Genomic DNA, 109,642 nt, shown 5'->3' on the forward strand with positions numbered 1-109,642 from the left:
ACAATGCGCGTCCGCAACGTTCCGATAAAGACGGCGCACGTCGAGACGGTTCGCGTAACGACAGTTCACGTAACGACAGTTCACACAACGATAACTCGCGCAAAGAGGGCTCTCGTAGCGGCGGAGCACCTCGTAACGCACCGAATGGTACGCCTAACAATAGAAAACCGAGAAACCGTCGCCCATAGTTTATGAGCCGCAGGCTTGTGGCTTATGTTTAAGGTCGCGAATCGAGAAAGGGGGTGATGATGTCACTCCCTTTTTTGTTGTTCGGATAAACCTTGAAGCATTCACACCGGAAGTTTGATTGTGTGTATTTTAAGTATTGGCAGTGAATTTGATGATGAAGTTACGTGGATTTTGCCGTTGGTTATTCATGCTTGGATACTGATAGATATCGAGGAGTGATGCAGGAGTTGTGTTGAGAGTGTGCGTCCTTGCATCCTCTCTTTCATAGCAGAAAGTCGATTCGTGAGTACTCATACCACACGCTAGAAAGGACTCTCCTTGTTCAGTTCGTTACAAATTTCAACAATCGCAAGAGAAAGGCCAGATACTATCATCTGCTGTTGACGTATAAGTTGCATTTGATAGAACTCCAAACCCACATCATCATCAGGCTGCATCACGTCCAGTTTTACCATGCCCATTTTTTCTACCAAGTTAAGTTTCTTGATGGCATTGAGAATGAAAGGGTGCGTAAACGTGTACTCTTCACTGTCGTTGTTCAATTGATTTCGTAGTTTGATGATGTCATTGATGTCTTGATAAATCGCGTCAGGCAATACACCCAAGCCATAGAGCAGCTTAAGACGAACCGCAATATCTCCCAGGGGACCAGTATCATCGAGCAGTGGGCCAACGACAGATTTCACGGCAAAGTCATCTTTGCGGAAAATCCGTTGCACGAGAGAGTCAATCGCATCGGTAAATACCTCCACAGAGGCAATAAAGAACCCTCGCACTGACGGCGCGCTGTTAAGCCTTTCTATAATCTGCGTTTCTTTTATCGGTGCTACCATCTTAGGCTTGGTGTTCTTCCTCTGTAACGGGAGCTTTTGCTCCCGTTTATCGTTCCCATTCAGCGGGAAATTGACTTTAAAGCTGGTGGTAGATTGACTCAATGCTTTGCGCCTCTTTGCTTGTTTCTTCTAGGCCGCAATAGTGTGCAAGCGTTTTGATCACACCGTGTTGTTGTAAATAGGTTTGAAGTTCCACGGCTTGCGGGTCAGTGCTGTTTTCATATTTCAGCGCGGCAGCAATGCCTTTTAATAATGCATCGTTTTCGGTTTCGTATTCCATTGTACCGAGTAACGGCCTGATTAATCTATCATTCGACCCCAATTTTCTGATCGGCTCACGTCCGACACGTCCTACTTCATCAACAAGGAAGGGATTGGCAAAGCGCTCAATAATCTTATCGATGTAAGCATAATGTTTTTCACGATCAAAACGATAGCGTCGAATGAGTACTTCTCCGCTCTCCATCATTGCTTGCGTGACATCGGTTCTGATTATCGGGTCATTGATAGCCTCTCTAATAGTGTTATAGCCATGAAGGCATCCTAAATAAGCTGTAATACAGTGGCCAGTGTTAAGAGTAAAGAGCTTGCGCTCAACATACGCCATGAGATCACTAGTGCGTTCCATGCCTTCAATGGCAGGGATCTCGCCTTTGAATTGCTGATCGTCAACAATCCATTCGCTGAAGCTTTCGACGGTGACTTCAAGTGGGTCGTCGTTCGCCGGATCCATCGGGGGAACGATACGGTCTACGGCAGAATCGACGAACCCAACGTACTCGTCAGTTCTTGCTTGCTCTTCTTCGTTTAAGTGGCGGTAAACCTCTGCCTTGAGGTGGGTACTACCACGTACCATATTTTCGCAGGCAATAATGTTTAACGGGGATTCATTACCGTCTGAAAATCGCTTTTTAAGGCCCTCGGCAATGGTGCGCGCGATTTTGTCTAATACGTTTGCGCCGACGGCTGTGGTGACCAAATCTGTGGTTGCTATGCGGTCGATCACATCAGCACTCATCGAATTAACCGCTGAAATATGACTGACTGACTCAATGGTACTTTCTGTACCAACCACACGAACATTGTATTGTTGTTTATGGCTCAACTGATCAATCAGTGGCTCGTTGACATCTGCAAAGGTGACAGCCACGTTTGAATCAGCAAGGAGCTTGCCAATAAAGCCGCGACCAATATTGCCAGCACCAAAGTGTACTGCTTTTTTCATGATTATTACCTCACCAACAAAGTCGATCTTTTGTATCAAGATCTTGTTATAAATAAAGAGCCAACAGGTGCTGGCTCCTTTTGGCTTAACTGGGCTTATGCAGCCTCGGTTGCAGAGAGAATCTCCAGGACTTCATTAACATCGTTCGTTGAAGAAAGACGTTCGATAGCATCTGGATCATCCAACGCGTTGGTGATGGCGGTAATAACTTGAATGTGTTCGTCGTTCTTCGCAGCGATACCAATAACCAGCTTCGCTACATCGTCTTCGTCATCGGTAAAGCGCACGCCAGCAGGGTATTGGCAAATTACGATACCCGTTTTCTTGACCTTGTCTTTCGCTTCAATGGTGCCATGTGGAACCGCGATAGACTCGCCAAGGTAGGTTGAAACCAGTTTTTCACGAGCAAACATAGCATCTACGTACTCTGGCTCAACGTAACCCAATTCAACCAAACGTTCTCCTGCAAAGCGAATTGCGTCTTCTTTGTTGTCTGCACGAAGGCCAAGATGCACGTTCTTCTTCTCGAGTTGGAACGCAGGTAGAGGTTGAGGCTGTAGGGTTTCATCGTTAGCGGCAAGTAACGGTTTTTTGATGTACTCGGCATCATTCGCGGCCTTTGGGCCTTGTGCCGCCAACAGTTGTGTCACCAAGTTGTTGTAAATCTCACCATCTAAGAAGTTTTTCAACGAAATGTGGTGAGCGTGCTCAGCATGTTTACGAGCACGATCTGTCAGGTCAGAATGGGTGATCACGATATCAACGTCTGATGGAAGATTGTTAATCGCCACGTTAGTGACACTGATATCAAGGCCTGCGTCTTTCACTTTCTTACGCAGCAATCCAGCACCCATGGCACTCGAACCCATGCCTGCATCACAAGCAACGATGATGTTCTTAACGTCAGCCATGTTTACGTTGCCGCTACTTTTAGCGGCAACTGCACCTTTTGACGTCGCTTTCATGTCTTTCATTTGTGATGTTGCTTTGTTCAGCGCATCTTCGTCACCGTCTTCATCGGTGGTGCGCTGCGCTTTCAGTAGAATTGATGCTACGAAGAATGACACTGCGGTTGAAGCCGTGACTGACAACAGTACGCCCACCAAAGAGCTTTTGGGTGTCATCAACAAAATCGCGAAGATAGAACCCGGTGATGCAGGAGAAACCAAGCCAGCGTTGAACACAGTCAGAATGAAGACGCCGGTCATGCCGCCAGCAATGGCAGCTAGCAGAAGGCGTGGGTTCATCAGTACATATGGGAAGTAGATCTCGTGGATACCACCAAAGATTTGGATGATGGATGCACCGCCTGCTGTTTGTTTTGCCATGCCCTTGCCGAAGAACATGTAAGCCAACAGAATACCGAGACCTGGGCCTGGGTTAGCTTCAATCAAGAAGAAGATCGATTTACCCGTTTCTGCAGCCTGCTGAATACCCAACGGAGAGAAAATACCGTGGTTAATCGCATTGTTTAGGAACAGAATTTTCGCTGGCTCAACAAGGATAGAAGTAAGAGGGAGAAGGTTTGCTTCAACAAGGAAGTTAACCCCTGATGCCAGTACGTCTGAGATGACTTTAACAAATGGGCCAATCAGGAAGAATGCGATGATGGCACACAGCATACCGATGATGCCGGATGAGAAGTTGTTAACCAACATCTCAAAGCCGCTTTTGACTTTTCCATCCATTTTCTTATCGAAGGTTTTGATGGCTAGACCGCCCATTGGACCTGCGATCATTGCGCCCATGAACATTGGAATGTCGGCGCCAACGATTACGCCCATGGTGGTGACTGCACCCACAACTGCACCGCGGTCGCCGCCCACTAGCTTACCTCCGGTATAACCGATAAGAAGTGGAAGTAGATAGGTGATCATAGGACCAACCAGAGCAGCCATTGTTTCGTTAGGCCACCAACCGGTTGGAATGAACAGTGCTGTGATTAGACCCCACGCGATAAACGCGCCAATGTTAGGCATAACCATGTTTGAGAGAAACCGACCAAAATTTTGTACTTTGATCTTCGCATCTGGTGATATCATAAACGTTACCCGTTTGAAGTTTCTTTGAATTGTGTATAGCGGTTCGCCAAAACCGCTGGTTTGTTTGTCGTCAAAATCAAATTACCACACAAACACTCAAAGACACCGATAACGGGTTTTTATTGATCTTTGTCACGTTATCTTCCTCGTGAGTCGCCAAAAAAGTGAGAGCCATCTCGCATTTGCCGTGTAGTTTTATTTCATTTCCCTTTGAATTCAGAAGTCAATATTTTTCTATTGCAATAATGCCGATCTAAGTCTCGTTTATTGATCTTGTGGTTGTGATATTTATTGTGACAAGCATCACTAAATTGACTAATTTACGGGGATGTTAAAAAATTTGAGTGATATGGATCTCTATTTGTTGATTAATTCGCGTCATTAAAAAATAGAAGTACTTCCCGATACTTGATTCTGTAATTTTTTGACATAGTGTGATTGCTTTGTTTGTCTTCGACCTGATATACCCAAGTTGCTTGAAGATACTTGGGAATATCACTGCATCTAAAAATGTGTCGCCGGATGAGATTTGGTTAATAACCAAGCACTCAGATTGACTCTGTTTGAGTATAGGTATCACTCTGCTATGCTGGCTCGAGAAAATAAACTGGAGTGATGGAATGAAAAAAATTAAACACGAAGCCCAGTTACTGAAAAAAGCGCTGCAAATTGGAGAGCAGTACGCGGCGAAGCGCGGGTTTACGAGCTTTGATGATGGGACGTCCAATAAAATCAAAATTGAATGTATCTACCGTCTATTGGTGGATGACAAAATTATCGTTCCTCTTGCCTCAGATAAGGAAGACGGCCCCAACATGAAGCACAAATTGGTGCTTTGGATTCAAAAACAGCTTCCCGAAGGACACGCACTTCTCGCTGACTAAATACCAAAACTAAGCTCAGACCAAAACAAAGCTTCACCATTTTTCATCTCGCGCAGATTGGCAGTATGCGTAAACAACATGAGAGTCCTGATCATGAAAAAGACAGCACTTATCTATGGCGCAATGGGGTTGATACCCTTTGTTGCTTTCGGCATTTTGTTACCTATCTGGCCAATCGACTGGCAGAGCGCACTCGTTCACACCTTTTTGAGTTACAGCGCAGTTATTTTGGCGTTTCTTTCTGGTGCTGTGTGGGGAATGACAATCAGTGGCGCAAAGCCTGACAAGCCAACGAATGGGTTAACGGTAGGGATTGTATTTTCTTTGGTTGCGGTTGGCGCTTTGTTGATGCCGTATCCTTATTCGCTCTACTTATTGATCGCATCGTTTGTGATTTTGTTTGCGCTGGAAGTGGGGCTGATGTTTAAAGGAATTTATCCATTTTGGTATACCCTCATGCGCGCGGCGTTAACCGCTGTTGTGGTGGTGTGTCATATCTTCTTACTGTATTGGTTAGAAGGGATAGGACTGAGTGGGCTGCCTTCTCAGGCGATATAAACGAAAAGCGCCGAAAGGCGCTTTTTTATTGAATATTTATGTCACCAGCGGTTAATCTTCTAGATCTTCCTGCCATGGCATTTCTGGCAACATTTCAAGATGCTCTTCATAGCGTTTTAAGTTGAATTCGCCGCTACCTTTCGCCACATCGTAGACTTCTACCATTAGCGCACATGCAATGTACTCGATGGCCTCTTCTTGAGAGGAACCTGTCATGCGCAGACGCATCAAGGTTTCTTTTACTTTCTTTGGATTATTATCGGAGAGTTGATTCTCAACGATTTCAATCAGGTGTTCGCTGGTAAGGATGTCATCGTCATTCATGATTGTTCGCCTTGCGCTTACGCAGTTAAGTTTTTCCGCCGTATGGTACGGCAAAAGGAAGGCTAACCGCTACTGAGACAACGTAATTTTATTTATACCACCATACTTAAACAGTTATACCCAAACAAATTCTCGCTGAATAAGCATATTGAAACTGCTTGGGTAGAGTCATGACTTGGGAGTATTGGATGAATACGGAAGAAGTACGAGTAGAACATGACAGCATGGGTGATGTGGAAGTGCCCAAAAATATGCTTTATCAAGCGCAGACACAGCGAGCGGTGAATAATTTTACGGTAAGTGGAAGGGAGATGCCTGCACCGTTTATTCGCGCGCTGGCCATGGTGAAGTATTGCGCCGCTAGTGTGAACAGCAGCTTGTCGCTTTTGGATGCCCAGATTGCAGAAGCAATCACGGAAAGCTGTGAAGAAATATCTGCTGGAGAATACCTTAATCATTTTCCTGTCGATGTATTTCAGACAGGTTCAGGCACCAGCTCAAACATGAACATGAATGAAGTGGTTGCGACCTTAGCAACCATCAAATGTGGCATAGACATTAGCCCCAATGACCATGTCAATATGAGCCAAAGCAGCAATGATGCCGTACCAACCGCCATTCAAATCAGCGCAGTTTTAGAGTGCGAAAATCGATTGCTTCCTGCCCTTGATATTCTGACGAGCACATTGGTCGATAAGGAAGCTGAAGTTGGGCATATCGTCAAAACAGGGCGAACCCATTTGATGGATGCCATGCCAGTCACCTTTGGGCAAGAGTTGGAAGCATGGAGACGACAAATGACTTGTTGTCAGCGTGGTATTACTTTTGCGTTAGAAGAGGTAAGGAAGTTGGCGCAAGGTGGGACAGCGGTAGGAACGGGAATTAACGCACATCCTCAGTTTGCGTCATTGTTTGCCACTGAGATTACTGCGTTCACCGGAACGAGATTTGAGCCTCATTCTCACCCATTCAATGTGATGGGAAGCCAAGATGCCTTAGTGGGTTTGTCTGGCCAATTGCGTAATCTTGCCGTCGCCGTCATGAAAATCAGCAATGACTTAAGATGGATGAACTCTGGTCCTTTGGCTGGGCTCGGTGAGATAGAACTTGAAAGCTTACAGCCCGGTTCTTCGATCATGCCGGGTAAAGTAAATCCCGTTATCCCAGAGTCTAGCGCCATGGTCGCTGCGCAGGTTATGGGCAATGATGTCACTATTGGTATCGCGGGGCAGTCGGGGAATTTTGAGCTTAATGTGATGCTACCGTTAATCGCCGACAATCTACTGGACAGTATTCATTTGATGGCCAACGCACTTAATCTTCTTGCAACAAAAGCTATCGCGACGTTTAAGGTACGTGAAGATCGTGTGGGGGCGGCATTGGAGAAAAACCCAATTCTAGTAACAGCGCTTAACCCTGTCATTGGATATTTGAAAGCGGCGGATATTGCAAAAAAGGCTTACAACGAAAATCGGGCAATCATAGCGGTCGCTCTTGAAGAAACGGATTTGACACGAGAGCAGCTCGACGCGCTGTTAGATCCAGCCGCGTTAACGCGCGGAGGAATTGCGGACAAATAATATACAGTAGGTGATGGGGGCGTTGGTTATAGAGCGTGAAATGGCAAGAAGGTATTGGCAACATCGTTACAAACGGCAACTATCGATGAATGCGCAGATTCTTTTCTTGGTTTGCCCTCGTTTACCTGAGACAATTCATTCGTATTTTTTATATCAGACGGCTTAATATGAAACTTCTAGTTCGCAACCTTGCGCGCACCACGACAGAGCACGAACTGCGTGTTCTTTTTTCAGCACATGGCTCAGTGGGTGAATGCACGCTCGTTTTAGACCAAGAAACAGGTCTTTCAAAAGGCTTTGCGTTTGTTGAAATGCCAAATGACGATGAAGCAAAAGCAGCGATTGCAAGCCTGAATCAAAGTGATGTTGCCAGCAGCAAGATCCGCGTTAAGAAAGCTGATTAGTTAATTCAGTCTTTCTGAACAATAAAAAGCCAGCCTGATATGGGCTGGCTTTTTACGTTTTACGCGTCGCTGCTACTCTTCTTTGCTTAACGAAACAGCATTAATGCAGTAACGCAATTTGGTTGGCGGCGGCCCATCAGGGAAGACATGCCCAAGGTGCGCGTCGCACACGTTGCATGTCACTTCAATGCGAGTCATGCCATGGGAAATATCCATGGTGTACGCCACGACATTGTCCTCGACAGGGGCAGTAAAAGACGGCCATCCTGAGCCCGAATCAAACTTTTCCTGAGCATCAAAAAGGCGTGTATTGCAGCAGGCACAAGCATAAATTCCGGGGTGAAAAATACCGCACATTTCAGAGCTAAAGGGGCGTTCGGTGCCATGTTTACGCGTGATATAGAATTGCTCTTCACTCAGCTCGGCCTGCCATTCCACCTCCGATTTTTCAACCCGACGCGGAGGGATAGGGTTACCGTGTTTCGCGGTGGTTAATACAGACTCCCAGTTAAGCATAGTGTCACCTTCTTATATGTTGTCATTGGAACGCGCGTCATAAAAATGCGCTGTGGATGAGAAGACCGCATGGGGTGTCGATTACTTTCACGGCATAAGAGCTCCGCTGAACATCATGATGTGTACTATGGTTGAACCATGATGTGTCACCAACTTCACTTCGCCCATCTTTCTCTTCGCTTGGGCTATGGCCAGTCAGCATTGCGTGCAATGCTCATTTTTCTGATCCTGACTATCACAGGTTGTTCTTCTTCTAACCCTATGACAGATACGCTCACAGATATCTCTCAGATCAAAGATGATGAAGTATTAGTGGTGGGTCGGCTGACAGTATTGCCTGCTGTGGTTGGCGCATCTTTAAAACAAGAAACTGACACCTTTGAGCCGTTTAAAAGGGAAAGAGTGCTGATTTGGATTCGCGCAGACAACGTTTCTGCCAATTCACTTGGGCTACTAACAGATTGGGGCCAGCCGTTTTATTTCGCGATTCCGAAACGAACCCAACTACTCACAGGGCTAGAGCGTGCAATCGATGATGATAGCGACCTTGTCTATGCCATGTTGGCGCTTCCGGAGCCACTCAAATTTTTGGTACGTGTTGACGACAACGTGGTGTACATAGGCAACCTGCGGTTATACACCGATGAGTTTGATGAGATTGTTGCTGTTGAAGTCGTGGATGAATCTCAATCTGCAATTCATGACATCCGTCAGCGGTTCGGAGAGCAGGTTCGGTTTCGCGTCTCCTTGCTCGCGCCTTCGCAACATTTTCACTAGATTCACGTCAGAACTGCACCACATCGACTGTGGATAACTGACCAGCGTATAACTGAGTATCACAGTCTGAAACTAGATGGAATTAGAGGCATTGTTCTCTTCGCTATCGAGCGTTTGCAACGCTTTTACACGACGCTGGTCTTCGGGTGAAAAGTGCGTGTTTATTAAGGCAGTTAACGCGCTGTCTCGTTCAGCGTCAGAGCCAAATTCTTGATCTAGCATGTCACCGCGCTCGGTCAGATAACGTTGGAAGGTTTGGTGAAAGGCCGTTTCTTGCACATCGAGTTCATGAAGACGTTGTGCGGCATCGTCACCAACTAACGCACGGATTTTATCGATGTTCATCTCTCCATCTTGCTGAGAGAGGGTGTTTAAGTTGCTAATCAATGCGGCGTTCTGGTAACTCTCTTTCATATCCGGCGGTAATTGGTCGAGTTCAGATTGCCATTGCGCTTGGTAGCTCTCCTCATCAAGGCCCATTAGCTCAAGCTCAAGGCGTTTGATTGCCATTTCACTCGTTAAGTTTTGTTCGTAAAACAGGCGCTTTTGTTCTTCTTCGCTGAAATGCAGTGATTGAATAGATAGGCTCTGATAATGAACATGGAGCAAGTATTCTATACCTGATAATGATGTTGGTGCGGCGATCAGCGATAGCGATTGACGATACGCCTGATACTTATCGAACAATGCTTTTTGGCGTTCTCCGAAACTCATTGTTTCCGAAAAATGGCTATAGGCATCGTTCACTTGTACCAAGTCTTGTTCACCTAAGGTCGAGAGAAAATACTCAAACGTATCACGATCTGATGAGATGTCGACGTCAGTTCCAAGATGAGAGCGTATCTGCGCTTGGTCTTCATTTTCATCGTTTGCGTACAGGTAGACAAATGCAGCAAATACTAATCCCACCACAATGAGAAAGATGATTTTGTAAGACGTATATGTAATGCGCATTTGGGACTCCTTGTCATCCTAGATGTCAGCGTATGCTTCTGTGATCGTTGGTATTAGCAGGATGCGAACACTGATTTCTAAGTGTGTAGACGTCGACATTATTGTCTATGGCTACAAGCCTTGTCGCTTCAACCTGTTGGCGTGCTGGCGATAGACAGTGACAGGATCCGTTTCAAATAGGTGGTGAAGTCCGAAGAACTGGTTCACTTCATCAAGATGATTCATGCGATAGTTGCTTCGAATCACACGCCCTAAATGTGTTGCGCAGCGTCCTACAAGCCCATCGTTGGGTTCTGAAAAGAACAGCCCTGTGACAAATAGAACAGGGTCGGTGATATCGAAGATGTTGGTCGCAGTGCTCGTGCCTGACCAAGAGTAATAGTAAACACCATTTGATTCGCGGTAACGCCCTTCACCGCAGCGAGACGTAGGTATGCCTTCTGGGTATTTGGCATTGAATGCCAACGAGCCTTTGGTCGTCAAAGAATTCAGTGAAGCGAGTGGGTCTTGAGGTAAGTGACTGCCGCCCGATAAAACACTAATTAATCCAGACAATGCTTTGGCCGCGCCGACTGCAACTGCTTCCCCTGAAGAGCCTGGTGAGAAGGTTTTTCGTACGACATCAGCAAATTCTGATCCTTTATTCACGCCGCCAACACTGGTGACTGAAGCCACATATCGTGGTGCAACGGAAGCAACATATCGTGCTGTTGGACTACCGTGGCTGTGTCCGATTAGGTTGACCTTTTTTGCCCCTGTGACCGCAAGTACCCAGCGAACTTGCTGCAATAACTGCTCGCCGCGTTTTTCTGAGCTGTTCGTTGCTGAAACCTGTGCGACAAAGACTTTTGCGCCGCTGCGGGTTAACGCTTGTGGGATGGCATGGAAATAGTCAACGCCCGCTATCCGGTCGAAGCCAAACAGGCCATGAACAAGCACGATGGGGTATTTGGTTTGGGTATAGCCTGTGGCAGAAACCCCGCTCGTTGTTGATCCCGCAAACACGGAAAACGAGGCGGTGGCGAGTAGCAATGACAATATGAATCCTTTCACAATAATTACCTCTGGTCAGTCCTCTGATGTCGATTACATATTAACCATCGGTTAACCCTGCCAACTGTCTCAATAATAAGATGTTGACGAATTGTTAAATTCACTTGAGTGGAAATTGAGGAAAGATACGGGGTACAGAGTGGCGGGAATATAGATAAAAAGAACAAAAAAGAGTTGCAGATAGACTGCAACTCTATACAGATAAACGAAATGTCAGTAGCTACTTCGTCTGTGGCTTACTGAACGCCGATGCCGAACTTAATTTCATTGCTTGCATCATCAGTCACTTCATCCAAGTAGTTCTCTACCTGCTGCTCAACCATACGGTCTGGTTCTTCGAAGTAAGCAATGTGGAAGATTGCATCACCTTCATTGACCAGTGGCAGTGTTTGCTGACCGATAATAATGCCACCCAGTGGTGCAATTGTTTGTACTTCTTCGCTACCGACTGGGCTGCTGATTGATGCTAGCAACTGACCTTTACTGACACGCTGACCAAGAGACACGTGTGAGCGCAAAATGCCGTCTGACTCTGCACGAAGCCAACGCGTCGCGCGAGCAATAACAGGTTCAACTTTCGACTTGCGTGCACTCTTGCGGATCATCCCTAGGTGCTGCATCACGCGCTTAACGCCATTCACACCCGCAGTAATCGCATACGGTTCGAAACGTAGCGCTTCACCTGCTTCGTAGGTGATTACAGGAATGCCAATTTTCTCGGCTTCAGAACGCAAAGAACCCTCACGAAGCGCAGCATCGATAACCACAGGGGTGCCGAAAGCGATCGCCATTTCGTTGGTTTCTTCGTTGGACAAATTCGCACGGATTTGTGGCAAATTGGTACGGTAAATAGCCGCGGTATGCAGGTCCATAATATGGGTGCATCGGCGTACGATCTGTTCAAAGATCTGATATGCCATGCGTCCTGCAATCGAACCACGTTCTGAGCCTGGGAAACAGCGGTTGAGATCTCGGCGATCAGGGAGGTAACGTGATTTGTGAATAAAGCCGAAAACGTTAACGACAGGGATCGCAATAAGCGTGCCTTTCAGCGTCGCTGGATTAATGCGCTCTAGCGTCTGACGGACGACTTCAACACCATTCAATTCGTCGCCATGAATGGCGGCGTTAATCATTAGAACAGGGCCGGGCTTCTTTCCATGAATAACTTCCGCTGTCACTGACAGCGGCGAGTGTGTGTAAAGCTTGGCAACTTCAAATTCAACGCTAGCGCGTTCACCTGGCGGGATGGTGATCCCGCCAATTTCAAATGCGTTATTTTTATTATTGGCTTTTGACACGTGTCCTTGTCCTCGGAGCAGAGACTATTTTCTCTATATGTTCTATGACCAAAGAAGCTACGTCTTTTCCGGTAGCTGTTTCGATCCCTTCTAAACCTGGTGATGAGTTAACTTCCATTACCAGAGGTCCGCGCTCAGAGCGCAGCAAATCTACACCCGCAACGTGAAGGCCCATTGCCTTTGCCGCTGCAACTGCAGTTTTACGTTCTGTTGGCGTGATGCGTATCAGTGATGCGCTGCCGCCACGGTGGAGGTTAGAACGGAATTCGCCAGGCAGAGCTTGTCGCTTCATGGCTGCAATGACTTTGTCGCCAATCACGAAGCAGCGAATGTCCGCACCGCCCGCTTCCTTGATGTATTCCTGAACCATGATATTGGCTTTCAAGCCCATGAAAGCTTCGATAACGCTTTCTGCTGCTTTGCGTGTTTCTGCCAATACCACACCAATACCTTGCGTGCCTTCCAAAAGCTTGATCACAACTGGCGTGCCGCCAACCATGCTCAGAAGGTCTTTAATGTCACCCGGCTTGCTTGCAAACCCAGTGATCGGCATACCGATATTTTTACGCGACAACAACTGGAGTGAACGCAGTTTATCGCGCGAACGTGAAATGGCCACGGAATCGTTAACGGTGTAAATGCCCATCATTTCAAACTGACGTAATACAGCGCAGCCATAGAAAGTCACAGACGCACCGATGCGTGGAATGACAGCATCAAACCCGACCAAGTCTTCACCCTTCAGGTGAATTGATGGCTGGGTTGAGTTGATGTTCATGTAGCAACGCAAAGCATCAATGATTTTGTATTCGTGCCCACGTGCTTCACACGCTTCGATCAGGCGGCGAGTGGAGTATAGATTTTCGTTGCGAGATAGAATTCCAATTTTCATAAACTTAACCTTGTGGCGCTTCAACGATAAATGATGCTTCTGAATCAACCAGCAAGCGGCCTTCCATTGCGGTGCGTCCCAATAACATTCTAAATATCATGCTATCGCGTGCAGTCAATGTCATCTCAATCAGATAGCTCAAGTTTCCAATAATTAGCTGCGTTTCGATCACATAGCGGAGTGTCTCATGGCCGCCGGAGTCACGCACTGTTCGCATGTCTTTGACTTTTGCATGGCACTCTTCTTGAGTGATGTTGTCGTCTTGGATAGGATGAATCATAAACTTCACCCATTTTTCGCCATCTTTTTCGTATTCTTCGATGCCAAACGTATGCAGGCAAGACGTTCGCGCGCCGGTATCCACTTTTGCTTTAATTGCAGAGATGTTTAGCTCAGGCAGGCTCACCCATTCGCGCCAACCAACCAACATTTTTGAATCTGCCAATGTTTGGTTTGAGTTCTCGACGTGTGTTGGTCGAGTGGTGTTGTTGTTAGTCATCTCTGTCAATGCCCCGGATAAAAAATGTCGGAAAGATGGAGTGAGCGCGTCAGTCGTTGACACTACTCAAGTAAACGATAGTTGCTTTGCGAATATATTCCGCTCACATTTATAAGAACTGATTGAATAATCAACACTATCGTTACAGCTCCGGCGGCACAATTATCGCATCCACATTGACAGCACCGCACTAAGGAGGGCGCAACTTACAGCTTTGCTCTATAAGCGACAAGTCAATTTTTCATTTGTCACGATAAATTATATTCATCAAGGCTTGCGGCCTATCCTTTACGCGCTAAGCGTTGTGAGTCTTTGCGCTGCATTGCTACATTTGGCGAGAATTGTTTATCGTAAAAGAGATAGGAGATTGTCGTCATGCCTGACTAACTTCTAGATATAGGATTCAGATTCGCACATCTCGTGCAATGTGAGGAGAAAAGTCTAAGGATTGTGGCCCCTTTGAGGGGCTTTGACAACAATGCCTCTCTGAACAAACACCTTTAAGTCAGTTGAGTTCGTCGTGGGTGCTTGATGGTGTAACAGCATCGTTTAACGATAAGAGAAGGGCGATAACGTATTACGAGTACGCATAATGTATGGTTCTGCTAAAAGCCGACCTATTGTGCCACTCGCAAAGTATATCGACTAAGCCTTCTTCATTATCGTGTTGGCCGATTTCACGTTCGATAAAGCCATGTTTCTCCCAAAAGTAGCGAGCACCTTTATTGACTTCGAATGTATACAGCCGCAGATCCCCGCTGGCGGTTTCTTTAATTAAGTGAACTAAAGAAGAACCAATCCCTTGCCGCTGTGAACCTGGCGCAACATAGAGTTGAGTAATAAACGCTTCTTCTGCAGCAATCATGCCTAGCACGCGTCCGGTTCTGCGTTCAATGGCTAGATAAATCCGGTTCGTTGCCGCGAGAATTCGGTTTAAATAATAGCGATGTGCTTCTAGATTGTGCGCTTCAGGTTTTCCTATGGCTTTTTCTTTACTTGCTCGCCACATCATGATGGTTTGCTCGGTGTAACGCGGGTGGTAGTCAACAATTTCAATTCTATGGTTCATAGGCTCTTCTAAATCTATAACACTGGATTAGAGGGCTGGACTGAACTGCTGCAAAGCACGTGTGAAAAAAGCGCTATTAGGATCTTCGACGTATTCAGCAAACGGTGAGCAGTTTTCAAAACCAAAACGTTGATAAAGTCTCCGTGCGGGTTCAAATTCTGTTTCAGTGCCCGTTTCTAAACTTAGACGTGAGTATTGGCGTCTGCGTGACTCTTGAAGAATATGTGCGAGGAGGTTCGCAGCAACGCCACGACGAAGAAAGTTCTCTGATGTACGCATTGATTTGATTTCGCCATGTGAGGGGCTAATTTGCTTTAGCGCTCCGCAACCTGCCAACTCACCATCGACCCACGCACTCCAGAGCGTGACATCTGGGCTTTTCAGTCCATTCAAATCAAGTGCATGAACACTCTCTGCAGGGCTAATTTCGTGCATGCGATTGAGGTGCTGTTGGAGGAGTGCCTGAATTTCGTTACCACTGAGATCGTCTATGCGTATTTCCATGATCGCTTCCTCCATTAAGTAAAATCATCCTGCATTTAGCACTGTGTTTGGGCGCTGTTCAAGTTTGTGTTTTTGGAAGTAACCGAAGGTCATGCGCTATGTATGATTTATATCAGGCTGCATACGAAGGGAATGTTGATGTTATTCACTGATCTGTTATCCATCGATGGGGGATTGATTCAAGTTAAGGGAGGAGCGTTATGCATCAACATGAACTCAAATCCTCGACTTAGATCAAGTTTCTTTGGTGATGGAGTGCATCAGTGTTGCCATTATGTGTCGTCTGCTCATTAAACGAGAGCAAGAAAGGCCTTTCAAAGCCTCCTTATCCATACCTTTATTAAGTCGACATTGATTGAATAACGACGCATCGCAGTAAGCGTTTGTCACAACCCTTTGAGCGAAGCCTTTCTGACTGCTTTTTGCTTCATTCTTACCATCAGCAATAAACTCAACATTACGATTGAGATACCTAACCATTGATAGGGCCCTAAGACTTCGCCGACAAGGAAAATGCCAAGAGTCACTGCGGCTACAGGGTTGAGCATACTGATCATCGCCATTGAATCGGCACCAATCTTTTTGATTGAACGTGAAAATGCCCAATATGCGAAAGAGCTGTTTAGCAAACTTACCCAAAGCAAACCGGGCAGCTCATGCAGAGTCAGTGCTTTTGGCATGCCTTCGACCAAAAAGGCGATTGGCACCAACATCAATCCACCCAGCGTCAATTGCCACGCAGTGAGGCGAAAAATGTCAGTCACTGGCCAGTTTTTTAACCACAATGATGAACGTGCCACGAGTGCCGTCGCTGTCAATGCGGCTGCTGCGCCGATTGGGTCGATATCTGCACTGGGATTAAGGATAAGCACAACACCACCTAACCCAACTAAAGCCAGTACCAGCATTTTAAATTCTGGTTTTTTCCCTTCGACTAGCCACTGAACCAACATCAGTTGTAAAGGAAGTGTCGCGCCTAAGGTACCCGCGACGGAGCCAGGTAGGCGATACGCTGCGATAAAAAGGAGAGGAAAGAAAGCCGCAATGTTGAACACACTAAGCAGTGTCATTTTGCTCCAAGGCAAAGGGGGCCGACCGGGTTTTAGTATTAACAGCAAAAGGCCTGCGGGTAGTGCACGCCATACTGCCACCCAAAATGGCGATAAATCTGATAAGAAGAGACTCACCGCAGCGTAGGTGCTGCCCCACAGAATGGGAACAAGTGCTGCGAGTAAATAATTTGGCACGGTGAGCTCCTCATTGATATTTCGCTAAAAAGTATCTTTTGTAAAAGATAAAGTATTCGCTTTCGTGTTTTCGATCAAGTATCTTTTACAAAAGATACTTTTGGAGGCGTAATGAAAACGGATCACGTTGATACAATTTTGGCCCAGTGGAAGGCGCAAAGGCCGGATTTGGACTGTTCTCCTATGGGGGTCATTGGGCGCGTAGGTCGTGCGAAACAGTTAATGACCATTCGGGTTGATGGGGTGTTTAAGCAATTTGATCTGAGCAATATTGAATTTGATATTCTCGCCTCGTTACGTCGAGCGGGTGAAGCGGTCACCCCGACAGAACTTTATCAGACGTTGATGCTGTCATCTGGTGCGATGAGCACTCGCGTTGATGGGTTGGTGAAGCGTGGATTAGTTGAACGACAAGCAAGCGAAATAGACAGAAGAAGCTGCCTCGTGACGCTGACAACGGAAGGTTTGGTATTAATCGACAAAGTGGTGGAAGCGCATGTCGACAATGAACGAGAAATGCTGTCTTCGCTCGATGACAATGAACAAGCACAACTCGCAGCTTTGTTGAAAAAATGGCTAATGGCAAACGAATAACGGAGAGCTATCGGCCTTCAAGCCAGGTACGCGACAAAAATGGGAACACCGATAGTCTCACTTATAGTTCCAATATTTAGGATTTGTTGCGTCATAGTGGCTGTTCTGCATGCTTTGAATATGAGGTAAAACGCCATGGAATTGATCCCAGTCAGTGAATTGGTAAAGATGGATCTCCAATGGTTGCGTGGTGACGATGCACGCTTTAAAAGTGTGCTAAAAAGCCTCAAAAGCGGTGACAGTATAAAAGAGGCGATTCAACTGATTCGGTGTGCATGTGGAAAAACCTACATTCTTCAGGATGGTGGTCACCGTATCTCGGCGGCGTTTAAGCTGTTCCAGGATACAGGGCAAGATCTGCCTATTCCTGTGTCCATATTTCAATCGAATATTCCCTGAAACGTCTCACTAATATTTCATCTCTCCTTACTTTCTCTGCCCTTCTACTGTTCTACTCAGTGACGTGCCTAACGCCCAAAAATTCTCGCTGAACAAGCATCTTGAGGTTATTTGGCTATGCGTAATCTCGTTGCATAAGTGTGTTTATGTTTATCGTGTATAAACGACTATATTTATTAGACAACTAGAGTAAATGTCGTTACGGCGTGAAATTGTGCGTTTTCGGGGTATGAATGTTTCGGTTAATCTATGCGAGTGCTGCCACCATTGAGTTTAGTGAATCAAAGCTAATGCAGCTTCTAGGTAAAGCACGTACACACAACGCAGGAAACAACATCAGTGGGTTGCTACTTTATGCAAAAGGAAATTTCTTTCAGATCTTAGAGGGTGAGCAGCAAGCTGTTGAAAGGCTTTATTGTCAAATTCAGCAAGATGATCGTCATACCAGCGTAGTGGTGCTTGAGCGCAGTGAGATCACCAAACGTGTATTTCCAGATTGGTCCATGGGATTTAAAAATTTGGAGCATTTTGATAAGCAAGAACTGCGTGGGTACAACGATTTTCTCGATCGTAAACTGTCTGCGAAAGAGTTTGGCGAGATGGGCTCGGATATTATTTACATGATTGAGCAATTCAAAAGTGTTTGGTGACCGGGTGATGTTCTCTCTCGTTCTATATCTCTTCTTTTAGTCACGTTATTTCCTCATGCTTTTCTTTCGCAAAATGTTCTTCCGCAAAATCAATAACACATAAGAAACCTTATGCATTTCTCGATGATGAGTCAGCAACGGGGAGTGCAACAAGATTAATATTAAATCTCAAACTCGCTTCTTTTTATCCATGCTGCATACGTCAAAAAATGCGTAGGCATAGGTTGAAAAAAGGCTAAAAAACCTTAAAAAGTGTTAACCAAAAAACAACAAAGTCAGTGGCTTGATCATAACGCCGCATTTCGGGTTCCTATATCAGCAATCGCGAACGGCTGAGGAAATAGATCATGCTATATGTTGATGGCTTAGTTACCGCCTTACCCGTAACAAACAAAGAAACTTATCGACGCCTTGTGACTGACGCTATCCCGTTGATGCGTGCCTATGGTGCGATCAATGTAGTGCATTGCAGTGACCAAAACTCTGATGACTACCCTTCACAAAGTAGCAATCACAACGCCAAATCCGTCGTCCTGTTTTCGTGGATTATCTGGCCGTCACGACAAGTGCGTGATCAGGGTATGGAAAAAATGCTCTCCGATCCGCGCTTTGATGAAGTGATGAATCCGATTGCACTCGACGGTGAACGAATAGATTTGGATGCATCATTCAGTCCTAAACTTCACTGATACATACCCAACCCCATTGTCACTGAACAAGCATCTTTAGGCTACTTGGGTATATGTCTAGACCCTTCTCGCACTTTCAATAACTTGCGCTCATTCTTCGCGTCCTGTTTTGCTTGTCAGCGAATGAAGTGATACTCCTTTATGATTGAATAAACTCAGGCAACTTGTGCTGCCAGTGGACGGTATTTTAAGTCAATATCGTTGGCTAAAGGAAAAGGACGACGACTATGAGCGAATACATCATCAAAAAACAAGCCATTGATTCCCCCAATGCTGGTAAGAAGTGATGGGACAAAAGCATCAAGAAATTGCCCTCGTGACTGGGGCAAGTCGAGGCATTGGCGCGGCGACAGCGACGCGTCTTGCTGAACAAGGCTTTGTGGTTTGTGTGAATTACCATTCAAGAAAGGATGCAGCCGATGCTGTGGTTTCGTCCATTAAAGCCACAGGGGGCCATGCTTTTGCCGTTCAAGCAGACATATCGCAGGAAGAGGAAGTGATGGCACTGTTTGCTTGTATCGATACATTCGGTATACCGCTAACTCGATTGGTTAACAATGCGGGTATTTTGTTTACTCAAAGTAAGCTGGTGGACATGAATGCCGACCGCATTAACAAGGTATTGCTCGCCAATGTAACGGGGAGCTTTCTCTGTGCTCGCGAAGCCATCAAACGTATGGCGATATCATCCGGTGGCAAGGGTGGTGCGATAGTTAATGTGTCTTCTGGGGCCTCCCGCTCGGGTTCGCCAAACGAATACGTCGATTATGCCGCCAGTAAAGGTGCGGTGGATACATTGACTATTGGGCTGTCAAAGGAAGTGGCGGAAGAAGGTATTCGTGTTAACGGTGTGAGGCCGGGTCTAATCCATACTGATATTCATGCTGATGGCGGAGAGCCTGACCGTATTGCTCGCCTTACCCCGCGTATTCCTTTGCAGCGTGGTGGTAGCCCAGAAGAAGTTGCTGCTGCAATCTGCTTTTTATTGTCTAACGACGCGTCTTTCTCCACGGGTACCATTATTGATGTGACGGGAGGTGTTTAACACGCCCCGTTTGAACATAAACACTACTGGGTATCTTTGACAATATGGCACGTGTGGTGCGTTGACACGTTGGACTCTAAGTCATCGGGTATAGGTTTCGTTACACTATCCTGCTTCAAAAAATGGAATGCGGTATCAACAATCACTCCTATCTATGAAATAATCTTCAACCTACTAACAGGTTGATAAGTTTGATGTTGTTACTTATGCGCTCTTCCTTTTATGTCTCTGCTTTTTTTCTGTTCTTATTGTTTGTGCCGTCGGTGTTTTGCGCTGAAATTACAAACGGATCTGAGGCGGCTAGAGGCAAGCCTCTTTATGATCGGCAACAAGTGAACACGAGTGAATCTGTTTGCAGCAGTCACTTACGCACGATGCTTTTACAACAACAGATTACGTTCAGTGATAGTCAGAATTCAATGGAAATTCGACGATTCGCTGAGGAAAGCATTGATGTGGCGCGCGCTGTATTTGAGGAAAAACAGAGCTACTGCGCCGCCAGTTTGGCGCTGATCCAGTTTTTGGAAATCGATGCCCTTGAAAAGGCGTATGCACCAAAAACCGGTCAGATTCAAAGTTTTGATCATCGTCCTTGATACGCGACTAAGCCGTCTTTTTATTGGTCTTAGTGTCGAATCGGTCTAGAGATTTCGACTTGGAGATAGGTGTTTCTTGCGGTAAGCCAGCGGGCTTATCCCGTTAATACGACGAAATTGTCGACTGAAGTTCGCGAGATTGTGGAAACCGACCGTTTGGCTGATGTCGGCAATGGTGTTATTGGTATCACTCAGAAGCACACAGGCGCGTTGGATTCTGACGCGGTTGACGAAGTCAGTAAATCGATGTCCTGAGGATTGATGAAAGAAACGCGAGAAGTATGATTCTGTCATGCCCAATTTATCAGCAAGCGTTTTTAATCGAAGCGGATGCTGATAGTTTTGCATCACGTAGTCCACCACTTCATTGATTCGTGTTTGCAAGGTACCTGCATCTTTCACTTCTGATGCTGGCATATTCGAAAGCAAGCGCGTATTTCGATGGCTGAGATAATCAATAAACGAAAGAAAGTTCACCAAGCGTGTCACGCCTTCACTTTGTTTTACTTTAGTAAAATACTCCACGGCCGTATCAAAAGGGACATTTAAAAACTCAATCCCCATTTTAGCTTGCTCAAGTAATGGACCAAATTGGACGAGTTCAGGAAATGACTTTGCAGCGGTATAGAAAAGATCAGGTTTAAACAGGATCACCATGTCACGCAGTTCGTGCGTTTCCCCTGGCGCTAACTGGCTTTCCCAGTTATGAGGCAACCACGGCCCTACCAAGGTAAGTTGGCCTGGTGAGAAAGGACCCAAGTGGTTACCTATCATGGCCTTGCCATTGGTTTTTACGATGAGATGCAGTTCATATTGTTCGTGCACATGCCAGTGAATGCTGTGGTGCGGCACACCATGTTCTTTATAGAACACGGACTTATCTTCTATCTGTATAAATTCCCAAACCGGATCTTGAGCAACTGACATTAGGTGTAACCTCTACTTGCTTGTGTGACCATAGGTCGGCGACAGCGCTTGATACAAACGGTCAAAATGCACGTGCTTTTTCACATAGATATTGTGTCTGTCGGGATCGGGCAAAAAGATCGCTTCAACAGGCGGCGGAGTGCAGACTGATTCGATATCTTGTTGAGTGTGGCTCAAAATAGCGAGTCTAGCGGCGCCCATTGCTGGCCCGGTTTCAGCGCCTTGGTATTTGTGAATGGGGACGTTTAATACATCTGCTAGGATCTGAAGCCAGAACGCACTTTTCGCTCCGCCTCCAATGGCCCCAAGTGCTGTTAAAGAGAGATGACGACTGTTGAGTGCTAGCAAACAATCTCGAAAGCTGAATGCGATGCCTTCCAGAATGGCTTGTGTCATGTCACTGCGTTGGGTCTGCCCCGTAATACCTTCAAAACTGCCCGTTGCAAAAGGATTGTTATGCGGGGTACGCTCGCCTGTGAGATAGGGAAGAAAATAGACGGAGTCATGAATATTGTGCTGGCTTTCTGCTTCTTCTAACAATGTTGCAATGGGTGTTGACGTAATGGTGGAAAACCACTGAAGTGGACTGGCTCCATTAAGTAGGCAAGCCATATGGCACCATCGGTTTGGCAGCGCATGTGCGAAGGCATGAATGTAAGCATCTGGGTTGGCGAGGTGTTGCTCTTTGGCAACGAATATCTGACCAGATGTGCCGAGAGATAAAAAGGCATCGCCTTCGTTGATCGCCCCAATGCCAATACCGCCGGCTGACGCATCACCCGCGCCTCCTGCGACACAGACTTGCGTGGATAAGCCAAGTTGATTTGCGATGTCTTCTAGCAGTGTGCCGCTGTTTCCATTACCTTCAATCAGCGTTGGCATTTGCACTCGCGTCAGGTGACAAGCTTGCAAAATGTCATCATCCCAATCGCGCTTGGCTTCATCGAGCCATACCGTGCCGGCTGCATCACTCACATCGGTACAATACGTGCCGGTCAGTTTTAGACGGACATAATCTTTCGGCAGAATAACTTTGTGGATACGGCGAAAAACGTCAGGTTCATGTTCATGCAACCAAAGCAGCTTTGGCGCGGTAAAGCCAGGCATGGCCGGAACGCCTGCGGTGTGTCCTATGTTCGGGCACAAACGGTTGAGTGTTGCGCTCTCTTGGAAGGCGCGACCGTCATTCCATAAGATAGCAGGACGCAATGGTTGGCCTTGGTCATCAAGGCACACTGCACCGTGCATTTGGCCTGATAGCCCAATCGCTGCAACCTGACGCCATGCTGATTCATTCACGGCTTGTAGCGCTTTGAGCGAATTGACGGTGGCTTGCCACCATACATCTGGGTTTTGCTCGTTCCACAATGGCTGCGGCGAGTCGATCCCATAAGATTCTGAGTGGCTATCAAGTACATCACCGTGGCTGTCAACCAACAGCACTTTCACCGCTGACGTACCAATATCAATACCGAGATAGGTCGTCATATCGTTAGCTCATCACGTTGCCGCCATCGACATTATATGTCTGGGCGGTGATGTAGTCCGATAACGGCGAGGCAAGAAACAGTGCCATGCCGGCAATATCATTGGGCACACCCATTTTCCCGAGGGGGACGTCTTCACCCACGAGTTTTTTCTTTTCACCCAGTTGGCGGTTTTCGTACTTGGCAAACAGGGCATCCACGCTATCCCACATTGGGGTATCAACCACGCCAGGCGAAATGCCATTCACTGTAATCCCGTGCTCTGCAAGGGCAAGCGCTGCGGATTGGGTATAGCTGACCACCGCAGCCTTGGTCGCGCAGTAATGGGCGACGAGCGCTTCTCCTCGTCGTCCTGCTTGTGACGCCATATTGATGATCTTGCCACCGTTCCCAGCTTCAACCATCGCCTTAGCGACATCTTGCATCAGAAAGAACATGGCTTTCACGTTGACGTTGAACAGCTTGTCAAACTGCGCTTCAGTGGCTTCAAGGAACGGCCCCATGTCGAACACCGCCGCATTGTTAAACAGCACATCAATGCCGCCAAACTTCGATACTACGGCGCTGACAATATGCTGACGCGCCTCAGCATCTGTGAGGTCAGCATGCAGATACGCAAGGTTGTCGCCATATTTATCGAGTAGGGCACTCACGCCAGGGGAGGGATCTTGGGGTAAATCGACTATCACACATTTCGCCCCGCTGGCGAGGTAGGCATAGGCCACCGCCAGACCAATGCCACCGTTCGCACCACTAAGTAACGCGACTTTGCTATCGAGCACCGGCTTACCGTGAAGGTCGAGAGAAAGTGTCATGGGTAGCGCTCCTCATATTCGTCTAAGGTCTGCTTGATTTGAATGGCAAGGGATTCACCGAAAAACGGATAACGTTGATTGAGCCCCTGCCAGACATCAGGGTCTTGCAAGAAGGCATCGATTGGGTCAGTTTGCTCCATCCACCCTTCTGCAACCGCGAGGTAGGGGTCTTTATAGTTAAACGCAAAGCGACCACTGATGTTGAGTGCCAGAAAGCAGTACCAGTGTGCAATGAGCCTCATGGCAGCGGTCGGGATATAATCTCGTTCTAGATTGAGTTTCACCGTTGGCAAAATAAACTGTGGAAATTTGCTGATGCTGTCCATTGCTATACGTTCGATGGAATCGGCAATGTAAGCATTGCTGAAACGAGAAATGATGATTGCTCGATATTCTTCTAAATCAAACGGTCGGTCGTAAATCGTCGGGATGACTTCATTTTGATGATACTGCTTGAGCCATTCGTTGAGATTGGCGTCTCGAACATTCTCATCGTAGGTTTGATAGCCACGCAGCGCACCGACATAGGACAGCAGAAAATGTCCGCCATTTAGAATGCGGATTTTTGCTTCTTCAAACGCATGCACCTTGTTGGTGAAGGTCACGCCGACTTTTTCCAATGGGGGAAAGTCGGTCGCGAATTTGTCTTCGATGACCCATTGCTCGAAATTTTCGCCCATGATTGGGCAGGCATCATCCACGCCTAACTCTCGCTTAATCTCTTGTGACAGATTCGCTGGTGGCACGGGTGTAATTCTGTCCACCATCGAACACGGGAAAGTGACGTTGTCACTCATCCAGTTTGAAAGGTCACTTAACTCAGCGGCCTCAATAAACTGACCAAAAGCTTTTTCAAGACGCTTACCGTTGTCGCGTAAGTTATCGCACGTGGCGACGGTGATAGCGCCTGATGCCATACTTTGGCGAGTGAGCAGTGCGAGTGCGAGGTAGCCATACAGAGTTTGAGGTTGTCCACTACCTTGGCTAATTACCTTTATGTCATGTGAAATCTCAAGATTGGCGAGGTTGAGATCGTCGCTGTCAGTAAGGTAGTAACCCGCTTCTGTCACTGTAATAGTTAGGGCTTTAACGGCGCTATCATTGAATATACGTTCAATCACAGAAGGGTCGGCTGAGGCATCTTCTACGCGGTCGATACTGTCTATCTCAATGTATTGTGCAGTGCCATCTGGGGCGATGCGTTTGAAATGATAGAGACCTTGTTGCTGTTTCAACGCATCGGGTATACGGCGTGTGTCATCTCGTAAATTCACATCGGTGTAATACCAGCGATCAGCTTCTGGGAGCTGCTCGTTGAGCAGCTTCAAGTAAAAAGCCTGATGACCGCGGTGGAAGGCACCAATACCAAAATGCACAAGGCGGTTGTTTTCAGACATGGCTAACCTCGCCGTATATGTTGGTGGTTTTTTCTTCTTTGTCAAAAAGATAAACTTTTGATGGGTCCAATTTTACGCCAACAGCATCACGCAACTTAGGCGTGAATTTAGGGTCTGCACGCACGACGATGGTTTCGCCACTTAAGGTACGGACGTAGGTTAGCGTTTCGCTGCCCAACTGTTCGATGACTTCGACATCTCCGTTGATATGACCTTCATCGGTGGCGCAAATGCTCAAGGATTCAGGGCGAAAGCCAATGCTTCCGGCTTCCAAAGCGCGCTCTGTATATGCCTCTTTGGGTAAAAGAATTCGGGCGTCGTCATTGAAGGTAACGTCTAACATCTCTCCACTAAATACCTTGTTAACGGACAAGGTATTCATTTTGGGTGTGCCGATGAAGGTGGCAACGAAACGGCTGGCAGGCTGGTGATAAAGCTCAAGTGGTGTACCGATTTGGGCAACTTCACCTTGGCTCATGATCACCACTTTGTCGGCTAACGTCATGGCTTCAATTTGATCATGCGTGACGTAAATCATGGTGCTTTGAAGTTCTTGATGCAGCCTTGAAAGTTCGATGCGCATTTCGACACGCAACGCCGCATCGAGGTTAGACAAAGGTTCATCAAACAGAAAGACTTTTGGATTTCGCACGATGGCGCGACCAATGGCCACCCGCTGACGCTGACCGCCGGAAAGCGCTTTTGGCTTACGGTCAAGCAGTGCTTCAAGTTTTAGTGCTTTGGCAACGTTACCAACTTTTTCTTCTATTTCTTGCGGTGGGCGTTTTGCTAGTTTGAGCGCAAATGACATGTTGTCTTTCACCGACATGTGCGGATAAAGCGCATAGCTTTGAAACACCATGGCCACGTCGCGCTTAGAGGGGTGGGTTTCAATGATCGACTCACCGTCCAATCGAATATCCCCGTCAGAAGAAGACTCTAAGCCGGCAATTGTCCGTAGCAACGTTGATTTACCGCAACCTGACGGTCCCACGAAAACAACGAATTCCCCTTTTTTAATCTCGAAGTCGATGTCCTTAAGCGCAAGGACGTCACCGTATTTCTTGTATAAGTTTTTGACTTGTAAGTAGCTCATTTAACAGCCCCGAAGGTTAATCCTTGAACCAGTTGTTTCTGACAGAACCAACCCAGAATGACGATAGGCGCACACGCAAGCGTAGATGCAGCAGACAGCTTCGCCCAGAACAATCCTTCTGGACTTGAATAGGTGGAAATCATGGTGGCCAGCGTGCCTGCGTTAGCAGACGTTAAGTTGATTGACCAAAATGCTTCGTTCCAACTCAATACGATGGATAGCAATGCGGTAGAAGCAATGCCCCCTAACGATAATGGAAGCAACACATGACGAATTTCTCCTAGCGTATCTGCACCATCAAGGCGCACTGCTTCAAGGATGTCACGCGGGATGTCCTTGAAGTAAGAGAACAGCATCCACACCACAATCGGCAGATTGATCAGGGTATAAATAATCGTGAGTGCAAACGTGGTATCGAGCAGTCCTGTCTTTTGGCACAGCACATAGATAGGGATCAATACGCCAACCGCTGGAAGCATTTTGGTAGACAACATCCAAAGCAACATATCCTTGGTGTGTTTTTGAGGATAAAACGCCATGGAATAGGCCGCGGGAATCGCAATGAGTAACGCCAATATTGTTGAGCCGAACGCTGTGATCACCGAGTTAATCGCAAACTTCATGTAGTCGCTGCGCTCTTGCACAATGCCAAAGTTTTCAATCGTTGGTTCAAAGATGAACGCGGGTGGCACCGAAATCGCTTGTTGTTCGGTTTTGAATGCCGTTATTAGCATCATAAAAATTGGGAAAAAGACCAGTAGCGCCAATGCCCAACAAATAATGGGACGGAGCCAGCCAGTTTGGTCGATAAGTGAAACTTGTTTAGCCATGATGCCTCCTTAAGCGACCAAGTTTTTGCCAATGGCACGGATGAGGAAGAACGCAACAATGTTGGCGAGAATGACTGCAATCAAACCACCCGCAGAGGCGACACCCACGTCGAATTGCATCAGTGCTTGCGCGAAGATCAGGAAGGCGAGGTTGGTGGACTCGTAGCCCGGACCGCCGCCTGTGGTGACAAAAATTTCAGCAAATATCGACAACATGAAGATGGTTTCAATCATCATCACGACCGCAATGGGACGGGCCAGGTGTGGCAGCGTGAGATAACGAAACACTTGCCAGCCTGTTGCACCATCAAGCAGTGCCGCTTCTTTTTGTTCGTGATCCATCGATTGTAGCGATGTGATAAAAATGAGCAGTGCAAAGGGCATCCATTGCCAACTGACCATGGTGATGATGGAGCCAAGAGGGAAAGCGGTAAGCCAATCTATAGGCTCCAGCCCAACACTTTCCCACACTGATGCCAGCACACCATAAACGGGGTGCATCATCATATTTTTCCAGATCAGGGCGTTGACAGTGGGCATGATGAAAAAAGGAGAAATAAGCAGGACACGTGCAATGCCGCGACCAAAAAAGGGCTTATCTAACGCAATGGCGATGAGCAGCGCGCCAATTACAGTGACCACTAGCACCATGCCAACTAAGGTCAAGGTGTTGATCAGTGCAGGCCAGAATGCATCATCGGTATAAAAGAACTCGAAATTCATCGAGCCGATAAATTCGTTCTCTCCGGGGTAAAGCAGGTTATATCTGATGGTTGAGAAATATATCGTCATGGAAAGAGGGACGATCATCCAGAGCAGCAAGCTGACAAAGGAGGGCGCAACCAGCAGTCGAGGCAACCATTTTTGCATAGCGACTATCCGAAAAACTAAAGAAGAAGTAGCCGGACAGCGAACTGTCCGGCGAAAGGGGTTTACTTGTAGTACCCAGACTTACGCATTTCGCGATCAGCTGACTTGTTGGCACTTTGAAGCGCTTTTTCTACCGTTGTTTTGCCTGCTAGTGCAGAAGACAATTGCTGACCCGTCGCAATACCAATCGCTTGGAATTCAGGGATGGCAGCAAATTGAACACCAACGTAAGGGCTTGGGTTCTGTGTGCTGTTGGCGGGATCTGCCGAATTGATGGCAGCTAGTTCCGCTTCAGCAAACGATGCGGCATCAAGGAATGCTTGTGTCTCATACGTTGATTGGCGTGTACCTGTCGGTACGCTTGCCCAACCATTCTTCTCAGCCACTAACTTGATGTAGTCTTTTGACGTAGCCCAAGTGACAAATTTCTGTGCTGCTTCCGTGTTTTGGGTTGCTGCGGGTACTGCCAGCGCCCAAGCCCACAACCAGTTTGCACCGCGATCGGTGACAGCGACAGGAGACTGTGCAAAGGCGACTTTGTCATGCACTTTGCTCTGTTTTGGATCGGTAATGAATGATGCTGCAATAGTGGCGTCAATCCACATACCGCACTTGCCTTCATTGAACAGGGCGAGGATTTCGTTAAAGCTGTTCGAGCTTGAGCCCGGAGGGCCGTAAGTGCTCAGAAGATCCACGTAGAAGTTAACGGCGTGGTTCCACTCTGGCGAGTTTAGCTGTGGTTTCCAGTTTTCATCAAACCATTGAGCGCCGAACGAATTCGCCATGGTGGTGACGAAAGCGGTGTTGTCGCCCCAACCAGGTTTACCACGAAGACAGATACCGTAAACGCCGTTATCCGGATCGTGAATCGCTGCGGCAACATCACGAATGTGTCCCCACGTTGCGCGATCTGGGACTGTCATACCGGCCTTGTCGACCAGATCTTTACGGTACATAACCATGGAGCTTTCGCCGTAGAACGGAACGGCATATAGTTTGCCGTCGACTGATAAGCCTGCGCGCATTGACGGAAGTAGGTCATCTACGTCGTAGGCAGCATCGGTTTCGATTTCTTTCAACCAACCTTTCTCTGCCCAAATCGGGGTCTCGTACATACCGATTGTCATGACATCAAACTGACCACCTTTGGTCGCGATATCTGTAGTGACACGTTGACGGAGTACACCTTCTTCGAGTGTCACCCAATTAAGTTTTATATCGGGGTTCTGTTTTTCAAACTCTTCGCTAAGCTTTTGCATTTCGATCATGTGACCGTTATTCACCGTCGCGATGGTTAATTCGGTCGCCGCAGAAGCGGACATTGAGAAAGCGGTACAGCATGCAGCAAAGGCGGTTAACGTTTTCCTTGTAGACAGCATTTTTAGTTCCTCATGGTTAAAAGATGAACATCGTTGGTGTTAACATCTGTTTAACAATGTAAGTACAAAAAAAGGCAATAGTGAATAAAAGCGGTGAAGAAAAGTACTTTTCTTTATGAGGAATGATGATTTTTTTACTTTGTGGTGCAGCGAGGGTTTAGGTAATTAGGCAGTAACAAGTTACGGCTGCCTTTTTATTGAGGCAGCCGTATGGCGTGACTTTTCTGATGAATCAGCAGTGTAGGGCCTTAGATTCAAGCTCTGTCAGCAAGTCTTCTGATATCGCAATGGGGGGGTGTTTTAGTATGCGTTCGCAATAAAGCGTCATGAAATCTTCGCGGATCAACTGTTCTAATTCTGTGGCGCGTTCTGTCGGGCAAAATATACGAATATGGACCTGTGGGTCTCCTAAGTCCGTCGATGTGACTTGTACGTGCGGATCGGCGCCAGGGAGATCGACACCAGCATGACGCTCAATCACATGGTTGTATCGCGTGGCCACTTCATAGAAATCTTGGCAGTGATCATCAATGTGCGCCAATAGGCTTGGTACCATTGGGTATAAATTGGTTGTTTCTTTTACTGTGATTTTAAATTCATGATAAACATAGCGTTTCATGAAATTAAGGTTCTTTACTGGTGTGGTGAAAAATAGGCTGTTAGGAAACGTAGCAGTTTTACCTGTGTAGTTGTACGTCCCGTGGTAGAGATCGATTTCCTGAATTTTTGTCGCCATCAAATTGTGCTCAATCACTTCACCGCACAGAGAGCCGACTTCAATCCATTCACCAATTTGAAACGACCGCGAACTCGCGCGTTGGATCGATCCTGTAAAACACAGAATGATTTCCTTCGAAGCAACCACCACGGCTACCGCAATGGCAGTCAGTGACAGTGCAAATTCATTGATCTCTGACTGCCAGACCAAAAACATCACGATCAGCAGAATGGTGAAGGATCCGTTTTTGGTTTGTGAGATCCATTTGCGCTGTTCTTCGCTAAGAAAATTGGTATCGCCCCAAATGAACTTGATCATGATGCGTCGAATCGTCCAGATGACGGTGATGATCAACAAGGTCAGGAGAAATTTGTGCTCACTAAAAAAAGTGATGAGTGACTGAAGTTGTTCCACTGGTGCTTCCTGTTATACGCGAGTACTTAAATCGGTAAAATGCTTCGGCGCAACACTACTGACTAAATTGAGGCTTATCAAGGGACAGCAAGCGCTGTTTTTGATATTGCGCAGTTAGCGAGGCCGCTATTTCCTAAAGTTTAGCGTGTTGAAGGAGATCGTGGGGTTTGCAGGTGTTTTCGTATTGGTGTGCAGGTCAGTGTTGGAAAACGACGGTGGCCACAGATAGTGGCGATATAACACAATGTATTGCACATCAGCGCCTTACATTGATACACATTTCCGTGCCAAGAATAACCGCTACTAACTCATGTCCATGCCTTTATCAATCACCGATCATCAACCATGATTATTGAATATCGATCAGCTGTCTCATATAAGATTTTGGTGTTGTATTTATGGTATGTTGGCGTCAATTCAGTGCTTTGTGTTTTCTCTGTTCGCCAGTCGCCGTCGCGACTGCAGCAAACATCGAAAAGGTAAGCGGTCAAAGCGCATTGCTCTCAGACGTTCAGCGCGCTACCTATTCGCGCTCGCAATCGCCATTTTCTGGATTTGTACCTATCGAAACCGTTGTTTTGCCTAATGGCAAGGTCAAGTCGAAACACCAGCAATACTATCAAGGTCTGCCTGTTCGAAAAGGCCGTATTGTTTCTGATAAAGATGCTGGTGGTTTTTCCAATGCACGCGGTAAACATGTGACTGGGTTGTCTCAAAGTTTGACGGCCGTCACCCCCTCGGTCAGTCATCAACGTGCAAAACAATTACTTAAAAATCAGTACCTGCTGTCACCGCCTTTTGTTGATGTTGTTATCCCTGAAGATGAAACTAGCGAGTTGTTTGTATGGCTCGATGATAACAATATTCCTCGCTTAGTTTATGAAGTCAGCTTTTTTATTCCAACTCAAAAACCAACACGACCACATGCTTACATCGATGCAAAAACGGGTAATATCCTCAAAATGTGGGAAGGTTTAGCGCATGCGGCAGATATTGGTCAAGGGCCAGGTGGCAACACGAAAACAGGGCGTTATGACTACGGTGTTGATTACGCAGGCTTGAATATCAATAAGGCAGACAATACTTGTACGCTTGAGAATACCAATGTGAAAACCGTTAATTTGAACCATGGAACGTCGGGGTCTACCGCGTTTTCATATACGTGTAATGACAGCAGCAATACCAATACACACAAAAGCATCAACGGTGCCAACTCTCCTTTGAACGATGCGCATTTCTTTGGTCAGCTTGTGTTTGATATGTACAACGATTGGCTGAGTATGGCGCCCCTTTCTTTCCAGCTTGTGATGAGGGTGCATTACAGCAACAACTACGAAAATGCTTTTTGGAATGGATCATCCATGACATTTGGAGATGGTTACAGCACCTTTTATCCCTTGGTAGATGTCAATGTGTCTGCGCATGAGGTTAGCCATGGATTCACAAGTCAAAATTCCAATCTGATTTATTCGGGAATGTCGGGCGGCATCAATGAAGCTTTTTCCGATATTGCGGGTGAGGCGGCAGAGTATTACTGGAAGGGTAGTGTTGATTGGGTAGTCGGTGCTGACATCTTCAAAACTGGCAGCGGGTTGCGCTACTTCGTGACCCCATCCGATGATGGTCGTTCGATTGATCATGCCAGTGAGTATTATTCGGGTATGGATGTTCACTACTCGAGCGGTGTGTTTAATCGTGCTTTTTATCTCCTTGCCAATACCTCAGGTTGGGATATCAGAAAGGCATTTGAAGCGTTTGCATTCGCCAACAAACTGTATTGGGAAGCAAGCTCTGATTTTGATGATGGCGGTTGCGGCGTTGTTCGAGCCGCAGACGATCTCGGTTACAACACTTCAGATGTGATCGACGCTTTTGAACAGGTGGGTGTCTACGCCTGTTTGGATGCAATCGAATTGTTGGATGAAATACCAGTTTCGAATACTAGCGGCGGTGCGGGATCTGAAACCTATTATTACTTCTCGCTTCCGACAAACACGGATAATGCTACTGTCGCCATGTCTGGTGGGACGGGTAATGCCGACCTGTATGTGAAGTACAACGGCTGGCCGACTCCTTCGGATTATGATTGCATCGCGGCTGGGGCAAACAACAATGAAGTGTGCGACGTGACCTTGCAGGGAAGCGGCGAATACAACGTGTTGGTGGTTGGAGACACGAGTTATAGCGGTGCAACGATAGAACTTGATGTTACGGTAACGCCACCTCAAACATTAGCGGTAGGAGAGAGTGTGTTAAGCCTCGCGGGCAGCCGGGGCGACATGTTGTTCTATCTCTTCGAGATACCTGACGATGGTAGTGATTTGGACGTGAGTATCGCTGGCGGTTCGGGTGACGCAGACTTGTATTTGAACCTCGGTAGTACACCGTCTCAGTCAGATTTCGATTGCCGGCCCTACTATTACGGAAATAATGAAACATGCACGGCATCTGGCGAGGCAGGAGACACATTCTATGTGATGCTTCATGGCTATAGTGACTTTGCTGGTGTGGCATTATCTCTGCAAAAAAGCACGCCATCGTTGCCGCCAGAACAGCGCGCTGACCCTATCGACCCTGCGACACCGATAACCAATCTGCAGGGCACTGTTGGTGAGGCAATTTATTATTCCTTTACCATCACCAGTGCTGGCGTGTTAGCTTCAAATCGCGCAACACTGAATGCTAGTGGTTTTTCTGCGGGTGGCGTAACCATTTCTTTGGCTGGAGGTTTGGGTGATGCAGACCTTTATGTACGAGCAGGAGCAGCACCGACTACCACATTGTATGACTGCCGATCGTCATCAAGTTCAAATCAGGAAGTTTGTTCCTTGTCTGGAATGAGTGCGGGCACGTACTACGTGATGATTTATGGTTCTCAAGCCTTTGAGGGCGCAACATTGTCGATGTCGGAAACATCAGGCTCAGATCAGCCCAGCGCAGAAGCAGTTGGTGGCGGCGGAGGTGGGGGCACAATGTTTTTAAGCTGCTTCGCGTTAGTGTTCTGGTTGAACTCTCAGTGTGCCAAGAAAAGAAATAAAAACATCGCGGGTTTTTGTCTGCGTTAGTTTGCGACTTGAGTTTCGGATATCGCGATCTTTTCTAACGTTTTTCTGCTGGTGGGTGCGCCTGAAAGTGCAGGCTTAGTTTTGAAAAAGGCCATGATTTGGTCAGCACTGACCTCTGAAGAGAGTTTTGTTGTGTCTACTTCAAAGTCATAGCTCATATTGGTGTGTACATGGTTGTATTCACTTTCTGCCAATCCAATGGCACGATCTCCACGCTGGCGTTCTCGTTCCATTGCCACAAGCAAATGACATTTCACGCCTACGAGACAAACATCAAACTCTGACAATGCGTTGAGCATATCGAGTTTTTCCTTCTCAGGTATCCATGCATTATCGAGAATCAATCTGCAGCCTGCCTTTGCCAGTCCGCGTGCAGCTTGATGGTAACCTTCCACTAATTTTGTGTAACTGTAACCGTCGCGAGTAATGGCTTTACCCGCCATCATTTTTTGAAGATCGCTAGGAGGAAGTGAATACAAGACGCTATCAATACTGAAATTTAGATACTGGGTTTGCAGTTTCTCGATGAGCACGCGGGCAATGCTGGTTTTTCCCGAACTACCTGTGCCGTTGAGAATGATGATCTGAGGGGGCATGGCGTGATTCTCATCGTTGTAAAAGCATCACTCTATTAAACACTCACATTATTAAAGTGTATAGAAAGTTAGCCATATTTTGAAAACAACATCGCAAATTTAACGCGACGAACGGACATGGGGAGCCAATGCCCAGTTGTTGCAGGGCATTGGAAACCTAGCGTTTAAAAGTAACGACTTCTGTGGACTGCAAGTGGATCGATGTTGTTGCTGGATGTGTTTCTGCTATGACGTTTCCGTGGCGTATGGAGAAGCGCACTGGGACCTGACGACGTAGAGCATCGAAATCATTCTCTGCAGGAAGAATAATCAAGTTACCTGGCTTTCCAATTTCAATGCCGTAGCGACCTTGAATGTTTAGCGTGCGTGCTGAGTGATGGCTGATTAGATCAAGAGAATGATTCAGTTGGTCGTACCCCATGATCTGGCAGACGTGCATGCCCATGTGGACGACTTGTAGCATGTTGGCAGTCCCAAGTGGGTACCAAGGGTCGAACACATCATCATGGCCAAAACAGACGTTGATATTGGCGGCCAGCATTTCTTTTACGCGAGTTATGCCACGGCGTTTCGGATAATCATCAAATCGACCTTGCAGATGAATATTCACCAAAGGGTTGGCGACGAAATTGATGCCTGACATGCTAAGTAAACGGAATAACCGTGAAGTATACGCGCCATTATAACTGTGCATTGCCGTGGTATGACTGGCAGTGACTTTGGCGCCCATATCGTGTTTGTGTGCCAGCGCAGCAACAGTTTCGACAAAGCGGGATTGCTCATCATCGATTTCATCGCAATGTACGTCGATAAGCCGATCATATTTTCGCGCGAGCTCAAATGCAAAATGCAACGACTCAACACCGTACTCGCGGGTGAATTCGAAGTGGGGTATTGCGCCCACAACATCCGCTCCCATTTTCACGGCTTCTTCCAGTAACGCTTTGCCATTGGGGTAAGAAAGAATGCCTTCTTGTGGAAATGCGACAATCTGGATATCCACCCAGTTTTTCATTTCTTCTTTCACTTCCAATATGGCTTTGAGCGCGGTCAGCTTGGGGTCAGAGACATCAACGTGTGTGCGAACGTGCTGGATGCCGTTCGCGATTTGCCACTTGAGTGTTTGCATGGCACGTTTTTTCACATCTTCAATCGACAAGAGCGCTTTGCGCTCTGCCCAGCACTCAATTCCTTCAAACAGTGTGCCTGATATATTCCAGCGTGGTTCGCCAGCTGTTTGGGTGGTGTCTAAGTGAATATGTGGTTCACAAAATGGCGGCAAGGCCATGCCTTTTTCTGCATCGATAACCTTGATGTCAGGATTGGCACAGATATCTATATCATTGCTTTCAATGACACGAATCACGCCATCTTCAATTAAAATTTGCGAGAGGGATTCTTGACCACGAATAACAACATTTTTAATAAGTAGTGTTGCTGACATGTATTGTTCTTCCATTCTAGTCTTGGCCGACATTCGCTATTGAAGCAAACGCTGCTTTAGCTGCTTTTATCCGGAGGAAACTGTTTGAACATTTCTTTGACTTGTTCCTGAATGAAAACATTTTTGCTTGATGGCGTCATGTTATCAGTGAGCTTTCTATTCGATATGGCGCGCCAAATCACTTGGTTTGTGATTGGGTCGACCATCTCCACGACCAGTTGTCCATAGTCTCGCTCTTCAACACGAACGGGGGTTTCGTAACCAATGCCAATTCGATTGAAGCCATAACCAAAACGAAAAGATGGACCATAAGCCACACTTTCAGTTTTAGACTCAATAAAGTATCGAATATTTACACTTGGGGCGTTATCGGCCTCCGTCAGGCCCAGTAGGAGTAATTCTTCTTCTACCGCGCGTTTTATTCGACTGTCATCCAAAGAGATCGGTACAGAAGATGGGTGGGCGACGATATTGAAAGATTGAATGTCACTGTAGGGATACTGTTGATCGTAGTCGGTGTAAACGCTTTTTGCGCATCCCGCCAATACCGATATAAAAAGAAGTGAGACAAGACGTAAGTGCATGAAAGCCCTCTCTGACATTGTGAATTGTAAATTCGATCTAGATGCGGTGACTTCAATATCTGCAAGTTAGCATCTTGAGATTGCTTGAGTAAGACCATCAAAGTGACAAAAAAGTTGCTGAGTTTGAAGTTACGTATAAATCGGCAGGATGTCATGTCGAGAATGGATAAGGGGACATAAAGACTCGAAAAGAGCCTTTCGTTAAAAGGCTATGCGTTGGTATTTGCCGTAAGAGATAAGGCTTCTTGCGTAAGAGGGTGAGTCGGAGCAAGTTTTCTCATTTCTTGTGCCCAAGCTTGTGCAACATGGGGTTCTTCCATATCCAAAGCCGCTTTTACCGCACCAAGGTGTATCCATGCTTGTGGTTCAAATGGATAATACTGAAGTTGTTCCGACGCTAACATGTTTTTGAGCATATTATACCCACGCGCTTTTTGATGAAGTAAATCCGGCGTATTCACAAATGTTATAGCCGCAATGGATTGTATGTAAATCCCTTCGTTCAGACCGTAATAGGGTTTGGAAAATGATTCGTTAGACAGCAATCTTAACGACTTGTTGAGTGACGCCATACCCAACGTTGAGTACTTTTCTTTGTCCCAAGGTAACCAAGAATCTCTGGCTTTCACATAGAGGGTGCTGCCGTAGTATGCGGTGAGCAAGGCATCTTCTGGATATTGTCTGAGTAGACTGTCGACGGCACTTAACACATGCTCTCCAGCCCCGCTTACCCCTGACGTTGCATCGATGAATACTTCCTGAAGTGTTTTCGGGATAGGGTCAGCGTTAACTTGAGCAAACCAGATAGGCATAATGCTTGTAAAAACGAGGATGCCGCAGATGAGTGTGCGACTAAGTAAGCTGTCTTTACGTGGCATTCCTTGCCTCCAAATACGAAAAAGCGTGTTTTGTATGCCGCCACTTTATATCGCTTAGGCTCAATGAAAAGTACGATGCGACAAAGGGTGAATCATCCAGATAAATCGTAAATGCGAGCGCTAAGAATACAGGTGGTTGATGTATGGAGGTGTTACATTTGCTTGAACAATGCGTTTGCGTTTCGACTAACGGGGAGTTTTCGATTATCGTTGGTCATTTCAACAACCATTCTTCCAGTGATATCTCGAGATACTCGGTTAATTGATGCCACCTTGACGATGATCGAACGGTGGATTTGCCAGAACGTATCACTACATAGACTTTTGTATAAGCTTTTCAGGGGCGTTCTGATGATGTACTCACTGTCTTGCGTGACAACGGTCACGTACTTATCTTCTGCTTTAAAGTACTCGACATCATCCACGTGAATAAGGTGTATATCCTCACCTTTAGCTACTTTTAGCCATGTAAGAGGTGATTCTCGTTTAACTTGTGTTTGAGTAAGTAGTTGGATTAAGTCGTCTCGATTAAGGTTCTGTTCAAGCTGGCTCTCTAATCGTTCGCACGTTTTTTGGAGGCGGGATTCATCAATTGGTTTGACTAAGTAATCAATCGCCCCTTTTTCGAAAGCTTCAATTGCATAATGATCGTAAGCAGTTACAAAGACGATACGTGGCAATACATCCAGTTTGTTAATGGCACTTGCTACATCTAGCCCATCCAGCCCTGGCATTCTGATGTCTAAAAACACAACGTCGGGTTTGAGTTGGATTATTTTATCAACAGCTTCAATGCCATCTTTAACACTGGCAACAACCTCGATACTTGTACTGAGTTCACTGAGCAATTTGCTTAAGTGGTGGCGAAGTAATGGTTCATCATCGGCAATCAATGCGCGCATAGAATTGAAATCCTTGTTGTAAATCCGCCGTCACTATGTGGAATAAGTTCAAGTTTCCCGTGTTCGCCATAGAGTACCGAAAGACGTTGTCTAACATTTTTCATACTGAGACCATTTCCTTTCGACGCCTCATTAAAGCCAATACCATTGTCAGACACTTCAACGGTAATAACATTATTATTGCGAGAGAAATGTAAATGAACATGACCCCCTTTAATTGAGGGTTCGATACCGTGAACAACGGCATTTTCGACGGCAGGTTGTATAAGAAAAGGAGGAACCAGTGTTTGTGGCGATACAGAGTCATCAAGTGAGATGCTATATCCCATACGCTCTGACAGGCGGATTTGCTGGATAGCTAAATAGCTGTCTAGCAACTTTAATTCATCACTTAATGTAATGGTGTCTTTACGTTGTTGTTTGAGGCTAGCACGAAGCAATTCGGTGATTTTCCCGAGAAGTTTTTTTGCTTTTGCTGCATCAGTTTCAATCAAAATTTGAATGTTAGCCAATGTGTTAAAAAGAAAATGGGGTTCCATTTGTCCTTGAAGATTTCTTAACTGGCTATTGATAAGTGCTTTTTCTTGCTCAGCTTGCCTTAATTGGATGTCCTTCAATTCGGACTCGGCGCGGTTTGCTCGTTCTCGTGCAATAAAAAAGTATGCAATAAAGACAGCAATAGCCATAGTGACGATAAGAATCGGCATAATGGCACCGATTTTCCAAATGCCTTTATAGAAATATATACATAACAGCATATTGATGGTGCCGAATGGCATACCAATGAGTGTCGCCAAAATGATGTTTCGTCCAACTGGGCGATGAGGATAAGCGTTAGAAATAGTAATATTTGCGATCGTGAAAGCAATGCCATATCCAGCAGAAATAGCAAAGTGATACATCAGTGCCCCACCAAAAATGTATTTAGTGGTGTATGCGATAACGAGGCATAAAATGATGGATTGTATGATGCGAGTTCGATCTAAGATTTTAGGTTTTTTAGCCATAAGTATGTGCCTAATCAATCATAGACGATGTTAGATTTTATCAAGGCAAATCGAAATACCTAATTGCCTAAAGGAAAGTGATAATTGTCGAGGAAACAAAAATTGTTTCCATGTATTTAAACTGCCGTACATATGGTCGGCTAAAAAATAGGCGCAGCAAAAAATATGCGCGCCTTTCGATAAGGTATTTCGGATGCACAGTGGCTTTCCCGTCATGTTTGGATTAACAAGATTGGAAAAACAACCAACACAGCCACGGTAACGCAAAAAAGGTATGAGTGGAAAGTAATGAGATAAACATCAATATTTGGCGATAAGTAGCGCTATGACAGAATGAATGGGCTACTAATCTTTATGGATCGTGTTCTGAGGTGACTGAATCGCAATAACATCGGATCGTGTTCCATTCCCTCCTTTTCTTTCCGCATCAATACGCATCATTTCACTGGTATTCAACATATGTTGTGGATTGATACGGTCGGCCGTACTTTCAAGTGATGACAACCCTATGCTTAAGGTGATTGCGCCAGTCTTTGACAGGATGAAAGGCAGATTTTTCTGTTTAAGGCCATCATGTAATTTTTGGCAAACCACTTTTGAGTTATCACGCGTAGTATGCGGCAATATGATGGCGTACTTGTTATCGAGAAGAAACGCTAGGACATCGGAAGAGCGCTGGCAGGTATCTTTGATGACCTGACTGATAGTCACGAGCTGTTCACTCGCATCTTCTTCACCATGGGTATGAATATAGCCATCGAATTGATCAACTGAAATCAACAACAAACTGAGTGGTGTCTTATAGCGGCTTGCTCGGCGTAACTCTTTATCTAGCATGTCGTTAAAATGGCGGACGTTGGCTAATCCCGTGAGGTCATCTATCGTATTCACTTCTTCGAGTTGATGTGTAACATCGTCTAAAGTTTCTTGGTTTATATCTAATGCGTGGGTCAGTTCGACGTTTTCATCACTTATCTGATGAATAGTCTCAGTTTGTCGTTTTGCGAGTAATACAAACGCGAGTACGAGAGAGAGCAGGCCAAAAACAATAACCAGCGTCGTCAAAGCTTCTGTCTTATATTCTTGCCAAATTGGGGCTTGATAGTTGATAAATCTTGCGCCTTCGGGCAGCAGGTTTTTGTCAATTCTGTGCTTTTTTGCCGCTTCAAGGTCGAAAAACAAAGATGCAGGTGCTGTCTGATGACTCGGTAGCGGTGCATCAACGTCTGATGCTAACACTTGCAACGCGAGCTGTGCTGCCGCTTTCCCTTGACTAAACCCGGTCACAATCTGACCGCCAATTGCGCCGTGGCCGATATGAGAGTGCCAAAACGTATAGACAGGAAATGGCGTAACCGATGCCAATAATCGCGCTGTTTCAGCAGGACTGTAAAGCATACCGTCAATTTTGGGTAGGGTGTTGCTAAGTGCGAAAACAATCGTGTTGGTGGGCAGCTCGCTTAACATATCATCGAGTTCATCAATGGACTTATCTATGTAGATTTCGATGTCTAATTTGCTGGAAAGAACCGGGACAACACTTTCTTTGATGATGTCGATAATGCGTTGGTTATGGGGTTCTCGTTGAGAGCCTATAAATGCAAGGGATTGAGTTTTTGGATGCAGCGAGAGTGCGACATTAATGGCTTGTTGGTAATCGGTATATTCGGATATTCCCGTGACACGCGTATTTACGTCGTAGGCGTTTGTCGAAAAATCTTTTAGCGCCGTATAAATAATTGGCTGGCGAGGGAATAGCTCGTTTTGATGAGCCAATGCAAAGTCTAGTGCCGCATTATCTGACGTGATAACAAGGTCAGTGGCTTCAGAAACATGTTTAAGCGCAAGAATATCGGCCAATTTTTCTTTGATTGGCAATGCGTCGTGGCGCAGCGTGTCAAGATATACCACAGACAATTCTATGGGGACAGCTGAGGATTCGAACGTTTCTCTCAGGCCACTTTCTACTTCATCACTCCAACCATAGCCGCGGTGGTGTGAATTAATAAAGAGTAGTTGCTTAGCGCCCGTTTCCGCAGAAGCATTCGTGGACCCTATGGTGATGGCACTTGTTGTTAGCAGTGCGCCAGCCAATAGTACTAATACATGAAGGCTGAATAATCGAGCGATTGTGGTTTTGATTATGCGTGGTAAGCGATTACTCATAGCAATTCCATCTATTCTGTCGTTCTGAATGCGGTATTAATGCCTCATAAATGAGACGTTTTAGCTCCTAAGTGTAGTTTCAATATCAATAGATAAGTCAAACAAATAGCAGGATCTGAGAGGTGGGAAGCACAAGGCAATCAATTGGTTGTTTGTCTCAGTTGATTGACCAAAGACTGATGAAGCAGCGTATGGCAAGGGAGTTCACAAATTGACTTTGACGCAAATACTCGATTTTTTCATGTGAGTCTGTGACTCAATTCGCTGTTTGCTTGAAGTAATGGAGCGATCTCTGTACTCTTGCGGCGTTTTGTATTCACTGTTCAGGATAGTAATAACTTTGATTAGTACAGCTAATATCACCCAGCAATTTGGCGCCAAGCCTCTTTTCGAAAACATTTCCGTTAAGTTTGGCGATGGAAACCGTTATGGCCTTATCGGCGCGAACGGTTGCGGCAAATCAACCTTTATGAAGATCCTGAGCGGTGAGCTGGAACCTACCGGTGGTAATGTGAGCGTTGATCCCAACGAACGCGTTGCAAAGCTGAACCAGAACCAATTTGCGTACGAAGAATTTACGGTTATCGACACTGTGATCATGGGCCACAAAGAATTGTGGGAAGTGAAGCAAGAGCGTGACCGCATTTACGCGTTGCCAGATATGACTGAAGACGATGGTATGCGTGTCGCAGATCTGGAAGTGGAGTTTGCCGAGATGGACGGCTACATGGCGGAGTCTAAAGCAGGTGAGCTGCTTCTTGCTGTGGGTATACCACTTGATCAACATTATGGTCTGATGAGCAGTGTTGCTCCTGGCTGGAAACTACGTGTTCTGTTGGCACAGGTTCTGTTTGCTGACCCTGATATCATGTTACTCGATGAACCAACGAACAACTTGGATATCGACACTATCCGATGGTTGGAAGATACGTTGAACGAACGTAACTGTACCATGATCATCATTTCGCATGACCGTCACTTCTTGAACTCAGTGTGTACGCACATGGCAGATTTGGATTATGGCGAGCTGCGTGTTTATCCGGGTAACTACGACGAATACATGACTGCGGCAACTCAAGCCCGTGATCGTCTGTTAACCGATAACGCGAAGAAAAAAGCGCAAATTGCTGAGCTTCAAACCTTCGTCGCACGTTTCTCTGCAAACGCATCGAAAGCCAAGCAGGCAACTTCTCGTGCTAAGCGAATTGATAAAATCAAACTAGACGAAGTGAAAGCATCTAGTCGTCAAACGCCATTTATTCGCTTTGAACAATCTAAAGAATTGTTCCGTAACGCGCTTGAAATTGAAAACCTGAGCCAAGGTTTTGAACATGATTTGTTTGCTGGATTTAGCGGCATTTTCGAAGTCGGTGAGCGCATCGCGATTATTGGCGAGAATGGTGTCGGTAAAACGACTCTGCTAAACACACTAGCGGGTGTGTTGGAACCGCGTACTGGTTTCTACAAGTGGTCTGAGAATACCAACCTTGGTTACTATGCACAGGATCATGCGTCTGATTTTGAAGAAGACTTGAACCTGACTGATTGGATGGGTCAATGGCGTCAAGAAGGTGAAGACGAGCAAGTTGTTCGTGGTTTCCTTGGTCGCATGCTGTTCTCACAAGATGACATCAAGAAATCAGTGAAAGTGCTGTCTGGTGGTGAGCAAGGCCGTATGTTGCTGGGCAAGCTGATGATGCACAAACCCAACATGTTGTTACTTGATGAACCGACTAACCACATGGATATGGAATCGATTGAATCGTTGAACACGGCACTTGAGCAGTTCAAAGGTACTTTGTTCTTCGCATCGCATGACCGTATATTTGTTGACTCATTGGCAACACGAATCATTGAAATTAAAGACGGTCAAATCACCGACTTTAAAGGCACCTATGCGGAATTCCTTAATTCTCGCGGTGTTTAATCTTTAGAAGCCTCTGATAGCTTTCAAAAAAACCGCATTCGCGGTTTTTTTTGCATTAATTAACACTAAAGTACTATAAAAGTACTAAGTTTAAATCACTTAATAATTAGTAAAGCATTAAATTATCAAACGTCGTCTTGTAACAGGCAGGTGAGGATAAATCGATGAAACTAATGAATGTGATTGTTATTTTTTTGTTTTTAGTACCTATTGCAGCAATTGGGGGCAATATATTTGTCGGTAAATCGGGCAGTGATTTTTATGATGGAACGACAAGAAATACCCCCTTTCTAACGATCAATAAAGCCCTAGAAGCTGCTTACCCAGGTGATTCAATCTATCTTAGTCCCGGTGTCTATCATGAAAACATTGTGACCGTGAGGGATGGACTATTAGAAAGCCCAATATCGATCAAAGGCTTAAGAAATGAGTCGGATTACTTAGACCTTGATAACCAGACGAAAAATGTTCTTCTAAGACCGACTATTAAACCACCAAAGAAAAATAATGGCCGCTTAATCCAAATTCGCCATAGTTATATTACGCTGCAGGACGTTGTTGTAGATGGGTTCTTCGACGGCGGAGATTCACCCGAATCATACACTGATAAATTACTGTTTGTTCACAACACCGATCGGTTAGATGGCCTAACGGGTGTCCATATTCGTCGAGTGACCTTTAGAAATGCTGGCGGAGAGTGCATACGATTTAGATACAAAATCGTTCGCTCATCAATTAAAGACTCGTTTATATCAAATTGTGGTGTTCATGCCTTCGTTTATAAACTCGGAGGGAAAAATGGGGAAGGTATTTACGTTGGAACGTCGATTAAGCAATGGGGAGATGGGAAAAACCCAGCATCGGATCCTGACACAACCTCAAAGAACATATTCTCTCGCAATGTAATAAATACGCTTGGCAATGAATGTATTGAGTTTAAGGAAGGTGCGTTCAATAACTGGGCTGTAGATAATACTTGCATGGGACAAATGGATGGGAACTCGGGTGGGTTAGCGTCTCGAGGAAATAGTAACTATTTCTATGGAAACAGGATCGTTGCTCCAGCGGGAAGTGGACTGTACTTTTCTAGTGATTCTCCGTCATACGGAATGAACAATGTAGCCAAGGGAAATATTATTGTGGCGGCAGGCCGGTATGGCATAGATGACAGAGGTGACGATGGGACTATGTGCGAGAACTCTTCTTCCTACTCACGATCAGGAGAGTCCTCAAGTGGCAGGTCAATCAATGAGCAATGCAATTGACCCTAGACCATGTGTGCTGTGTCTGTCGTTAATCTCTTGACGAAGTTTAGGTACCGGAAACACCCGCTGAAGCGGGTGTTTTTTTGTGCCGATTGCTTAAAGCAGTGTGTTCAGATCAATGCATGAGTTTATTCACAAGCGCTTCAAAAGCCATTATTCGCTTCTCAGTAATAGCGATACTTTGCGCCCAGAAATCGACTTTTCCTAAGTTCACACCTAGGTGCTTTGTCGCCACGTCTTCTGCGCTCATGCGTCCGGTATCTTTCAAGAGCGACTTATAATCTTCATAGAAAGCTTCGCCTTTTTCTGCACGCTGAGCATAAACGCCTGTACTGAATAGATACCCAAACAGGTACGGATAGTTATAGAAGCTGATCTCGGCAATGCTGAAGTGAAGTTTACTCGCCCAGAACAGATCGTTTGGCTCTGATATGGCATCACCATACCAATTCTTCCACGTCTCTGACATTAGGTTGCGCAATTGCATCGGAGTGAGTTCACCTTGCTGTCGCTGCTCATAGAAAGCACGTTCAAATTCAAAGCGAACTGGAATGTTCAGCATGAGAGCAACGGCTGTTTGTGCCTCTTCCCAAAGCATTAACAATTTATCTTGATCGTTGGCAGCTTCTTCAAGCAAGGCATCACGCACGACGTTTTCCGCAAAGATAGAGGCGGTTTCGGCCAGTGTCATTGGGTAATCAGTTTCAGCCAGCGGCATGTCTTTCATCACCCAGTTATGGAAAGCATGACCGAGTTCATGAGCAAGCGTGAGGACATCAGACATGCTGCCACCAAAACTCATGAATACCAGAGGTGTGCGTGTCTTAGGGATCTTGGTGCAATAGGCGCCCATGACTTTATTCGGCTGAGGAGCGGCATCAATTAAGCGTTGCTCAACCATCATGTCGACGAACTCTGCCATTTCACCGTTCACTGAATGGAAAGCGCGGCGAATAATCGCGATGGCTTCATTAAATGAGTAATTCGCTACCATAGCCTTGCCTTGTGGAGGCATGGCAGCCATTTCATCCCACGGTGCTAATTTGTCAGTACCAAACATCTTTGCCATGGCTTTGGCAGCACGGCGGGAAAGCGCTTTGTGCTGCTCCGCCACATTCATCATGGCATTGAGTGTTTGTCGCTCGACGCGGCTTTCTTCTAGTGCTGGAGCGAGGAAATGCAGAGGTTGGGTGTGGCTACGCTTTTGATATTCGGTTAGGCGATTTCCAGCCAGCGCGTTGAGAATGGCTGCAAAGGTAATTTCCTGCTCTTCCATGGCGCAGTGAATCGCTCGCCAAGCAGGTTCTCGTCTATATCTGTCACCGCCATATAGCAAGCTGGCAGCTTGCGACAGTCCAATTTTTTCTTCGATACCATCTTCAAGTTTTAGGGTGACCTTTGCCGTCCCTGTTATGGCGTCGTAAAGTCTTCCCCATGCATTTTTGCCATCCACTTGCATCGCTGAAAGTAATTGCTCTTCAGGAACGGATAGGCGGAAAACACGATTTAGGCGTTGGCGAGAAAGACGAAATGCATGACGGTCATAGCTGCCTGAGTCATCGGCACCAGACATCACGGCGGCAAAAAAAACATCGTCGGAGGTTGATAACTGACTTTCAAACGGGCTAAAAGCTTGTGTAAGGGCTGACAGCATCACATCGGTTTTTATGACCAAAGCTTTTGCTTGTTCGTTTGTAGCATCAATAGAAGACTGACAAGCCGCGTAATTGGACACAGACAGGATCAGGTTGTGGATGTTGTCGTGAAGCGTTAGTGCTTGTTGGCAGCTTTCTACCGAGTCGGCAGGTAGATTGGCAAACGACGCTAAATGTTGCTGACTAAGCTGAAGGTCATGAGAAATTGCAGGGTCTTGAAGGCTTTGATAAACGAATGAAAAATCCCAACTTGGCGCTGACATGCCACTTTCCTCTTGCAGTTTGTATGGTGTTAACCATACCGCATGAAAGAGAATGAGAATACCTGTGGCAGTAATTCGCCAAGCTGGAAATATCGAATGATTCTAAATTTCAGAAAAACAGCCGTTTATGTGGATTATACGTTTTCTTCAGTGCTGGCTTGTTCACTAGCAGTTGTATTTTCATCTACTGCTTCAGTTTCCAGTGCTAGCTTCTCACGGTCCGCTTTGGAAATGTATTTTGGCTTGTTAGAAGTATGCAACTTCGCGTTTTTCTTCTTCTCACGCTTCTTCAGCGTTTGAATCATTTTCTTTTTTCTGTTCATCGTCGGTGACCGTCAATTTTTTGAGGAGGGATTGTAAGGACAAACCACAAGGAGACTCAAGCATAATAAGTAAACTTGAAGATAATAGTATAAATAACGAGCAATCAAACAAATGCCCATGCATTCACGCGGTGAATGAGTTGTGTGTTTTCATTGGCGTCAGGGTCCACTGTTGTGACTTGGTAACCCTCACTTAACCATCTTGACATTGCCCTTACAAAAACCTGTTAATTCACTGTTGCGTGCCACAGGTTCCTGCTTGATTTTCGATCTTTTCAAGTGAGAAATTCGCTGTATACTTCGCCAACTTTTTGAATTCACTGTGTGTAAAACGATGAAAAAAATTGCGATTAAAGCTATTGCTGCTGCAGTACTGACTGTGTCTCTGACGGGTTGTATCGGTCAAATGGCAACGTCAGGTATGGTAATGAAAATGAACCTGACAGCTGTTGATAACCGTTATGCACGTGCAGGTCTTTATGTACTGATGAGCCCAGTTTATGGCGTTGCAGCTGCAGCCGACCTGTTTATCTTCAACTCTATCGAGTTTTGGACCGGCACAAACCCAATTTCTGGTAAATCTCCAGCAGTAGCAGACATGCCTGCGAACGCTGTTTTTCGTATCAACCAGAAACTAGACAAAGATCTGACTACTGCGCCGATTAAAATTTCTGCGGCAGACGTTAAGCAAGTTAACGACAAATCTATCGAAATGTCTGTTGCCTATGCTGATGGCACTACGCAGGTACTGCGCGGTGAGAAAGACGGTGAGATGGTTAACTTCTACCTGAACGATGAGTTCATCACGACTGTTTCTGTTGACGAACTGAATGACTACGCGGCAAACCGCGTATAATTTAGTTTGATTGACTAAACAAAGCCTCGCCCCTATTGGCGAGGCTTTGCTATTTGTGCTGTCTGAAGACGCCACGATTATTTCTCGAAAGGAAGCGTCACTAAAGAGTAGAATAGCGTGCTTAAAATTCTCTACACATTGCCACCTTTTGTATCATTGGCTATCGCCATTCTATTTGAAATCATGGCAACGTCCATGATGCCAAAGACGCAGTCGTTCACACAGCCAGTCACCACTGGTGTCGTGTTGTCCTGCTATGCTGTGTCGTTCTATCTGCTTTCCATTACGGTTAAAACCATGCCTTTGGGCATTGCTTATGCTATTTGGAGTGCTGCGGGAATTGTATTGGTGTCACTTGTCGCATGGCTTTGGCATGGTCAACAGCTTGATTTAGGTGCAATGTTGGGCATGGGCATGATCATTGCTGGCGTCGTGGTTATCAATCTCTTTTCAAGTGTCATGCATTGAACTGATGACTGATGAGCTGATAGCGCGAAATGAAGCTCAGCATTGCTGAGAAGAAGCGGTACTTGGAAACGCTAGGGCTTGGTTTTTTCCGCTAGGCTTCGCGCAATATTGAGCAGTTCTGCAAAATCATAATCGCCTTCCTCATCCACCCATGACACGCCAACATTGTAATCAAGGGTGTAGGGGAGTCGTTTTTCAACCGCATATCTGTCTACCCTTTCTTTAAAACGGTCCAAAATATCCTTGGTATTGGCAATCGGTGTGTTGGTGAGCAGCACAGCAAATTTGTCACTTTCTAAACGCGCCAGCACATCAGAGTCACGAAAACCAAACGTCAACAATTCAGCAAAAAACATTAACGCATTGTCACCATCTCGATTACTTTGTAGTTGGTTAATCTGCTTGAGTCCCCGTACATCAAAATAAGCAAGTGAAGTCGGTGCGTTAAGGCGCTCGCACATGTTTAGGCTGTTTTGTGATAGCACCTGAAAGCCATGTGCATTGAGAAGGCCAGTTAGCTGATCTTGTGTGGTCAGTTGGATCGCATGTAACTCGCTCTGCACCAAATCGGCGATGTCTTTAAAACACTGAATGTCATAGTCGTCGAAACCTCGCGGTTCATCATCCATGATACTTAGTGTGCCCAAAACAGTGCCATTGGCGTGCTTAATGGGATAGCCAGCATAAAAGTGAATATTTGGCTCAGCGGTAACTAACGGATTGTCACTAAAGCGAGGGTCTGCAAGTGCGTTGTTCACGATGAAAGGCTTTGAATCTAAAATCGTATGCGCACAGAAGGATATATCTCGTGGGATCTCTTGGCTAAAGGGCCCGATACATGATTTCATCCATTGCCTGTTGGCGTCGATAAAGCTAATAGCAGTTACCTTAGTAGCAAACATCTGGCTTGCTAGTCTGGAAAGCCTATCGAATCGCTCGTCGGCGCTGGTATCGAGAATATTAAGTTTCTCTAAAGATTGCAGTCTGAGGGCTTCATCTTTTGGCAGCGCGGGCTTTTTCATAAGCAATCCAATGCAATGGCGTTTTCATTACTATAGTCGATGGAAATACCTTTGCATCGGATTGCTAAACTCGCTCGCTGAACGGCGAAAAAGACCAGCGAGCGTATGTCGTTGATAACTTACGCACTTGCCCATTGGCTTTGTGTCATGTTCATTGTCCCGTCAATCTTTGGTGTGCTGGGCGTTTCTGAATGCGATTTTCCTCGCTCGCCCGTAAATGTACCAACCAGTCGGTCGAGCTCATTGGCTAGCTGTTCAATGGCGCTGGCAGAGTGGTTGGATTTTTGAGCCGCCGATGCAGTCTGTCCGGCAAGCTCAGCGATAACCACAATATTACGATCAACGCTGTCGGTCACCATGGTTTGCTCTTCAGAGGCGGTGGCAATTTGCATATTCTGGCCTGCAATGTCTTCAATTTGCTCGACCATGGCACTCATTACTGCAGCGCCTTCACGTGATTGATTGACACTTATTGTTGCCATGTTACTGCTTTCATTCATTACGCTGACGCTATGGCGGATCCCTGATTGTAGTTGCTCGATGATCTTGGTTATTTCATCCGTCGAGTGGTGTGTTTTCATCGCAAGTTCGCGAACTTGATCGGCAACCACGGCAAAGCCTCTTCCTTGCTCTCCGGCTCGCGCAGCTTCGATAGCAGCGTTTAATGCGAGAAGATTGGTTTGATCAGTAATGGAGCGTATCACGTCAATCACTGAGCCAATTTCTTCACTGTCTGCATTCAGTCTTTGCATGTTGTCACTGGCACTGCGCATGCTTTCAGACAGTTCTGTCGCCTTCACGGAGGTTTCACTGTTCACATCACGTCCTGTTTGCGCAGAGGTTTGTAATTCTCTGGCAACACTTGCCGCGCGTGCAACGCTCTGAGCGATTTCTCGGCTGGTCGCCGTCATTTCATTCATTGCAGTAGACACTGAATCCGACTCTGCTCGCTGTTTTTCAGCATTATCAGCAGTAGATCCTGCCATCACTAAACTGTGTCGCGCATTGGACGATAGTTCAGATGAAATACCTGCAATTTTTTCCATGGTGTGTTGTAGGTTGGCAATAAAACGATTGAAGTTGGTCGCCAGTTGCGAAAGTTCATCGTCGCCGGGCAATTGCATACGTACATCCAGTGAACTGTTGCCCTTGGCTATGTTTTTCATTAACTGATTGGCCACCGAAATCTTGTGGGTGACATGGCGGATAATAAACGCTAACGAAAGGCAAACAATGATGGCCAGTGTGCCACCAACAAGGGTTAGACGCGTTGTGACTTGATGTTCACGTTGATCAATGGCGTGCACTAAGTTCTCGCTAAGTGACTTCATCTGCGCTTCTGTCTCTCTCACCGAAGCTCTCAAGCTACCGTGTAAACCTTCTTGTGGTGTCAAACCAATATCCTGCAGGCTGGTCGCCAACGAATTAAAGGCTTTGTGATAATCACCTAGAGAGGTTTCCATCAAAAGGCGATGACTTGATGGTATTTCGCTGCTGGCAATGACTAAGCCAACGTTACTCATCTGCGCATTAAACTCGTCGATGTATTTCACATCAGAACGGAGCAGAAAGTCCTTTTCATGACGACGGAGCATCAGCAGCATTTTGTAAATGGTATCGTCTTGGATGCGCTGAATGGCTTGTTCGACGCGATGAGATGCTGTGCGTGCTATGCCTTGTAACCCACTGTCATACTCGACGCCCACATTGACGCGTTGTGCGATCAAAGAGTCAAAATCTCGTTGGTAATTGTCGAGTTTCAACATCATGTCGTTGATGGCTTCTCTGCCGGGCATGTCGAGGACCGTTAACTTGTTCAATGCAGCAGAAAGCGTTGCTCTTAGTGCCCTATATTCCGCGTCAAATTTGTCTTTGTACTTCACATCATTCCGCGCCATGAAATCTTTCTCATGTCGGCGAAGCATCAACACTGATGTCTGACTCTTCAGTATATCGACGGATGCACTATCTAGCGTTTCAAGCTCTTTAAATGACGACTGAAAAGTGATCGAAAACACGATAACGGATGTCAAAATCAAAAGAACAATACTACTCAGTTGTGCTTTGATGGTTCGAGGAAGGGGCTTACGCATGAACTCTCCTGTTTTATCGTAAGTTGCGCTTTTACTGCATCGACCGCCAAATGAAATATGTTTCCTATACATTGCTGTATTAAATATAGGACAGCTTTTGTGTGCCTCACATAAATTGTTGCAAAAATATTACAGCATCATTTGTTAACGCGATGTCGTCCAGTCGGTGTGAGGAAGGAGGGAGGCAACGGTGGAGATTGAAGTGAACAAATGTTCGACTTTTAACGTATTGGCACTTCGTGTATGGGCAACTATGTTTATAGAAAGAAGTGAATAAAAAGAAGAATTTGTATCGAGATACATTTATACAATCATAGAGAGGTCACCATGAAGAAAGTACTAATCGCGATGAGTATGCTTGCTGCTTCGTCGACAGCTTTCGCTGGTACGATGAACGATGACGTGGATATGCGTGTCACTGCTGTCGGTCAGGGCGCTTGGGTTCAGGTGCTACAAAATGGTGCGCCAGTTGAAGGCGCGACGGTCACTTTATCAGGCTCGTTGGGAGAGCATGTTACACCAGAAAATGGGAGGGTATTTGTCATGACTGAAGCCCCATTCACGCGTACAGGCGTGTTTACGGCCATGCTAGAAAATGGCAACGAGATACAACGATCGATTGTGATCCCGCGCGATCATTGATGTCATGATCTACACACGATAAACGAATGATATATATCTAAAATCCTGCAAAGAGCAGGATTTTTACTTTGTCAGTAGAATGATTTGTTGACCACGTAACATTGCTCATAGCCATCTTCCCAGCCTTCAGCATACCTTTCTTCTTTAAACATACGTTCAGGGTCTTTGCGAAAGCCATCTTTAATCGTTTTTGCAGCGGTAACTTTGCTGTGACACCCATCGTCATAGCCTTCTAAATATGGCGTAGCGAAGCCTAAATTGGAAAGCTGATCATGGCGTGTTGTTGAGCATGCGCTTAGAGCGAATGCTATGGCAATCACACTGACAATACTTACTGGCTTCTTTGTTGTTTTGAAGGCTTTCATGTCAAACATCCTCTTACTGACATTATGCGCATTGATACATAGCAACAGGTTACATTTGATGTCATTGCCATTCTGTCTCAAAAGCAAGCGGATGTGTAAAGTCTCCTTTTCGGCACATATTAGTTTCGGCCCGATGGAATCGAATATTGGGGTTAGCGGTCTATTCTTAGAACACTTATTTATGCGCTTGGAAGACAAGCAAGAGAAGGACAAAGGCTTAATGAAAAAAAGGATGTTGGCGCTGATCTGTTTGATAATGTGTTGGTCGATTTATGCTGCAACAAAGACTGAAAATGAAGGTAGTGCGCCAAAACAAATGTCAGAGGATGTTCGTGTACCCCAAAAAATATCGGGTAATCCTTTGTCAGCGCATCGTGTGATATTTATTCATGGCTCACCGGGTAGCAAAGAAGCGTATGACGATTATTTAAATCATCCTTCTTTACAGCAAATCGAACTGGTCTCTGTGGACAGGCTGGGCTTCGGCCAATCTTCAATGCCGGTTGAGACTAGCTTGAAAAAGCAAGCTGAATCCTTGTTGCCTTTGCTTCTAGATAACAAGAATACCTTGCTTGTTGGGCATTCATTAGGCGGACCAATAGCGTTGCAATTAGCGTTACTCGCGCCGGAACATGTTGATAGCTTATTGCTGATTGCGTCGGCGTTTGATCCAAAGCTGGAATCACCAAAGTGGTATAACTATATCGCCGACACACAATTGGCTACGTGGCTAGTTCCTGACGACATGTTGCGCTCCAATGCCGAGATGATGGTATTGGAACATGAGCTAGAGAAACTCGCTGCACAGGATTGGGCGTCGTTAACCATGCCTATTGTTTTGGTTCATGGCGCAGACGACGATCTGGCTGATCCGGGGAACTCTTACTTCGCAAAACAACGTTTACCTAACGCCAGTTTGAAAATGCTTAACAATGAAGGGCATTTCGTGTTGTGGCAAAATGTTCCGTTATTAGTGAATGAAATCAAAGCGATGATTGAGATACATTGAGTTATTGGTATGAAAGTAGAGCAAGGATAGGAAGGCGAGAGTGTAAATATCTGTAAAGTACACTTGAAAATTGAGCGCGAGAGGCGCATTTTAACAGTATTGAAGCCAACTCGATTTTAATCCACGGGGAATTTACATGAGACAAATCCTGATCGGTGTGGTGACGCTTATTTTAGGCTTCTTTACGTTAATGTTTGCTGCGGTGTTTGGTTTGATCGTTTCAATTAGCGCTTTGATCGCCAAACCTTTCATCATGAAAAAGCTACGCAAAGTTCAAGCGGAACAAGCGAATTTGTACCAGCAAAAGCATGAACAGCCCATTGAGCAAACGCCTTATGGCCCTAAACAGCGTCATCAAGGTCAAACTATTGATGGTGATTATCACGACGTCACTGATAATCGTTAGTCAAAAATTCGATAAAAACGCCGCTGTTTAGCGGCGTTTTTGTTTTGGATGTTTTAACGTGTTGATTTTATGCCATTGTTGGCTTTATAAGTGGCAAGCCCTTTAAAATGGTGCGTCGGGGGACTTATGCCTCGCAGCTACTGAGTTTGAAAAGGGAAGTAGTCCCATTCATATTCATCAAACATAGCCTGTAATTCCCCTGATTTTAACAATACCTCAAACCGCTGATCATAAAGCATTCGCAGTTCTTCACCTTCCGTCGTGTTCGTAAATGCTGGATAGAGTTTTAAATCTGTCACGTTCGACACTGCAAACGCATTTCGGTCTATGTAGCCTTGTTCGAATTCTTCTTCAATTTCAGAGCGTGCGTCGATGAGTACGTCCAGTCTGTCTGAGTACACCATGGTTAAGCCCTGACGGCGTGATTTTACTTCTCTCACGTTCACTGACGTGGTGATGTATTCGTTGTAGTCATAACCTTTAACCCATCCTACCGTCTTTCCCTTTAGTGATTCTTCACCTGTCCATTTGGGAATAACAGAAGCCTTGTAAACCGCTGAGACTTGCTCGGCATCAAAATGCCAATAGGGATAAAGCACTTTTTCTTGTTCATCGATGTAAGAACCAAGAAACGCATGCATTTTTTGGGTTTGAACTAAGTAAATGCTGCGCGAATAGGTCGTCGTTAGGGTCTTAACTTTGTATCCCAGAGGCTCAAAAACTTTGCGCATGATGTCGAAGTAAAGACCCGTCCCGTCTTTCTCTGTGGCGTCTTCCCATGCTTCGCTCACAATCACAATTTCCTTGGGCGCATTTTTCTCGGCGAGCGCAGTCGTAGAGAATGTGATGGCAAATAACAAAAAAGCTAAAGTGGATAGTCCCAAAGGTTTGAGTCGTGGTTGAGCCGATAGTAAGGTGTGAAACATGCGAGCGCTCTCCGGCATAAGTAGCTACAAAGAATGTCTCTTTGTTGAGACTATTCTATTAAAACTACGTCAGATTAGAGAGCGTCGCGAATAAATAGCGAATTGTTTTTTCCTAACGCGATGTTTGATTATCTGCGCAAACCGATGGTGACACTGACAATGGCATGATCACTGCTGTAAGCATCTTGATCGAACTTTGGGTTAATGAGGTGGCTGTCTTCACAATGAAAATCGCCAACTTCTGCAAGGCTGGCCGGATCGCTGCTGTTAAATTCGTTGGAAAGCAGAATGTAGTCAAGCACTGAACCTTTTGCGTGAAAATAGTGCGTGCTAGGGCGTTCAAGGCCTGTTTCACCGGTGTTTTTGATAAAGAGATCCCAGCTATCATGAAGCTGATAGTGTGACAGCGGCATATCCGCCATATCTTCCGTAATTGAACGTAAGCCGGTGACATGAAAAGCGCGCAATACCTCTGAATTCAAATCATCGTTGAAATCACCCATGACAATCGCGGGATTATTGGTTTGAAAGCGACGTTGAATGATGGATGCCATCAATTGACAAACTTCTGAACCACGTTGAATTGATGATGCCCAAGATCCAGCGATTTCTGCCTGCATAGAATCATGAAGCGTTTTCTCTTTACCTTTACTTTCGTCGTCTTCTTCCATGGTTGGGCGTTTGGATTTCAAGTGCACTACGTAAATATCCGTTTGACCGAGAGAAGGAAGTTCGAGCGTCGCACACAGGGGGAGGCGGCTATATTCGAAGTCCTTTTTCATACCCAGTTTTTCTGACACCACAGGATCAGCATGCATGGGTAAGGCACTCAATATGGGATAACGCGAAGCAAGGCAAACAACCGGGCTTTTATACACGTAATCGTTGACGGAATTGATTGGCTCAGGCTCATCCACCACGGAAAAAAATCGATATCCCAGCGGTTCAAGCAGTGCTTTGAGTGCTGATGCGCTAAACACTTCCTGAAACGCAATGATGTCAGGCTGGTAGCTGCCAATGTAGCGATTAAGCCACATGCGCTTTTGTCGCCATTGATCTTCGCTGTAGATGTTACTGAACTCATAAAAGGCACCAGGTGGCTCGATAAAATTAAACAAGTTAATCGTCGCGAGCTTAAGGCCAAAGGCGCTGTGAGCGTATGAGTTTTTGCTATTGGTCGCGAACACAATATCGTCTCAAGAATGAAAACATGTAACTAGTATAGCGAAGAGTTCGTTGGTTATTGGTGAGCTGACAGGGATTTAAAAATGTGGGAGATAAACAAAATGCGCTTCGAGATGAAGCGCATTGATTGGATGACGATGAGTCACGTAGTCTTTAAGCGAGAAAAGCTAGGCTGATACTCTTTCCTCATCGGGTTTCTTTTTGTCTGTGTCCTCGACCTTATCTACGGTGTTCTCTTCGTTGCTTTGCTGATCAGTCAAGACCTCTACCACGCTAGCGCGAGAAAGCTGGCCTTGAAGTTCACCGTCTTCATCAAGCACGGGTAGTGGAAGTTCATGCTCAATGGTATCAGGGATAACTTGTTCTATCAGGGCGTCTGATTGAATCCCTGGAACCGTTTCAAGCACTCTGTCATCAATAACATCGCCATGACGTGATGAATCGAATGATTCCAAACGCTCTCTGCATAATGCGCCTTGGTAACCTTCATCGTTCATGTAGTAGCCGTGCTGCACTTTTGCTTGACGCATTTGCGCGAGGGCTTCACCAATGGTTTCGGTGCTAATACGAAGGCTTTGTGGTTGCATCACTGTATCAACGGTCAGTGCGCGAGCGCGATTAACATCTTTGACGAAAGCTTCAACATAGTCGTCGGCTGGGTTAAGTAGGATATCAACCGGGCGACCCTGTTGGATAAGCTTGCCGTCGCGTAAAATGGCAATGCGATCACCCAAGCGAAGCGCTTCGTCTAAATCATGCGTGATGAAAATGATGGTTTTTTGAAGCTTTTCCTGCAAACCAATCAGCTGATCTTGCATTTCACTGCGGATCAGTGGGTCAAGGGCAGAGAAGGCTTCATCCATCAATAGAATTTCTGCATCGGTACACAAGGCGCGAGCGAGACCAACACGCTGCTGTTGGCCACCCGAAAGCTGTGACGGGTACTGCTGTTCGTAGCCAGCAAGGCCAACGGTTTCAAGCCATTCGGTCGCTTTATTGTCACGCTCTGCTTTACTGACACCTTGTACTTGCAGACCGTAAGCTACGTTTTGCAAAACGGTGCGGTGCGGCATCAAACCAAATCGTTGAAACACCATGGACATTTTGTGGCGGCGGAAATGTTGTAGTCCTTTCTCGTCCAACTTCATCACGTCTTCACCTTCAACAATGATTTGACCTTCAGTTGGGTCTATCAGACGGTTGAAGTGGCGAATGAGGGTGGATTTACCTGAGCCAGACAGACCCATAATCACGAAGATTTCGCCTCGTTCGATATCTAAGTCAATTTGCTGCAGGCCTACGGTATGTCCTGATGCAGCCAATATGTCATCTTTGGACTTGCCTGCTTTCACGTCTGGCAGCAGTTTCTCTGGTGTCTTGCCAAAAATCTTGTAAAGGCCTTTGATTTGAATCAGCGGTGTAGTGCTGGACTTACTCATGATGACCTCCACTTAAATGCTGCTGAGTGCGTTTTGCATAGCTTTGTGACACTCGGTCAAAAATGATTGCCAAGGCAACGATAGCAAGACCGTTGATTAAACCGAGGGTGAAGTATTGGTTAGTAATAGACTTCAGTACCGGTTGGCCGAGGCCTTTTACGCCGATCATTGAGGCGATAACGACCATCGCTAGTGCCATCATAATGGTTTGGTTTATGCCTGCCATGATAGTTGGCATGGCTAGGGGTAACTGTACGCCAAACAAGCGTTGCGTTGAACTTGCGCCATAAGCGGTTGCCGCTTCCAGCACTTCTTTATCCACGAGTCGGATACCGAGATTGGTCAGGCGTATAACCGGTGGAATCGCATAGATGATAACGGCAATGACGCCCGGAATTTTACCAATGCCAAGCAACATCACGACAGGGATCAGGTAGACAAATGCTGGCATGGTTTGCATGACATCAAGTAGGGGGGTGACCAGAGATTGAATGCGATTTGAACGGGCCATGGCGATACCGATGGGTATGCCGAGCCCGATGGCCAGCATGGTACATACCAGTATGATACTCATGGTCCGCATCGTATCTTCCCACATGCCAAAGTAACCAATGGCGAGGAAGACGAATATAACACTGACGCCGAGTTTCCATGAGCGGCTGGCAAGATAAGAGACGCCAGCAAGAATAACGATCATTAACCACCACGGCGTGCCGAGTAGTAGCTTTTCAAACCAGATGAGAAATTGAAGAAGGGGGTCGAAAAATGATTCGATGGTTTCGCCATAGTTTCGTGAGAATTCGCGATAAGCACCATCAAGTGTTTTTCGGATGGTTAGAAGATCGGAGCGTTCCATCTCCGGGAATTCCGTTAACCAAGAATTATCTGCCATAACAGTACAGCATCCTCTGTATAGTTGTTATTAGTAAAATATAGTGAATATACCCGGTACGATTTTAGCCTCGGTGTTTTAACTGAGACTGATGAGACGTTAGGCGGGTGAGAGCAATGACACTATTTGTGATTGAAGAAACGGGCTGAATGCATCAGCCCGTTGGTTGAATGCGCGCTTACAGTGCCGCTTTCACTTTTGCTGCCACGTCAGGAGTTACCCACTGAGTCCAAATGTCGCTATGATTTTCGAGGAAATATTCACCGGCAATTTCACCGTCTGCTTGATTATCTTCCATCCAAGCCAGCAGAGTGTTTAGCTCATTGGTGGTGAATGAACGATTAGCCAGGTAGCTCATTGCACCAGGGGCACGTTGTGCAAAGCTTTCCGTTACCACCGTATCGACCGCTGATGGTGGGTACATGGTCGCTTTGGGATCTAAACACTCTTCGCTTGTAATACAGCTTTTGAAGTGTTCTTCATCAATGCCTGAACCGAAGTCAACTTTGACCATTTCGTATTTACCAAGCACAGCAGTAGGCGCCCAGTAGTAACCAAACCAACCTTGACCGCGCTCATATGCTTTGGCAATAGAGCCAGAAAGACCAGCGCCTGAACCTGGATCAATCAATTCAAAACCTTTGTCTTCAAGTCCCAATGCGTTAAATAGGTTGCCTGATGAAATCTGGCAGTTCCAGCCAGCAGGACAGCCATAAAATGCACCTTTCGTTGGATCTTCTGGGTGTTTGAAAAGTAGTGGGTTGTTTTTTACGCCTTCAATCGTGGCTAGGCTCGGGTCTTTGTCGACAAGAAACTTAGGTACCCAGAAACCTTCTACGCCGCCTTCAGATAGTGTGCTACCCGCAAAACGTAATCGGCCTTCTTCAACGCCTTTGTCCAATGCCGCTTTTAGTGAGTTGCTCCAGAATTCTGGCGCAATGTCTGGCTCGCCCTTTTCAATCATTGATGTACCGGTTGGCATGGTATCGCCCGGCACTAACTCTGCGTCGCAGTCATAACCATTTGCAAGAATGAAGCGGTCAATATTGGCGATAACTGTTGCAGAACTCCAATTCATGTCTGCGATGGTGACCTTGCCACATTCTGCGGCGAAACTGGTCATTGGCATTGCTGAAAGCAGCAGGCATGACGTGGCTAAAAGTTTATTCATGGAAGTTCCCTCTCATATGAACTGCTGCATTAATCAATACAGCTCTAATCATTTATGACGCTCGCGTACTGTTACGAAAACCATTCAAACATGGTTTAACAGATTGAAAAGTATGTACGCATTGATTGTAATCATAACAAATACGCATCACATTTTCTGCACCCACATTACATTTCATGCTCAAATTGATTCGCTCCCTAATCAAATTGCGCGGTGTTCTGTCGGTTGTTTGGTAATTAAGTCTCTGATTTTTCTTCTTAAAATGCCCACTAATATGAATCGTGCGTTTTATTTGTAAGAATTCACATTCAGTTTGGAGAATTACACGAGACATACCTCATTTCCAGGTTTAAGGATGAAATTTATTTGCGCGTTCCTTGTTCATACATGGTGTCCTCAATAAAAGGTTAAGGGAGTCAACATGTCTCAGACTGTACTCGTACTAGAAGATGATGCAGACATCGCCGAACTGGTTTCACTGCACCTGAAAGTGATGGGCAATGAAGTCGTAAAAGGGACGTCATTGGAAGAAGGGTTTCGCGTCCTCAGCGAAAGAAAAATAGATGCCGTGGTATTAGATAGAGGCCTTGATGATGGCGACGGTATGACCTTGTGCCAGCAATTGCGCCACCAGCACAATGGCGTGCCCATTTTGATATTAACGGCAATGGACTCTGAATCCGACATGGTGGAAGGTTTCGAATCGGGCGCTGATGACTATTTAGCAAAGCCATTCAGCGTGATTGAATTTCAGGCAAGAATACGCGCATTAATGCGTCGGGCTGCTGTGCACAACCAGTGGCATCACATTGCTGCAGAAGAAACGGATGCTGTCAGCGATGAGCTAAGTGTCGGATCCTTGTTGTTCAATCATCTGGAGATTTCACCGGAAACACACAGTGTGACGTTAGGTGGCAAAACCATTGATCTTACGCCTACGGAATTTTCGCTACTGTGTTGTTTAGCCAAAAGGCCAGAGCGAGTATTCAGCAAAGACGAGCTATTGAGCCGTGTTTGGAACACGGACTATGACGGATACCGTCATACTGTTTGTTGTGCAGTGAATCGTTTACGAAGCAAATTGGAACGTGATCCAGACATGCCGAAGTACATCCATACTGTATGGGGTGTCGGGTATAAGTTTCGAGAAGCGGCTACTTTGCATCGCATATAGCCTGTTTTTAGCTTTGTTTGGAACAGAACAATGTTGTACTTGGTGATATACGTCAGCATGCGTGTAGAGACAGAATGAGTACAAACAACAAAATATGTCATGGAGTCGCTATTGACGTTTAAGCATCGTCTGCTGTTATTCACTTTAGTGTGGTTTTTGATCAGCGCAGCCTTGCTGACATTTTTGAGTGTGTCTGTTTGGAAAGAAAATGAATTCAGGGCACAACAGACACTTCACAGCGAGCTGGCTGTTCACATGAGAGATGATAACCCACTGATGGTGGGTGACGATTACAGCACTGAGGCACTCTCCTCCATTTTCCATACCTTAATGTTGCTGGGGCCTGACTTTGAAATCTACTTTCTTGACCCAGAGGGCAATATCACTACCTCCGGTCCACCGATTGAAGACGTTGTAAGACGTAAGGTTGATGTTGCGCCGATTCAACAATTTCTTCAAAAGCAACCTTTTCCTATTCTGGGGAATGACCCCTTGTCAAAAGGTGGCCAAAACGTATTTTCAGCAGCGCAAATTGATGCAGGCGGCAAAGTCGCCGGTTATTTGTACGTGGTGATTGGCAGCTCGCATCGTGGCGTGCTGATGGATCCAGAATCCTTGTTGTTGTATGCCCCAGTGATATTTGCTGCTTTGGTGGCAATTTTGCTTTTTGCCTTGTGTGTCTATCGCCTAGTGTTTCGCCATATCATCATTCCAGGGCGACTCATGGTGAATCAAATTGAGCAAGCGGCGAGTTCTGAATTTCGCGTTACTCCGCCGCTACAGTTTTCAGCTGCCGAGTTGCAAGAAATCGCGGCGCAATATCGGCGTATGATGGCCGTGATACAACAGCAGTTTATTCAGTTGCGGATTCAAGAAGCACAGCGCCGTGAGCATCTTATGCAACTGAGTCATGACCTCAAAACTCCGTTGGCGAATGTGCTGGGTTATCTCGAAACGTGGCGCATACAGCACAATGAAGGGCGAGGCATGATCGATACGGCGTATCACAATGCACAGCGGCTTCAGCGCCATCTTAAAGAGCAGCTTGATGCCGCGCGTTCCCCAACAGCAAAAATTGTTCTTTCATATCAAGAGATTGAAGTGTCGTTTTTGCTGAAAGATATCGAGCAACGTTTTTCATTGTCAGCGAAACGTAAGCAGGTCGACATTGTGGTGAGTGCTGACATTCAATGCGTAGTCATCGCTGATGAGCAACTGATCAATCGTGTATTCGACAATCTGCTTGAAAATGCAGTTCGTCATAGTCCTCAGCATTCAACCATTTTGGTTGAGGCTGTCAAAGTTGGCTCGCGCCGTGTGGGATTTCGATTGTCTAATAATGTTGCAGAAGGCAGCGCTTCTGGCTCATTAGGGATGGGAACCAAAATTGTTGACGCCATATTGAGCCTTCATCAAAGTCAGCTAGAGCATATTGAAGAGGACGATGCAGCAAACCGATTCAGTGTCTATTTTGAACTGTCTTCGATCGCCAATACGACGGCGAGCCAAATTCGCGTCGTTCCTGCTGTTTTATCAACAGTCATGGAAGACGAAGATGAACCTCAAATGACCTCATCGTTGCCGAAAGTGAATGGAAGTTTGCGAGAGAGCGCAGATGAAACCGCTGTCATGCCTATGATGATGACAGACGATCCGGCAAGCGCCGCGCCGTTGCCTTCATTTAGCGCATCAGAAACGGATCTATCTAGCGGCAGTAGTGACGAGCAAAATGAGCAAGCAGATGAACGTGGGCGAAAATAAAGCCAGCCAAATACATCGCCCCCCACGCTTCTAAGTCACTCGTCTCGCTTTTTTTGTTTTGGCAGTTGTGACTGTTGTGGATCTGGGCTGAAGCAATATCAATACAAATATTCCTAACATCACCGCGCCCATGATCGAGAAAAGGCGCTTTCCATCCTCGATGAAAGCGCTGCCTGCATTCTGAGTAATGCCGTAATACACCAAGACCACAAATCCGGAATAGAGCAATTGAATCGTGCTGTAACTGGCATTTTTATTCATGGCGTGAACGCCCATAAGGAGCGAACAGGTCAATACAATACCCATGTTCCCAATCAGATTGGTTTGCAAAACACTCATCATGAGCACAGGCAACGCGAACAGAAAGCCTGCCAAGGTAGCGAGAAAGCGTCGAATACCATAACTATGCGCACTGATCGGATCGGGATCTTTAAGTATCAATGCAACGGTAATCGTGACGATGGTGCTTTGCACCAGATTGAGGGCGATAGAACTGATCAAAACCAGCAAAATCACACTGGCTTTCACCACGATATGCCAGACTTCGGTGTGTTTGGGTTCCGAGGGCTGTGGCGTTGGTGTCGGCGCTATTGGGTCGCCACCGGGAACAAGAAAATACGCCAGATAGGCAACAAACCCAGCGATAAAAATATTCTCCATCAACGCCAGTGGCACTTGTGTGACGTCTATCCCTTTTTGACGGGAGAACACGGCAATCATTGCTGTTGAAACCACCAGTAGCGTCGCCAGTAAATCTTGTGGATTAATTCGACAGCGCAACATGCACCAATAGAACACCACAAACAGCATGCAGTAATAAACAATAGGATTGTCGAGCAATAGATTACTGAGACTGGCCTGAAACCATGCCGTGATAAATAGCACAACAGCCATTAGTATCACCATCATCAGTGGCGGCGGCTTGTGTGAAGTACATAAAAACACCGCACAGATTGCAGGGCCTAATAACGGTATTTCCGTGCCAAAAACGTGCTGCCAAAATAGGAGCAGAACGGGAAAAACCGCAACACGGATAATGGCATTACCGGGGCGTCTAAACATGATTAGGAAACACCACTACGAGACATAGCTCAGGTAGCTCCAAATCCACGTCCACAAATCAAGTAAGGCTTCTCCAAACGCAGACTGACGAGGATAAAAACTGACGGTTGCAAGGCCGCCGTATCGGAGATTAACGTCATCGGGAATGTCAAAGAAACGAACATTCACGGGGAAACGCTGTGCATGTTGAATACCTGCTGGCGAATCAAACAAGCCATTGTTGCCATCGATTTGAAGGCTTCCATTGCCGCTGCTACCCCAGCCAATCGAAGTGACTTCGCCGTGAAAAATTTCACCGGGATAGGCATCAAAGACAATCTTCACGATGGTGCCTTTTTGGATATAGACCAGCGAATTTTCACGCACCATGGCGGTTAGCCAGAAATGATTGTTATTGATGTAGGTCAGTAGAGGGTGTCCTGTCGCCGCATAATCACCGGCTGTTAGGTTGATATTGGTGATGACACCAGCGGCAGGGGCATTGATGTCGGTATAAGACAGGTCGAGCAGTGCTTGATCGAGTTTGTTCAGCGCTGATTTAACCTGAGGGTTATTTTCACCTTTCGGACCTAATGCTTCCTGCGCTCTGGCAAATCCTGCGGTGGCTTCTGCAAGATTGGCTCTGGCGGTATTCAGTGCCGATAGGCTGTCATCAAGCGTGGCTTGGCTGACCACGCCTCGACGCGCGAGAGTCGTGTTGCGTTCAGCATGTTGTTTTGCATTGGCGAGTTTGACGCGAGCCGCGACTTGCGTGGCTTTGGCTGCGTCTACAGCCGCAGAATCGGCATTGACGGATTGCGAGGCTTGTTGAAGTGCTAACCGCGCGGATTCTACGTTTAATTGAAACGGACTCTTTTCAATAGCAAGCAAGGCTTGATTGCGTTTGACCTCGGCATTGTTAACCACCGAAATGCTCGAAATGGGGCCTGAGACCTGAGGGCTAATGCGAATAAGCTGCCCGTTGACTCTGCCATGGCTGGTCATAGGCGTCACGCGGTCAGCCCACAAGGTATAGAACCAAATGACCAATGCTAACGCGATCAGGTAATAAGTGAAGCGACGCGCGCTGTTTACGGCGGCGGATTGTTCCCCTTTATCCGTTTCTTCCTCATCGCTAGGCTTGTTGGCATCACTCATCACATCGTCCTTTTTGTCATGACCATTTTCAGAATGGCCATTAAAAATGGATGATGGTGACTCATCCACGGAAGGTAATTCTATGAGGAGTGAGAAGGAAAAGTTGTCCAAGTTAAGACACTTTGTTGTAAACAGTGTCATATCAGCTATATAGGGTACGACGTGTGTTTTAGCGACTTTAGGGTAAAAGAAGTAATTGGGGGGCTGGCGTTCGATTGATCGCAGCTCCCCAGAAATCTGTTCAATGTGTTGGGTCGGCAATGATTGCGTGTTATTGACCAATAAAATTGGGTTTACGTTTAGCAATAAACGCTTTCATTCCTTCTTTTTGGTCGTGAGTCGCGAACAAACTGTGGAAAACTCGACGCTCAAAGCGTACCCCTTCGCTCACGGGCAACTTCTCTGCATTTACAACGCATTCTTTTGCCAGAACAACAGCAGGTTTGCTGTAACTGGCGATAGTGTGTGCCGCATCCATGGTTTCTCGCAGCAGTTGGTGTTCAGGCACGACACGAGACACCAGCCCTGCACGTTCAGCTTCTGTCGCGTCCATCATTCTGCCTGTTAATATCATGTCCATGGCTTTGGCTTTTCCGACCAGTTTGGTCAGGCGCTGAGAGCCACCCATGCCCGGAATGACGCCAATGGTGAGCTCAGGTTGACCAAATAGCGCTGAATCGGCCGCAAAAATGGTGTCGCACATCATCGCAAGCTCACAACCGCCGCCTAATGCATAACCCGAAACCGCCGCAATGATGGGAGTACGAATTCGGTCGATAGCTTCCCAACCCGCAAAATAATCGCATTCAGCCATTTCTTGGTAGTTCTTGTTTGCCATTTCGCTGATGTCTGCGCCTGCCGCGAAGATCTGTTCAGAGCCTGTGATAACAAAACAGCCCACGTCGGGATTAGTGTCATATTCCGAGAGTGTTGCCGTGAGTTCTTGCATCAACGCTGAGTTGAGCGCGTTACGTTTCTCTGGACGATTTAGGCGGATGACAACAACGCCTTGGTCCATGGTGGTTTTAATAAGCATATTCATGTCCTTAACTGTCCCAGATGGCGCCAAAAGCAGGTATGCCACGGCTTTCTAAACCGAACACAACTTGACGTGTAAGTTTTTGATTGGAAATGCAAATAACTGCTTCTGCATCAAACGCTTCGTAGGCAGCATAAGCCAATTGCACCATGTCAGGCTTACCTTGCTTATCGGTATCCCAGATCAGTGCATCGGGTTGTGCGGCAAGAATTTCGTCGACCAATTCATCACCATAGGTTTTGCGAGGGTCACGCGTTGACCACACCAGCTGAATCGGCAATTTTTGTGCTAACAAATGTGGTATACAAGGGCCAATACCGCTGCCCGTAGCGATATACACCACGCGTTTGAACAGTACTTCGATGTTTGCGACACCCGCGGTCGGGATGCCTTTCACCCATAGGTGACTCGGTTTGTCGTCAATCAGTTTCCCCGTCCAGTCACCAGCGCGGGATACGGTCAAGCGATAACCGGGTTCAGTTGGCGAAGGTACATTGGCAAAGTGGTGCCATTCAGAAAGTGGAGAGCGGCTTATTGCCATTGAAGAGCCCGCAAACGGGGTGACGCCGTAATTGAACTTCAGCAGCGCGACATGGCGTGAGGGCGTCGTGATAGAAACAGGCACTTTACGGAGGCGTAACCACGGTAACAGTATGCTGAATGTCATGATGCTGATGAGCCACATAGATGGTGTTTGCAGCATGCGAGCCAATGGAGTTAACTCGGGTTTGCTGTCCGCCGCAACCGCGAATGCCTGCACCCAAAACAAGATGAGGATTGACCACCCGGCAAAACGGTGTGTCCGCTCGAAGGCATTGTGAAACTTCTTCCGAATATTGGGCATGGCCATCGCGATGATCACCACCAATAAGCCAACAATCGCCATTGTGCTATACAGGCTGGTGGATGAGACGGATGAAGGGGCTTGATTGCGTTGATAAATCAGCGCACCAGTGAAAAGCGCAAACCATAACGAACCGTTTACCGCACAGCCACTATGAAGACCGCCGTGATGATAGATTTTGCCTAGATGCCAACGAACAGAAAGCGGCCAAGTGACGGGGGCGCGTGTCGCAAGCCAGAACAGTAAATTGATGATGTACTGTTGTCGAATCAGTATTGCAACGAAGAAGTTACTGATCACCATGTTGCTGAGGCTTGAGAGATCAATCTGGCTTGTAAAAAACCATTGTCCCTGCGTGACACCATAGATCAGCCAACCTAGATTGATCACAGACACCAAGATGATTAAGCGAACGTAATGTTCCAGTGCGGGATATTTCCACATGCGTTGCAGTAAACCCTGCTTGGCAGGTAACTCAGAATGGGAATGAGAGTAAGGAGCCATCATGGGTTATTCCTCTCCTGTCTTGTGGGACTTAACGTTGTTGTGAAACTGGTCATAAAGCGCCTTTAGTTCGCGTTTATCCACTTTCCCACGTGGCGTTAATGGCAGCGCATCGAGGGCCATGACACGCACAGGCACGCAATAATAGGGAAGGTTTTCAGCAACGTGGTTTATCGCTTCTTGTTCGTCAACATTGGCAGGAACAACGAAGGAAACGAGGTGGTCAGTGTCTGCTTTTAGGGTGACGGCCAAGCGACAACTAGGCAGTTGCTCAATCATGGCTGAGACAGCATCAAGCTCCACGCGAAACCCTTTCACTTTCACTTGATCGTCGGTGCGGCCATAGTGTTCAAGTTCACCATCTGGCGTCCATCTGCCAAGGTCTCGTGTTCTGAACATCACATGTCCATCGCCTAAAAAAGGATCCGCACGATATCGTGATTGACTGAGTTCAGCGTTAGCGAGATACCCTTTCGTTACGCAAACACCGCCCGCCCACATTTCACCCACGTCGCCGATTGCGCAGGGTTCGAGTTTTTCATTTAGCACATACACGGTGTTGTTTGGGGTAGGTTTGCCAATGGTCAGTGAGTCGCCAGGACGGTAAAGTTTGGCGGTATTGATGATGGTGGTTTCTGTCGGCCCGCAACAGTTATAGAAATCGCAGAATGCGCCCCAAGTATCTGCCAGTGGTTTAGGACAGGGCTCACCTGCAACGGCAACAACACTAACATCACGACACTTTTCAGGGTCAATCTGACTCAGTACCGATGGCGTGGCGACAATCACGTCGGCATTCATGGCGGTGTGCTCAATGATTTTGTCCCGAATTAGCAAAGTTCCGCCATGACACAGTGCCACAAACACTTCCCACGCTGACATATCAAACGCAATACTCAATATCTGCGCCACGCGTGTGCCCGGTTTGACACCAAGATTACCCGGTGTAGTCATCACAATATTGCAGACATTTTGATGCGTAACTTGCACACCGTTGGGTCTTCCAGTCGTGCCTGAGGTAAACAGAATAAAGCAGGTGTTCTGAGGCTTTGTTGGGCGTTTACCTGTTATGTCTAAAGAGCAAAACTCTTCTGATTTTAATAGATTATCCAGCTCAATTACCGCACAACCGTTGAGTGTAGGGAGGTCTTTTAGGTGTTGAGAAAGTGTCAGTACGATCTTAATGCGTGCAGTGTCAACGATATGTTCGAGCTGAGGGTGTGGGGCGACGCCAGCGTGCTGGGGCACATAATTGGCGCCAATTTTTAGGCATGCCATCAAACCAATCAACATAGGTATTGACCGAGTAAGGAAAAGGCCGACGGAGTCGCCAGGTCTAACCCCACGTTGCTGGAGAAATGTTGCGAGCTGTTCAGCGCTGTGATTAAGGGTTTGATAAGAAATAGAGCGATTGCCATGCATAGCGGCAATGGCATGGGGTGTATTCTCGGCGTGATATTCGAAAGCTTTATTTAGTGTATTGAACGAGGGCTTTTCTCGAGGGCCACGACCAAACTCAATGAATTTTCGAAGCTCGAAGGCATCGAGACTTGCCAGCGGTGAAATATTGAAGATGTTGTCATTGCCCGTTAGCAATGATTTTGGTGATGGCGGAAACAACGCCGAATTAAGTGAAACTGTCATCTTGATCTCCCTGACATCAGTGCTCCAAATTGCGCGAAGCGATCAGGAGTGATAGGGAGAATCTAGCGAACAAATCTCACAAAATTATCGCGGAGGGTTCGCAAAGTGTTAGTAATGGATAGAAGTCTGATTCATAAAGGATTCATGACGATAGATCAGAGGCTTTCACCGATCTCTATTTGGTAACCAAGGTCGATAGACGGTTTCCAATCTTCGTTGCCTTTTAGGCGATTGAGCAATTGCTCGGCAGCGACGCGTCCTACATCTTCCCTTGGCGTGACGACCGTCGCCAGTCTAGGCAGCATTGCTCGGCTGATATCCAAGCCGTGAAAGCCTGCGATGGCAATGTCTTCGGGAATACGAATATCACGGCGTTGGCACTCAAAGAGCGCGCCGATCGCTAAATCATCGTTGGTACAAAATATGCCATCGACATCAGGGTGGTTTGCGACCAACTCCTTGAGCAAGGTTGACCCTAAGGTAAACGAAGAGGCTTCCTCTGTTTGCAAGGTAATGGGCACTAATCCGCTGGCATTCATGGCGTCGAGATAACCCGCCATTTTCAGTTGCGTACGCTGATCCATGCGTGCGGCGAAATAGGCAATTTGCTTGCATCCTTTGTCCAGCATGGCCTGTGTCATGGCTTTGGCTGCTGCACCGTTATCAAATCCGACGGCTTGTTCAATGCAGGGAGAAATGGAGTCCATGATTTCGACCACAGGAATAGAGGCGGTTTCGAGCATCTTCCTCGATTTGTCTGTGTGCGTGGTTTGCGAAAGAATGATGGCGTCAACGTTGTAAGAAAGCAGTGAAGCAATACTTTGCTCTTCGAGTTCAGCGCTGTAACCGTAGTGAGCAATCATGGTTTGATAGCCAGCGGGCGCGGTCACCGATTCGATGCCGCGAATGACTTCAGCAAACACCTGATTAGTCAAAGAAGGCACGAGCACACCAATGGCGTTACTTTTTGCATTGGAAAGAATATCAGGGGCACGATTAGGAATGTAGCCAAGCGCTTCGACCGCCGTTTCAATCTTGTCTTTCAGCGCTTCTGATACCTGTGACGGGTCGCGAAGACAGCGGCTCACTGTCATTTTTGTTACGCCAACTTGGTCGGCGATATCTTGAAGTGTCGGTCTTTTTTTCTTACTCGCCATAATGAAATTCTAATCGCATCCTTTCACATATCGTGGTCGTTGATGTTACACCTTCGCGCTATTCCGCTCACCATTTTGTTGTGAGTGGCTCGTTTATACCCAAGCATCTTTAGGTTGTTTACGAATATGAGGTACTTAGGGCAATAACACTGTGCCGCCGTGTGAGCACCGGTTGCTAGAACTCAACTTCTTCTCTTGGCACATCACGCCAAGGCCAATCATGGAATATCAGACTGACTCATTGCTAGCGCCTCCTAGTGCGAGGATCACTTGATCTACTACGTCTTCCGATTGATGTGAAACGTCAATAAAAACGGCCTCATCTGCCGTGGGTTCAACCAAGGTTTCAAATTGGCTGCGCAGCATTTCTTCGCCGTTGAAGTAATGATCGGTACGCTTTTGGTGGCGAGACCAAATGGTGTCGAAATCTCCTCTGAGGTACACAATTGTCATGTCATCGTTGTTGAGGCGCAAAGTGTCGCGATAGGTTTTTTTCAGTGCAGAGCAAGCAACAACCAGCTCATCATTGTCGATGAATAATTGGTTCAATGTGGTTAGCCAACCGTGTCTGTCGGCATCACTTAGCGGAATACCCTGACGCATTTTTTTGACGTTTTCCTCAGGGTGGAAGTCATCACCATCATAAAAGGGAATAGCCAGTTTTTGTGCAATCAGGCTACCAATGAGGCTTTTCCCTGAGCCTGAAACGCCCATGAATAAGATTTTCTTAGGTTTCATTACAATCGTTATCCTCTTGCCTTTATCAATGCGGAAGGCACAAAAAAGTCACCGAGTGACCGGTTAGAAACGGCATCATTTCCACCACATAGCGAGTTGCGGAAAGGCGATGGTTAAGCCCAGCACAAGGATCTGAAGCGCGATAAATGGCAGCAGCGAACTGAAGATTTCGCCTAGACTGATGTCTTTTGGTGCAACGGATTTAAGGTAAAACGCCGCGGGCCCAAACGGGGGTGACAGGAAAGAAACCTGCATGTTTAAACAGAACACCACGCCAAACCAAATCGGGTCATAACCCAGCTCGGTGATCATGGGCACGAAGATCGGCATCGTGAGCAAAGCAACACCAACCCAATCGAGGAACATGCCCAGTACCAGCAAAATCAGCATCATGATCAGAAGCGTGGAAAGCGCACCACCGCCACTGAGGGAGAAGATCACATCACCGACAAAATCGATGCCGCCCATCAGATTGTAAATGCCGACTAAGGCACTGGCTCCGATGCCTATCCAAATGATCATGCCGCACGTACGCATGGTTGCGACGGCACTGTCTTTGAGCATGCTGTAGTTGAGTTCACCACGAATTGCCGCACTCGCCATGATGCCGATAACGCCGAGTGCCGAGGCTTCTGTGACCGACGCGATACCGGAATAGATACTGCCCAGCACTACCGCAACAGAGAGTAGCGGGAAAAACAGCGCCTTCATGTAGCTGATTTCCTCCTCTTCTTCCGCATCAGACGGAATGGTATCGGGCGCAAGTGACGGGTCTAAATAACAGCGGATCAACACATAAGCGATGTAGAAACTTGCCAGCAACAGGGCAGGCAAGAACGATGCTTTGAACAAATCACCGATGGAGACACTCGCGGTCATGCCATAAATGATGAGTACGATACTGGGGGGCAGCATGGTGCCGAGTGCGCCGCCCGCGCAGGTTGTACCAATGGCGAGCTTGCGGTTGTAGCCTAATCGCAGCATTTGAGGCAGCGCGAGAATGCCGAGTAGGACGGTTTCGCCGCCAATGACACCGCTCATCGAAGCCAGAATCACGGCAACAAGCAGAGTTTGAACCGCCACGCCGCCACGAACACGACGACCAATGATCCGCATGGCATTGAACAAATCTTTGGCAATCCCTGACCGATCTAAGATTGAAGCCATCAAGACAAACATGGGGACAGCGAGAAACACATAACCTGAAACAAAACTGTAGGTGCGGCTAGCAATCAAAGGCAGCGCATCAGGGCCAAACCAACCTAAGGTGAAAAACAAGGCGACAAAGCCAGTCACGAAGGCCAGTTGCATGCCAGTGAGCAGGAGAGCGACCATCATTGCCAGCATGAGAATACTGCCCCAACCGAGGCCGATTGCCGATAAATCAAACATCTTTCGACTTCCTAAAACGGGTGATTTCTTGAATGAGGTGCAGCGTAAACTGAATCACCAAAATGCAGAGTACGACGAAAATAAGCCCTTTGAGCAGCGCAGGGTAAGGGGCGTTTAGCACCGAACCTGATGTCTCAAGGCGAAGGTCTCCCCACGGTGCAAACCAAGATTCGTTGGCGGTGAGGTAGGCGGAATAAGTCAGCATGCCAGCGAAAGCGAGCCCAATAATGTGGTGGACGATGTTGAGGTATTGGCGTTTTCGAGGTGATACGGCGTCGTAGATCAGCACGACGCGAACGTGCTTGTTGGCCGCAAAAGCATAAATGCCACCGATGATGAACAAAGACCCACCAATAAACGAGGCCGTTTCATGCACCCAAGTCGTGGGCGCGTTAAAGGCGTAGCGCATGATGACTTCGTAAAACGAGATCAACGCGGTGACGATAAACAGCAAGCTGAGCGCGTCGCCGACACGAATAATGGCTCTGTCTAAAAAATTGCGCGGCTCGTCTTCATGGTGGCTGGCTTCAGCCTTGGCCAGTTTATTATCCATAACAATCTTGTCCTGAATAAAGAGGGCGTGAGCCCTCTTGAAATCCAATGGTTGGAAGGGAATCCAAACGAAGGGGGTTACAGCAAACCGTTAGATGTCAGGAACAGTGTGACCGAGTCATAAACTTTCTGAGCATTTGGCGAGCGTTCAGCAAACACTTTCCATTGGGTCTTCGCGATTTCGCGGAATTTCTTACGCTCTTCGCCAGACCAATCGTGAATGGTGATGTTTGGGTTGTTCTGCGCTTCGGTGACTGCCGCTTGGTCAGCTATTTTTAGCTGCGTGGTGATGTCGTAAGAGAAGTCTCTGACCGAGGTAGTCAAGATCTCTTGCAGATCAGCAGGCATGGCATCCCATTTCTTCTGAGAAATTGAAATGTCGATAAGTGGCAGTGAATGGAAGCCGGGTTGCACAGGGTGGGTAGCAATATCGTTCATGCCCGCTTTTTGGTTAGTGGAAAATACGGTGTAGTCCGCGGCGTCGATAACGCCCTTGCTAAGGCCAGTGAAGACTTCAGAGCCGGGTAAGTTAACCGGCGTTGCGCCTGCTGCTGCGAAGACTTGTTGAACTAAGCCTTCCGGTGCACGCAGCTTAAGGCCTTTCAAATCGTCAACGCCATTAAGTGGCTTTTTAGAGATGAAGGATTCAACGCCCGTGGTGGATGCGCCAATGAATTTCACGCCATAAGGGGCGTAAAGTTCGGTCATCAGTTCATTACCGCCGCCGTAGTTCATGTACTGCAGCAGTTGCGTGGTGTCTGACCATGCGCCAACCATGTTGCCAATCAAACCAAACGCAGGATCTTTGCCGGAGAAGTAACCTGTTGCTGTCACGTGACCGTCGATGATCCCCAGCTTGATAGAGCTTAATGTTTCAGTATGCTTAACAATAGAGCCGACAGGCAGAAGATCTATGTCTATTCTGCCGTTAGACATCAGTTCGACTCTTTCAGCCCACTCTTGCTGAAGCTTATAGTTGAGGTCCCCTGATGGGTCAGATGATTGAATTTTTAACGTAAAATCAGCGGCTAACGCTGATGCTGAAAAGAGTCCGGTGAGGGTGGCAGCTAACAAAGCTTTAGATAGCACTTTCATTTCAGAGGTATCCTTATGGGTTCCACGTTGACAAATAACAGCGTTTCCACTGATCGTTTTTTGGCCGGCTTGTTACTGATGTTACCGGTAACGTTGCAATAGTGTTACCGGTAACCTAAATCCGTTCCGAGATCTCGATCTCAATTTTATCCATTCATTAACAAATCATTTACGAAGTCAGTGCTCTCAATTGCCTGCGGTTTTATTCGCCAACATGGTGTCACACGCACAAGTGTTGTGTTTACAGCACAAAGAAAAACGCCCTAGGTCATCGAGACCTAGGGCGTTGCCTTTTTTAAACGTCTCAACCGCTACACTCCTTGCCATACGGACGAGGGACGTGACCTTTCCTGATGGCTATCGGGCTATCGGGCTATCGGGCTAAACGGCGGACGAAACGATCAAAGGGTTGTCATTGAAAACACCGCGCCTTCTCGAACGTTCGCCGATGGCCAACGCTGGGTAATGGTTTTTCTGCGTGTATAAAACTTCACGGCATCAGGTCCATAGGCGTGCAAGTCCCCAAATAAGGATTGTTTCCATCCGCCAAAGCTGTGGTAAGCAACAGGGACGGGCAGCGGTACATTGATGCCCACCATACCGACCTTGATGTTGTCTGAAAAATACCGCGCCGCCTCACCGTCACGGGTGAAAATGCAGGTGCCATTGCCGTAGATATGGCTATCAATTAACGCCATGGCTTCTTGCATGGTGTCCACGCGGACAATTTGCAGAACAGGGCCAAAGATTTCTTCTTGATAGCTCGTCATGGTCGGTAGGACGTTATCAATGAGTGTTGGGCCGACAAAATAACCACTTGCGTAGCCTTCAATAAATGGGTTTCTGCCGTCGACAACAATGGTTGCGCCGTCGTTTTCCGCAGAAGAAATATATCCTTCTACTTTTTGCTTGTGCTCACGGCTGATCAAAGGCCCAAAGTCATTGTCATTATCGTAAAACGCGCCAACGCGAAGCTTGGCGAGTTTAGGCGTGAGCAAGGCAGCCAATTTGTCTGCTGTTTCGGCGCCAACTGCGACCGCAACTGACAATGCCATGCAGCGCTCGCCGCATGATCCGTAAGCTGCGCCAACCAATTGATTGGCTGCGTTTTCGAGGTCGCAGTCTGGCATCACAATGGCGTGGTTTTTCGCGCCACCCAGTGCCTGACAGCGCTTACCATTCTGGCTGGCTTTTTCATAAATGTATTTTGCAATTGGTGTGCTGCCGACAAAGCTAACCGCTTCAATGCCATCGTTGGTGAGTAAGCCATCAACCACTGATTTTCCACCTTGAATGACCTGCATCACGCCATCAGGAAGTCCCGCTTCTTTGAGCAGTTTAGCGATGAACAATGAGGTGCTTGGGTCTTTTTCGGAGGGCTTGAGAATGAAGCAATTCCCACACACCAGTGCCATTGGGAACATCCAAAGCGGAACCATGGCAGGGAAGTTAAACGGTGTAATTCCCGCTACAACGCCAAGTGGCTGATGTTCCGACCAAGAATCAATAGCTGGGCCTACATTTTTGCTGAACTCGCCTTTGAGCAATTCAGTGGCGGAGCAAGCGTATTCCACATTTTCGATGCCGCGTTGCAACTCGCCCATGGCGTCATGCGCAATTTTCCTATGTTCTTCGCCGATGAGTTTGCAGATTTCATCTTTGTTTTCTTCAAGCAACTGCTTGTAACGGAACATGATACGTGCACGTTTAATTGCGGGCTGATCGCGCCACGCGGGAAAAGCGGCTTTGGCGATCTCGACAGCTTCATTGGTGAGTGCATCTGGCGCCAACAGCAATTCTCTGATCGCTTCACCTGTGGCTGGGTTGTAGACCCACTGTGTGTCTGTGCAGTCTTCGCGCAATTCACCGTTGATCAAATGTCCAATTTTTTCCATTGAGGGGCTCCTTTCTCTTAAGACCAAAGATGTCGATATAACGATTTCATTTCATCAGGGGTGGGTATTCTAGGGTTGTTTGATGGCGAACCAGACGCGAGCGCCTGTTCAATCATGGTCTCCAACACAGATTCAAACTCGTCTTGCGATACGCCAAACTCCGCCAATGTCGGTACATTGAGTTCTTGATTGATTGCGTCCAACTCTTCAACAAGTCGAGTGTTGGCAACGTCGATAGGGTCGCTTTCGGTGGCAAGACCCATCGCCATTGCACATTTTGCATAGCGCTCAGGGGCTTCTTCGATAGAAAACGCCGTGATGCTGGGTAAGAGCATGGCGTTAGAAAGGCCATGGGGCACATGGAAGAAAGCGCCGATAGGGCGGCTCATTCCGTGTACCAAAGCGACAGAGGCGTTGGAAAACGCAATGCCTGCCAACGTTGCACCACGCATCATGGATTCACGGGCGTTTGTATCACTGCCGGTGTGATAAACCTTGCGCAGATTTGGCGCGATCAAACGCATTGCTTCGAGTGCATTAAAGTCACTAAACGGGCTCGCTTTGCGGCTAACATAAGCTTCGATGGCGTGAGTGAGCGCATCAATCCCTGTGTCTGCAGTAATTCGCGCAGGCAAGGTCATGGTGAGTTCATAATCCACAATGGCAGCAGTAGGGGAGAACCCTAAACCCACGCACAGCATTTTTTCATCGGTAGCGTCATCCGTGATCACCGTAAACTTGGTGACCTCTGACCCAGTGCCCGCCGTGGTGGGGATGGCAATGATGGGCAACCCTTCTTCATTCACGATGCGAGGCACTTTGTAGTCACGCATCACTCCGCCAAATCGTGCAAGAATGCTGATGGCTTTTGCGCTGTCAATGGCACTTCCGCCACCCAGTGCAACAAGGCAATCAAAGCCGCCATCTTTGGCTATTTGTACCGCTTCATTCACTGAACTTGCGGTTGGCTCGGGGATGGTGTCGGCATAAACACGCGATTCAATATCTGCTTGAGTCAGCAGCGCTTGAACTTTGTCGGCATAGCCAAACTGAACCATGGTTTTATCGGTAATCAACAGCACACGGCTGGCATTCAAGTTTCTAACCATGTCGGGAACACGAGCGATAGCGCCGCCCCCAATTTCCATCATTCTGGGTAAGGTGACTGATACACTCATTCTGCTGCTCCTAATGCGTCAGGTTTTCCGGGAAGAGGTTCTCTACGTAGTGCTCGATAAAGGCCAATAGCCGTTGCAATGATCACGAACGAAAAGGGTAAGGCGGCGACAATAGAGGCCGTTTGCAGCGCACCCAATCCACCTGCGAGCAAGAGAACGGCGGCCACAAAGCCAATCGACATACCCCAAAAAATACGGTATCGAGTAGGTGGATGTTCGCTACCCATTGAAATAAGGGTGCAGATGACAAGTGTTGCGGAATCAGCAGAGGTGACGAAGTAGGTCACGAGCATAATGGTACAAATGGTGGCACCAAGGGTGGTGAGAATGGGGCCTACGTCCATCAGTTCTATGGTTGTAAACAAGGCAAGTGTGAGGTCGTCGTTGACCGCTTCCACTACACCTCCGCCGCCAAATAGCTCGATGTACATGGCGGTATTGCCAAAAATGGTGATCCAAAAAGTGGCGAGTAGCGTCGGCGCAATCAGCACGCCAAGCACAAATTCACGGATGGTACGGCCACGTGAGATGCGAGCAATGAAAACGCCGCAAAACGGTGCCCATGCAATCCACCATCCCCAGTAGAAGATGGTCCAAGAACCTTGCCAAGTGTGCGTTGGGTCAGGATCAACCCACAATCCGAGCGAAGTGAAGTTCAGTAAGTAGTCACCCAAGTTGGTGAAAAATGAACCAATCACGTAAGCCGTCGGGCCCAGAATAATGAAAAAAGCGAGCATGACGACAGTCAACTGCATGTTGAGCTCACTGAGGATCCTGATGCCTTTGTTAACACCCGTGATCACCGAAAACGTCGCGACCATGGAAATGACAATAATAATGACAACTTGTGTGACGGTATTAATTTCAATACCGAATAGGTAGTTCAAGCCAGCGTTCATTTGCTGAGCGCCGAGACCTAACGAGGTCGCAATGCCAAATACAGTGCCAAATACGGCAAGGAGGTCAGCGGCGTGGCCGATCGGGCCATAAATGCGATCACCGAGCAAAGGGTACAAGCCGGAGCGGATAGAAAGTGGGAGACCTTTACGATAAGAAAAGTATGCGAGGGACAGGCCACAAAGTGCGAATAAACCCCAACCATGAAGACCCCAATGGAAGATGCTAATACGCATCGCTACCTGCGCAGCCTCAATCGACATGGCATTTTCAGGAGAGATAAATGGGTTACTTTGGAGATGGTACATAGGTTCAGCGATACTCCAAAAAAGAATACCGATGCCGATACCTGCGCCAAACAGCATTGAAAACCAGGAAAAGAAACCAAATTCAGGTTTCTCGTCATCTTTTCCTAACCGAATGTTTCCGTATCGGCTAAATACAAGATAAATAGAGATAAATAAAAATGTGCTCATCAAGCCGATGTAGTACCACGCTAAATTTGTTGCAATGTAACTTTTCGAAGCCGAATAAACGCCACTGGCATGCTCTGGTGCTAATATGGTGTAAAGAACAAACAATATAATAAGTAGGGATGAACCAATTGCCATGACAGGATTAACGCCAGCAAAAATGCCTGTGCGTTTATCTGGGTTTATTTCTTGTTGCATTGCGATACTCCTTTCCAATATCTTTTATTATGGTTTTTAGTGATGGTCATCACATTCTGTCTTTATGGCTTTTTTTCGCTGGAACTTGAAAAATGTTTAGTGCTGTAAGTATTAATTTTCCTATCTCATTAAACTCCATGTTTATCGATTTTTGAGCAATCAAAAAAAACGAAGCCTATGGCATAAGAAAATTTATACGTGGTTTTCGTGTTTCGAATTTATTACGTCACATTCTGTTTTGATGGGTTACATTGAGAATATATAAGCAAGGACGTAAATATGAAAAAGAGACTTCCACCATTGAATTGGCTTCGTTCCTTTGAAGCGGCAGCAAGACACTTAAGCTTTACCCATGCATCACAAGAGCTTCATATTACGCAGGCTGCCATGAGCCAACATATCAAAGGATTAGAAAGCCAATTGGGCACCGCGCTTTTTGTGCGTCTACCCCGAGGGCTAGAGCTGACGGATGCGGGCTCTGCTTATATGCCTGTGGTTCATGAGTCGATTGAGAAACTGTCCGAAGTGACCGAAGAACTCTTTGGTCAAGGGCGAACCAAACTGCTTAATATACGTGTCAATATGGTGTTCTTCATTCATTGGCTGGCGCCAAGGCTACAGGGGTTCACGGATAGTCACCCTGAAGTAAATCTTAAGATTACCAGTAATATATGGGTGAACAATCGTACCGGTTCGAGCGATTGTGACTTGGAGATCACGCATGGCAACGGGCGTTGGCCACACCTCAATGCACGACGATTAACATGGGATACGTTGTACCCCGTGTGTAGCAAGCAATACGCAGAAACGCTGCCTTCTGGTTTCGCGCCGACAGCACTACTAAACGAAAAACTGCTACATGTTATTGGCTATGAAGATGGCTGGGGGCATTGGTTCACCAGTATGGGATTGCCTTATGCAGAGTTTGAGCATGGTAGCCAATTCGATACACTGGTCAATGCGCTGGAGGTTTCAGTCAATCATGGAGGCATCGCCCTTGGTCGAAGTAGTCTAGTTAAGCGCTATATCAATGAAGGTAAACTTGTTCGCTTATTTGAGACAGAGGTTGCAACGCGAGAGGCGTTCTATTTAGTGAATTCTAATTCAACGATTTTGCATTCACATGCGCAGTTATTTATCGATTGGATCCTAAACGAAGTTGGACGTGACGTGTCGAATAATTCATATCGAGAATTATATAGTCAATAAACTAAGGTCATTAATTTTTTATATACTAAGACCTAATTTTTATTAATAGTCTTCAATTAAATCGCAAACTATCATCGGAAGTAATGAAAGCTCCTCCCTTTGAAAAGGAGGGTTTCTCATTTCAGATAAATATGCCTATGGTAGGAGCGAAAATAAATGAGGAATACACTGCCGCTTGCCGGAATTAACGTTATCGACTTTGGGCAGTATATTGCTGGGCCAGCAGTTGCAATGATTCTTGCCGATTTGGGTGCAAACGTTGTTCACATTGATCCACCGGGTGGGCCCCTGTGGAATGATCCTGCAAATGCGGTTTTAAATAGAAATAAACTGTGTATTACGTTGGATTTAAAGACAAGAGAAGGAAGGGAGCAAGCACTGTCTCTTTGCGCTTCTGCTGATGTCATTATTGAAAACTTTAGGCCGGGAAAACTGTCCCAGTTGGGTATAGATTTGGACACACTTCGTGTGGCTGACCCAAGGCTCATTACTTTGTCTGTCCCTGGCTTCGCTTCTAACGATACGTTGAGAAGAGAGTGGAAAGCGACCGAAGCGGTTATTTCAGCAACATCCGGCGTATTCACGGACATGGGTTTCAATCGCGTACTGATGGGCTGCAACCCCAGCTTTTCACCGTTGGCACTTGGCTCCGCTTACGCCACCACACTCGCGGTAAGTGGCGTGTCATTAGCCCTGTATGCTCGCGAGAAACATGGGCGAGGTGATCACGTTGAAGTGCCAATTGCTGCAGCGTTGATGGAGGGCCTATCCTATAACTCCATTGTGATTGACAGCCTACCAGATCGATACCTCACTATGCGTGAGCGTGAAATAGCGTATCGTCGTGAGCACGGGCTGGAAATGGATGTCACCTATGAGGATCTGCAAGAATTCCTCGACCCTTTCTATCGCACCTATGAATGCAAAGATGGCCGCTTTTTTTATGTCGTCTGCCCATCACACCGTAACCATGCCAAGCGTTGCTTACAACTTGTGGGACTTTACGATGAACTGGTTGAAGAAGGGCTGCCTGATGTGACTGATTTGTATCAGCCAATGGCGGAATGGGAGGGAGAAACATCCATCGGTGTTTATCCTTTGCCGGCTAATTGGGCGGCGAAAATCTCTGAAAAAATGAAGCGGGTGTTTATCAGCAAAACCTCAGAAGAGTGGGGGAAGCTCTTTGGCGAAAATGGCATTCCTGGTGCTCCGCATCGCACCACACAAGAGTGGGTAAACAGTCAGCATTGTAATGAAGCCGGTTTAATCGTGACGGTTGAAGACGAAACCTATGGCCAAATGAAGCAGCCAGGGCCTTTGGTTTGGTTTGAGGAAATGGCTGATCAAATGTGCGACGTGTCCCCGAGTCGTAAGGGCGATTTCTCCGAGGCAGTGGACTTGTTCTCTCAACGCTCAACATTTTCTTGTGCCACACCTTCACATATCTCACCTCTTGATCTGGATGGCGGAGAGAAACAATGGCTCAACGGGGTGCGTATTCTAGATCTCACGAACGTGATCGCAGGGCCCCACTCCACGGCATTTCTAGGGCGCTTCGGCGCGAAAGTTACCAAGCTTGACCCAACAACACCGCTTTATGACCCCTTGATTGGTGTGCTTTTCAGCGTATTGTCCAACATAGGAAAAGACAGCCTGCTGATGGATATGTTGACTGACCAAGGCAAAGAGGTTTTTGAAAAATTGGTCAAAAATAGCGACGTGGTGGTGATCAATGCCCCATCACGACAAGTGGAAGCTTTGGGCTTGAGTGACGATCGACTTAAGGCGATTAACCCCGATGTTATTTTTTGTCGCTTAGATTGTTTGGGCGGCCCTCAACGCGGTGAGAAAACCGATTACATCGGCTATGACGATATCATTCAGGCAAACAGTGGCATCATGAGTCGTTTTGGCGGTGCACAAACGCCAGAAGAACATGCGCATCTTGGGACGCTGGATGTGAACTGTGGTTTTGCGGGCGGGTTGAGTATCGCCGTTGCGCTGTATCATCGTGAGAGAACGGGGCAGGCTTTGCGTGCAAGAACGTCATTGTCTTCCACCACCAATCTCGCTCAGATTAAATACTGCTATGACTATGCTGGTCGGCCGCCATTCAATGAACCATCAGGTCGAGAAGCGCTGGGTTACGGCAGTTTGTCACACATCTACCAAACCAGTGATGGTTGGCTGTACCTTGATGCGAGTGAAAACGACCTGCCAACCTTTGAGCTTCTCAAGCATTTTCAAGGGGTATCGTCGCTCGATGACGCGCAACGAAAAGCCTACTTTACCGATGCGTTAGCTAAGCAATCGAGTGACTATTGGATCAATACCTTTTGTGAACTTGATATTGCCGCGGCAGAAATCAAAAGTATCGAATGGCTACGTGAGCAATACAGCAGGAAAAATGATGATCGAGTGGGGAGCCACTTGGGCAGTTATGCATTCTCGATTTATGACCAGCACCCAAGCGGGCTAGAAACCACGATTGTTGACCATTATTCAATACGCCCGAACGAGGCAGAAATTATTGCGTTAAAGCAGACAGAACGATTTGGCGCATCAAGCCGCAAGGTGCTTGAAGCGTTAGAACTAGATGCTGGGGCGATTCAAAAGCTTGTTGATGATGGCATCGTCAGTGATGGATGGTCGAAGGTCTTCTTGCCGAATTAATGTGTTGTTCTCATTAGATGCAATATAAATGGCGCTCAAGGAGCGCCATATTTGTGTGTCTAAATCAAGCTCAAAACCAAGCGCTTATTCGAACTACAAATCACGTTCAACACTCGATTCACGTGGTTCATTGTCATCTGTTTTCCAGATAGTCCAGCCCATTACACCAAACAGTATGGTGACAAATGGCGAGAGGACACAAAAGAAATTAAACGGCAAGTAAGCCAGTGTTGCAACGCCCAACGTCGCAGCCTGATAAGCACCACCTGAGTTCCACGGTACAAGGTTGGCCGTCACGGTTGCTGAATCTTCCACGGCGCGTGAAAGGTTTTCTGGTGCCAGACCACGTTCTCGATATGCCTCTGCATAACTACGTGCTGTCATGACAATCGCCATGTATTGGTCACAAAGAATAAGGTTTGCGCCGATTGCCGTCAGTACCGTCGACACAATCAGTGAACCTGTGGACTTAGCGGCGGCAAGAATTTTGTCAGCGATAACGCGAAGCTGGTTGGTTCGCTCCATCACACCACCAAACATCATGGCGACGATGATCAGGCTAATGGTGTACATCATTGAATCCATACCACCGCGAGAGAGCAGAGAATCCACATCAGATACGCCAGTTTCAGCGCTATAGCCACCAAAGGCGACACTGGCGATCGCGTTGTAATCCGCACCTTGTAAACTTGCCGCACAAATGGCACCTGCGATCACACCAAGTGCAATACCGGGAATGGCGGGCATTTTTTTATATGAGACGACAAGGACAATCAGAAGAGGAAGGAATAACACAGGGTTGATAAAGAAAGAATTGTCTAAGGTCGTCAAAATGGTGTTGATGCGCTCAATATTACCGCCACTGGCGCTGTATTGCAGGCCGAGCACCGTTTCAATAATCAAGGTTATCGTTATCGTCATCCCAGTGGTGTAGGACATGTGCTTGATGTGGGTAAACAAGTCAGTCCCCGCCATGGCGGGCGCAAGGTTAGTGGTATCAGACAATGGTGACATTTTGTCACCGAAGTAAGCACCAGACAGCACCGCACCTGCAACAATAGGCAGAGGGAAATCTAGCCCGCCGCCAACGCCCATCAGTGCCACACCGATTGTCCCTGTTGTGCCCCAGCTTGTCCCTGTCGCCAAAGAAGTCACGGCACAGATGAGGACGCACGCAGGGAGGAAAACTTCAGGGGCAAGGATTTTCAGGCCGTAGTAAATCAGCGTTGGGACGACGCCCGCGAGTATCCAAACACCAATGAGCGAGCCGACGATCATCAAAATAATCATCGCGGGTAGGGCATTATAAATCCCGTTTACCATGCCTGCTTGAATGTCTTTCCACGTGAATCCGCAACGCAGCGCGATGACACAGGCCACTATCACGCCCAATAACATTGGGATTTGTGGGTCAAGCCCGTACATGACAATCGACACACTAATACCGAGAACGAGTGACATTAGCGAGATAATGGCTTCCCATAAGTGCGGCGCTCTCGCGCCTTCAGGAATATCCGTCTTCATGTTACCTCCAGTTATTTTGTTTTTTTGATCTGAAAGAACCGAGAACTCGTCGCGTGAAAAATGGATTCTAAGCAAAAGAAGATCCACGCAGAGAGAAAGCGGTTTCTTAGATGATGCACGGGTGTAGACGAGCCGTACCTTGGACTTAATTCAGTCGGGCACCACTTTTCTCGTTTTTGGCGGGAGATCGTATCCGTCATTGGAAACCCTCTTTGGCAGCAAATTTGAATGCTCCAAAGAAAACAACACATGCTTATTATTGTTAGAGGGAAAACCCTCAGTGCTTTTTGACTAAGTCACTTCACACTATGTCTCATGTGGCACAAAGGGGGTGTTGTAGAAGCGAGACGTGCAGAGGTTTTTTTACATTGGGGAAATGACAGGTGTGCATTTCTGTTGAAAGCGAGAGATAGCGTTATGATTCAGAGTGCTTAGTTGGCTTGCAAATATGCCCAAGATGGGTGGAAGAGAAGGCATCGCTGTCTTTCAAACCGTCGCCAAGCGTGCGATCAAAACCGATGTAAGCAAACCAAATTGGGCTGTCACAGAAGACGTGACATTGACGAAGATCTTGGTGTTTAGTGGAGAACCGCCATATTGATAAACGTCATGCTCTCGCAGATCTCGATGGCCTGTGCGTAGTCGGCTTCATCGTCGACATAGATACCAAGTTGTATGTAGCTTGAGTGCGAAAACACAAAGCAATACACAGAGGCCACGCTATAGTCGTTGGTTTCTTCAAACAAACGATAACGATAAAAAATCAGACCGTCTTTCTCCGTTTGATGCACGTCGAACGCCTTTTCGGCTTGTTCCTCGACCACCCAAGTTATTGCATCTTGTTGAGTTTCTACAGGGTCAATGTCCCAAACAGAACACCAAATAGTTAGCCCTGATTTCCAGATCACCAAGTCTTCATCTTCAATTTTGCTCTGAAAAGTGGACGGTAGTGTGATGGTCCATTCGTTGGTGAGAGGATAAATGCCTGAGATAGTAGGGTATTCATTATGATCGTGCATGTAAGTAAAAACGCCTGCGGCTATATGATAAAAGAGGTTGCTTGGGTATAGAAGCCTATCATTGAAGACGCTCTGCCGCCTCTTAATACAGTGTATTTGTGCCACAACATGGGTTTGGTCTTGTTTTCATGTATACCCAAACCCATTCTCGTTGAACAAGTCTCTTTCGGTGGCTTAGATATAACCCCTTAAAGTGAAATAGCTCAAATTTTCCTGCCAATGATCGACATGTATGACGATCAAAATCACAGCTCTTCATTTCGGATAAAGACCCATCGAAACGTTTCGATTACTGTCATCGAAAAGTTTCGATGGTGATGTGAATACGCCTCCATCGACAGGTAGAAAACCCTCACTCTGCGCGAATCATCGCGATGACAAGGTAAAAGAATGAAAAAAAGTACCCTGCTTAATTCAGACATTGCGCATTTAGTCTCCACCTTGGGGCATACCGACGAATACACCATTTGTGATGCGGGTTTGCCCATTCCCCAGCATGTGCCTCGTATCGATTTGGCGTTGACCCATGGCGTTCCCGGTTTTCTGGAAACGGTGCGCGTGGTGCTGACTGAATCCCAAATTGAAGGCGTGATCATTGCGGAAGAGTTTGCCTCAGTAAGCCCTGAATGCCACGTCGCGCTGCTCGCCGAGATCAAACAAGAAGAAGGGCGTTGCGGCAAAAGCATTGCGATTCAATACCTTTCACATGAGGCATTTAAACAGCGCACCCACAGCAGCCATGCGGTGATTCGCACCGGTGAATGTACGCCATATGCCAACGTCATTTTCCAAGCTGGCGTTGTGTTCTGATCCGAGCGAAATGAGGATAAACCATGACTCAAGCAATATTGCAGCTCAACGAAATTGAAAAAGCCTTTCCCGGCGTGAAAGCGCTGGATAAGGCGAGCCTGAATGTGTACCCCGGACGTGTCATGGCGCTGATGGGCGAAAATGGCGCAGGAAAATCGACGCTGATGAAGGTGCTGACGGGTATTTATGCCCTCGATGGTGGCACCATTCATTACGAAGGCAAACCTGCTGCGTTCAAAGGCCCTCGTGATTCGCAGCAAGCCGGTATCAGCATTATTCACCAAGAACTGAACTTGATTCCTGAACTGACCATCGCGGAAAACATTTTTCTTGGTCGTGAATTCACAAGCTCACTGGGTCGCGTTCTGTGGAATGAAATGTTCGCAGAAGCGGATAAATTGCTCGCGCGTTTGAACGTGAAACATAGCTCGAAAACCTTGCTCGGCGCGTTAAGCCTGGGCGAACAGCAAATGGTTGAAATCGCCAAAGCGCTGTCGTTCCAATCCAAAGTCATCATCATGGATGAACCAACCGATGCACTGACTGATACGGAAACTGAATCCCTGTTTACCGTGATTAACGAGCTTCGCGATCAAGGCTGCGGCATCGTTTATATCTCACACCGTCTCAAAGAAATCTTCACCATTTGTGATGACATAACGGTGCTGCGCGACGGAAAATTCATCGGCGAATGCAAAGTGGCTGACACCGACGAAGACGGCCTGATCGAAATGATGGTGGGGCGCAAGCTGGAAGAGCAATACCCACGCATCGCTGTCACCCATGGTGATACTTGCCTAGAGGTGATGGGCGTATCTGGTCCAGGTGTGAAAGAGGTGAGTTTTACCCTTAAACGCGGCGAAATTTTGGGCGTGTCGGGCTTGATGGGGGCGGGTCGTACTGAACTAATGAAAGTGATTTACGGTGCGTTACCTTTGCACAGTGGTGACATCAAGCTAAATGGCAAGTTGGTCAACCCGATCAGCCCGCGTGACGGACTCGTCAACGGCATTGCGTATATCTCAGAAGACCGTAAAGGCGATGGGCTTGTTCTCGGCCTCTCCGTGAAAGAAAATATGTCGATTTGCTCGCTAGACCAGTTAAGTAAAGGCATGCAAATCAATCACAGCGACGAAGTGATTGCGGTGGATGATTTTATTCAACTTTTCAATATAAAAACCCCAAGCCGAGACCAACTCATTGGCAATCTATCCGGCGGCAATCAGCAGAAAGTGGCGATAGCCAAAGGTTTGATGACCAAACCTCGCGTGCTTATTCTCGACGAGCCAACACGGGGCGTGGATGTGGGCGCCAAGAAAGAAATCTATCAACTGATTAATCGGTTCAAAAGCGAAGGCACCAGCATCATTTTGGTGTCGTCAGACATGCCAGAAGTACTCGGCATGAGCGACCGCATCATGGTGATGCATGAAGGCCGTATTACCGGTGAATTTGACGCCAAACAGGCGGACCAAGAAACACTACTCGCTTGCGCGGTAGGTAAACACGTTAAGAAGGATGCAGCATGAGTAGCAACGCCGTAACCCAATCCGATTCTGATAACAAAAAACTGTTTAGCAAAGCGTGGTTGATTGAACAAAAATCCCTGATTGCGCTGCTGCTCCTGATTACCGTGGTGTCGTTTTTAAACCCCAATTTCTTTACTGTCGATAATGTGCTCAACATTCTGCGCCAGACCTCGATTAACGCCATTATTGCGGTGGGGATGACGCTAGTGATCCTTACGGCTGGGATTGATTTGAGTGTTGGCTCAGTGCTCGCGCTTTGTGGCGCGTTTGCCGCCAGTTTGATAGCCATGGAAGTGCCTGTGCTGGTGGCGGTGCCAACGGCGTTGTTTGCTGGCGCCGTGTTAGGTGCCATCAGTGGCATCATCATTGCCAAAGGCAAGGTGCAAGCCTTCATCGCGACATTGGTCACCATGACGCTGTTGCGCGGGGTGACCATGGTGTACACCGAAGGTCGTCCAATCTCAACGGGCTTTACCGACACTGCCGATGCATTTGCATGGTTTGGTACGGGCTACGCCTTGGGGATTCCTGTCCCTGTTTGGATCATGGTCGTGGTGTTTGCCGCGGTTTGGTATTTGCTTAACCATACTCGCTTCGGCCGCTATATCTATGCGTTGGGCGGCAATGAATCCGCCACACGCCTATCAGGTATTGATGTCGATAAAGTCAAAATTGGTGCCTATGCGATTTGTGGTTTTCTGGCAGCGCTAGCGGGCATTATCGTCACCTCGCGTCTGTCTTCTGCGCAACCGACTGCGGGTATGGGCTATGAGCTAGATGCCATTGCTGCGGTTGTTCTTGGTGGCACCAGTTTAATGGGCGGTAAAGGCCGCATCATGGGGACCTTGATTGGCGCGCTAATCATCGGTTTTCTCAATAACGCCCTGAACCTGTTAGACGTTTCTTCCTACTTCCAAATGATTGCCAAAGCTGTGGTGATATTGGCGGCGGTCATGGTTGATAACAAAAATAAGTAACACCTCAATTTTTCAATTAAACGAACGTGTAGAACAAGCGCCTGAACCCTACCTCTCAGGCGCTAATTAAAACGAGAAAAGAAACTAAAAAGGAACGTAAAATGAAAAAATTATCGCTACTTATCTCCGCGGCTTTGCTGTCTTCAACCGCTTCTATCACTGCACACGCGCAAGACACCATGGCAATTGTATTATCCACGTTGAACAACCCTTTTTTCGTGACAATGAAAGACGGTGCTGAAGCCAAAGCACAAGAGTTAGGTTACGACCTGATTGTGTTGGACTCGCAGAACGATCCAAGTAAAGAGCTTTCCAATGTGGAAGATCTCACTGTGCGCGGTGTGAAAGCTATTTTGATTAACCCAACAGATTCGACGGCGGTGTCAAACGCAATTCGTATTGCGAATCGCAGTGGCATTCCTGTGTTTACCTTGGATCGCGGCGCAGCCCGCGGAGAAGTGGTCAGCCACATTGCGTCTGACAACGTTCTGGGCGGCGAAATGGCGGGGCGCTATATCGTCGAAAAAGTCGGCGAGAAAGCCAAAGTGATTCAGCTAGAAGGCATTGCGGGCACATCCGCGGCGCGCGAGCGTGGCGAAGGTTTTGCCAATGCGGTTAAAGCCAGCCAAATGGAATTGTTAGCAAGCCAACCTGCGGATTTCGACCGCACTAAGGGCTTGAACGTGATGGAAAACATGTTGGCTGCCAATCCTGATGTGCAAGCCGTGTTTGCGCAGAACGATGAAATGGCGTTGGGTGCGTTACGCGCTGTTCAGGCATCAGGCAAAGACATTCTGATCATCGGATTTGATGGCACAGATGATGGTATCGCGGCCGTGAAACGTGGCAAGCTAGGTGCTACCGTGGCTCAACAGCCTGACCTCATTGGTGCTATTGGCGTCGAAATGGCAGACAAAATGCTGAAAGGTGAAGCGGTTGAGAAATCAATTCCTGTGCCTTTGAAAGTCATTACTCAGTAATTATTGAACTAATCACTAGCGGGTCTTCTCTTTTCAATTTAAAACCCTTGGCTTACCGCCAATTGAGAAGAGAAGATTCCTATTTCATGCAGAACAGAGCATCAAGCTGCGACGTTACACAGGCAAAGAATGAGAAAGCCGAACGATTTGGGGTTTGGGAATACAAACATTAAATCCTTCCGTTTTCCTGCTAAATACAACAATAAGGCTTTTAGATAAGCCGAGGATAGTGCAATGAACAAGTTAGTGGTTTTGGGTAGTGTTAATGCCGATCATGTGCTTCAAGTCCCTTCTTTTCCGCGCCCTGGCGAAACGCTTCACGGCCGTGGTTATCAAGTGATTCCTGGTGGTAAAGGCGCGAATCAAGCTGTGGCCGCTGCGCGCTTGAAGGCTGACATTGGTTTTATTGCGTGCGTGGGCGACGACCCGTTTGGGGTGAATATTCGTGAGAGCTTTAAATGTGATGGTATCAACATCGCGGGCGTGAAAATGCAGGCGGATTGCCCAACGGGCATTGCGATGATTCAAGTGTCTGACAGCGGTGAAAACAGCATTTGTATCTCTGCAGAAGCCAACGCCAAACTCACCGCCGACGCCATTGAACCGGATTTGGCGCGTATTCGTCAGGCGGATTACTTGTTAATGCAGTTAGAAACGCCCCTCGATGGTATTGAGCGTGCGGCGCTGGTGGCCAAAGAGCATCACACCAAGGTGATTTTGAACCCAGCCCCTGCGCGTGAATTACCTGAAAGTTTGCTGGCGTGCGTGGATATTATTACGCCCAATGAAACAGAAGCCGAAGTGCTGACTGGCATCAAAGTAGACAATGAAACTAGCGCCAAAAATGCTGCTGATAAGTTGCATGACAAAGGGATTGAAATCGTCATGATCACTTTGGGTGCGAAGGGCGTTTATGTCAGTCATCAAACCGCCAACCAGCAAAACAGGGGCAAAATTATTCCAGGGTTTCGCGTAGAAGCGACAGATACTACTGCGGCAGGTGATACCTTTAATGGCGCATTCGTGACTGGTCTAATGGAGTCTATGCCTTTAGAATCGGCGATTAAGTTTGCGCACGCAGCGGCAGCCATTTCTGTCACGCGCTTTGGCGCACAAACCTCCATACCGACTCGTGAAGACGTTGACGCGTTTCTGGCAAACCAAGCGTAACTGCCATCCGTCACTCGCTATTCGCCATAAACCGTTCACGATGAATTGAATGTGATGGATAGCTCACAGCGATAGGCCACTCGCATGTACAGGGAGATCGCATGGCAACAATGAAAGACATCGCGAAATTAGCCGGTGTTTCCACCTCTACCGTGAGCCATGTGATCAACAAAACACGCTTTGTCAGTGATGAAATTGCAGAGCGTGTGAATACAGCCGCGAAAGAACTCAAATATTACGCACCGTCAGCATTGGCAAGAAGCCTGAAAATCAGTCGAACCAACACGTTTGGCATGATCGTGACCACCTCGACCAACCCCTTTTTCGGCGAAGTGGTCAAAGGGGTTGAACGCAGTTGTTATCTGGCAGGCTACAACCTGATTTTGTGTAACACCGAAGGCGATGCTAAGCGCATGAAAGCCTCCATTGAAACCTTGATGCAAAAGCGTGTCGACGGTTTTATCTTGATGTGTTCAACCCTAGAAGGAGAATACACTGAGGTGCTTGAACGCTTGAGTAGTGTGCCTGTGGTGGTGATGGATTGGGGGCCGATTTCGCTGCCTTGCGACAAAATTCAAGATAACTCCTTGCGAGGCGGTTATCTTGCCACCAAACACCTGATTGAAAAAGGGCATCGCGAGATTGGCTGTATCACAGGGCCGTTGATCAAACACCAAGCAAAAATGCGTTACGAGGGATTTAAGCGCGCGATGAAAGAAGCGCAATTGCCGATCAAATCACAATGGATTGTCGAAGGGGATTTCGAGTGTGAAGGCGGTTATCAAGCGCTTGAGCAATTTCAGACAAACGGCACGATGCCGAGCGCCATTTTTGCCGGTAACGACATGATGGCGATGGGGCTAATGAATGCCGCGCATGCACAAGGTATTGCCATTCCTCAAGACCTTTCAATCATGGGATACGATGACATCCACATTGCGAAATATATGTCGCCGTCGCTTTCTACCGTTCATCAGCCCAAATATCGTTTAGGCAAAGCGGCGGTCGATGCGCTTATACAGCGCATTAATCACAAAGACAGCGAACGCCAAATTGTCGAGTTAGAACCTGCCGTCGTTGAGCGTTGCTCCGTCGCGCAATATGTGGTCGCGTAAACGCTTAGTCGCGCAATAACGGGGGAGTAAGCCATGAAAACTGTCGGAGCAAATGCGCTGGTCGTTGAAGGCGGTGCAATGCGAGGGATCTTCTCTTGCGGCGTACTCGATCATTTTATGGCGCAAGGTTTTTCGCCGTTTGATAGTTTCTGGGGAGTGTCAGCGGGGGCTAGCAATCTCGCTGCCTATCTGGCAAACATGCCCGGTCGCAACCGCAAAATTTACCTCGACTACAGCCTTCGCAAAGAGTTCATCAGACCCGCAAAATTCGCCCTAGGTGGTGATTTAATGGATCTTGATTGGATGTGGAAAATTACCCTCGAAGAGTTAGGGATTGATAAACGTGTTCTACAAGCCGATCCGCGACCTTTCTTCCTCGGCGTGACACGACAAGACACGGGCGAAGCAGAATACTTAACCCCACATGTTGATGTGTTGGCGGAAACCATGAAGGCCAGCAGCGCCTTGCCGGTGATGTATCGCCAAGGTGTTGAGCTCGACGGTGTGCATTACGTGGATGGTGGTGTAGCGGATGCGATTCCTGTTGCCGAAGCCATTCGCCGCGGCGCTACTAAAATCATGGTGCTACGAAGTCGCCCCACTCGTTATCGAAAAACGGCGCCTACATTTACAGCCCTCACAAAACGACTCCTCAAAGATCACCCAGCGTTGATCACGCCAATGCTAACGCGTCATGTTCGTTATAACGAGGCGCTGGAACTGATCAATACCCCGCCTAAGGGCGTCGAAATCATCGAAATCTGCCCACCTGAATCGTTTAGATTAAAACGCCTGAGCCGTGACACAGCCTCACTGGAAAAAGGCTATGACATCGGTGTTGTAGCAGGGCAAGAGGCGATCGCGCGGTGGCTCCGCTAGATGAATGGAAAAGAGATATGCAGGTGACAGATAAGCCGCGTCTGTAGCTGTCAGGCAATAACAATCAGAACTTGCCGTTGAGGTTGTTCCAGTCAGCACGCGGTGGAACGGTTTCGACGGTATCCCAATGCTCGACAATTAGGCCGTTGTCGAGCCGATATAAATCATAAAATGCACTGTGAATGCCTTCCCGGTAACCCTCACAAACGCTCAACACAAAGTTGCCATCTGCCAATGTGCGATGATGCTGTTGATAATGAATGCGAGGAGAGCCATCGGCCTCTGTGTCCAGCAGTGCAGTATTTAGCGCCTTGATATCATCCGTCAGCGCTGGGTTGTGTTCGACGTAGCCCGCAGCAGCAACATAGTCGGGTAGGGCGTTGGTGTTTCGTTCTATCAACACCTCTTTCACAAAGGCATTGATGCACTGGCGGTTACTCTCGGTTTGATCTTGATCTTTCACCTGCGTTTCGCCATCAATCATCGAATGACCTGACGCATTGAGCGCTTGCTTTAGTTGAAGATTATCCCAATGCTCGACGGTGCGTTCACCTTCAAACCGGAACACTTCAAAACAAATTTTTTCACTGCTGAAGTCATATTCGGTATGTGCGAAGACAAAATCGCCATCTGAGAAAATTCGAATGATTTCGACGCGTGGGTTGGTTTTGGCTAATCGGGCGAACAATTCCGCTAGCCCAACGTCGCCTTCTTTGGTCAGCGGATTATGTTGTATGTATTGTTCTTGGTCGACGACCCTGACTGATTCTGGATCTCCCGTTTCGATCCCTTTTAATAAGTCATGGATGCTTTGTTTTCTTAGCGTGTTCATGTGCAAAATCCCTTCATCGCATTTTTCTGTCGCCTATTCCCATAGCCTAGCGTGTTTTGAGTATTCAAATTGGCTAGCTTTTGATTCAACAGAGAAATGGCGAGGTGAGGAAAAAGGAGAGGGCGATTTACGTTGTTAACACTTTGCCTATCACCAACCCAATGCATTCATCGTTCAGGTCTAAGCACAGCGATCAATTTTATTTATGCCGCTGCGGACAAGCACGTTTCACACACGCAATTGAGTTCTATTTGTGGGGTGACCAAGTGAAACCCCGCGGCTTGGACACTGTTCTTCAGCGTTTCAATCGTGGACTTCTCGATATTGATTTCACTGACTTTATGACACTGATTACAGATCAGAAACTGAGGAACACCATGTGCGTGATCGCAAGTGATGTGGGCACAGGCGACAAATTTGTTGGCAAGGTTCAACTTGTGGACGAGCTTTTCATCCTGAAGGAATACTAAAATTCGATATACCGACATCGCGGGTATCGTCTCTCCAAATTCATTCTTGCAAAAATCAATCAGCTCATAAGCAGAGAGCGCTTTATCGGACTTAATCAAGCCCGTGAGTACGTGCTTTCGCTTTTCTGTTAAGCGTGATCCGTTCGCTTTGCAATGCTCCTCAGCATGGTGAATAACTGCTGCTACGCTCTTCATGATTTTTACCTAAATTAATGTGTCTTGTTGATACCGCCAGCGATTTTGCTTTCTAGAATCTATATCGCTTAGGCTGTCTTATTCCTCTCGGTACAGCGTGGTTCTGGCGAAGATTAGAGCAGATCATCCGTCGTCTGTTTCTATCCGGAATATATCTGTTATGGCTTCAAAGTCATAGATAAGATCCCGATAAATCATAGGGCTCTGCTGTTTTCTCTGTGTCTTGACAGATTAATTTAATCAATAAAATCGAGTGTTAATACCAATCGACGCGCTGTCATCGATATGCTTGGTGAACGATGCACTAGGCCAGCGCCTTCGTTTCCTTCCCATTGTTCACCTTTCAGTAACGCGACATCACCTCGTTTTAGTTGATGAATCGCATGGCTGTTTTTCAACAGACCTGATGCATCATCGGATTGGCCTTGGTTTCCAATACCCAGTTTGGCGCGATCGACCAGTTCGTGAGGAATCCACTCTGTCGCGTGACCAACATAGGTAGTGATCAATCGACAGGGCACACGATCAACGTGAAACCTAGGACACATAGCCCGATCGAGTGCGGTTATTCTTAACCCTGCTCGTCGGAGATCAAACAGACAACAGAACATGTCGACGAGTTGAGCGATGTCTTCGCTGAAAAGGGAGGCGTTTCCCTCTAAACCAATCATCTCATTGGCGGTAGAAACCGCCGTCTCCGGCGAGACGATTGATGACGCTTTAAGATGAGGTTTTCTCCTGAGAATGTCTTCTGCGGCGACAGCTAACTTGTCTGAAAGCGTGCGCTGCCAGATGGCCATGTTTGTGTCCTCACGATAAATATCGCTTAACACGTCGGCGGTGTTTCCTTCAAAAGAATACCGAGAGAGGATGTGTCTTGGTGGCGCCCCTGCCGTTTGACGCTCATTGTTGATTGCCATGTTACTCATTCACTATGCTCCCACGCCGGAAAAGGGTCACTCAAAGCGGTCCAATAGCGATTGCCAAGTAGCAATTCATCTTCTGATAACAGGCATTCATCCAAAGCACTTATCATGGATGCTTGATCGAGATTTTGACCAATGAAAACGAGCTCTTGGCGCATGTCGCCATAAGGCTTCGTCCACACTTTCATAATTGCCGCGAGATGCTCTTCGTTGGTTGGCCATTGTTCTTTGGGAATGGAATGCCAGAACATGCCAGCAAAACCATATCGAGCCATTCCTCCTGCTTGACTCCACTGACCTGCATATTCAGGGCGTGACGCGAGCCAAAAGTACCCTTTGGAGCGAATGAGTTTGCCAAATTGCTCGGTGTTGTGAATGAACTGAAAAAACTTGTTGGGGTGAAACGGACGGCGGGCGGAATAGGTAAAGCTGCCTATGCCGTATTCTTCAGTTTCAGGTTTGTGTTCACCTCGCATTTGTTTTAGCCATCCCGGTGCTTGCTGGGCACGTTCAAAATCAAAAAGACCGGTGTTGAGCACGTCATTGATATCCACATTTCCGTTGGCGATAGGGATGATGCGAGCGTGTGTATTGAGGGCTTTGAGAATAGCGATAAATCTTTCTATCTCTGAGGTTTCGACAAGGTCTGTTTTGCTTATTAAAAGGACATCGGCAAACTCCACTTGGTCAATCAGTAACTCGGCGACGCTGCGTTCGTCATCTTCACCTAGGGACTCTCCCGTTTCTTGCAGATACAGCGCTTCGTCATAATCTTTTAGAAAATTCACCGCATCCACGACGGTTACCATCGTGTCTAGTGTCGCCACATCTGACAGTGAAACCCCGTTGTTATCTGAGAAAGTAAACGTTTCGGCGACAGGCAATGGCTCGGAAATGCCTGTGGATTCAATGACCAAATAATCGAATCGACCTTCCTCTGCAAGCTTAGTGACCTCCAACAGAAGATCTTCTCGTAAAGTGCAACAAATGCAGCCGTTACTCATTTCGACTAACTTTTCATCGCTTCGATTAAGTGAGACATCGTTTTGTACAATGGCTGAATCGATATTGATTTCGCTCATGTCATTCACAATGACAGCGACTTTTCTCCCTTGTCGATTGTTAAGAATGTGGCTGAGTACTGTGGTTTTTCCTGCGCCAAGAAACCCTGAAAGAACAGTGACAGGTAAGCGGAATGGTGGAGTCATGTTAAAGCTTCCATTTTTATACGTTCATTTTATGCACAATATATTGTTATGTTATAACGTATCATTTATATATTTCAACCTGTGTATCACATTCACTGTGTGGCAATGTGCAATTTGTACTGGATTGAAAGTGTTTGGCGTGATCTTGATAGCTTGATGTTTCTATGGTTATCAATCCATTGAGTCGCTGAGGGAGAAAATGCGAAGAAAGAGCAAGTTTGTTTGCTTATTGTTCTGTTAGAGATCAAGTAAAGGGTGAATTCTATCGTGTTTGGTTTTCCTTTCTCTGTATGAGAGCGGGTATACTGCACCTTGTTATTTACCGCCAGTCTTGCAGTCACTATCATGAAACTTGCCAATAGCCCCGTTACCCAGCATGTGTTTGAAGAGATCCCGTTTTACTTGAAGCGTGACGATTTGCTACACAGCCAATTTTCAGGCAACAAAGCGCGAAAGCTGATGTCGCTTTTGCAGCATGACGATCCCAATATCTCGCACTTGATTGGCTATGGTTCACCGCAGGCCAATTCGTTGCTTTCTTTAGCTGCTTTGGCGGCCATCAAAGGGTGGCAGTTGGAGTTTTATGTAGACAGGATCCCAAGCTGGCTTAAAGCGCGTCCAATCGGCAATTATCGTGGTGCGCTCGATCTGGGGGCAAAGGTGATCGCGATGTCCGACATTTGCGCAGAACCGATACATCCTGAGGCGTTTATCAAAAAACATCGGCAGGATGAACACCACTTGTTAGTGCCAGAAGGTGGCCGATCACCCATCGCGGAAGCGGGTGTGAAAACGCTGGCTGATGAGATTGTAGAGTGGGCACGATTTAATCAAGACAAACACATTGTTGTTGCTTTGCCATCAGGCACGGGTACAACGGCATTGTATTTAAATAAGCATCTTAACCAACATGGCATTGAAGTGATGACCTGCCCATGTGTGGGCGGAAAAAACTACCTGACGACACAATTTAATGATCTGAATGAAGCCAACCATCCAAAGGTATTATCGCGCAGCCAGAAACATCATTTTGGCAAGCTGTACGAAGCGGACTATCGAGTATGGCAATCTTTGCTCGAGCAAACCCACATTGAGTTTGATCTATTGTACGACCCTTTAATGTGGCGTTGTTTACTGGAATGGTATCCGAAAAATGTGGATAAGCAGCTGCTGTATATCCATCAAGGTGGTGTGTTAGGCAATGAAAGCATGTTGCCGCGTTACCAGCGAAAATTTGATTGAGACACAACGGCTCCAAATCCCGCGCATTACTGCTATCTGGATGCATTGCAATGGATTGCTTATTTTCTACACGTATTGTCGTCACTGCTAAGACACCCGCCACATAGTCAAAAAAGCATCAACATCAGACTCTTTACGCACTCAGAGGTTGCTACGCTTTCCCCAGCACGCAAAATCCGAGGAAGGTAATGCAAGAAAATACAGCACGACGTTCCTTCAAGAACGCTGTACATCGTCAGTTGCGTAAACCTCTGTTTGCCAATTTAGCTATCTTCTTCGGCATATTGCTGAGTTTCTATTTCTCGTCGTTTTTTACCTTCGAGCCGATGGGTTTCTTTGTCCTGTCGTTTGTTAATGCGTTTATGGTGGCAGCGATGTTGCTGCTAGGGTTGCGTATTCTTCCTGCCATTATTGCTGCACTTTTTGCCCATCAGTTACTGTTCGTCGATGTGCCCATTGTGCACGTACTTCTCTTTGCGACGACGTTACCTATTCCGCCGATTATTACCACCCTTGCGTACAGCAACGCCGTGAAAAGAGTGAAAGCCCACAGTGTTCTTTTGAAAGTGGGGATCTATTTTCTGTTGTTTGGCATGCTCTTACCTGTACTTCAGGCGCTACTGCTCACGTTAGTGGCATCCCTTTCTGGTATTTTCCTCGGTGCTGAATTCATCTTATTGTCGTCGGTGAGTATGTCACTCACTCACTTGATCATCACACCGCCACTTTTTGTGTTCTTGAGCGTTTTGTTTTGGTCAGGAAAAGATAAATACATCGCGTTAGACAAGAATATTTTCAGGATGAATAGCTCACCGTGGGCTTACCGTGTTTGGTTGGCAATGCTCGCTATGTTTATCGTCGTTAAGCTGCTCTTACCCGATTCTCTGATGCTTTACTCTCTTGGCTTTGTCTCAATGGTCATGGTGTTTATCGGAATAGGGCGCTTTGGGATTTTACGCCCAATGCTAATCGGCTCTGTTGTGGTAAGTATTATTGTTTACAGCGCAACCACACAAGTTAACGCGGCGATGGCGTTAGACGACGAATATGTCGCATTGATGGAGATACTCACGGCATTTGCTATTTTGGCTTACATTCACGGCAGTTCATCTATCCGAAGTTTCCTGATGTCGAATGAAAAAATCCGCGTAGAACGCACGGATCCTTACACGGGACTCTACAATCTTTCACAGCTCAAAGAGGATATGGTGCACTGTGAGCAGCCTATATTGGTGTTTTTTGATTTGTGGCCAACCCTGACCAAACTTGCCGGAATCGGGCACAGCGGACAGGCACAATTGCTACGTCAAATCACTCGAGAGCTCTTTGCAGCACGATCAGATATCAAGCGCGCATATCGTCCACCATTTACGACGGGCGTGTTGTTTTTTCTACCGCAAAAAGAGGATATCCAAGGCGAATTGGTGACTTTGAGCTTGATGCTGGATGAGTTTCAGTTCTACTGGCAGGGTACGTCGATCAGTTTAGTTTCACACACATTGCATTGTTGGACATTGACCAATGATGAGGATTTGGATGCTAAAATATCGGTGTTTTGTGATCAGCCCTATTTAGCGAATCAAAAGATTTGTTGGTTTGATGACAATCAGCTTTCTGGGCAAAGAGTGTCACGGTTGATCACGGTGCAACATGCGCTCAAAAACAATGAGTTTGAGCTTTTCTGCCAGCCCTATCGAAACCTGCAAGACCCATCCGCAGCGAACAGTTTTGAGGTTTTATTGAGGTTGCGCCCAGCCGATGGGAGCTCGTTAGAGCCCGAAGAGTTCTTTCCCATGATCAATGAGTTTGGTGTAGAAGCGAAATTGGACAGATGGGTGATCGAAAATACATTTAAGCAATTATCGACACATCTTACGCAGTGGAATTTAATTAACCGCTGCGCGATTAATCTCACCGCAAAGTCCTTGGGGGATGAAGATCTTTCTGCTTATGTCCTTTCTCTTGCCAAGATATATCAGATACCGCTCGACCGTATTTGTTTTGAAATCACAGAATCTGCAGCGTTGGAAAATGAAGCACAAGCCATTACGACCGTTGAAGCATTGAAAGAGGCGGGTTGCAATATTGCGTTGGATGATTTTGGAACGGGATACGCGAGCTTTTCTTATTTGCGTCGTATTCCGGTGACGGTACTAAAAATCGATGGTGAGTTTATTCGCCATTTGCCGACGAATCCCACAGACAAGCTCATTGTACAGTCGATCAGTTTAGTGGCGAAGAACATGTCATTGGTGACTGTTGCGGAGTACGTGGAAACGGAAGAGCATGCCACTTTATTGAAGGAATTGGGGATTAACTATGCGCAGGGTTTTGGCATGGCAAAACCTATCCCATTGGTTCAGCACATTGGGGCAATGAACGCATTGGCGCAAACGTAAAACCAATCGGAATACGTATTGCTCGCGCGTGCGTGCGTGCACGCTGAATGAGCAGGGCGGCAAAGAAAAAGCCAGGATCAAGATTCTGGCTTTTTCGCTTCTAAACGATTTGAAAACGGTCTGACGTTTAGCTGCGCTTAGGTTGCTTGTAAGTGCGACCCGCTGCCGCGTAAGTATCGCGGTTTTTGATTTCAAACTGGGTGTAGAAGAACCATGCAACGAAAACGATCACGTCATCGCCCACGTTCATCACGTGTTCGACGTATTCTTCTTCTTTGCCTTCATCATTCAGCTCGGTGAAAACATGGTAAACGCGGTTTACGCCACTTTCGGTTTCAGCCAGTGAGAATTGGCCGGTCATTGAACTTGCGGCTTCTGCAACTTCAGCATCATCACACGCTTTCAATACTTCCAGTGCTTCCGGCAAGCTGGTTTTTTCACACAGTGTTTTTACCAGCGTTTCAAAATCTTGTTGTTCCATGGAGGAATCCAACCTGTTACTTAGGTATATAACGGAAAATGCCCGGTCGAACCGGGCATTTCGTGACGCAGCGTAGAGGTATTACTCCTCGATTTCTGCGTTGTGGTATACGTTTTGTACGTCGTCGCAATCGTTCAGCATGTCCATGAATTTGTCGAAAGCTGCAACATCGTCGCCTTTCACTTCGGTCATGGTTTGTGGAACGAAGGTGATTTCTTCAACATCAATTTCAACGTCAGGCATGGAATCTGCCAGCGCGTTTTTGACTTTGAAAAATTCAGTCGTTGGGGCAAATACAGTGATCACGCCATCTTCGCATTCAATGTCAGTGACATCAACGTCTGCCATCATCAGAGCTTCTAGTACGGCTTCTTCGTCATCGCCAGCGAACTGGAATACAGCTTGATGCTCGAACATGTGAGCAACCGTACCAGGACCACCAATTTTAGCGTGTGTTTTCACGAAGCACTGACGTACTTCCATGTAGGTGCGGTTGTTGTTGTCAGTTAGACAGTCAACAATCACAGAGAAGCCACCTGGACCAAAACCTTCGTAGCGAGCAACTTCATAGTTTTCACCGCCGCCGCCAGCCGCCTTTTCAATCGCTTTGTCGATGACGTGGCTTGGCACCTGATCTTTTTTTGCTTTTTCGATCATGCGCTTTAGCGAAAGGTTCGTGTCTGGATCGCCGCCACCGTTCTTCGCGATGACATAGATCTCTTTGCCGTATTTTGAATACAGCTTAACTTTGGCGCCTTGGGTTTTCGCCATTGCATTTTTGCGAACTTCGAAACTGCGTCCCATGGGGAGTTACTCTCTATAATTTACGTTTGTTGAAGTAGGTGGGATTTTATCAATCACTGCTTTGGTTTTTCCAGTATTAAAGTGATCTGAGCACCATGAAATGCCATGTCTGATCAAATCTGGTCGCTTTTGCACATTTTATAGGCGTAAAAAAGGCGGCTTACGCCGCCCAGTTATCATGTTACAGAGCGTTTACTTCTCGTAACGAACGTTGTCGATGTTAAGGACCATTGGACCAGTAGGCTCAATAACAAAGATGTTTTTCAGACCACCAATGTTCGCTTTTGCACCTGGTGCGAAGCGGTTTCCATTGTTGATCAGTTCGGCAACGTTGATGCGAACTTCTTTCCATTGACCAATTGGAGGAAGCTCAACGTCAATATCACTTGATGCAGGCCAGCCACTATCGACGCGAACCATGACGCCAACATTTGGTGCTGCTTCTTCGATCATCATGTCAAACACGATGTCACCACCGTTCATCCAATCTGTCATGTTGACTTCAGGGGATTCGAAGTAGAAGTTACCGATTTCACCCGTTTTCTTGATGCCCAGAACGTTGCCACGTCCCGTGACTTCTTTGGTCTCAGTGTAGATCTTGAACTGCGGGTCGTATTCTTTCGAACGCAGGTGCTTGTCGAGTTTGTCGTCATACAATGTGAACAATGGACCACGAGCATAATCTGGACCCGGAATGATGATTTCCGGTGCAGCAGTACCTGCTACAAACTGTGCGTCTTCCGATACCGTGGCACATCCTTTTCCAGATGCAGGATCTTTTGAACATTCGTAAACACGAACGAAATCCACTTCCATGGTTTGTGGGAATATAGCATCGTCGATACCGCCTTCATTGGCGTTAGACGCCCATGAACCACCCAATGCTAGGTTTAGGATCATATGGAAGCGTTGGTTGAACGGCGCATCACTTTCGCCAGTTACCCATTTGCCGCCTTCTTTGTATTGGCTGTACCAACCGTCAGAGCGCTGAGTACCATAGTGAACGTCGTCCACGTACCAGCGCATTTCATCCTTTTCCCACTCGATAGAGTAGGTATGGAAGCCATCTGCTGGGTTAATGTGACCAGGAAGCTCATACTCTGCCGCCGTGCTCACGTTATCAGGCCATTCGCGACCGTAGTGAAGCGTACCGTGGATACGGCCTTCTTCTTTACCTGCTTCGGCACCAAGCTCATCCGTTGGTGTCTTCAGGTTAACCGCTTCGACAATGTCGATTTCGCCGGACGCAGCCCAACCACCATAAACATAGTCAGTCGGCAGCATCCAAATTGCTGGCCAAGTACCTTGTCCGAATGGCAGTTTAGCGCGCACTTCAAAGCGCCCATATTGCCAATCGCCTTTGTTCATGGTTCTTAAGCGAGCAGACGTATACGGAAGCGTGGCTTTGTGGCGGCTCTTACCTTCTGGGTCAGAAGGACCAGTAAACTGATAGTTGCGTGCAACGATGTGCAGTTTTCCATCTTCTACGAACGAGTTAACGGGGCGTTTTGTGTAGCATTGACGCTCGGCATTACCGCCACCGTAGCAGTTTACTTCGTGATCCCATTTGTTCTTATCAATGGTGTCGCCGCTGAATTCATCGTTCCAGATTAGCGTCCAAGATGCGTTTGGTTGCACCACAGCAACGCTGGTGTCTGGGCCCGCTTGAACGGGTTGATACACTTTCGACTCACAACCTACCATGGCGCCTAAAATCGCGGTGGCCAACAGTGCACGTCGATAAGGGAAGTTACTCATCATTGTTTCCTTACTCGTCGGCAATTCATGAGAATTGCTAAAAATCTCTTATTTTTTAGGGCTACACATTTCGCGTAGCCAGACATGACGTGAACGGCTTACCAGTAGGCATCAGCCTGAATGCCAAAGACGATGTCGTCTTTTAATTTCACTGAAGGGTCTGTTGAATCACCCGTTGTCCAAGACAGTGGCAGGTATGTTGCCGTGAACCGGATTTCTGCGGTTGATAGGCCATCAGACAAAACGAAAGTTGGTGCGACGGTCAATTTTGACTGATGCCACGTGCCACCATTTTGTGTATTCTCGTAATAACCCGCTTCGGTTTGGATGATGAAATTATCCCTTACAGGGAAGATGTTACGCATCATCACAGAGACCCAGTAGTTGTAGCCGCCGTTGTCAGCACCTGCAGTGGAGTTAGTCCCTTCATCGTTATACTGTGCTTGGATGGAAGGGAAGAATCCGATACCAGAACTATTGGTATAGCCACCCCAAAGCAGAGCGCGTGCAGACAACGCATCTTCTTCACGGTGAGTGATCAAGTAGTATGGGTCGCCAAAGTAGTCTCCCCATTCACCCGTGTGGTAGCCTTGAGTCAGCGAGCCTGGTCGCAGAGAGCCATAATCAGAGATGGTTCCACCAAGGAGGTTTCCTGAACCTAGACCACGACCAGCTTGCGCAATGGCATAAGAGAACGCATTCCCTTCAAGACCAAAGAAATTGAGCATGTGGTAAATGGCAGTTGCGTCGTAACCCGTGTCAGCCCACTCTTTCCCGGTGAAATCCCAGTTGTTAGGCATGTACTTGTAATTACCTTGAACTGTTAACGCACCCAATGTGTAAGAGGCATGGAAAGTGTGCATTGGGTTATTTTGGTTAGACTGAATACGTTGTCGGTCGGCTTCGTTGAAGATGAATTCTTTGTTTAGTGCGATATCACCTGCGTTATTCGTTTGATACGCAGCATCGACAAAATCATCATAGTCGCCGGTTAGACTGATGTTTCGGTCGCTGGAGATATACGCTAAATCGATAAATCCATCGCCGACTTCATAATCTTGAATACCCACACCAAGACCATCAAGATCGGTATAGAAAAAATCGGTCATGAAGATGTAGTTTTCTTCGCCAATTTTTCTTTTACCGCCCCAAAGTGTCCCTGAGCGAGTGATGCCGTCCATTTCTACAAAACCAATAAGCTCATCGAATTCTGTATTACCGACACCAATATTGATGCGAAGCTGTTGGTCATCACCAATGTTGGTGATGGTCGTGAAACCAATGTTACCGTCATTGTCAGACTCTAAACCAAGCCTGCCAAGCAGTTCTTTTTGGCCTCCAATATCTGCTTTCTTAAAGTCATTTTCCTTGCTGGCAAAAAAGCCGGCACGGAAGTAACCGTGGAATTCGACTTCGTCAATAATGGCAGCATTAGCAGCAGGCATACCCGAAAGGGCAGCGGCAGCGCTCAATACAGCCATCGATAATCTGGACTTTTTCATTGTCACTCCGTCAGAGATTAGGTTACCCCTAAAAGAAAGCGCTTTCTTTGGATTGTATTTTAAAACCCGAATAAATACCGACTAAAGCCAGACACCCGAATGGCATAAGAAGAAGTAAGTGTCGAGTTTGACTAGATTTTCAGTGTCACATGTATGAAAAGTTAACAATAGTGTTTCCACATGAACCAAGAAACCGCTAGTCATACGACAAACTAAGCAGGGTCCTTTGATAGTGCAAATTTTACAGATAAAAACATTAACCATTTCACATTAAATTTACATTTTGTCTTCAAATTTAGTGACTATTGCATTTTATTATGGACGTTAGTGCATATTTGTTTTCAATTTGTGTGATGTGGCTCATGAGTGAGAATCTTGCATTTCCTACATCTCATACCGTGGATCTTCTCTTTCTATTCAATGTAAATTGGAGATTGTTGTTGAGTTGTACTGCCACTTAACAATAAATTTACATTATGCGCGAGGTTCATACCTTGATGGCAGTAAAGCTGGGTAACCGGCTTTATTTTGAAGATAAAGTGAAAGCGCTTTCTTTTTGGCAATGACACCCACTTTGCAAAAAGATTTCTCCGTTCGGCAGGGGAGCTCTAAGACCAGCGGTAAGCACTGGCTCGTCGCTGATTAGATGTAGGACAAACATACGGACGACATGATGAAGAATTTCTTAGCTAAGACGGTGTTACTAGCTTCCGTCGCATTGGCTGGGTGTGGCGGTGGCGACGATCCAGTTAGTGGAACGTCAGTGACCGGAGATGAAAGCAAAACACCTCAGTTTTATACAGTTCACGAGAATGGCTCAGGTCTGAACTCAGATTTGAACCTCACGAGTTACGGCTGGCAGCTAAATGACAAATCCGGGTTGACCGGTTTTGCCGGTGCTACTAACGATCATGTTAATGTGGCCGCTCCTCCTTTTGCGGATGGAAATGGTAAATCAGATGATTGGGGTTGGGGTGCGGCGGTCGCAACAACGGATGATACGAACGTGCCGCAGGCGACTCGCCAAGGTTCGTTGGATTTGTCAGGTTATGCAAATGGCTACATGTCGCTTGAAGTTAAAGGCAATCTGACCAAGCCCGTTACGATTGGTTTTCAAACAGGCATGCCAGCAGAAGACCCTGAAGCCATCGGAGCGGATAACACTCGTCCGGGTACCGAAAATGGTGTTGTGTTTTCACCGCAACAAAAATCGGCTAACAGCAGCGCTTCGGCTCGAACGACAACCAGAGAATTCAACACTGAGTGGAAGAAGTTCACCATCCCAATGTCAGAGCTTATCGCCGATAAGAAAATTGACTTCACTGACGTTACTTCTCCAGTTTACTTCAAAGGCTTAGAAGACGAAGACGAGCAAGGTAAAACACTGCAAGTTCGTAATATTGCTTTTGCAAAAACACTTGCTGACATGCCAAGTTTCGATGATGAAGGTGCCGGGTCAGGTTCTGGTGGCGGCAGCGTCACACCGGGTGAAGGCGAAGTGACTGCTCAAGCCTATATCGCTTACAGTGGTGAAGACGACACATTTTCCATGGAATATTGGGGCGATACTTGGGGGAGTGGTACAACATACACAGAGCTTGCTGATGACCAGTTTCCAAAGACTTTTGAGCTTACCAGCGGAAATACTTGGGGTGCCGATGCAATAGCGATTGCTTGGGGTAATGAGCCTGAAAACGCGATTGATATTTCGTCTTACAATTTTGCGCGTTTTAAAGTTCAAACTACAGACTATTCTTCCGTTAAAGTTTCAGTGCAAAGCGCTACTCAGAGTGAGAGTGCGATTGTTTACACATTGTCTGATGGCGATACGCTCGACAATGGCTGGGTACAAATGGAAGTTCCATTACCAGCATCACCTGCATTTACAGATATGACTTGGTTTGGGCTAGTTTTTGAAGGTAATGCAGGAACTGCGAAAATCGCAGATATTGAACTCATTACCCGTAGCGCCAGCGCTTCTGTAAAGTCTGCATACATTGCTTACAGTGATCAAGATGACACGTTTGGTATGGAATTCTGGGGTGATAACTGGGGTAGCGGTGCAGTGCTTAATGCGCTTACTGGCGACCAGTACACCAAATCATTTTCATTAGCCAGCGGTAACAGCTGGGGTGCCGATGCTGCAGCTGTAGCGTGGGGCAATGAAGATGCAAATGCTGTTGATGCATCCGCATTTAAATTTGCACGATTCAAAGTTCAACCTGGCTCTGCATTTTCTACTGTTGAAGTATCGGTACAGAGTGTTTCTGAATCCGAGGATAAAAATACCTACAACCTATCAAGCGGTACGTCGCTAGAAAACGGTTGGGTTCAAATGGAAGTGCCTATTCCACAAACTTCTGATATGAAGTGGATTGGCTTGATCTTCAGCGGTCAAGGCACCTTGAAGTTTGCGGACGTTGTGTTGGTATCAGCAAGTGGTTCTGATGGAAACATTGATGGCGGCACCGATGGCGGAACTGACGGCGGCACCGATGGCGGAACTGACGGTGGCACCGATGGTGGCACTGACGGCGGCACCGATGGTGGTACTGGCGGCGGCACTCATGGTGGCGTTGAGCTAGCAGCACAACCTGCACCAACAGGAAACTTCCCTGTATCTAGTGTGACTAATGGTGATGCGCCAGGCGAAGCTGTTCTTGGTAACGCAAAGCTCACTGCGATCTCATACGGTGCATTCCGCACAACGACACGTACCGAAGCAAATGTACCCAGCGTGACCGATCTGAAAGAAGATCTTAAAATCATGCACGCTTCAGGTATTCGCATGTTGCGTACCTATAACACACAAGGTTTCTCAGATACTGAAAATCTGCTTATCGCAATTAGCCAACTGAAAGAAGAAGACGCAAGCTTCGAAATGAATGTGATGCTGGGTGTTTGGATTTCAGCGTTGAATGCATTCTCTGATCAGCCTATTGATCATTCTCAGGAAAGCCCTGAGAACGATGCAGAAATGGACAAAGCGGTTGAGTTTGCTCAAAACTACCCTGACATTATCAAAGTGATTGCTGTTGGTAATGAGGCAATGGTTGAGTGGGCAAGCAGCTACCGTGTTGAGCCAGGCATTATATTGAGCCGCGTTAACGAGCTTCAAGCACTGAAAGCTGATGGCACAATTAGCAACAATATCTGGATCACCAGTTCTGAGAACTGGGCGGTTTGGGCCATCAACAACGATTACTACCGTGGCCACGAAGCAGACATCAAAGCGCTAATTCAAGCCGTTGATTATGTCTCTGTTCACGTTTATCCATTCCACGATACACAGTTTGATCCTGAGTTCTGGCGTGTTCCAGCTGACGAGCAATCAATGTCTCGTCAAGCACAAGCGGATGCGGCAATGGGTCGTGCATTTGGCATGGCAATGACACAGTTTGACGATGCACAAACGAGCGTATTGTCTGTTGACAGCACCAAGCAAGTTCACATTGGTGAAACGGGTTGGTCAACGCTTTCAAGTGAAGGCTATGGCGCGGGTGGTACAGGTGCAGCGGATGAGTACAAGCAAAAAGCGTACTTTGATGCGATGTCTGACTGGGCAGGTGAATATGGTGCGTCTGTGTTCTTCTTCCAAGCATTCGATGAACCTTGGAAAGGCGATTCAAGCAACCCAAGTCACTCAGAGCAACACTTTGGTTTAGTTGATATCAATGGCAATGCGAAATACGCCATTTGGGATCAAGTTGATGCCGGTGCTTTCGACGGGATTACTCGTGGTGGCAACCCAATCGTTAAATCAAATGGTGGTAACGCGCAAACTGTTATCGACGGCATTCTTGCTATCCCATATGCGTTCAACGCAGGTGGTGTGATAGAAGGCAATGAGTACACGATTTATAACGGTGCGGTTAACGCTAACCTGACGGCGGTTGCGTGGGAAAATACTGCGTGGCTTGCTGCAAATCCAGACAAGCAAGTTCTTGAGCTAACGACGCCGCCAACGGCGGGTACTGCGAAAGATTGGGGTTGGGGAGCAAGTGCTGCTGTTTCTGGCAGTTCTGGCCAAAACCTGACTGGTTTTGAAAACGGTTACCTGATGTTTGACATCAAAGGCACCACGACAACGGCAATCAACATTGGCTTCCAAACAGGTGCCTTTGGTGATAGCACTCGACCACAAACGAACAATGGTGTTGCGTTTGGTCCAGGTGGTTACTCAATTACCTCTGAGTGGCAGTCATATAAAATCCCTGTTACTGAACTGACTAGCGCTACTTCGCCTGATTTCACAGACGTGACTTCACCGATTTTCTTCCAAGGTTCAACTGACGACGGCGGTGTTCTAGAACTGCGCAACGTTCGTTTCAGCAAGACTGGGGAAACTGATGGTGGAACCGACGGTGGCGGCACTGGCTCATCAGGTACTGGATACATCCTGTATACAGGTCAAGAAAGCACAATCACTTTTGAAGATTTACAAGCGTGGAATGGTGCGGGCATCGAAAGCGTTACGGGTGGAACCTATGACCCAGCGCTTACGCTGACTGTTACAGACGGCTGGGGTGCATTGGCTTGGGTTAACACCTCAACTACGGTAGACATCACGCCATATACACATGCTGAGTTCAAAGTGCTGACTGATGCCGACCAAGTTCGTGTTTCAATCAGTAGCCAAAGTGAAGGTGAGAGTGCAAATGATTACTCGCTTTCAACAGGCACTGATTTGACCGGTGGCTGGGTGCAAATGTCTGTACCGTTACCTGCCTACACAGATATGACGACGTTTGCTGTTGTACTTGGTCAGAACGGAACATTACAAATTGCGGATGTTGCATTCGTAAACAATGACACTGATGGTGGAACAGAAGCGCCAGAGACTGCGTATATTCTATATACCGGTCAAGAGAGCAACTTTGCTTTCGAAGATCTGCAAGCTTGGAATGGTACGAGCATTGAAGATGTAACGGGTGGTACTTATGACCCTGCACTTGATGTGACAGCCACCAACGGCTGGGGGGCGTTAGCGTGGGTAAGCCCTATCAACCCAGTAGACGTTACGCCATATACACATGCTCAGTTTAAAGTGAAGACAGATCTAGACGCAGTTCGTGTGGCGATCAGTAGTCTGACTCAAGATGAAGATGCAAATGATTACATGCTGTCGACAGGTACTGCGTTAGACGGCGGTTGGGTGCAAATGGAAGTTCCATTGCCTGACTTTGATGATATGACCATCTTCGCTATCGTACTTGGACAAAATGGCACACTGCAAATTGCTGATGTTGCATTTGTAAATAATGACACCGATGGTGGTACAAACGGCGGCACAACAACCGTTGGTGATGGCATTGATTTCGAAACCAACACGCTAGCGTGGGAAGTGTTCGAAAACGATGACAACCCTGCGATTGAGTTTGTTTCCAACCCAGATGCTTCTGGTACAAATAACTCAAACACTGTCGCTAAAATCATTGCGCGCACCGCGGGTGCGCCATGGGCTGGTGCGATCACGCGTGACGTTGAATCGTTTACGCTGGATGCATCAAACAGTGTTGTTCGCATGATGGTTTATAAAGACAAAGCCAGCACAGTTCGCTTCAAATTGGAAACAGCAAGTGGTTATGCGCAAGAGCTTCTTGCCCAAAACACAACCGTTAATCAATGGGAAGAACTGACGTTTGACTTTTCTGATGTTGCGTCATTGTTTGATGGTCCAGTGACTGGCGTGGTTATATTCCCAGACTTTGTCGATGCGGATACTACGCGTAGCGCTGATACAACAATGTATTTTGATAACGTCACTTTCAATGCAGAAGGCACCGATGGCGGTACTGACGGCGGCACTGATGGCGGCACCGATGGTGGTACCGATGGTGGCACCGATGGCGGCACCGATGGTGGCACTGACGGCGGCACCGATGGTGGCACTG

The 109,642-nt window shown here is 46.9% G+C and carries 97 protein-coding genes (1 of these 97 only partly in view); 34 read left to right on the forward strand and 63 right to left on the reverse strand.

The genetic code is table 11. The features are described from left to right. Window positions 1-188, forward strand: the final stretch of a protein-coding gene (rluF, locus tag A1OO_RS13100; RefSeq protein WP_017003286.1) for a 23S rRNA pseudouridine(2604) synthase RluF. The gene continues 1,054 nt to the left of window position 1, outside the view; 188 of the gene's 1,242 nt are visible here — the last part of the coding sequence; its start codon lies off the left edge, out of view; its stop codon occupies window positions 186-188. 303 nt (window positions 189-491) lie between these two features. Here the strand turns inward: rluF and A1OO_RS13105 are convergent, their stop codons facing one another. From A1OO_RS13105 to A1OO_RS13115, 3 genes are all read right to left on the reverse strand, one after another. Next, window positions 492-1,022: an MltR family transcriptional regulator gene (locus A1OO_RS13105; protein ID WP_016960372.1), complete on the reverse strand. Its 531-nt coding sequence runs from the start codon at window positions 1,020-1,022 to the stop codon at window positions 492-494. 76 nt (window positions 1,023-1,098) lie between these two features. After that, window positions 1,099-2,247 carry a mannitol-1-phosphate 5-dehydrogenase gene (locus A1OO_RS13110; protein WP_017003287.1) on the reverse strand — a complete coding sequence of 383 codons (1,149 nt, stop codon included), beginning with the start codon at window positions 2,245-2,247 and terminating at the stop codon, window positions 1,099-1,101. Window positions 2,248-2,342: 95 nt separating this feature from the next. Continuing rightward, window positions 2,343-4,289: a PTS mannitol transporter subunit IICBA gene (locus A1OO_RS13115; RefSeq protein ID WP_017003288.1), complete on the reverse strand. Its 1,947-nt coding sequence runs from the start codon at window positions 4,287-4,289 to the stop codon at window positions 2,343-2,345. A 620-nt stretch (window positions 4,290-4,909) separates the two neighbouring features. On the opposite strand from A1OO_RS13115, the gene A1OO_RS13120 reads away from it, so the two are divergent. After that, window positions 4,910-5,173 (forward strand): DUF5062 family protein, encoded by a 264-nt coding sequence (locus tag A1OO_RS13120; RefSeq protein ID WP_016960375.1) that lies wholly within the window; start codon window positions 4,910-4,912, stop codon window positions 5,171-5,173. A 93-nt stretch (window positions 5,174-5,266) separates the two neighbouring features. Continuing rightward, complete coding sequence (locus A1OO_RS13125) at window positions 5,267-5,731, forward strand: DUF3429 domain-containing protein (RefSeq protein WP_017003289.1); 465 nt, start codon at window positions 5,267-5,269, stop codon at window positions 5,729-5,731. Window positions 5,732-5,782: 51 nt separating this feature from the next. On the opposite strand, the gene A1OO_RS13130 is transcribed toward A1OO_RS13125, so the two are convergent. Next, entirely contained in the window at window positions 5,783-6,055 is a 273-nt protein-coding gene (locus A1OO_RS13130) for a hypothetical protein (protein WP_016960377.1), read from the reverse strand. A 188-nt stretch (window positions 6,056-6,243) separates the two neighbouring features. Here A1OO_RS13130 and A1OO_RS13135 point away from each other — a divergent pair, with 188 nt between their 5' ends. Together A1OO_RS13135 and A1OO_RS13140 are read left to right on the forward strand one after the other, a co-directional pair. After that, on the forward strand, window positions 6,244-7,635 hold the full coding sequence (locus tag A1OO_RS13135) for a class II fumarate hydratase (protein WP_017003290.1): 1,392 nt from the start codon (window positions 6,244-6,246) through the stop codon (window positions 7,633-7,635). Window positions 7,636-7,802: 167 nt separating this feature from the next. Further along, window positions 7,803-8,039, forward strand: a complete 237-nt coding sequence (locus A1OO_RS13140) for an RNA recognition motif domain-containing protein (protein WP_016960379.1) — start codon at window positions 7,803-7,805, stop codon at window positions 8,037-8,039. A gap of 72 nt (window positions 8,040-8,111) precedes the next feature. Here the strand turns inward: A1OO_RS13140 and msrB are convergent, their stop codons facing one another. Next, window positions 8,112-8,555: a peptide-methionine (R)-S-oxide reductase MsrB gene (gene msrB, locus A1OO_RS13145; protein ID WP_017003291.1), complete on the reverse strand. Its 444-nt coding sequence runs from the start codon at window positions 8,553-8,555 to the stop codon at window positions 8,112-8,114. A gap of 138 nt (window positions 8,556-8,693) precedes the next feature. On the opposite strand from msrB, the gene A1OO_RS13150 reads away from it, so the two are divergent. Then, a complete protein-coding gene (locus tag A1OO_RS13150) occupies window positions 8,694-9,332 on the forward strand; it encodes a hypothetical protein (protein WP_017003292.1) in 639 nt (212 codons plus the stop codon). Window positions 9,333-9,404: 72 nt separating this feature from the next. On the opposite strand, the gene A1OO_RS13155 is transcribed toward A1OO_RS13150, so the two are convergent. The 8 genes from A1OO_RS13155 to A1OO_RS13190 form a co-directional block, all read right to left on the reverse strand. Beyond that, on the reverse strand, window positions 9,405-10,286 hold the full coding sequence (locus tag A1OO_RS13155) for a lipase secretion chaperone (protein WP_017003293.1): 882 nt from the start codon (window positions 10,284-10,286) through the stop codon (window positions 9,405-9,407). 111 nt (window positions 10,287-10,397) lie between these two features. Continuing rightward, window positions 10,398-11,339, reverse strand: coding sequence for a lipase family alpha/beta hydrolase (locus A1OO_RS13160; protein WP_035008534.1), 942 nt, complete (start codon window positions 11,337-11,339; stop codon window positions 10,398-10,400). 236 nt (window positions 11,340-11,575) lie between these two features. Beyond that, window positions 11,576-12,640 carry a succinylglutamate desuccinylase/aspartoacylase family protein gene (locus tag A1OO_RS13165; protein ID WP_016960385.1) on the reverse strand — a complete coding sequence of 355 codons (1,065 nt, stop codon included), beginning with the start codon at window positions 12,638-12,640 and terminating at the stop codon, window positions 11,576-11,578. Continuing rightward, a complete protein-coding gene (gene rimK, locus A1OO_RS13170) occupies window positions 12,624-13,532 on the reverse strand; it encodes a 30S ribosomal protein S6--L-glutamate ligase (protein WP_016960386.1) in 909 nt (302 codons plus the stop codon). The genes A1OO_RS13165 and rimK overlap by 17 nt, the downstream gene beginning before the upstream one ends. 4 nt (window positions 13,533-13,536) lie before the next feature. Then, the gene (locus A1OO_RS13175) at window positions 13,537-13,962 is read right to left on the reverse strand and encodes an ATP-dependent zinc protease family protein (protein ID WP_198928382.1); all 426 of its coding nucleotides are present in this window, start codon (window positions 13,960-13,962) and stop codon (window positions 13,537-13,539) included. Between the two features lie 646 nt (window positions 13,963-14,608). Further along, window positions 14,609-15,100, reverse strand: a complete 492-nt coding sequence (locus A1OO_RS13180; RefSeq protein ID WP_017003295.1) for a GNAT family N-acetyltransferase — start codon at window positions 15,098-15,100, stop codon at window positions 14,609-14,611. Window positions 15,101-15,127: 27 nt separating this feature from the next. Continuing rightward, window positions 15,128-15,604 carry a GNAT family N-acetyltransferase gene (locus tag A1OO_RS13185; protein WP_017003296.1) on the reverse strand — a complete coding sequence of 159 codons (477 nt, stop codon included), beginning with the start codon at window positions 15,602-15,604 and terminating at the stop codon, window positions 15,128-15,130. A 386-nt stretch (window positions 15,605-15,990) separates the two neighbouring features. Beyond that, complete coding sequence (locus A1OO_RS13190; protein WP_017003297.1) at window positions 15,991-16,851, reverse strand: DMT family transporter; 861 nt, start codon at window positions 16,849-16,851, stop codon at window positions 15,991-15,993. A gap of 111 nt (window positions 16,852-16,962) precedes the next feature. On the opposite strand from A1OO_RS13190, the gene A1OO_RS13195 reads away from it, so the two are divergent. The 6 genes from A1OO_RS13195 to A1OO_RS13220 all read left to right on the forward strand — a co-directional run bounded on the left by A1OO_RS13195 (window position 16,963) and on the right by A1OO_RS13220 (window position 20,824). Further along, window positions 16,963-17,445 carry a MarR family winged helix-turn-helix transcriptional regulator gene (locus tag A1OO_RS13195; RefSeq protein ID WP_017003298.1) on the forward strand — a complete coding sequence of 161 codons (483 nt, stop codon included), beginning with the start codon at window positions 16,963-16,965 and terminating at the stop codon, window positions 17,443-17,445. A 135-nt stretch (window positions 17,446-17,580) separates the two neighbouring features. After that, entirely contained in the window at window positions 17,581-17,844 is a 264-nt protein-coding gene (locus A1OO_RS13200) for a hypothetical protein (RefSeq protein WP_016960394.1), read from the forward strand. Between the two features lie 233 nt (window positions 17,845-18,077). Continuing rightward, complete coding sequence (locus A1OO_RS13205; protein WP_017003299.1) at window positions 18,078-18,494, forward strand: BLUF domain-containing protein; 417 nt, start codon at window positions 18,078-18,080, stop codon at window positions 18,492-18,494. Window positions 18,495-18,841: 347 nt separating this feature from the next. Further along, window positions 18,842-19,183, forward strand: coding sequence for a DUF1428 domain-containing protein (locus A1OO_RS13210; protein WP_016960396.1), 342 nt, complete (start codon window positions 18,842-18,844; stop codon window positions 19,181-19,183). A 286-nt stretch (window positions 19,184-19,469) separates the two neighbouring features. Next, complete coding sequence (locus A1OO_RS13215; protein ID WP_017003300.1) at window positions 19,470-20,228, forward strand: SDR family oxidoreductase; 759 nt, start codon at window positions 19,470-19,472, stop codon at window positions 20,226-20,228. A gap of 194 nt (window positions 20,229-20,422) precedes the next feature. Next, complete coding sequence (locus tag A1OO_RS13220; RefSeq protein ID WP_017003301.1) at window positions 20,423-20,824, forward strand: hypothetical protein; 402 nt, start codon at window positions 20,423-20,425, stop codon at window positions 20,822-20,824. A 45-nt stretch (window positions 20,825-20,869) separates the two neighbouring features. Here the strand turns inward: A1OO_RS13220 and A1OO_RS13225 are convergent, their stop codons facing one another. The 9 genes from A1OO_RS13225 to A1OO_RS13265 all read right to left on the reverse strand — a co-directional run bounded on the left by A1OO_RS13225 (window position 20,870) and on the right by A1OO_RS13265 (window position 30,757). Beyond that, on the reverse strand, window positions 20,870-21,751 hold the full coding sequence (locus A1OO_RS13225) for a helix-turn-helix domain-containing protein (protein ID WP_016960399.1): 882 nt from the start codon (window positions 21,749-21,751) through the stop codon (window positions 20,870-20,872). A 12-nt stretch (window positions 21,752-21,763) separates the two neighbouring features. After that, window positions 21,764-23,239, reverse strand: coding sequence for a xylulokinase (xylB, locus tag A1OO_RS13230; RefSeq protein WP_016960400.1), 1,476 nt, complete (start codon window positions 23,237-23,239; stop codon window positions 21,764-21,766). A 4-nt stretch (window positions 23,240-23,243) separates the two neighbouring features. Then, window positions 23,244-24,053, reverse strand: a complete 810-nt coding sequence (locus A1OO_RS13235) for an L-iditol 2-dehydrogenase (protein WP_017003302.1) — start codon at window positions 24,051-24,053, stop codon at window positions 23,244-23,246. Continuing rightward, window positions 24,050-25,450, reverse strand: coding sequence for a mannitol dehydrogenase family protein (locus A1OO_RS13240; protein ID WP_017003303.1), 1,401 nt, complete (start codon window positions 25,448-25,450; stop codon window positions 24,050-24,052). The genes A1OO_RS13235 and A1OO_RS13240 overlap by 4 nt, the downstream gene beginning before the upstream one ends. Further along, window positions 25,443-26,546 (reverse strand): ABC transporter ATP-binding protein, encoded by a 1,104-nt coding sequence (locus A1OO_RS13245; RefSeq protein WP_017003304.1) that lies wholly within the window; start codon window positions 26,544-26,546, stop codon window positions 25,443-25,445. Before A1OO_RS13245 ends, A1OO_RS13240 begins: the two co-directional genes overlap by 8 nt. Continuing rightward, window positions 26,543-27,376: a carbohydrate ABC transporter permease gene (locus A1OO_RS13250; RefSeq protein WP_016960404.1), complete on the reverse strand. Its 834-nt coding sequence runs from the start codon at window positions 27,374-27,376 to the stop codon at window positions 26,543-26,545. Before A1OO_RS13250 ends, A1OO_RS13245 begins: the two co-directional genes overlap by 4 nt. A gap of 9 nt (window positions 27,377-27,385) precedes the next feature. Next, window positions 27,386-28,246 (reverse strand): carbohydrate ABC transporter permease, encoded by an 861-nt coding sequence (locus tag A1OO_RS13255; protein ID WP_016960405.1) that lies wholly within the window; start codon window positions 28,244-28,246, stop codon window positions 27,386-27,388. 62 nt (window positions 28,247-28,308) lie between these two features. Next, complete coding sequence (locus A1OO_RS13260; RefSeq protein WP_016960406.1) at window positions 28,309-29,625, reverse strand: ABC transporter substrate-binding protein; 1,317 nt, start codon at window positions 29,623-29,625, stop codon at window positions 28,309-28,311. A 232-nt stretch (window positions 29,626-29,857) separates the two neighbouring features. Continuing rightward, window positions 29,858-30,757 carry a mechanosensitive ion channel family protein gene (locus A1OO_RS13265; RefSeq protein WP_016960407.1) on the reverse strand — a complete coding sequence of 300 codons (900 nt, stop codon included), beginning with the start codon at window positions 30,755-30,757 and terminating at the stop codon, window positions 29,858-29,860. A 398-nt stretch (window positions 30,758-31,155) separates the two neighbouring features. On the opposite strand from A1OO_RS13265, the gene A1OO_RS13270 reads away from it, so the two are divergent. Continuing rightward, complete coding sequence (locus tag A1OO_RS13270) at window positions 31,156-33,822, forward strand: M4 family metallopeptidase (RefSeq protein WP_017003305.1); 2,667 nt, start codon at window positions 31,156-31,158, stop codon at window positions 33,820-33,822. On the opposite strand, the gene A1OO_RS13275 is transcribed toward A1OO_RS13270, so the two are convergent. The 7 genes from A1OO_RS13275 to A1OO_RS13305 form a co-directional block, all read right to left on the reverse strand. Beyond that, entirely contained in the window at window positions 33,819-34,418 is a 600-nt protein-coding gene (locus A1OO_RS13275) for a chloramphenicol phosphotransferase CPT family protein (RefSeq protein ID WP_016960409.1), read from the reverse strand. The two genes, A1OO_RS13270 and A1OO_RS13275, sit on opposite strands and share 4 nt — an antisense overlap. 157 nt (window positions 34,419-34,575) lie before the next feature. Next, window positions 34,576-35,862 carry a cytosine deaminase gene (locus tag A1OO_RS13280; RefSeq protein WP_016960410.1) on the reverse strand — a complete coding sequence of 429 codons (1,287 nt, stop codon included), beginning with the start codon at window positions 35,860-35,862 and terminating at the stop codon, window positions 34,576-34,578. 56 nt (window positions 35,863-35,918) lie between these two features. Beyond that, window positions 35,919-36,446 (reverse strand): DUF4136 domain-containing protein, encoded by a 528-nt coding sequence (locus A1OO_RS13285; protein ID WP_017003306.1) that lies wholly within the window; start codon window positions 36,444-36,446, stop codon window positions 35,919-35,921. A 209-nt stretch (window positions 36,447-36,655) separates the two neighbouring features. Further along, on the reverse strand, window positions 36,656-37,324 hold the full coding sequence (locus A1OO_RS13290) for a hypothetical protein (RefSeq protein WP_016960412.1): 669 nt from the start codon (window positions 37,322-37,324) through the stop codon (window positions 36,656-36,658). 152 nt (window positions 37,325-37,476) lie between these two features. Next, the gene (locus tag A1OO_RS13295; protein WP_016960413.1) at window positions 37,477-38,226 is read right to left on the reverse strand and encodes a LytR/AlgR family response regulator transcription factor; all 750 of its coding nucleotides are present in this window, start codon (window positions 38,224-38,226) and stop codon (window positions 37,477-37,479) included. After that, complete coding sequence (locus A1OO_RS13300) at window positions 38,214-39,233, reverse strand: sensor histidine kinase (RefSeq protein ID WP_016960414.1); 1,020 nt, start codon at window positions 39,231-39,233, stop codon at window positions 38,214-38,216. Before A1OO_RS13300 ends, A1OO_RS13295 begins: the two co-directional genes overlap by 13 nt. 345 nt (window positions 39,234-39,578) lie before the next feature. After that, on the reverse strand, window positions 39,579-41,399 hold the full coding sequence (locus A1OO_RS13305) for a diguanylate cyclase domain-containing protein (RefSeq protein ID WP_016960415.1): 1,821 nt from the start codon (window positions 41,397-41,399) through the stop codon (window positions 39,579-39,581). A gap of 340 nt (window positions 41,400-41,739) precedes the next feature. Here A1OO_RS13305 and A1OO_RS13310 point away from each other — a divergent pair, with 340 nt between their 5' ends. Next, window positions 41,740-43,326 carry an ABC-F family ATPase gene (locus A1OO_RS13310; RefSeq protein ID WP_016960416.1) on the forward strand — a complete coding sequence of 529 codons (1,587 nt, stop codon included), beginning with the start codon at window positions 41,740-41,742 and terminating at the stop codon, window positions 43,324-43,326. Window positions 43,327-43,490: 164 nt separating this feature from the next. Next, a complete protein-coding gene (locus tag A1OO_RS13315; RefSeq protein ID WP_017003307.1) occupies window positions 43,491-44,591 on the forward strand; it encodes a DUF1565 domain-containing protein in 1,101 nt (366 codons plus the stop codon). 115 nt (window positions 44,592-44,706) lie between these two features. On the opposite strand, the gene A1OO_RS13320 is transcribed toward A1OO_RS13315, so the two are convergent. Further along, window positions 44,707-46,509, reverse strand: a complete 1,803-nt coding sequence (locus A1OO_RS13320; protein ID WP_017003308.1) for a M3 family oligoendopeptidase — start codon at window positions 46,507-46,509, stop codon at window positions 44,707-44,709. Window positions 46,510-46,643: 134 nt separating this feature from the next. Next, complete coding sequence (locus A1OO_RS13325; RefSeq protein ID WP_026023852.1) at window positions 46,644-46,832, reverse strand: DUF2986 domain-containing protein; 189 nt, start codon at window positions 46,830-46,832, stop codon at window positions 46,644-46,646. A gap of 334 nt (window positions 46,833-47,166) precedes the next feature. On the opposite strand from A1OO_RS13325, the gene A1OO_RS13330 reads away from it, so the two are divergent. Both A1OO_RS13330 and A1OO_RS13335 read left to right on the forward strand, forming a co-directional pair. Next, complete coding sequence (locus tag A1OO_RS13330; protein ID WP_016960420.1) at window positions 47,167-47,688, forward strand: DUF3332 domain-containing protein; 522 nt, start codon at window positions 47,167-47,169, stop codon at window positions 47,686-47,688. Window positions 47,689-47,826: 138 nt separating this feature from the next. Continuing rightward, the gene (locus A1OO_RS13335) at window positions 47,827-48,156 is read left to right on the forward strand and encodes a DMT family transporter (protein ID WP_198928795.1); all 330 of its coding nucleotides are present in this window, start codon (window positions 47,827-47,829) and stop codon (window positions 48,154-48,156) included. A 71-nt stretch (window positions 48,157-48,227) separates the two neighbouring features. On the opposite strand, the gene A1OO_RS13340 is transcribed toward A1OO_RS13335, so the two are convergent. Next, window positions 48,228-49,178 carry a sensor domain-containing diguanylate cyclase gene (locus tag A1OO_RS13340; protein WP_017003310.1) on the reverse strand — a complete coding sequence of 317 codons (951 nt, stop codon included), beginning with the start codon at window positions 49,176-49,178 and terminating at the stop codon, window positions 48,228-48,230. 119 nt (window positions 49,179-49,297) lie between these two features. Next, window positions 49,298-51,271 carry a methyl-accepting chemotaxis protein gene (locus A1OO_RS13345; RefSeq protein WP_016960423.1) on the reverse strand — a complete coding sequence of 658 codons (1,974 nt, stop codon included), beginning with the start codon at window positions 51,269-51,271 and terminating at the stop codon, window positions 49,298-49,300. Between the two features lie 327 nt (window positions 51,272-51,598). On the opposite strand from A1OO_RS13345, the gene A1OO_RS13350 reads away from it, so the two are divergent. After that, window positions 51,599-51,913 (forward strand): hypothetical protein, encoded by a 315-nt coding sequence (locus A1OO_RS13350; RefSeq protein WP_017003311.1) that lies wholly within the window; start codon window positions 51,599-51,601, stop codon window positions 51,911-51,913. A 71-nt stretch (window positions 51,914-51,984) separates the two neighbouring features. On the opposite strand, the gene A1OO_RS13355 is transcribed toward A1OO_RS13350, so the two are convergent. Next, window positions 51,985-52,278: a hypothetical protein gene (locus A1OO_RS13355; RefSeq protein WP_017003312.1), complete on the reverse strand. Its 294-nt coding sequence runs from the start codon at window positions 52,276-52,278 to the stop codon at window positions 51,985-51,987. 181 nt (window positions 52,279-52,459) lie between these two features. Between A1OO_RS13355 and A1OO_RS13360 the strand changes: the two genes are divergently transcribed. Then, window positions 52,460-53,287, forward strand: a complete 828-nt coding sequence (locus A1OO_RS13360) for an alpha/beta fold hydrolase (protein ID WP_016960426.1) — start codon at window positions 52,460-52,462, stop codon at window positions 53,285-53,287. A gap of 136 nt (window positions 53,288-53,423) precedes the next feature. After that, a complete protein-coding gene (locus A1OO_RS13365; RefSeq protein ID WP_016960427.1) occupies window positions 53,424-53,693 on the forward strand; it encodes a hypothetical protein in 270 nt (89 codons plus the stop codon). 137 nt (window positions 53,694-53,830) lie between these two features. Here the strand turns inward: A1OO_RS13365 and A1OO_RS13370 are convergent, their stop codons facing one another. From A1OO_RS13370 to A1OO_RS13390, 5 genes are all read right to left on the reverse strand, one after another. Next, complete coding sequence (locus tag A1OO_RS13370; protein WP_241819115.1) at window positions 53,831-54,484, reverse strand: substrate-binding periplasmic protein; 654 nt, start codon at window positions 54,482-54,484, stop codon at window positions 53,831-53,833. Between the two features lie 263 nt (window positions 54,485-54,747). Next, complete coding sequence (locus tag A1OO_RS13375; protein WP_017003313.1) at window positions 54,748-55,806, reverse strand: endonuclease/exonuclease/phosphatase family protein; 1,059 nt, start codon at window positions 55,804-55,806, stop codon at window positions 54,748-54,750. Between the two features lie 165 nt (window positions 55,807-55,971). After that, window positions 55,972-57,243 (reverse strand): quaternary amine ABC transporter ATP-binding protein, encoded by a 1,272-nt coding sequence (locus tag A1OO_RS13380; protein WP_017003315.1) that lies wholly within the window; start codon window positions 57,241-57,243, stop codon window positions 55,972-55,974. Continuing rightward, window positions 57,236-58,135: an ABC transporter permease gene (locus A1OO_RS13385; RefSeq protein WP_026023853.1), complete on the reverse strand. Its 900-nt coding sequence runs from the start codon at window positions 58,133-58,135 to the stop codon at window positions 57,236-57,238. The genes A1OO_RS13380 and A1OO_RS13385 overlap by 8 nt, the downstream gene beginning before the upstream one ends. Window positions 58,136-58,313: 178 nt before the next feature. After that, window positions 58,314-59,306, reverse strand: coding sequence for an ABC transporter substrate-binding protein (locus tag A1OO_RS13390; protein WP_016960433.1), 993 nt, complete (start codon window positions 59,304-59,306; stop codon window positions 58,314-58,316). 421 nt (window positions 59,307-59,727) lie between these two features. On the opposite strand from A1OO_RS13390, the gene A1OO_RS13395 reads away from it, so the two are divergent. Together A1OO_RS13395 and A1OO_RS13400 are read left to right on the forward strand one after the other, a co-directional pair. Continuing rightward, the gene (locus A1OO_RS13395; protein ID WP_017003316.1) at window positions 59,728-60,480 is read left to right on the forward strand and encodes a response regulator transcription factor; all 753 of its coding nucleotides are present in this window, start codon (window positions 59,728-59,730) and stop codon (window positions 60,478-60,480) included. A gap of 99 nt (window positions 60,481-60,579) precedes the next feature. Further along, the gene (locus A1OO_RS13400; RefSeq protein ID WP_017003317.1) at window positions 60,580-62,241 is read left to right on the forward strand and encodes a sensor histidine kinase; all 1,662 of its coding nucleotides are present in this window, start codon (window positions 60,580-60,582) and stop codon (window positions 62,239-62,241) included. 30 nt (window positions 62,242-62,271) lie between these two features. On the opposite strand, the gene A1OO_RS13405 is transcribed toward A1OO_RS13400, so the two are convergent. The 13 genes from A1OO_RS13405 to A1OO_RS13465 all read right to left on the reverse strand — a co-directional run bounded on the left by A1OO_RS13405 (window position 62,272) and on the right by A1OO_RS13465 (window position 78,046). Then, window positions 62,272-63,303 (reverse strand): DUF2955 domain-containing protein, encoded by a 1,032-nt coding sequence (locus A1OO_RS13405; protein WP_016960436.1) that lies wholly within the window; start codon window positions 63,301-63,303, stop codon window positions 62,272-62,274. Window positions 63,304-63,318: 15 nt separating this feature from the next. Continuing rightward, window positions 63,319-64,440: an HlyD family secretion protein gene (locus tag A1OO_RS13410; RefSeq protein WP_026023854.1), complete on the reverse strand. Its 1,122-nt coding sequence runs from the start codon at window positions 64,438-64,440 to the stop codon at window positions 63,319-63,321. Between the two features lie 271 nt (window positions 64,441-64,711). Further along, window positions 64,712-65,476: an enoyl-CoA hydratase gene (locus A1OO_RS13415; protein ID WP_016960438.1), complete on the reverse strand. Its 765-nt coding sequence runs from the start codon at window positions 65,474-65,476 to the stop codon at window positions 64,712-64,714. Window positions 65,477-65,486: 10 nt separating this feature from the next. Beyond that, the gene (locus tag A1OO_RS13420) at window positions 65,487-66,830 is read right to left on the reverse strand and encodes a hypothetical protein (protein ID WP_017003320.1); all 1,344 of its coding nucleotides are present in this window, start codon (window positions 66,828-66,830) and stop codon (window positions 65,487-65,489) included. 3 nt (window positions 66,831-66,833) lie between these two features. After that, a complete protein-coding gene (locus A1OO_RS13425) occupies window positions 66,834-68,471 on the reverse strand; it encodes an amino acid adenylation domain-containing protein (RefSeq protein ID WP_017003321.1) in 1,638 nt (545 codons plus the stop codon). A gap of 155 nt (window positions 68,472-68,626) precedes the next feature. Next, complete coding sequence (gene gntR, locus A1OO_RS13430; RefSeq protein ID WP_016960441.1) at window positions 68,627-69,628, reverse strand: gluconate operon transcriptional repressor GntR; 1,002 nt, start codon at window positions 69,626-69,628, stop codon at window positions 68,627-68,629. 228 nt (window positions 69,629-69,856) lie between these two features. Continuing rightward, on the reverse strand, window positions 69,857-70,366 hold the full coding sequence (locus A1OO_RS13435) for a gluconokinase (protein ID WP_016960442.1): 510 nt from the start codon (window positions 70,364-70,366) through the stop codon (window positions 69,857-69,859). 75 nt (window positions 70,367-70,441) lie between these two features. Next, on the reverse strand, window positions 70,442-71,758 hold the full coding sequence (locus A1OO_RS13440; protein WP_016960443.1) for a TRAP transporter large permease: 1,317 nt from the start codon (window positions 71,756-71,758) through the stop codon (window positions 70,442-70,444). Then, the gene (locus A1OO_RS13445; protein ID WP_016960444.1) at window positions 71,751-72,311 is read right to left on the reverse strand and encodes a TRAP transporter small permease subunit; all 561 of its coding nucleotides are present in this window, start codon (window positions 72,309-72,311) and stop codon (window positions 71,751-71,753) included. Before A1OO_RS13445 ends, A1OO_RS13440 begins: the two co-directional genes overlap by 8 nt. Before the next feature lie 77 nt (window positions 72,312-72,388). Beyond that, on the reverse strand, window positions 72,389-73,405 hold the full coding sequence (locus A1OO_RS13450; protein WP_017003322.1) for a TRAP transporter substrate-binding protein: 1,017 nt from the start codon (window positions 73,403-73,405) through the stop codon (window positions 72,389-72,391). A 401-nt stretch (window positions 73,406-73,806) separates the two neighbouring features. Then, a complete protein-coding gene (locus tag A1OO_RS13455; protein ID WP_017003323.1) occupies window positions 73,807-75,300 on the reverse strand; it encodes a CoA-acylating methylmalonate-semialdehyde dehydrogenase in 1,494 nt (497 codons plus the stop codon). A 17-nt stretch (window positions 75,301-75,317) separates the two neighbouring features. Beyond that, window positions 75,318-76,478 (reverse strand): iron-containing alcohol dehydrogenase, encoded by a 1,161-nt coding sequence (locus A1OO_RS13460; protein WP_017003324.1) that lies wholly within the window; start codon window positions 76,476-76,478, stop codon window positions 75,318-75,320. Beyond that, window positions 76,475-78,046 (reverse strand): BCCT family transporter, encoded by a 1,572-nt coding sequence (locus tag A1OO_RS13465; RefSeq protein WP_016960448.1) that lies wholly within the window; start codon window positions 78,044-78,046, stop codon window positions 76,475-76,477. The genes A1OO_RS13460 and A1OO_RS13465 overlap by 4 nt, the downstream gene beginning before the upstream one ends. 279 nt (window positions 78,047-78,325) lie before the next feature. Here A1OO_RS13465 and A1OO_RS13470 point away from each other — a divergent pair, with 279 nt between their 5' ends. After that, window positions 78,326-79,255, forward strand: coding sequence for a LysR family transcriptional regulator (locus tag A1OO_RS13470; protein WP_016960449.1), 930 nt, complete (start codon window positions 78,326-78,328; stop codon window positions 79,253-79,255). A 156-nt stretch (window positions 79,256-79,411) separates the two neighbouring features. Then, entirely contained in the window at window positions 79,412-81,928 is a 2,517-nt protein-coding gene (locus tag A1OO_RS13475; RefSeq protein ID WP_016960450.1) for a CoA transferase, read from the forward strand. Between the two features lie 93 nt (window positions 81,929-82,021). Here A1OO_RS13475 and nhaC read toward each other — a convergent pair whose 3' ends face one another. The 3 genes from nhaC to A1OO_RS13485 all read right to left on the reverse strand — a co-directional run bounded on the left by nhaC (window position 82,022) and on the right by A1OO_RS13485 (window position 84,471). Continuing rightward, window positions 82,022-83,452, reverse strand: coding sequence for a Na+/H+ antiporter NhaC (nhaC, locus tag A1OO_RS13480; RefSeq protein WP_016960451.1), 1,431 nt, complete (start codon window positions 83,450-83,452; stop codon window positions 82,022-82,024). 415 nt (window positions 83,453-83,867) lie between these two features. Next, window positions 83,868-84,050, reverse strand: a complete 183-nt coding sequence (locus A1OO_RS23950) for a DUF4260 family protein (RefSeq protein ID WP_083248059.1) — start codon at window positions 84,048-84,050, stop codon at window positions 83,868-83,870. Beyond that, window positions 84,031-84,471 (reverse strand): hypothetical protein, encoded by a 441-nt coding sequence (locus A1OO_RS13485; protein WP_016960453.1) that lies wholly within the window; start codon window positions 84,469-84,471, stop codon window positions 84,031-84,033. Before A1OO_RS13485 ends, A1OO_RS23950 begins: the two co-directional genes overlap by 20 nt. A gap of 390 nt (window positions 84,472-84,861) precedes the next feature. Here A1OO_RS13485 and rbsD point away from each other — a divergent pair, with 390 nt between their 5' ends. The 7 genes from rbsD (at window position 84,862) to A1OO_RS13520 (ending at window position 91,931) form a co-directional block, all read left to right on the forward strand. Further along, complete coding sequence (gene rbsD, locus A1OO_RS13490) at window positions 84,862-85,281, forward strand: D-ribose pyranase (RefSeq protein ID WP_016960454.1); 420 nt, start codon at window positions 84,862-84,864, stop codon at window positions 85,279-85,281. A 23-nt stretch (window positions 85,282-85,304) separates the two neighbouring features. Then, window positions 85,305-86,810: a ribose ABC transporter ATP-binding protein RbsA gene (gene rbsA / locus A1OO_RS13495; protein ID WP_016960455.1), complete on the forward strand. Its 1,506-nt coding sequence runs from the start codon at window positions 85,305-85,307 to the stop codon at window positions 86,808-86,810. After that, complete coding sequence (gene rbsC / locus A1OO_RS13500) at window positions 86,807-87,787, forward strand: ribose ABC transporter permease (protein ID WP_016960456.1); 981 nt, start codon at window positions 86,807-86,809, stop codon at window positions 87,785-87,787. Before rbsA ends, rbsC begins: the two co-directional genes overlap by 4 nt. 101 nt (window positions 87,788-87,888) lie before the next feature. Beyond that, a complete protein-coding gene (gene rbsB, locus A1OO_RS13505; protein ID WP_016960457.1) occupies window positions 87,889-88,767 on the forward strand; it encodes a ribose ABC transporter substrate-binding protein RbsB in 879 nt (292 codons plus the stop codon). Window positions 88,768-89,001: 234 nt separating this feature from the next. Next, entirely contained in the window at window positions 89,002-89,937 is a 936-nt protein-coding gene (gene rbsK / locus A1OO_RS13510; protein WP_016960458.1) for a ribokinase, read from the forward strand. A gap of 101 nt (window positions 89,938-90,038) precedes the next feature. Next, complete coding sequence (locus A1OO_RS13515; RefSeq protein WP_017003326.1) at window positions 90,039-91,052, forward strand: substrate-binding domain-containing protein; 1,014 nt, start codon at window positions 90,039-90,041, stop codon at window positions 91,050-91,052. Window positions 91,053-91,085: 33 nt separating this feature from the next. Beyond that, the gene (locus tag A1OO_RS13520; RefSeq protein ID WP_017003327.1) at window positions 91,086-91,931 is read left to right on the forward strand and encodes a patatin-like phospholipase family protein; all 846 of its coding nucleotides are present in this window, start codon (window positions 91,086-91,088) and stop codon (window positions 91,929-91,931) included. A 64-nt stretch (window positions 91,932-91,995) separates the two neighbouring features. Here A1OO_RS13520 and A1OO_RS13525 read toward each other — a convergent pair whose 3' ends face one another. The 4 genes from A1OO_RS13525 to zigA form a co-directional block, all read right to left on the reverse strand. Continuing rightward, a complete protein-coding gene (locus A1OO_RS13525) occupies window positions 91,996-92,763 on the reverse strand; it encodes a nuclear transport factor 2 family protein (RefSeq protein ID WP_017003328.1) in 768 nt (255 codons plus the stop codon). A 203-nt stretch (window positions 92,764-92,966) separates the two neighbouring features. Next, window positions 92,967-93,428 (reverse strand): Fur family transcriptional regulator, encoded by a 462-nt coding sequence (locus A1OO_RS13530; RefSeq protein WP_016960462.1) that lies wholly within the window; start codon window positions 93,426-93,428, stop codon window positions 92,967-92,969. A gap of 236 nt (window positions 93,429-93,664) precedes the next feature. Then, window positions 93,665-94,357, reverse strand: a complete 693-nt coding sequence (locus A1OO_RS13535) for a DUF1826 domain-containing protein (RefSeq protein WP_017003329.1) — start codon at window positions 94,355-94,357, stop codon at window positions 93,665-93,667. Further along, window positions 94,354-95,562 carry a zinc metallochaperone GTPase ZigA gene (gene zigA / locus A1OO_RS13540; RefSeq protein WP_016960464.1) on the reverse strand — a complete coding sequence of 403 codons (1,209 nt, stop codon included), beginning with the start codon at window positions 95,560-95,562 and terminating at the stop codon, window positions 94,354-94,356. Before zigA ends, A1OO_RS13535 begins: the two co-directional genes overlap by 4 nt. Window positions 95,563-95,907: 345 nt before the next feature. On the opposite strand from zigA, the gene A1OO_RS13545 reads away from it, so the two are divergent. Further along, entirely contained in the window at window positions 95,908-96,804 is an 897-nt protein-coding gene (locus tag A1OO_RS13545) for a pyridoxal-phosphate dependent enzyme (protein WP_026023856.1), read from the forward strand. 188 nt (window positions 96,805-96,992) lie between these two features. Then, window positions 96,993-99,203: a sensor domain-containing phosphodiesterase gene (locus tag A1OO_RS13550; protein ID WP_017003331.1), complete on the forward strand. Its 2,211-nt coding sequence runs from the start codon at window positions 96,993-96,995 to the stop codon at window positions 99,201-99,203. Between the two features lie 127 nt (window positions 99,204-99,330). Here A1OO_RS13550 and A1OO_RS13555 read toward each other — a convergent pair whose 3' ends face one another. The 4 genes from A1OO_RS13555 to A1OO_RS13570 form a co-directional block, all read right to left on the reverse strand. Then, on the reverse strand, window positions 99,331-99,684 hold the full coding sequence (locus A1OO_RS13555) for a hypothetical protein (protein ID WP_017003332.1): 354 nt from the start codon (window positions 99,682-99,684) through the stop codon (window positions 99,331-99,333). 81 nt (window positions 99,685-99,765) lie between these two features. Beyond that, window positions 99,766-100,488 carry a YebC/PmpR family DNA-binding transcriptional regulator gene (locus A1OO_RS13560; RefSeq protein ID WP_016960469.1) on the reverse strand — a complete coding sequence of 241 codons (723 nt, stop codon included), beginning with the start codon at window positions 100,486-100,488 and terminating at the stop codon, window positions 99,766-99,768. Window positions 100,489-100,680: 192 nt separating this feature from the next. After that, window positions 100,681-102,246: a glycoside hydrolase family 16 protein gene (locus A1OO_RS13565; protein WP_017003333.1), complete on the reverse strand. Its 1,566-nt coding sequence runs from the start codon at window positions 102,244-102,246 to the stop codon at window positions 100,681-100,683. A gap of 98 nt (window positions 102,247-102,344) precedes the next feature. Continuing rightward, window positions 102,345-103,748: a carbohydrate porin gene (locus A1OO_RS13570; protein WP_016960471.1), complete on the reverse strand. Its 1,404-nt coding sequence runs from the start codon at window positions 103,746-103,748 to the stop codon at window positions 102,345-102,347. 673 nt (window positions 103,749-104,421) lie between these two features. On the opposite strand from A1OO_RS13570, the gene A1OO_RS23600 reads away from it, so the two are divergent. Further along, a partial coding sequence (locus A1OO_RS23600) for a hypothetical protein (RefSeq protein WP_050998962.1) occupies window positions 104,422-109,642 on the forward strand: 5,221 nt, incomplete at its 3' end.

It is taken from the genome of Enterovibrio norvegicus FF-33 (assembly GCF_000286835.2).
GTDB classification, from domain to species: domain Bacteria; phylum Pseudomonadota; class Gammaproteobacteria; order Enterobacterales; family Vibrionaceae; genus Enterovibrio; species Enterovibrio norvegicus_A.

Excerpts from the sequence above, each read along its gene's own strand:
- A1OO_RS13225 (WP_016960399.1), bottom strand. The coding sequence starts at position 21,751 with ATGTCAGTTGCTCAAGATCCGGTTTGGGAATTTATACAGATAGAAGAT.
- A1OO_RS13295 (WP_016960413.1), bottom strand. The coding sequence starts at position 38,226 with ATGCGCGCATTGATTGCCGATGATGAACCATTACTTCGCCACCACTTA.
- A1OO_RS13150 (WP_017003292.1), top strand. The coding sequence starts at position 8,694 with ATGATGTGTCACCAACTTCACTTCGCCCATCTTTCTCTTCGCTTGGGC.
- A1OO_RS13305 (WP_016960415.1), bottom strand. The coding sequence starts at position 41,399 with ATGAGTAATCGCTTACCACGCATAATCAAAACCACAATCGCTCGATTA.
- A1OO_RS13455 (WP_017003323.1), bottom strand. The coding sequence starts at position 75,300 with ATGGAAAAAATTGGACATTTGATCAACGGTGAATTGCGCGAAGACTGC.
- rimK (WP_016960386.1), bottom strand. The coding sequence starts at position 13,532 with ATGAAAATTGGAATTCTATCTCGCAACGAAAATCTATACTCCACTCGC.
- A1OO_RS13405 (WP_016960436.1), bottom strand. The coding sequence starts at position 63,303 with ATGTTTAGACGCCCCGGTAATGCCATTATCCGTGTTGCGGTTTTTCCC.
- A1OO_RS13115 (WP_017003288.1), bottom strand. The coding sequence starts at position 4,289 with ATGATATCACCAGATGCGAAGATCAAAGTACAAAATTTTGGTCGGTTT.
- A1OO_RS13365 (WP_016960427.1), top strand. The coding sequence starts at position 53,424 with ATGAGACAAATCCTGATCGGTGTGGTGACGCTTATTTTAGGCTTCTTT.
- A1OO_RS13280 (WP_016960410.1), bottom strand. The coding sequence starts at position 35,862 with ATGTCAGCAACACTACTTATTAAAAATGTTGTTATTCGTGGTCAAGAA.
- A1OO_RS13130 (WP_016960377.1), bottom strand. The coding sequence starts at position 6,055 with ATGAATGACGATGACATCCTTACCAGCGAACACCTGATTGAAATCGTT.
- A1OO_RS13200 (WP_016960394.1), top strand. The coding sequence starts at position 17,581 with ATGGAATTGATCCCAGTCAGTGAATTGGTAAAGATGGATCTCCAATGG.
- rbsK (WP_016960458.1), top strand. The coding sequence starts at position 89,002 with ATGAACAAGTTAGTGGTTTTGGGTAGTGTTAATGCCGATCATGTGCTT.
- A1OO_RS13420 (WP_017003320.1), bottom strand. The coding sequence starts at position 66,830 with ATGATGGCTCCTTACTCTCATTCCCATTCTGAGTTACCTGCCAAGCAG.
- A1OO_RS13175 (WP_198928382.1), bottom strand. The coding sequence starts at position 13,962 with ATGTTGGTTGGTTGGCGCGAATGGGTGAGCCTGCCTGAGCTAAACATC.
- A1OO_RS13205 (WP_017003299.1), top strand. The coding sequence starts at position 18,078 with ATGTTTCGGTTAATCTATGCGAGTGCTGCCACCATTGAGTTTAGTGAA.
- rbsC (WP_016960456.1), top strand. The coding sequence starts at position 86,807 with ATGAGTAGCAACGCCGTAACCCAATCCGATTCTGATAACAAAAAACTG.
- A1OO_RS13155 (WP_017003293.1), bottom strand. The coding sequence starts at position 10,286 with ATGCGCATTACATATACGTCTTACAAAATCATCTTTCTCATTGTGGTG.
- A1OO_RS13425 (WP_017003321.1), bottom strand. The coding sequence starts at position 68,471 with ATGACAGTTTCACTTAATTCGGCGTTGTTTCCGCCATCACCAAAATCA.
- A1OO_RS13460 (WP_017003324.1), bottom strand. The coding sequence starts at position 76,478 with ATGAGTGTATCAGTCACCTTACCCAGAATGATGGAAATTGGGGGCGGC.
- A1OO_RS13275 (WP_016960409.1), bottom strand. The coding sequence starts at position 34,418 with ATGCCCCCTCAGATCATCATTCTCAACGGCACAGGTAGTTCGGGAAAA.
- A1OO_RS13555 (WP_017003332.1), bottom strand. The coding sequence starts at position 99,684 with ATGGAACAACAAGATTTTGAAACGCTGGTAAAAACACTGTGTGAAAAA.
- A1OO_RS13125 (WP_017003289.1), top strand. The coding sequence starts at position 5,267 with ATGAAAAAGACAGCACTTATCTATGGCGCAATGGGGTTGATACCCTTT.
- A1OO_RS13470 (WP_016960449.1), top strand. The coding sequence starts at position 78,326 with ATGAAAAAGAGACTTCCACCATTGAATTGGCTTCGTTCCTTTGAAGCG.
- A1OO_RS13525 (WP_017003328.1), bottom strand. The coding sequence starts at position 92,763 with ATGAACACGCTAAGAAAACAAAGCATCCATGACTTATTAAAAGGGATC.
- rbsB (WP_016960457.1), top strand. The coding sequence starts at position 87,889 with ATGAAAAAATTATCGCTACTTATCTCCGCGGCTTTGCTGTCTTCAACC.
- A1OO_RS13570 (WP_016960471.1), bottom strand. The coding sequence starts at position 103,748 with ATGAAAAAGTCCAGATTATCGATGGCTGTATTGAGCGCTGCCGCTGCC.
- A1OO_RS13565 (WP_017003333.1), bottom strand. The coding sequence starts at position 102,246 with ATGAGTAACTTCCCTTATCGACGTGCACTGTTGGCCACCGCGATTTTA.
- A1OO_RS13215 (WP_017003300.1), top strand. The coding sequence starts at position 19,470 with ATGGGACAAAAGCATCAAGAAATTGCCCTCGTGACTGGGGCAAGTCGA.
- A1OO_RS13385 (WP_026023853.1), bottom strand. The coding sequence starts at position 58,135 with ATGGCAGATAATTCTTGGTTAACGGAATTCCCGGAGATGGAACGCTCC.
- rbsD (WP_016960454.1), top strand. The coding sequence starts at position 84,862 with ATGAAAAAAAGTACCCTGCTTAATTCAGACATTGCGCATTTAGTCTCC.
- A1OO_RS13120 (WP_016960375.1), top strand. The coding sequence starts at position 4,910 with ATGAAAAAAATTAAACACGAAGCCCAGTTACTGAAAAAAGCGCTGCAA.
- A1OO_RS13355 (WP_017003312.1), bottom strand. The coding sequence starts at position 52,278 with ATGAAAGCCTTCAAAACAACAAAGAAGCCAGTAAGTATTGTCAGTGTG.
- A1OO_RS13250 (WP_016960404.1), bottom strand. The coding sequence starts at position 27,376 with ATGGCTAAACAAGTTTCACTTATCGACCAAACTGGCTGGCTCCGTCCC.
- A1OO_RS13195 (WP_017003298.1), top strand. The coding sequence starts at position 16,963 with ATGAAAACGGATCACGTTGATACAATTTTGGCCCAGTGGAAGGCGCAA.
- A1OO_RS13450 (WP_017003322.1), bottom strand. The coding sequence starts at position 73,405 with ATGAAAGTGCTATCTAAAGCTTTGTTAGCTGCCACCCTCACCGGACTC.
- gntR (WP_016960441.1), bottom strand. The coding sequence starts at position 69,628 with ATGGCGAGTAAGAAAAAAAGACCGACACTTCAAGATATCGCCGACCAA.
- A1OO_RS13300 (WP_016960414.1), bottom strand. The coding sequence starts at position 39,233 with ATGGCTAAAAAACCTAAAATCTTAGATCGAACTCGCATCATACAATCC.
- A1OO_RS13400 (WP_017003317.1), top strand. The coding sequence starts at position 60,580 with ATGGAGTCGCTATTGACGTTTAAGCATCGTCTGCTGTTATTCACTTTA.
- A1OO_RS13475 (WP_016960450.1), top strand. The coding sequence starts at position 79,412 with ATGAGGAATACACTGCCGCTTGCCGGAATTAACGTTATCGACTTTGGG.
- A1OO_RS13140 (WP_016960379.1), top strand. The coding sequence starts at position 7,803 with ATGAAACTTCTAGTTCGCAACCTTGCGCGCACCACGACAGAGCACGAA.
- xylB (WP_016960400.1), bottom strand. The coding sequence starts at position 23,239 with ATGACGACCTATCTCGGTATTGATATTGGTACGTCAGCGGTGAAAGTG.
- A1OO_RS13530 (WP_016960462.1), bottom strand. The coding sequence starts at position 93,428 with ATGAAGAGCGTAGCAGCAGTTATTCACCATGCTGAGGAGCATTGCAAA.
- A1OO_RS13340 (WP_017003310.1), bottom strand. The coding sequence starts at position 49,178 with ATGAAAAAGCCCGCGCTGCCAAAAGATGAAGCCCTCAGACTGCAATCT.
- A1OO_RS13395 (WP_017003316.1), top strand. The coding sequence starts at position 59,728 with ATGTCTCAGACTGTACTCGTACTAGAAGATGATGCAGACATCGCCGAA.
- A1OO_RS13290 (WP_016960412.1), bottom strand. The coding sequence starts at position 37,324 with ATGCCACGTAAAGACAGCTTACTTAGTCGCACACTCATCTGCGGCATC.
- A1OO_RS13465 (WP_016960448.1), bottom strand. The coding sequence starts at position 78,046 with ATGCAACAAGAAATAAACCCAGATAAACGCACAGGCATTTTTGCTGGC.
- A1OO_RS13445 (WP_016960444.1), bottom strand. The coding sequence starts at position 72,311 with ATGGATAATAAACTGGCCAAGGCTGAAGCCAGCCACCATGAAGACGAG.
- A1OO_RS13105 (WP_016960372.1), bottom strand. The coding sequence starts at position 1,022 with ATGGTAGCACCGATAAAAGAAACGCAGATTATAGAAAGGCTTAACAGC.
- A1OO_RS13345 (WP_016960423.1), bottom strand. The coding sequence starts at position 51,271 with ATGCGTAAGCCCCTTCCTCGAACCATCAAAGCACAACTGAGTAGTATT.
- A1OO_RS13260 (WP_016960406.1), bottom strand. The coding sequence starts at position 29,625 with ATGCTGTCTACAAGGAAAACGTTAACCGCCTTTGCTGCATGCTGTACC.
- A1OO_RS13440 (WP_016960443.1), bottom strand. The coding sequence starts at position 71,758 with ATGTTTGATTTATCGGCAATCGGCCTCGGTTGGGGCAGTATTCTCATG.
- A1OO_RS13320 (WP_017003308.1), bottom strand. The coding sequence starts at position 46,509 with ATGTCAGCGCCAAGTTGGGATTTTTCATTCGTTTATCAAAGCCTTCAA.
- A1OO_RS13410 (WP_026023854.1), bottom strand. The coding sequence starts at position 64,440 with ATGAGTGATGCCAACAAGCCTAGCGATGAGGAAGAAACGGATAAAGGG.
- A1OO_RS13520 (WP_017003327.1), top strand. The coding sequence starts at position 91,086 with ATGAAAACTGTCGGAGCAAATGCGCTGGTCGTTGAAGGCGGTGCAATG.
- A1OO_RS13220 (WP_017003301.1), top strand. The coding sequence starts at position 20,423 with ATGTTGTTACTTATGCGCTCTTCCTTTTATGTCTCTGCTTTTTTTCTG.
- A1OO_RS13210 (WP_016960396.1), top strand. The coding sequence starts at position 18,842 with ATGCTATATGTTGATGGCTTAGTTACCGCCTTACCCGTAACAAACAAA.
- A1OO_RS13435 (WP_016960442.1), bottom strand. The coding sequence starts at position 70,366 with ATGAAACCTAAGAAAATCTTATTCATGGGCGTTTCAGGCTCAGGGAAA.
- A1OO_RS13485 (WP_016960453.1), bottom strand. The coding sequence starts at position 84,471 with ATGCACGATCATAATGAATACCCTACTATCTCAGGCATTTATCCTCTC.
- A1OO_RS13350 (WP_017003311.1), top strand. The coding sequence starts at position 51,599 with ATGAAGAAAGTACTAATCGCGATGAGTATGCTTGCTGCTTCGTCGACA.
- A1OO_RS13535 (WP_017003329.1), bottom strand. The coding sequence starts at position 94,357 with ATGAGTAACATGGCAATCAACAATGAGCGTCAAACGGCAGGGGCGCCA.
- A1OO_RS13380 (WP_017003315.1), bottom strand. The coding sequence starts at position 57,243 with ATGAGTAAGTCCAGCACTACACCGCTGATTCAAATCAAAGGCCTTTAC.
- A1OO_RS13545 (WP_026023856.1), top strand. The coding sequence starts at position 95,908 with ATGAAACTTGCCAATAGCCCCGTTACCCAGCATGTGTTTGAAGAGATC.
- A1OO_RS13550 (WP_017003331.1), top strand. The coding sequence starts at position 96,993 with ATGCAAGAAAATACAGCACGACGTTCCTTCAAGAACGCTGTACATCGT.
- A1OO_RS13415 (WP_016960438.1), bottom strand. The coding sequence starts at position 65,476 with ATGCTTATTAAAACCACCATGGACCAAGGCGTTGTTGTCATCCGCCTA.
- A1OO_RS13110 (WP_017003287.1), bottom strand. The coding sequence starts at position 2,247 with ATGAAAAAAGCAGTACACTTTGGTGCTGGCAATATTGGTCGCGGCTTT.
- A1OO_RS13390 (WP_016960433.1), bottom strand. The coding sequence starts at position 59,306 with ATGAATAAACTTTTAGCCACGTCATGCCTGCTGCTTTCAGCAATGCCA.
- A1OO_RS13185 (WP_017003296.1), bottom strand. The coding sequence starts at position 15,604 with ATGGAAATACGCATAGACGATCTCAGTGGTAACGAAATTCAGGCACTC.
- A1OO_RS13240 (WP_017003303.1), bottom strand. The coding sequence starts at position 25,450 with ATGTCTGAAAACAACCGCCTTGTGCATTTTGGTATTGGTGCCTTCCAC.
- A1OO_RS13245 (WP_017003304.1), bottom strand. The coding sequence starts at position 26,546 with ATGAGCTACTTACAAGTCAAAAACTTATACAAGAAATACGGTGACGTC.
- A1OO_RS13325 (WP_026023852.1), bottom strand. The coding sequence starts at position 46,832 with ATGAACAGAAAAAAGAAAATGATTCAAACGCTGAAGAAGCGTGAGAAG.
- nhaC (WP_016960451.1), bottom strand. The coding sequence starts at position 83,452 with ATGAAGACGGATATTCCTGAAGGCGCGAGAGCGCCGCACTTATGGGAA.
- A1OO_RS13330 (WP_016960420.1), top strand. The coding sequence starts at position 47,167 with ATGAAAAAAATTGCGATTAAAGCTATTGCTGCTGCAGTACTGACTGTG.
- zigA (WP_016960464.1), bottom strand. The coding sequence starts at position 95,562 with ATGACTCCACCATTCCGCTTACCTGTCACTGTTCTTTCAGGGTTTCTT.
- A1OO_RS13560 (WP_016960469.1), bottom strand. The coding sequence starts at position 100,488 with ATGGGACGCAGTTTCGAAGTTCGCAAAAATGCAATGGCGAAAACCCAA.
- A1OO_RS13180 (WP_017003295.1), bottom strand. The coding sequence starts at position 15,100 with ATGAACCATAGAATTGAAATTGTTGACTACCACCCGCGTTACACCGAG.
- A1OO_RS13285 (WP_017003306.1), bottom strand. The coding sequence starts at position 36,446 with ATGCACTTACGTCTTGTCTCACTTCTTTTTATATCGGTATTGGCGGGA.
- A1OO_RS13135 (WP_017003290.1), top strand. The coding sequence starts at position 6,244 with ATGAATACGGAAGAAGTACGAGTAGAACATGACAGCATGGGTGATGTG.
- A1OO_RS13255 (WP_016960405.1), bottom strand. The coding sequence starts at position 28,246 with ATGCAAAAATGGTTGCCTCGACTGCTGGTTGCGCCCTCCTTTGTCAGC.
- rbsA (WP_016960455.1), top strand. The coding sequence starts at position 85,305 with ATGACTCAAGCAATATTGCAGCTCAACGAAATTGAAAAAGCCTTTCCC.
- A1OO_RS13360 (WP_016960426.1), top strand. The coding sequence starts at position 52,460 with ATGCGCTTGGAAGACAAGCAAGAGAAGGACAAAGGCTTAATGAAAAAA.
- A1OO_RS13515 (WP_017003326.1), top strand. The coding sequence starts at position 90,039 with ATGGCAACAATGAAAGACATCGCGAAATTAGCCGGTGTTTCCACCTCT.
- A1OO_RS13235 (WP_017003302.1), bottom strand. The coding sequence starts at position 24,053 with ATGACACTTTCTCTCGACCTTCACGGTAAGCCGGTGCTCGATAGCAAA.
- A1OO_RS13315 (WP_017003307.1), top strand. The coding sequence starts at position 43,491 with ATGAAACTAATGAATGTGATTGTTATTTTTTTGTTTTTAGTACCTATT.
- A1OO_RS13270 (WP_017003305.1), top strand. The coding sequence starts at position 31,156 with ATGGTATGTTGGCGTCAATTCAGTGCTTTGTGTTTTCTCTGTTCGCCA.
- msrB (WP_017003291.1), bottom strand. The coding sequence starts at position 8,555 with ATGCTTAACTGGGAGTCTGTATTAACCACCGCGAAACACGGTAACCCT.